Source organism: Dictyobacter halimunensis, assembly GCF_036245075.1.
On sequence record NZ_BSRI01000002.1, the window covers coordinates 2595218 to 2710560 of the forward strand.

General features: G+C 54.0%; 95 protein-coding genes, 6 tRNA genes and 1 pseudogene (2 of these 102 running past the window's edge). 40 read left to right on the forward strand and 62 right to left on the reverse strand.

Annotated features, from left to right (window positions below; genetic code table 11):
• The 3 genes from mgtE to AABA21_RS24815 all read right to left on the reverse strand — a co-directional run.
• Positions 1-941, reverse strand: the beginning of a protein-coding gene (mgtE, locus tag AABA21_RS24805; protein ID WP_338254402.1) for a magnesium transporter. Its footprint begins 1003 nt before the window's first position; 941 of the gene's 1944 nt are visible here — the first part of the coding sequence; the start codon lies at positions 939-941; its stop codon lies off the left edge, out of view.
• A gap of 785 nt (positions 942-1726) precedes the next feature.
• The gene (locus tag AABA21_RS24810; protein ID WP_338254403.1) at positions 1727-2422 is read right to left on the reverse strand and encodes a dTMP kinase; all 696 of its coding nucleotides are present in this window, start codon (positions 2420-2422) and stop codon (positions 1727-1729) included.
• A 35-nt stretch (positions 2423-2457) separates the two neighbouring features.
• Positions 2458-3201, reverse strand: coding sequence for a dTMP kinase (locus tag AABA21_RS24815; RefSeq protein ID WP_338254404.1), 744 nt, complete (start codon positions 3199-3201; stop codon positions 2458-2460).
• 258 nt (positions 3202-3459) lie between these two features.
• On the opposite strand from AABA21_RS24815, the gene AABA21_RS24820 reads away from it, so the two are divergent.
• The 4 genes from AABA21_RS24820 to AABA21_RS24835 all read left to right on the forward strand — a co-directional run bounded on the left by AABA21_RS24820 (position 3460) and on the right by AABA21_RS24835 (position 7673).
• Positions 3460-3828: a hypothetical protein gene (locus AABA21_RS24820; protein WP_338254405.1), complete on the forward strand. Its 369-nt coding sequence runs from the start codon at positions 3460-3462 to the stop codon at positions 3826-3828.
• A 246-nt stretch (positions 3829-4074) separates the two neighbouring features.
• On the forward strand, positions 4075-4743 hold the full coding sequence (locus AABA21_RS24825; protein ID WP_338254406.1) for an alpha/beta hydrolase: 669 nt from the start codon (positions 4075-4077) through the stop codon (positions 4741-4743).
• 55 nt (positions 4744-4798) lie between these two features.
• Complete coding sequence (locus tag AABA21_RS24830; protein WP_338254408.1) at positions 4799-6841, forward strand: prolyl oligopeptidase family serine peptidase; 2043 nt, start codon at positions 4799-4801, stop codon at positions 6839-6841.
• A 175-nt stretch (positions 6842-7016) separates the two neighbouring features.
• On the forward strand, positions 7017-7673 hold the full coding sequence (locus tag AABA21_RS24835) for a tryptophan-rich sensory protein (RefSeq protein ID WP_338254410.1): 657 nt from the start codon (positions 7017-7019) through the stop codon (positions 7671-7673).
• An 18-nt stretch (positions 7674-7691) separates the two neighbouring features.
• Here AABA21_RS24835 and AABA21_RS24840 read toward each other — a convergent pair whose 3' ends face one another.
• Positions 7692-9059 carry a cytochrome P450 gene (locus AABA21_RS24840; protein WP_338254411.1) on the reverse strand — a complete coding sequence of 456 codons (1368 nt, stop codon included), beginning with the start codon at positions 9057-9059 and terminating at the stop codon, positions 7692-7694.
• Positions 9060-9352: 293 nt separating this feature from the next.
• Here AABA21_RS24840 and AABA21_RS24845 point away from each other — a divergent pair, with 293 nt between their 5' ends.
• A complete protein-coding gene (locus AABA21_RS24845; protein ID WP_338254412.1) occupies positions 9353-9841 on the forward strand; it encodes a PRC-barrel domain-containing protein in 489 nt (162 codons plus the stop codon).
• 111 nt (positions 9842-9952) lie between these two features.
• Here AABA21_RS24845 and AABA21_RS24850 read toward each other — a convergent pair whose 3' ends face one another.
• The 3 genes from AABA21_RS24850 to AABA21_RS24860 form a co-directional block, all read right to left on the reverse strand.
• Positions 9953-12157, reverse strand: coding sequence for a tetratricopeptide repeat protein (locus AABA21_RS24850; RefSeq protein ID WP_338254413.1), 2205 nt, complete (start codon positions 12155-12157; stop codon positions 9953-9955).
• Positions 12158-12266: 109 nt separating this feature from the next.
• Complete coding sequence (gene rsmA, locus AABA21_RS24855; protein WP_338254414.1) at positions 12267-13154, reverse strand: 16S rRNA (adenine(1518)-N(6)/adenine(1519)-N(6))-dimethyltransferase RsmA; 888 nt, start codon at positions 13152-13154, stop codon at positions 12267-12269.
• 118 nt (positions 13155-13272) lie between these two features.
• Positions 13273-13857 carry a hypothetical protein gene (locus AABA21_RS24860; RefSeq protein ID WP_338254415.1) on the reverse strand — a complete coding sequence of 195 codons (585 nt, stop codon included), beginning with the start codon at positions 13855-13857 and terminating at the stop codon, positions 13273-13275.
• Between the two features lie 956 nt (positions 13858-14813).
• Between AABA21_RS24860 and AABA21_RS24865 the strand changes: the two genes are divergently transcribed.
• Together AABA21_RS24865 and AABA21_RS24870 are read left to right on the forward strand one after the other, a co-directional pair.
• The gene (locus AABA21_RS24865) at positions 14814-17381 is read left to right on the forward strand and encodes a transglycosylase domain-containing protein (RefSeq protein ID WP_338254416.1); all 2568 of its coding nucleotides are present in this window, start codon (positions 14814-14816) and stop codon (positions 17379-17381) included.
• 222 nt (positions 17382-17603) lie between these two features.
• On the forward strand, positions 17604-18107 hold the full coding sequence (locus AABA21_RS24870; RefSeq protein ID WP_338254418.1) for a hypothetical protein: 504 nt from the start codon (positions 17604-17606) through the stop codon (positions 18105-18107).
• 95 nt (positions 18108-18202) lie between these two features.
• On the opposite strand, the gene AABA21_RS24875 is transcribed toward AABA21_RS24870, so the two are convergent.
• The gene (locus tag AABA21_RS24875; protein ID WP_338254420.1) at positions 18203-18982 is read right to left on the reverse strand and encodes a L,D-transpeptidase; all 780 of its coding nucleotides are present in this window, start codon (positions 18980-18982) and stop codon (positions 18203-18205) included.
• Between the two features lie 290 nt (positions 18983-19272).
• On the opposite strand from AABA21_RS24875, the gene AABA21_RS24880 reads away from it, so the two are divergent.
• Entirely contained in the window at positions 19273-19884 is a 612-nt protein-coding gene (locus AABA21_RS24880; protein WP_338254422.1) for a GtrA family protein, read from the forward strand.
• Positions 19885-19964: 80 nt separating this feature from the next.
• On the opposite strand, the gene AABA21_RS24885 is transcribed toward AABA21_RS24880, so the two are convergent.
• The 13 genes and pseudogenes from AABA21_RS24885 to AABA21_RS24945 all read right to left on the reverse strand — a co-directional run bounded on the left by AABA21_RS24885 (position 19965) and on the right by AABA21_RS24945 (position 30081).
• Positions 19965-20609 (reverse strand): uracil-DNA glycosylase family protein, encoded by a 645-nt coding sequence (locus AABA21_RS24885; protein WP_338254424.1) that lies wholly within the window; start codon positions 20607-20609, stop codon positions 19965-19967.
• Positions 20610-20718: 109 nt separating this feature from the next.
• Positions 20719-23157, reverse strand: a complete 2439-nt coding sequence (locus tag AABA21_RS24890; RefSeq protein WP_338254425.1) for a polyribonucleotide nucleotidyltransferase — start codon at positions 23155-23157, stop codon at positions 20719-20721.
• A gap of 359 nt (positions 23158-23516) precedes the next feature.
• Positions 23517-23804: a 30S ribosomal protein S15 gene (rpsO, locus tag AABA21_RS24895; RefSeq protein WP_338254426.1), complete on the reverse strand. Its 288-nt coding sequence runs from the start codon at positions 23802-23804 to the stop codon at positions 23517-23519.
• A 260-nt stretch (positions 23805-24064) separates the two neighbouring features.
• Positions 24065-24445, reverse strand: coding sequence for a 50S ribosomal protein L7/L12 (gene rplL, locus AABA21_RS24900; RefSeq protein WP_338254428.1), 381 nt, complete (start codon positions 24443-24445; stop codon positions 24065-24067).
• 16 nt (positions 24446-24461) lie between these two features.
• The gene (gene rplJ, locus AABA21_RS24905; protein WP_338254430.1) at positions 24462-25001 is read right to left on the reverse strand and encodes a 50S ribosomal protein L10; all 540 of its coding nucleotides are present in this window, start codon (positions 24999-25001) and stop codon (positions 24462-24464) included.
• 632 nt (positions 25002-25633) lie between these two features.
• Entirely contained in the window at positions 25634-26350 is a 717-nt protein-coding gene (rplA, locus tag AABA21_RS24910) for a 50S ribosomal protein L1 (RefSeq protein WP_338254431.1), read from the reverse strand.
• 52 nt (positions 26351-26402) lie between these two features.
• Positions 26403-26826, reverse strand: a pseudogene (gene rplK, locus AABA21_RS24915) (50S ribosomal protein L11).
• A 52-nt stretch (positions 26827-26878) separates the two neighbouring features.
• Entirely contained in the window at positions 26879-27448 is a 570-nt protein-coding gene (nusG, locus tag AABA21_RS24920; protein WP_218030871.1) for a transcription termination/antitermination protein NusG, read from the reverse strand.
• A gap of 32 nt (positions 27449-27480) precedes the next feature.
• Positions 27481-27882, reverse strand: a complete 402-nt coding sequence (gene secE / locus AABA21_RS24925) for a preprotein translocase subunit SecE (RefSeq protein ID WP_338254432.1) — start codon at positions 27880-27882, stop codon at positions 27481-27483.
• A 70-nt stretch (positions 27883-27952) separates the two neighbouring features.
• The gene (gene rpmG / locus AABA21_RS24930; RefSeq protein WP_338254433.1) at positions 27953-28120 is read right to left on the reverse strand and encodes a 50S ribosomal protein L33; all 168 of its coding nucleotides are present in this window, start codon (positions 28118-28120) and stop codon (positions 27953-27955) included.
• Between the two features lie 309 nt (positions 28121-28429).
• Positions 28430-29635, reverse strand: coding sequence for an elongation factor Tu (gene tuf, locus AABA21_RS24935; RefSeq protein WP_338253891.1), 1206 nt, complete (start codon positions 29633-29635; stop codon positions 28430-28432).
• Between the two features lie 258 nt (positions 29636-29893).
• Positions 29894-29965 (reverse strand) — tRNA-Thr (locus AABA21_RS24940).
• A 35-nt stretch (positions 29966-30000) separates the two neighbouring features.
• A tRNA-Tyr gene (locus AABA21_RS24945) sits at positions 30001-30081 on the reverse strand.
• A 379-nt stretch (positions 30082-30460) separates the two neighbouring features.
• Between AABA21_RS24945 and AABA21_RS24950 the strand changes: the two genes are divergently transcribed.
• The 3 genes from AABA21_RS24950 (at position 30461) to selA (ending at position 32581) form a co-directional block, all read left to right on the forward strand.
• Positions 30461-30685, forward strand: coding sequence for a hypothetical protein (locus tag AABA21_RS24950; RefSeq protein ID WP_338254434.1), 225 nt, complete (start codon positions 30461-30463; stop codon positions 30683-30685).
• A 95-nt stretch (positions 30686-30780) separates the two neighbouring features.
• Positions 30781-31149 (forward strand): type II toxin-antitoxin system PemK/MazF family toxin, encoded by a 369-nt coding sequence (locus AABA21_RS24955; RefSeq protein WP_338258471.1) that lies wholly within the window; start codon positions 30781-30783, stop codon positions 31147-31149.
• 46 nt (positions 31150-31195) lie between these two features.
• The gene (gene selA / locus AABA21_RS24960) at positions 31196-32581 is read left to right on the forward strand and encodes an L-seryl-tRNA(Sec) selenium transferase (RefSeq protein WP_338254435.1); all 1386 of its coding nucleotides are present in this window, start codon (positions 31196-31198) and stop codon (positions 32579-32581) included.
• Between the two features lie 76 nt (positions 32582-32657).
• Here selA and rsgA read toward each other — a convergent pair whose 3' ends face one another.
• A complete protein-coding gene (rsgA, locus tag AABA21_RS24965) occupies positions 32658-33725 on the reverse strand; it encodes a ribosome small subunit-dependent GTPase A (protein WP_338254436.1) in 1068 nt (355 codons plus the stop codon).
• A gap of 501 nt (positions 33726-34226) precedes the next feature.
• Between rsgA and AABA21_RS24970 the strand changes: the two genes are divergently transcribed.
• The 3 genes from AABA21_RS24970 (at position 34227) to AABA21_RS24980 (ending at position 34518) form a co-directional block, all read left to right on the forward strand.
• Positions 34227-34302: transfer RNA gene (locus AABA21_RS24970), tRNA-Met, on the forward strand.
• 32 nt (positions 34303-34334) lie between these two features.
• Positions 34335-34410 (forward strand) — tRNA-Met (locus AABA21_RS24975).
• Between the two features lie 32 nt (positions 34411-34442).
• Positions 34443-34518: transfer RNA gene (locus AABA21_RS24980), tRNA-Met, on the forward strand.
• Between the two features lie 272 nt (positions 34519-34790).
• Here the strand turns inward: AABA21_RS24980 and AABA21_RS24985 are convergent.
• The 4 genes from AABA21_RS24985 to AABA21_RS25000 all read right to left on the reverse strand — a co-directional run bounded on the left by AABA21_RS24985 (position 34791) and on the right by AABA21_RS25000 (position 38134).
• Positions 34791-35657, reverse strand: coding sequence for a carbohydrate ABC transporter permease (locus AABA21_RS24985; protein WP_338254437.1), 867 nt, complete (start codon positions 35655-35657; stop codon positions 34791-34793).
• A 25-nt stretch (positions 35658-35682) separates the two neighbouring features.
• Positions 35683-36663, reverse strand: coding sequence for a carbohydrate ABC transporter permease (locus AABA21_RS24990; protein ID WP_338254438.1), 981 nt, complete (start codon positions 36661-36663; stop codon positions 35683-35685).
• Positions 36664-36755: 92 nt separating this feature from the next.
• A complete protein-coding gene (locus AABA21_RS24995; protein ID WP_338254439.1) occupies positions 36756-36935 on the reverse strand; it encodes a hypothetical protein in 180 nt (59 codons plus the stop codon).
• A gap of 62 nt (positions 36936-36997) precedes the next feature.
• Positions 36998-38134, reverse strand: a complete 1137-nt coding sequence (locus tag AABA21_RS25000; protein ID WP_338254440.1) for an ABC transporter substrate-binding protein — start codon at positions 38132-38134, stop codon at positions 36998-37000.
• Positions 38135-38466: 332 nt separating this feature from the next.
• Here AABA21_RS25000 and AABA21_RS25005 point away from each other — a divergent pair, with 332 nt between their 5' ends.
• Complete coding sequence (locus tag AABA21_RS25005; RefSeq protein ID WP_338254441.1) at positions 38467-39486, forward strand: LacI family DNA-binding transcriptional regulator; 1020 nt, start codon at positions 38467-38469, stop codon at positions 39484-39486.
• A 47-nt stretch (positions 39487-39533) separates the two neighbouring features.
• On the opposite strand, the gene AABA21_RS25010 is transcribed toward AABA21_RS25005, so the two are convergent.
• Positions 39534-40658: a helix-turn-helix domain-containing protein gene (locus tag AABA21_RS25010; RefSeq protein ID WP_338254442.1), complete on the reverse strand. Its 1125-nt coding sequence runs from the start codon at positions 40656-40658 to the stop codon at positions 39534-39536.
• Between the two features lie 161 nt (positions 40659-40819).
• On the opposite strand from AABA21_RS25010, the gene AABA21_RS25015 reads away from it, so the two are divergent.
• The 7 genes from AABA21_RS25015 to AABA21_RS25045 all read left to right on the forward strand — a co-directional run bounded on the left by AABA21_RS25015 (position 40820) and on the right by AABA21_RS25045 (position 47456).
• Positions 40820-41044, forward strand: a complete 225-nt coding sequence (locus AABA21_RS25015) for a hypothetical protein (RefSeq protein ID WP_126596112.1) — start codon at positions 40820-40822, stop codon at positions 41042-41044.
• Positions 41045-41251: 207 nt separating this feature from the next.
• A tRNA-Met gene (locus AABA21_RS25020) sits at positions 41252-41327 on the forward strand.
• 202 nt (positions 41328-41529) lie between these two features.
• Positions 41530-42120, forward strand: a complete 591-nt coding sequence (locus tag AABA21_RS25025) for a Uma2 family endonuclease (RefSeq protein WP_338254444.1) — start codon at positions 41530-41532, stop codon at positions 42118-42120.
• Positions 42121-42308: 188 nt separating this feature from the next.
• The gene (locus AABA21_RS25030; RefSeq protein ID WP_338254446.1) at positions 42309-42992 is read left to right on the forward strand and encodes a hypothetical protein; all 684 of its coding nucleotides are present in this window, start codon (positions 42309-42311) and stop codon (positions 42990-42992) included.
• A 231-nt stretch (positions 42993-43223) separates the two neighbouring features.
• Complete coding sequence (locus tag AABA21_RS25035; RefSeq protein ID WP_338254447.1) at positions 43224-45992, forward strand: MGH1-like glycoside hydrolase domain-containing protein; 2769 nt, start codon at positions 43224-43226, stop codon at positions 45990-45992.
• Positions 45993-46539: 547 nt separating this feature from the next.
• Positions 46540-46884, forward strand: coding sequence for a hypothetical protein (locus AABA21_RS25040; RefSeq protein ID WP_338254448.1), 345 nt, complete (start codon positions 46540-46542; stop codon positions 46882-46884).
• Between the two features lie 227 nt (positions 46885-47111).
• Complete coding sequence (locus AABA21_RS25045; RefSeq protein ID WP_338254449.1) at positions 47112-47456, forward strand: hypothetical protein; 345 nt, start codon at positions 47112-47114, stop codon at positions 47454-47456.
• Positions 47457-47530: 74 nt separating this feature from the next.
• Here the strand turns inward: AABA21_RS25045 and AABA21_RS25050 are convergent, their stop codons facing one another.
• A complete protein-coding gene (locus tag AABA21_RS25050; RefSeq protein WP_338254450.1) occupies positions 47531-48244 on the reverse strand; it encodes a TetR/AcrR family transcriptional regulator in 714 nt (237 codons plus the stop codon).
• Positions 48245-49277: 1033 nt separating this feature from the next.
• On the opposite strand from AABA21_RS25050, the gene AABA21_RS25055 reads away from it, so the two are divergent.
• Both AABA21_RS25055 and AABA21_RS25060 read left to right on the forward strand, forming a co-directional pair.
• Positions 49278-49724, forward strand: a complete 447-nt coding sequence (locus tag AABA21_RS25055; protein ID WP_338254452.1) for a hypothetical protein — start codon at positions 49278-49280, stop codon at positions 49722-49724.
• 373 nt (positions 49725-50097) lie between these two features.
• Positions 50098-51132: a hypothetical protein gene (locus AABA21_RS25060; RefSeq protein WP_338254454.1), complete on the forward strand. Its 1035-nt coding sequence runs from the start codon at positions 50098-50100 to the stop codon at positions 51130-51132.
• Between the two features lie 57 nt (positions 51133-51189).
• On the opposite strand, the gene AABA21_RS25065 is transcribed toward AABA21_RS25060, so the two are convergent.
• Positions 51190-51648, reverse strand: coding sequence for a hypothetical protein (locus AABA21_RS25065; RefSeq protein WP_338254455.1), 459 nt, complete (start codon positions 51646-51648; stop codon positions 51190-51192).
• A gap of 742 nt (positions 51649-52390) precedes the next feature.
• Here AABA21_RS25065 and AABA21_RS25070 point away from each other — a divergent pair.
• Positions 52391-52867 carry an Hsp20/alpha crystallin family protein gene (locus AABA21_RS25070; protein ID WP_338254456.1) on the forward strand — a complete coding sequence of 159 codons (477 nt, stop codon included), beginning with the start codon at positions 52391-52393 and terminating at the stop codon, positions 52865-52867.
• 32 nt (positions 52868-52899) lie between these two features.
• The gene (lon, locus tag AABA21_RS25075; RefSeq protein WP_338254457.1) at positions 52900-55737 is read left to right on the forward strand and encodes an endopeptidase La; all 2838 of its coding nucleotides are present in this window, start codon (positions 52900-52902) and stop codon (positions 55735-55737) included.
• Between the two features lie 123 nt (positions 55738-55860).
• On the opposite strand, the gene radC is transcribed toward lon, so the two are convergent.
• Positions 55861-56568: a RadC family protein gene (radC, locus tag AABA21_RS25080; protein WP_420917217.1), complete on the reverse strand. Its 708-nt coding sequence runs from the start codon at positions 56566-56568 to the stop codon at positions 55861-55863.
• Positions 56569-56873: 305 nt separating this feature from the next.
• Here radC and AABA21_RS25085 point away from each other — a divergent pair, with 305 nt between their 5' ends.
• The 4 genes from AABA21_RS25085 to AABA21_RS25100 all read left to right on the forward strand — a co-directional run bounded on the left by AABA21_RS25085 (position 56874) and on the right by AABA21_RS25100 (position 61167).
• Positions 56874-57833, forward strand: coding sequence for an acetamidase/formamidase family protein (locus AABA21_RS25085; protein ID WP_338254459.1), 960 nt, complete (start codon positions 56874-56876; stop codon positions 57831-57833).
• 123 nt (positions 57834-57956) lie between these two features.
• Positions 57957-59390 carry an APC family permease gene (locus tag AABA21_RS25090; protein WP_338254461.1) on the forward strand — a complete coding sequence of 478 codons (1434 nt, stop codon included), beginning with the start codon at positions 57957-57959 and terminating at the stop codon, positions 59388-59390.
• Positions 59391-59731: 341 nt separating this feature from the next.
• On the forward strand, positions 59732-60109 hold the full coding sequence (locus AABA21_RS25095; protein WP_338254462.1) for a hypothetical protein: 378 nt from the start codon (positions 59732-59734) through the stop codon (positions 60107-60109).
• Between the two features lie 413 nt (positions 60110-60522).
• Entirely contained in the window at positions 60523-61167 is a 645-nt protein-coding gene (locus tag AABA21_RS25100) for a hypothetical protein (protein ID WP_338254463.1), read from the forward strand.
• Between the two features lie 86 nt (positions 61168-61253).
• On the opposite strand, the gene AABA21_RS25105 is transcribed toward AABA21_RS25100, so the two are convergent.
• From AABA21_RS25105 to AABA21_RS25145, 9 genes are all read right to left on the reverse strand, one after another.
• Positions 61254-62420 (reverse strand): hypothetical protein, encoded by a 1167-nt coding sequence (locus tag AABA21_RS25105; RefSeq protein ID WP_338254464.1) that lies wholly within the window; start codon positions 62418-62420, stop codon positions 61254-61256.
• Positions 62421-62492: 72 nt separating this feature from the next.
• Complete coding sequence (locus AABA21_RS25110) at positions 62493-64886, reverse strand: MFS transporter (protein ID WP_338254466.1); 2394 nt, start codon at positions 64884-64886, stop codon at positions 62493-62495.
• A 688-nt stretch (positions 64887-65574) separates the two neighbouring features.
• On the reverse strand, positions 65575-66759 hold the full coding sequence (gene cysS / locus AABA21_RS25115; protein ID WP_338254467.1) for a cysteine--tRNA ligase: 1185 nt from the start codon (positions 66757-66759) through the stop codon (positions 65575-65577).
• Complete coding sequence (locus AABA21_RS25120; protein ID WP_338254468.1) at positions 66756-67535, reverse strand: TatD family hydrolase; 780 nt, start codon at positions 67533-67535, stop codon at positions 66756-66758. Before AABA21_RS25120 ends, cysS begins: the two co-directional genes overlap by 4 nt.
• Positions 67536-67738: 203 nt before the next feature.
• Positions 67739-68272 carry an MOSC domain-containing protein gene (locus AABA21_RS25125; RefSeq protein WP_338254471.1) on the reverse strand — a complete coding sequence of 178 codons (534 nt, stop codon included), beginning with the start codon at positions 68270-68272 and terminating at the stop codon, positions 67739-67741.
• 271 nt (positions 68273-68543) lie between these two features.
• Positions 68544-70004: a 1,4-dihydroxy-2-naphthoate octaprenyltransferase gene (gene menA, locus AABA21_RS25130; RefSeq protein WP_338254472.1), complete on the reverse strand. Its 1461-nt coding sequence runs from the start codon at positions 70002-70004 to the stop codon at positions 68544-68546.
• 263 nt (positions 70005-70267) lie between these two features.
• Positions 70268-70924, reverse strand: coding sequence for a hypothetical protein (locus AABA21_RS25135; RefSeq protein WP_338254475.1), 657 nt, complete (start codon positions 70922-70924; stop codon positions 70268-70270).
• Positions 70925-71254: 330 nt separating this feature from the next.
• Positions 71255-71728: a hypothetical protein gene (locus tag AABA21_RS25140; protein WP_338254476.1), complete on the reverse strand. Its 474-nt coding sequence runs from the start codon at positions 71726-71728 to the stop codon at positions 71255-71257.
• 314 nt (positions 71729-72042) lie between these two features.
• Positions 72043-72399 carry a translation initiation factor Sui1 gene (locus AABA21_RS25145; protein WP_338254477.1) on the reverse strand — a complete coding sequence of 119 codons (357 nt, stop codon included), beginning with the start codon at positions 72397-72399 and terminating at the stop codon, positions 72043-72045.
• Positions 72400-72932: 533 nt separating this feature from the next.
• Here AABA21_RS25145 and AABA21_RS25150 point away from each other — a divergent pair.
• The 4 genes from AABA21_RS25150 to hemH all read left to right on the forward strand — a co-directional run bounded on the left by AABA21_RS25150 (position 72933) and on the right by hemH (position 78569).
• The gene (locus AABA21_RS25150; RefSeq protein ID WP_338254478.1) at positions 72933-74228 is read left to right on the forward strand and encodes a serine/threonine-protein kinase; all 1296 of its coding nucleotides are present in this window, start codon (positions 72933-72935) and stop codon (positions 74226-74228) included.
• Between the two features lie 161 nt (positions 74229-74389).
• A complete protein-coding gene (locus AABA21_RS25155; protein ID WP_338254480.1) occupies positions 74390-76378 on the forward strand; it encodes a serine/threonine-protein kinase in 1989 nt (662 codons plus the stop codon).
• 157 nt (positions 76379-76535) lie between these two features.
• Positions 76536-77618, forward strand: a complete 1083-nt coding sequence (hemE, locus tag AABA21_RS25160) for a uroporphyrinogen decarboxylase (RefSeq protein ID WP_338254482.1) — start codon at positions 76536-76538, stop codon at positions 77616-77618.
• A gap of 12 nt (positions 77619-77630) precedes the next feature.
• Complete coding sequence (gene hemH / locus AABA21_RS25165) at positions 77631-78569, forward strand: ferrochelatase (protein WP_338254484.1); 939 nt, start codon at positions 77631-77633, stop codon at positions 78567-78569.
• A gap of 112 nt (positions 78570-78681) precedes the next feature.
• Here hemH and AABA21_RS25170 read toward each other — a convergent pair whose 3' ends face one another.
• Positions 78682-79872 carry a LolA family protein gene (locus AABA21_RS25170; RefSeq protein ID WP_338254486.1) on the reverse strand — a complete coding sequence of 397 codons (1191 nt, stop codon included), beginning with the start codon at positions 79870-79872 and terminating at the stop codon, positions 78682-78684.
• Between the two features lie 798 nt (positions 79873-80670).
• On the opposite strand from AABA21_RS25170, the gene AABA21_RS25175 reads away from it, so the two are divergent.
• Positions 80671-80865, forward strand: a complete 195-nt coding sequence (locus AABA21_RS25175; protein WP_338254487.1) for a hypothetical protein — start codon at positions 80671-80673, stop codon at positions 80863-80865.
• A 104-nt stretch (positions 80866-80969) separates the two neighbouring features.
• Here the strand turns inward: AABA21_RS25175 and AABA21_RS25180 are convergent, their stop codons facing one another.
• The 6 genes from AABA21_RS25180 to sdhC all read right to left on the reverse strand — a co-directional run bounded on the left by AABA21_RS25180 (position 80970) and on the right by sdhC (position 87519).
• Positions 80970-82565 (reverse strand): tetratricopeptide repeat protein, encoded by a 1596-nt coding sequence (locus tag AABA21_RS25180; RefSeq protein WP_338254489.1) that lies wholly within the window; start codon positions 82563-82565, stop codon positions 80970-80972.
• A gap of 351 nt (positions 82566-82916) precedes the next feature.
• Positions 82917-83801: an alpha/beta fold hydrolase gene (locus tag AABA21_RS25185; protein WP_338254490.1), complete on the reverse strand. Its 885-nt coding sequence runs from the start codon at positions 83799-83801 to the stop codon at positions 82917-82919.
• Between the two features lie 370 nt (positions 83802-84171).
• A complete protein-coding gene (locus AABA21_RS25190) occupies positions 84172-84879 on the reverse strand; it encodes a succinate dehydrogenase iron-sulfur subunit (RefSeq protein ID WP_338254491.1) in 708 nt (235 codons plus the stop codon).
• A 13-nt stretch (positions 84880-84892) separates the two neighbouring features.
• Positions 84893-86629 (reverse strand): succinate dehydrogenase flavoprotein subunit, encoded by a 1737-nt coding sequence (gene sdhA / locus AABA21_RS25195; RefSeq protein WP_338254492.1) that lies wholly within the window; start codon positions 86627-86629, stop codon positions 84893-84895.
• Positions 86630-86641: 12 nt separating this feature from the next.
• On the reverse strand, positions 86642-87058 hold the full coding sequence (locus AABA21_RS25200) for a succinate dehydrogenase/fumarate reductase transmembrane subunit (RefSeq protein ID WP_338254494.1): 417 nt from the start codon (positions 87056-87058) through the stop codon (positions 86642-86644).
• Between the two features lie 74 nt (positions 87059-87132).
• A complete protein-coding gene (gene sdhC, locus AABA21_RS25205; protein WP_338254495.1) occupies positions 87133-87519 on the reverse strand; it encodes a succinate dehydrogenase, cytochrome b556 subunit in 387 nt (128 codons plus the stop codon).
• 649 nt (positions 87520-88168) lie between these two features.
• Between sdhC and AABA21_RS25210 the strand changes: the two genes are divergently transcribed.
• Positions 88169-88615, forward strand: coding sequence for a FixH family protein (locus AABA21_RS25210; protein WP_338254496.1), 447 nt, complete (start codon positions 88169-88171; stop codon positions 88613-88615).
• A 285-nt stretch (positions 88616-88900) separates the two neighbouring features.
• On the forward strand, positions 88901-90592 hold the full coding sequence (locus AABA21_RS25215) for a molybdopterin-dependent oxidoreductase (protein WP_338254497.1): 1692 nt from the start codon (positions 88901-88903) through the stop codon (positions 90590-90592).
• 137 nt (positions 90593-90729) lie between these two features.
• Here AABA21_RS25215 and AABA21_RS25220 read toward each other — a convergent pair whose 3' ends face one another.
• From AABA21_RS25220 to AABA21_RS25245, 6 genes are all read right to left on the reverse strand, one after another.
• Positions 90730-92550, reverse strand: a complete 1821-nt coding sequence (locus AABA21_RS25220) for an ABC transporter ATP-binding protein (protein WP_338254498.1) — start codon at positions 92548-92550, stop codon at positions 90730-90732.
• A 20-nt stretch (positions 92551-92570) separates the two neighbouring features.
• Complete coding sequence (locus AABA21_RS25225) at positions 92571-94364, reverse strand: ABC transporter ATP-binding protein (protein WP_338254499.1); 1794 nt, start codon at positions 94362-94364, stop codon at positions 92571-92573.
• 400 nt (positions 94365-94764) lie between these two features.
• Positions 94765-96921 (reverse strand): protein kinase domain-containing protein, encoded by a 2157-nt coding sequence (locus tag AABA21_RS25230; RefSeq protein ID WP_338254501.1) that lies wholly within the window; start codon positions 96919-96921, stop codon positions 94765-94767.
• Positions 96922-97619: 698 nt separating this feature from the next.
• Positions 97620-98504, reverse strand: coding sequence for a carbohydrate ABC transporter permease (locus AABA21_RS25235; protein ID WP_338254502.1), 885 nt, complete (start codon positions 98502-98504; stop codon positions 97620-97622).
• A gap of 19 nt (positions 98505-98523) precedes the next feature.
• A complete protein-coding gene (locus AABA21_RS25240; RefSeq protein WP_338254504.1) occupies positions 98524-99414 on the reverse strand; it encodes a carbohydrate ABC transporter permease in 891 nt (296 codons plus the stop codon).
• Between the two features lie 119 nt (positions 99415-99533).
• Positions 99534-100826 (reverse strand): ABC transporter substrate-binding protein, encoded by a 1293-nt coding sequence (locus AABA21_RS25245; protein ID WP_420917170.1) that lies wholly within the window; start codon positions 100824-100826, stop codon positions 99534-99536.
• 585 nt (positions 100827-101411) lie between these two features.
• Here AABA21_RS25245 and AABA21_RS25250 point away from each other — a divergent pair.
• Both AABA21_RS25250 and AABA21_RS25255 read left to right on the forward strand, forming a co-directional pair.
• Positions 101412-101579 carry a hypothetical protein gene (locus AABA21_RS25250; protein ID WP_338254506.1) on the forward strand — a complete coding sequence of 56 codons (168 nt, stop codon included), beginning with the start codon at positions 101412-101414 and terminating at the stop codon, positions 101577-101579.
• A 332-nt stretch (positions 101580-101911) separates the two neighbouring features.
• Complete coding sequence (locus AABA21_RS25255; protein ID WP_338254507.1) at positions 101912-103330, forward strand: DUF512 domain-containing protein; 1419 nt, start codon at positions 101912-101914, stop codon at positions 103328-103330.
• 246 nt (positions 103331-103576) lie between these two features.
• Here the strand turns inward: AABA21_RS25255 and AABA21_RS25260 are convergent, their stop codons facing one another.
• The 10 genes from AABA21_RS25260 to AABA21_RS25305 form a co-directional block, all read right to left on the reverse strand.
• A complete protein-coding gene (locus tag AABA21_RS25260; protein WP_338254508.1) occupies positions 103577-104197 on the reverse strand; it encodes a biotin transporter BioY in 621 nt (206 codons plus the stop codon).
• 398 nt (positions 104198-104595) lie between these two features.
• Positions 104596-105264: an SOS response-associated peptidase gene (locus tag AABA21_RS25265; RefSeq protein ID WP_338254509.1), complete on the reverse strand. Its 669-nt coding sequence runs from the start codon at positions 105262-105264 to the stop codon at positions 104596-104598.
• A 189-nt stretch (positions 105265-105453) separates the two neighbouring features.
• Entirely contained in the window at positions 105454-106680 is a 1227-nt protein-coding gene (locus tag AABA21_RS25270) for an ABC transporter permease (RefSeq protein WP_338254510.1), read from the reverse strand.
• Positions 106681-106716: 36 nt separating this feature from the next.
• Positions 106717-107673, reverse strand: a complete 957-nt coding sequence (locus AABA21_RS25275) for an ABC transporter permease (RefSeq protein WP_338254511.1) — start codon at positions 107671-107673, stop codon at positions 106717-106719.
• A gap of 117 nt (positions 107674-107790) precedes the next feature.
• Positions 107791-109497 (reverse strand): peptide ABC transporter substrate-binding protein, encoded by a 1707-nt coding sequence (locus AABA21_RS25280; protein ID WP_338254513.1) that lies wholly within the window; start codon positions 109495-109497, stop codon positions 107791-107793.
• Between the two features lie 375 nt (positions 109498-109872).
• Entirely contained in the window at positions 109873-110232 is a 360-nt protein-coding gene (locus AABA21_RS25285) for a hypothetical protein (protein ID WP_338254514.1), read from the reverse strand.
• A gap of 14 nt (positions 110233-110246) precedes the next feature.
• The gene (locus AABA21_RS25290; protein ID WP_338254515.1) at positions 110247-110474 is read right to left on the reverse strand and encodes a hypothetical protein; all 228 of its coding nucleotides are present in this window, start codon (positions 110472-110474) and stop codon (positions 110247-110249) included.
• A 16-nt stretch (positions 110475-110490) separates the two neighbouring features.
• On the reverse strand, positions 110491-111096 hold the full coding sequence (locus AABA21_RS25295; RefSeq protein ID WP_338254517.1) for a DUF6114 domain-containing protein: 606 nt from the start codon (positions 111094-111096) through the stop codon (positions 110491-110493).
• A gap of 41 nt (positions 111097-111137) precedes the next feature.
• Positions 111138-112082: a hypothetical protein gene (locus tag AABA21_RS25300; RefSeq protein WP_338254518.1), complete on the reverse strand. Its 945-nt coding sequence runs from the start codon at positions 112080-112082 to the stop codon at positions 111138-111140.
• Between the two features lie 396 nt (positions 112083-112478).
• Positions 112479-114068 (reverse strand): MDR family MFS transporter, encoded by a 1590-nt coding sequence (locus AABA21_RS25305; RefSeq protein ID WP_338254519.1) that lies wholly within the window; start codon positions 114066-114068, stop codon positions 112479-112481.
• Between the two features lie 284 nt (positions 114069-114352).
• Between AABA21_RS25305 and AABA21_RS25310 the strand changes: the two genes are divergently transcribed.
• Positions 114353-115343, forward strand: partial view of a hypothetical protein gene (locus AABA21_RS25310; RefSeq protein WP_338254520.1) — the 5' portion only. The gene runs 440 nt beyond the window's last position; 991 of the gene's 1431 nt are visible here — the first part of the coding sequence; it begins with the start codon at positions 114353-114355; its stop codon lies beyond the right edge, outside the window.

Genomic DNA, 115343 nt, shown 5'->3' on the forward strand with positions numbered 1-115343 from the left:
GTCATGATACCACCGGCGGTCTCACCTCCATAGCGCAGGAGATCGCGAATAGGCTGGGATTCATTGATCGGCATCAGGTTGAGCAGGCGTTCGGCCTCGCCCGCTGGCATGTCGGCCAGAATATCGGCGGCATCGTCCGGTGCCAGGCGCTCCAAAAGATCGGAGGCGCGATCGGGTCCCAGCTCTGTCAACAGCTCGGATTGCAATGGATACTCAACCTCGTTCAGCGTGTCGGCCGCGGTCTCATCATCCAGGCGTTCCAGCATAGCACCCGCCTCTTCCAGGTCCAGTTGTTCGAGGATGTCGGCGATATCGGCCGGATGAAGCTCGGATAGTTTGTTGTGGCTCACATTCAGTTGCACCTTGGGTACGACGCCCACGGCGCCAACGCTGGCGGCCCCCGCTCCTACCGCCGCCAGCTGGCTGGTGCTCGAGCTGACGAACTGGATCGGCTCAACATAATTCCAGGTGACGGTGCGCTCGGCCATCTGGAGTGGCGTCACACGACCAAGCATATCGATGGCGGGCTGCCAACCCAGGCGGCGCAGCAGTCCGCTCAATCCAATATCGACGCCCACCAGGCGGGCCGTCTTTTTGATCTGTGCCAGCTTTAAATCATTCACCTTTACCACGCGAAAGCCCTGGGTATCGACGATCTGCTTGTCCAGGATATCGCGCTTCAACAGGATCTCGGCGGAATCGGGCTCATAGGACTGTATCTGCGGCTCGAGTACCGTCAACTGAACAGGGGTGGTCTCAATGCTCTGCACCTGAGACCAGGGGATAATCAGGCGCTCGCTGCCACTGGCTGGATGAACCACCAGCGCGGTCACCACCGGAAATGTCTCGTTCAGGGTTACACAGATGTCCCGCAGGGAGCCAATGCGGCGATGATCTGCGTCGTAAATGCTCTTATGGAGTAAAGCGCTTAAAAAAATCATAGGTATCACCACCTTTTTTGCAAGTAAACAGGGTTAAGTAGTGTACCTTGTGCGCGCAGGCACGCGCGGGGTACACAGGCATAGTCCATCAAGCCATACCATCAGCGATGATATGGCACACAGCGGTTTTCGAAATGCATGGTGATACAATCAACTGAGCTTGCGTGATGCATTTCGACGATGCGCTGTAATTGCTGGGGATGCTGCAAGCAGCGTAAGGACTTACTGGCAAAAATGGAGTGTTCTTCTTCTTACTCGACATCAGTCACATCTATGGGGGCGATGTCTGTCTCATCGAGTAAGAGGGGGTTTAAGTCAACCCCGGAGGATCAATGATGAAGGAATCCAATCGCTTTACTCGATGAGGAGAAGAACAGTCCTGAAAGCAGGTATGCACTGGTCTTTCTGTAATAGGCACACCTACTATGACTAGGGCCAGCGTCCATGTCCCTCACCTCCTTTGCCCGAACAACGCCCGCTTCACACTCCAGGGGATAGCCACAGACAGACGGGGCTATCGCTCAACTGTTATGTATGATAGATCAGGCAATTGTGGGTTATAACAAAAATTTTTCCTGTGTCAGTATAACATCTTATAGCACCTTTAAGCAAGGGTTGGTGCGATTTTTAGTAAAAATGCTTTAAAAAGCCTGGCAATGCGCTGAATGTTCCCGCCTGCGGCGGGAAGGGGGAGAGGGAGAAATCTTGGGGACACCCCAAACCCCGGCAGGAGGGGCGGACAGCCCCTCCCGCGCACAACACCTGTTTTATTTCATGAGCCCTACTTATCCATTAGGAAGGAGGGGAAGTATTTTTTGTTTGAGTTGGGCGGCGATCTTTTCGGGGGTGCCGGTGGCATCAATCACTTCGAAGTGGTATTCACTGGCCATCTTGTCGTATTCTGAGAGCATTAACTTCTGGTAGCACACAAAACTTTCGAACAGATCATTGCCCAGGCGCATATCCATGCCGGATTCCCAGTAGTCGAAGCCTCGCCCCTGGAGGATGCGGGGAATGAGATCTTCGAGTTCGACGCGCAGGTAGAAGATGGCATCGGGCTTGAGGGCTAGCCCATAGATGGAGCGCAACCAGCGGGTGTCGGCCCCTCGCACCAGGGCGCGGGCCATCAGAGAGTAGATGTAGCGATCAGTCAGGACGATAAAGCCGGCTCGCAGGGCGGGGATGATCTGGTTTTCGAAGCGATCGATGAAGTCTGTGGCGTAAAATAAGTTTAATGTAATCGGGCCAAGCGTGTTGCCCTCCTTGGCATCTTTAAGCCCGCTCCCCGCCAGTTCGGAGCGTGTAGTCTCGCTATCGACGACGGCGTAGCCGCTGCTCTCCAGCCATGGTCTCAGCACCTGAATCAAGGTGCTGCGCCCCACACCATCCGTTCCCTCAATCACAATCAGTCGCCCTGGTAGAATCTCTTTTTGTGCACGCAGGCCAATGGCATCTATGCCATAAAAATCTAATGCTGTCATGGTCTGTGTATCCTCTATCGTGATCATAACGTTTCTCAGTCATTGCGACCGCGCAAGATTTCGGCCCGGCGGGCGATATTCTCCAATTCTTGCTCGGGTAAGGGAGGGCGCAGCCGACGTACACCTTCCAGGTGCGGAAGGACCAGTCTGCGCATCCGACGCTGCTGTTCTGGAATGGGTAGGGTCGCGTCCATAACGGTAAGGCCGAACTCATCGATCATGGCTTCGTATTCGTGGACGATGCGTTGCTGAAAAAGAGTAAAGCTTTGCCGGATATCGCTGCTCAAGCCAAGATCCATGCCCGCTTCATAATATTTGAGCTCGCTACGACCGGTCAGGATGCGGCTGAGAGAGACCTCCAGGGGAACGCGGAAATAGAAGGCGCAGGTTGGTTTGACCGCGAACTGGTAGAGTTCGCGCACCCATGTGCGATCGACGTTGCGCGCCACATCGCGCGCGAACGCCGTGTATATATAGCGGTCCGCCAGCACGATTGCTCCAGCTTTAAGGGGAGGAATGATGTCGTGTTCTGTACGATCGGCGAAATCGGTGGCGTGAATTAGGCTGAAGGTGGTGGGGGTCAACAACTGCTTTTTCTTGCCCCGGCTGGTCGTTTTTTTGACCAGTGGTGAAGAGTTCCATTCGCTAAAGAAGACAGTGTAGCCCTCGCTGATCAGCCACTGCCGCAGCAGGGCGATCTGCGTGCTCTTTCCCGAGCCATCTACCCCTTCAACAATAAAAAGCCTGCCCGGATATTGATGTAATCCATATGTCTCCATATAATAACCTCTTAGCTGCGTCCTGCCACAGCAATATAAAACAAATATCTGGGCACCCGCGGTGCTCACAGGCCATTGAGGTGTGGCTGCATTATTACTTTACTATCGGATGAACATAGTATTTATTGACTCTGACGATAATCTATAGGGAGCGTGTTGGAGAAGCATGGGGATTCCTCCTGCATCTTTTGAAGACGTGTTATAGTATGGGAACAAGGTGCAATAGCACATCCATGATTGCGATTTTTGGAGGCTTTTATGATAGAGCTCGGGGTGGCGGCTCTGGCTGGCATTATTTTCGCGGCGATCTGTGTGGCGGTGCTGATCGTGGTGGGTATTATGAATATTCGCGCGGGCCGCAAAGCTCTGGCACGCGCACGCGCTGAAGGAAAATCTATCACCTGGCATCGGCAGATATTAATCTTATTTGGTTTGAATAACATTGTTTTTGCCGCTCTACTGGCCCTGGTTGTCTTGCTGGCTGTGCTGGTGGATCGCACAGCCAAACTGGTGATTATCGGCCTGCTGGCGGTACTATTCTTGATGAGCATCGTGCTGGTGGTGCGCTGTGTAATGTCGGTTATGCAGACATCGCGTGAATTGACGCGTCCACGGCAAGACATCTGATAAGCCTGGATAGAGCGTATATATGATAGTCAGGGCTATTGAAAAGTAGGGCACAGCGAGGTCAAGGGGCAGCTAGCCCCTTGCGGGGTGCGGGGTGTCCCCGCTCTCATCCTTACCTCCCGCCTCCGAAGGCGGCAAAAAAGCCTTTTAAATGGCTCTGTATAATAGCATGCACAGGCAACGGATATGCAGGTACGATAAAATAGGATAAGAATTATATATTAAGAGCAAAGAATAGGAATTATTATGGCTGGGAATCAAGTGTTGCATGTGAATATACCTACTCCTACCGGTTATCTGGAAGGTATTTTAAAGCCTGAGGAAGAGGGCGTTGCCCCCGATTTCGTCGGCGTCATCTGTCATCCTCACCCCCTTGGTGGCGGGACAATGCACAATAAGGTCGTGTTTAAGGTGGCGCAGGCGCTGCAATTGATAAATGTGCCCGCTTTGCGTTTTAACTTTCGCGGCGTAGGCCATAGTACCGGAACATATGACGAGGGGCGAGGTGAGATGGATGATGTGCGCTACGCGCTGGAATTTATGAGCCGTCGCTATCCGGGCGTGCCGGTGATTATCGCGGGCTTCTCGTTTGGCTCATATGTTGGTCTGCGCGTTGCCTGCGCCGATGATCGGGTAACGGGAATGATTGGCCTTGGGGTGCCGGCGCGGATGTTCGCCAGTGGTGAGACCCTGGCCCAATGTTATAAACCCAAGCTCTTTATTCATGGTACCGCCGACGAACTGGCACCATATAATTTGGCGGTAGAATGGTTTGAACACGTTTCAGCTCCCAAGCGCCTGGTGACATTGGAGGGCGCGGACCATTTCTTTAAGCAGCATCTACCAGAGGTGCAGACGCTGGTAGCGAATTTTGCTCATTCGCTGCTGCAGCCGCCATCGATTGAGCAAGCATAAACAACGTCGTTTATTGTCCTCTATAGTATTCAAAAGTATTCAAAGGAGCCTGCAGTTGAATTTTCCTACCACACGTCGCGATGAGACGATTGAAGACTACCACGGTACTCGTGTTGCTGATCCCTATCGCTGGCTAGAGGATGAGAAGTCGGCGCAGACACAGTCCTGGGTGGAGCAGCAGCACGCACTGGCGCGTGCTTATCTGGATAAGTTGCCCGACCTTGAGCAGATCAGGGCGCGTTACATTGAGCTGTATAATTATCCCAAATTTTCCGCACCCCTTAAAAGAGGGGGACGCTACTATTTCTCCAGAAACAGCGGCCTGCAGAATCAGAGCGTGTTGTATATGCAGTCGTCGCTCGAATCTGACGAGCGGGTCGTGCTTGATCCCAATAGCTTGAGTACGGACGGTACGGTCTCGTTGACCAACCAGGTTTTCAGTCATGATGGTACCTTGCTGGCCTATGGAACCTCCAATAGTGGGAGCGATTGGCAGGAGATCCATATTCGCCAGGTGGATAGCGGGGTGGACTTTAATGAGGTGATCCACTGGTGCAAGTTCAGTGGCATTGCCTGGAAACATGACAATTCTGGCTTCTTTTATAATCGTTTGCCTGAGCCAGGTACCGTGGCTGAAGAGGACCAGAGTAAGTTCAGCAAGGTCTACTGGCATGCGATCAATACACCGCAGTCGGAGGATCAGCTGATCTTTGAGCGGCCCGAGGCCAAGGAACTCAGCTTCACGCCTTCGATTACCGATGATGGCAAATATCTATTTCTGACGGTGTGGAATGGCACCGAGCCACGTAACCGCCTCTATTATCGCGAGGTTGAGAGCTCCACCCCCTTTGTTCGCTTATTGGATGAGGCGGATGCCAGCTACGATCTGATCGGTAATGATGGCCCCATTTTCTATATTCAGACCAACCTGAATGCGCCCAAAGGCCGGATCATCGCGATCGATAGCGCCAATCCGGTTCGCGAAAACTGGCGTGAGCTGATTGCCGAGCAAGATGATGTGATAGCGTTCGCGCAGATCGTTAACCAGCAATTTGTCATCGCCTACATGCATGATGCCCATCACGAGATCAAGCTCTATAGCAAGGATGGGAGCCTGCAGCAGCAACTGGCCCTGCCAACGCTGGGCTCAATCATTGATCTCTCGGGTGAGCCCGATGGCGACGAACTGTTTATCACCTTTACGTCCTTCCTCTTTCCCTCGACGGTTTTCCGCTACGACTTCGTTTGCAATACGCTCTATCCCCTGCGTCAATCGCAGGCCAGCTTTGATCCTGCTGGCTATGAAACGACGCAGGTCTTCTATACATCCAAAGACGGGACGCGCGTGCCCATGTTCCTGACGCATAAGAAGGGACTGGCGCTGGACGGCAATAATCCTGTCCTGATGTATGGCTATGGCGGTTTTGATATCAGCCTGACGCCAACCTTTGGCGTGACGCCGCTGGTCTGGATAGAACACGGGGGAATTTACGCTGTCGCCAATCTGCGCGGTGGTAGCGAATATGGGGAGCAGTGGCACGAGGCGGGCATGCTGGAGAAAAAGCAGAATGTCTTCGATGACTTTATCTCCGCCGCCGAATGGCTGGTGGAGAACAACTATACGCAGCCATCGCGCATCTCTATCATGGGTGGGAGCAATGGTGGCCTTCTGGTGGCTGCGTGCCTGGTGCAGCGTCCCGATCTGTATGGAGCTGTTATCTGCCGCGTGCCAGTCATCGATATGTTGCGCTACCACCGCTTTACCGTCGGGCGCTATTGGATCGGCGAATATGGCGATGCCGAGCATAATCCCGAACAATTTGCTTTTCTGTATGCCTATTCACCACTCCATAACGTTCGGCCGGGAACCGCTTATCCGCCAACCCTGATCATGACCGCTGATACCGATGACCGTGTCGTACCAGCCCATGCGCGTAAGTTCGCCGCCACGCTCCAGGCCGCCCACGCGGGCGAGTCCCCCATCCTCCTCCGCGTCGAAATGAAGGCGGGTCATGGCATGGGCAAGCCCACCGCCAAAATCATCGAAGAGGAAGCAGACATCCTCGCCTTCCTCTTCCACACCTTCCACATGTCTTAACTTGCCTCAAGAATGAAATAGGGTTGTATGCGCATCCTGCACACACAACCCTATTTCATTCTTGAGCTATATCCATTCCTTACAGGAATAGCGTCCCTTGTTGTAGATGTTTCATTCTGCCAAAACGTATACCAGAAAAGTATATATATATCGGTTTGCGCAAGGAGACTCCATTATGTCTGTAAGGATCAGACCTATTAAAGATATTGAAGATAAGCTGGCGGCGGCGACAAGGATTACCCCTCGTTGGCGCTGGTACCATGGACTGGCCTTCTATCTGATTATACAGGTGCTCACATTCGCGACTTCGGCCATGGTGAGCGTATTCAGTGGCAATAAGGGCAGCAATGCACGCGAAACGATCTTTGGCGATACCTCCTACTTCAAAAACCTGAAGCAGGTGAAGATTACACCACCTTCCTGGTTCTTTGCGCCCGCCTGGACCATCAATAATATCAGTGTTATTTATGGTACGTTGCGCGTACTCAACATGCCGCAGAAGACTCCTGGACGCAAGACTTTCCTGTCCTTGCAGGCGGTGACCTGGCTGGAGTACGTGGCCTTTAACGCCGCTTACTTTAGCCTGCGTTCCCCTATCAATGCCTTCGTGCTGACCGCTTTCTTTCTCCTGTTTACCATTGCCAGTGGCTTCGTGGCTATCTTCCGCCTGAAAGATACACGCGTTGCCCTGTCGCTGGGTACCCTGTTCATCTGGCTGATCGTAGCGACCACGGCCGCCACCACCCAGATGCTCTGGAACAAAGACGATCTGTACGAAGTGGGTCCCTTTGCTAAGCCAGATCCCAGGTGGCTCAAGCAGAACGTACTGTAATCGTTGTCAGGCCAGTCTTTACCTGGCCTGTAAATACACCCGAATGCCCTGGCGCGGACTCAGGGTCATCAGCGGATTGGGCGTGACGGGATGGTCTGGGACCAGCTTCATGCTGTAGCGTTGCACGATGGTGGCCAGCACCAGCCGGGCCTCGGTGAGCGCGAACGTGTTGCCGATACAGATGCGCGGTCCATGGCTGAAGGGAATATAGGCGTGTCGTGGCCGTGTGGCTACCTGTTCGGCCGTGAAGTGCTCTGGATAAAACTCTTCCGGCCGCTCCCAGAACTCTGGATGGCGGTGCATAGCGTACGTACTCCAGGCGATATAGGTCTGGGCCGGAATGGGATAGCCACCCAGCGTATCCTCCGCCAGGGACTTGCGCATGATAATCCAGACCGGGGGATAGAGCCGCATGGCTTCCTCAAAGACCATGCGCGTGTAGAATAGCTCGGGCAGATCTTCTATGGTCGGTGGACGGCCCGCCAGCACCTGTGCCAGTTCAGCCTGCAGCTTCTGCTCAACCTCCGGGTGCCGCGCGAGCAGATACCAGGCCCAGGCCAGCGCATTGGCGACGGTCTCATGACCAGCGATCAGCAGCGTCATCACCTCATCCCGCAGCTGCTGGTCGTTCATGCCCTCACCGGTCTCCTCATCGCGAGCCTCGATCAACATTGCTAGCAGATCCTCGTGCGCCTCCTGGCTGGCGCGTCGCTGCTGCACAATCTCATAGACCACCTTGTCCAGGGAGCGCACATCGCGATGGAAGCGGCGGTGACGTGGAGTGGGTACGCTCAAAGGAGGGAATGGCCGATTAAAATATTCCAATAGAAAGGCATTCGCATCGGAAAAAGCTTTGCCAAATGTATGGGTTTGACCCGTGATATCGATGCCGAAGAGGGAGCGACCGACAATATTCAGGGTCAGGTGCATCATAGCATCGGCCACGTCCACGGCCTCTCCCCTGGCGGCCGGACCCTCCCAATCCGCCAGCAGCTGCCCGGTCGCCTCCGTAATGATGGTTCCCAGCGCGGCTGTACGCTGGCGGTGGAAGGCCGGCTGCATCAAACGCCGCTGGCGTAGCCAGCTCTCGCCACCATAATTTGTTACCAGGCCATTGCCCAGGATCGGCCGAAATAAATTGAAGATGGGCACGTTTTTATCGTAGTTGCGATAGTTCTCCTGCAGAACACGCTTGATGTAATCCGGATGATTGATAATGATGACCGGCCAGAAAAATAACTTGATCTGTACGATATCCCCAAATTCCGCCGTCAACCCCGACAGGAACTCCAGTGGATTATGTTGGAGCTCCTTTAAGCGGCTCATCGAGCGTAGTACAGGAATAGTTTTTGTATCGCCGCTTATCTGCTTTGTCTCATCGGACAATGTTGCTTGCCTCCCTGTTTATTCACCCCAGTATAAAAGTAATCAAGAGATACGTGCAAGACGTAGCAGTGTGTGTGCGGCGGGTATACCGCCTTAAGAAATACCCGGTGGCAAGGGAAGAACAGGTGCGTGGGGTACACAGCGGCGAGCCGCTGTGTACCCCACGCACCTGTTCTTCCCTTGCCACCGGGTAATGTCTCTCTTTTGGGGACCTGGGAAAAGTGATAAGATTGGACTAGATTATTCTTAATAAGAGATTTCATTTTGATAGATCTGATTTTGAGGAGCTTGGTATGGAAAATAATCAGGCCATACGTAAATGGTCAGAGTTGTATAATCTGGATGTTGTTGTCCCCGGCGAAGGTAAGTCGCTGGGAAAGGTGGAAGATTTCTTTTTTAAGGAAGGCTCAAACGCTATCTACGCGCTGTGCGTGCGCACGCGTCTGCATGGCGACCTCTCTTTGCCTGTGACCGGAATCATAGCGATTGAGAAAAATCGGGTGACGATTCGTAACGCGCAGATGCTGGCACGGGCTCTCCCTCCCCTGGGGCGCGGACAGCAACTGCTCTCCCGTAAGATCATAGGTGTTAAGGATCGCGAACTGGGCACGGTAAAGGATGTGGTGCTGGCTGTCGATCCACCTGCTACCATGCGTGTCGCTGGCTTCGAGATGCTGCGCGGTTCCTCTTCCGTGAATTTTGGCTCTGATGTTGTATCGCACTACAATGATGATGATAACAGCATCCGGGTCTATGATCAGTCCGCGAAAAGCTTGCGCTAAGCAAATCAGCGTTTCTCTTCCCTCCCCGATTTGCTCTTGCCCTTGTTATGGCGGGCGCACTTGCACCCGCCATTTGCGCTGCTATCGTGGGTATCAAACTTGTCCCAATTTTTACGCATCACCACGCAGGCGCGCGACCTCTGCTTCAGCCGCGCGTGCCTCTCGCCGGCGATGCAATTTTTTGAGCGCCTCCGTTTTGCGCAGCCAGTTGTCGGGATCAGCTGGCATCAGGCGAATCGCTTCTTCCGCCGCCGCCAGGGCCTCTTCATAGCGCTGCAATTGCTTGAGTACCAGCGATTTATTATGCTGGGCCGTCGCCATGCGAGGATTGAGCCGTAGCGCCCGCTCATAGGCATCAAGGGCCATGGTATAGTTGCCCAGGTGATAGTAGGCGTTGCCTTTGCCGTTCCAGGCCTGTGGCACGTTGGCATTGATCAGTAGGGCCTTGCTATAGGCGTCCAGCGCCTGGTCGTAGCGTCCAAGCTGGCAGAGCGCGCTGGCCTTGCCATTCCAGGCGGGCGCGTAGCGCTGGTCCAGCTTCAAAGCCTCTTCATACGATTCCAGGGCTTTATTGAAATTGCCCATGTCGGCCAGTACAATGGCGCGCCGCTCCCAGGCTTTTACGAAATGCCGATCGTTCTTTAGTGCCTGATCATATTGATCTAATGCGCCGCGCAACTTGTGCTGTGCATAGAGGATATCGCCGATGCCACACTTGGTGGGAGCATAATTGGGATCGCGGCTCAGCACCTCATGGTAGGCCTGCATCGCCTCGGGATAACGCCCCATTTCGCTGAGTACCAGTCCTTTGCCGTTCCAGTACACGACCGAATTGCGATCCAGTGACAACGCCTTCTCAAAGGCCCGTAGCGCATCTGGATAGTTGCGCAGTTGGCGCAAGACCAGTCCCTTGTTGCCCCATGCCTGGGCCATCTGAGGATCGTAGTGCAGGGCGACATCAAAGGCCGTCAGCGCCTGCTCTGGCTGTCCTAGCGCGCTGAGGACCGCGCCCTTGCCGTTCCAGGCAATCACATTGTCTTTCTCCATCAGGATGGCGCGATCAAAAACGTCCAGCGCTTCCTGGTTGCGGTGCAGCATGTTCAGGGCGGTCCCTTTCCCATTGAGGGCGATGACCAGGTTGGGATCGAGCTTTAACGCCTGTTCGAAGGAGGCCAGGGCCTCGCGGTGCTGCCCGTTGAGGGCCTGCGTGAGACCTCGTCCCTGCCAGGCGATCGCATTGCGATCATCCAGTTTCAAGGCGCGATCATACTGCGCCAGCGCGTCATTGAGCCTGCGCTGCGTATAGAGCCGGTAGGCCTCTTTGAGATAGGGATTGCTGCTGGTCGGTGTGGACGCCACGGTGCTCGGGGCCGCCTGATTGAGGGTGCCGCTGATGCGCTGCTGCTCAATGTGCCGCAGCACATTCTTGACCTCCTGGGCGCTGGCCGGTCGTTGATCCGCCGTCATCTGCAGCATCTGCTGGAGCAACTCTTCCATCTCGACTGGTATGCTGGGATTCACCTGCCTGGCCGGCCGAAAGAAAAATGGCTGCTCGCTGGGATCTATGCCCGTCAGCAGGCAGTGCAGCAGGGCGCCCAGGCTATAGATATCCGAACGCGGCGTACTCTGTGCCTTCCCGTATTGTTCAGGCGCGGCATAGCCTGGCGAGCCCAGGGCGACCGTATCGTGTGATTGCCCCGGCTTAAATACGCGCGCGATGCCGAAGTCGATCAGATAGAGGTGTCCGTTCTCATCCAGCATCACATTCGATGGTTTGAGATCACGGAAAATGATCGGCGGCTGGTGGTTATGGAGATAGCTTAGTACATCGCATATCTGCTCACCCCAGTTTAAGACCTGTTCCAGGGGCTGGGGACCATTGCCATGTTGCTCCAGGTACTCCTCGAGGGTCTGACCCTCAATAAAATCCATCACCAGGTAGGAGCGTTCATCTTCGGTGAAGTGATCATAGATACGGGGCAGATTGGGATGAAGTAGATCTGCCAGTAAGTGTGATTCACGCTCGAAGGCGGCCTCTGCCTCCGCGATGCTGGCAGGGGAGAGCCCCGCCCGACTCATCTCCTTGACGGCGATGGAACGATTATTAAAACGGGTATCGGCCGCCCTGTAAACGGCTCCCATACCGCCCTGACCAATGCGTGTTTCAAGCTGATAACGACCGTTGAGCAGCGTGTGATCTGGCAGTGCTCCGGTCGTATGTTTAAAAGGAAGTGGGGCGGCACAGTATTGACAGAAGCGCGCCGACACATCATTGGCCGCCCCACATGTTTCACAGAACTGTTCCTGCGTTCCCATAAAGCTTACATTTTCCTATGCGAAATTGATGCCGAAAAGAAGTTGAGACAAAAATATCTATCTGTTGGTTGCTGCTTGTATCATAGCATATCACCCGCCCTTTTGCCGTCTATTGCGGTGTCTGGGGGTCGGTGCGTGTCGCCTGATCGATGGTGCGCCAGAGGCGGATCCATTCCTCAATGCTGAGGGTTTCAGCCCTGCGGCTGCTGTCAATGCTGGCCTCGCTCATCCAGCCGCGGATAAGCTCATTCTTGTAATGCAGTCCATGCGTCAGCGAGTTGTGTAGCTGCTTGCGTTTTTCTGAGAAGCCCGCCTGCACGACCTTGAAGAAGCGGTCCCGCTCGTCATGTGAGAGCGGAGCCTGCTCATGTACGTCGATGCGCAGGATCGCTGAATCTACTTTGGGCGCTGGATAAAACGACTGTGCCGGTACGCGCGCGATAATGTGCGGCCGACCATAGAATTGTACGCTGATCGCCAGCAGGCTCAGATCGCCGGGTTCGGCTATGATGCGTTGCGCAACCTCCCACTGTACCATTACGACCAGGATACGCGGTGGGTTGGGGTTTTCGAGAAAATGCCTGAAAGTCGGGGCGGTAATATAATATGGTAGATTGGCCACGAGTTTATATGGCGTCTGACCAAAGACTTCGCTGGGATTGAGAAAGAGCAGGTTGCGGGCGATGAGCTCGACATGGGGATAGCTGCGAGTGGTCTGGGCCAGCAGGGTAAGCATGTCGCGCTCTATCTCGACCGCCACGACACGCCGTGCCTGCTGGGCCAGTTCGCGCGTCAATACACCCGTGCCCGCGCCAACCTCTAATACCTCGTCCTCCGGCATGATTTCGGCGGCCTGCACGATCTTCTTCAAGATGTTGCGATCAATCAAAAAATTCTGGCCAAAGGCTTTATTGGGCCGCATGCCGTGAGCAGTGAGCAGGTTCTTTAGCGCACGTACATTGGTTAAATCTACCATATCGATTATGGCCGGTTGCATAGGCTGTGCGTTTTGTGTGTTATTATCCGTCAATGTCTGGCTCTCTTGTTCTTCTTTTTCTCAACTGCCTCTAACTCTAACAAACCACCCGCCGACTGTCAAACTCGTGAGAGCGATGCTACCACCAGCGCCAGCGACTATTGAGGGCGCGCCAGTACTTTTTGAGGTACAGGTGGTAGATGATCAGGCCACCCAGTATGAGTAGTAATGATATGAATCCCATCACGATCATGGCCGCGAACAATAACAGCAGAAGTTTGATCAGGATCGGCAGCGCGCAGAGAAAGCCCAGCCCCAACAGCAGTAACACGCCCCAGCGGGGCGCGGGTGCGGCCTGTGACGCCGGTTGTTCTCCCTCGGGAGCATAAAAACGCTGACGCCTCTGCTTATAGAAGCGATAGCCCTGCTGAAATGTAGCGCCGATCCGGCTCATACGCGGAAATGCCTGGCGTGAGCGTTGGCCTTCCCGGCGCGGTTGCTGGTAAGTTGTACGCCCCTTCGCTTCATTCGCTTGCCGTTCCGCGTGGTCCCGGGCCTGATAACTGTATGGTGGGATCGCCGCCTCAAAATCGGCCGGATGATCGCGCTTGGGCATATCGCTACTGGCACGATACTGGCTGTATGATGGCCTATAGACCTCTTCGTTATCCTGGTTAGTGGCGCGTTCTCGTTGCGACTCGGGCATAAATTCCTGTTGGCTCATAGTTATATCTCTAACCTCATGGGTATAAAAAACCCTTCATAAATGGTACGTTTAGCCGCAACCAGGGTTGCACAGCGGTTCAGCTCACTGGCTATAGCATAGCCCTAAAAAATAAGTAGGTATTATCATCCTGATAGTCATAGGCGCGCGACGAATCTGGTCTATAATGCGTTATAATCAACGGTATACCCTACCCGAATGCTGCCAATTGCCTGTTTACACTATATAAGTGCTTTGTACGTTGGTGCAGGGGAGACGCATTCATGCGTCTCTCCTGCACCAACGTACAGAATCGGGTTTCCGCGCTCATGCTCCCCAAAAGGATGAGAGCCATACTATCTCTACGCAAGTATCTGATGTGCAATGATCGTCTGCGGCGTGCTTGAGTTTTCTCATCTGCATGGCTCAGGAGCCCTATTTTGTTGATGCATCGGCTGCGCATCCGCGCAGCCGATGCATCAACAAAAAAACGAGTGCGGCCGCGTATGCGGGCGCTCGTGCGAGGGCTATCACGTTTCCCAATATGACGTGAGTCAGGTATATTCTACAAGAGAGGGGTAAGAAAGGTAACAGCGTTAGAGCCTTGTGGTATGATTGAAAAAAAAGTATTTTAAGTAGCCCCTACGTTTAAATAAAACCAACGGATGGGAGGGAACAGTGCAGAGTGTTACAGCCATAACTAGATTTCTTGGGAAGGATGTAATATGCCTATAAATGATTCGTATGATGACGGTAAAAAAGCATCTCATACGGAAGAAACAACTGACATAAACAGTAGTGACTCTATAGAAAATACTGATCAATCCGGACCAGCTGACCAGCCACAGCACTCAGCTAAGCGTTCGCGGCAAGTCATTCCCAGGCGTCCAACTGCCAAAAATTCCCTGTCATCACCTTTGCCAAAAACTGAAGCAACAGTATCACCCTCGTCTATTTCAGAGAAGCCATCCCTGTCTTTGCAGAGCGATGAAGATGAGCGAGAGGCACCTTCACCATCTGACACCCCCCATACTATCGCTCCTGAGATGGCCGCCATGGTGCTGGCAGACGAATTTGGTGCTGGTCCACTGCGGCGTGTATCCTCCGACGATCATAGGCTAAATGGCAATCATATCACTTCCGCGACCAGAAGCAGGCCGAGCCGCGAGGTGGCACGTCGTTCAGCGACCGCGCTGGCTACTCCTTATTCATCCCGGCGCTCACGCGAACTTATGTTTCAGCGGCGCAAGCGGGTGAATCGGGTGCTGATGCATAAGCGCCACCATAACCGCTTCTATGATACCCTGCTACTGCGCTTGATGAGCGTAGCCCTGGTCCTGTTCGCCATCATGCTCATTCTAAGTTCTGGCGCGGGCGGCGCCGCGTATGCTTACTATCAGGCGCAGCTGCCCCTGCTGGATGGGATCGCCCAGCACTCGCTGGCCCAGACGACCAATATTTACGATCGCAATGGCAAGCTGCTCTATCAACTCTATGACCATAGCAACTCGGGTGGTCGGCGTACCTATGTTAATTTTGAGGATATCCCCAATGAGCTGGTGAACGCGACCATCGCGGCCGAGGACCACTCTTTCTGGAATAACAGTGGCGTAGACTACAACGGTATTGTACGCGCCGTGATTACCAACTTTCAGCATGGTAGCGTGCAGGAAGGTGGCAGTACCGTTACGCAGCAGTTGATTAAAAATCAGTTTTTCCTGGACCAGGATCGTACCTTGCAGGTCAAAGGTGAAGAGGCTATCCTGGCCACCGGACTCACCCAGCGTTATAGCAAAGCCCAGATTATGGAGATGTACCTGAATACCGTTTTCTATGGTGATTCCAATTTCGGCGTTGAGGCGGCGGCGCAGGATTTCTTCGGTCTGAAGCCACAGTGCAAGCAGGGGGTATGTAAACCGGCGGTCGCCCAGTTGACGCTGGGGCAAGCCTCATTGCTGGCCGGTCTGCCTCAAAGTCCCACCGGCTACATGCCTTTTACTAATAAAAAAGCGGCCATGCAGCGCCAGACACATGTGTTGCAAAACATGCTATCGCTGAAGATGATCACGAGCGATCAGATGAAGGCTGCCCAGAAAGAGATCGCGAACTACAAGTTCAAGCGGCCGGCGTCTGTGAAGAATGCTCCCCACTTTGTGGATTATATCGTCGATAACGTCTTGATCCCTTTATTCGGGGCGTACAATCTGCGCAACGGTGGCTATTCGATCTACACCACCCTGGATCTGGACCTGGAGCGGCAGGTGGAAAAGATCGTCTATAACCGCATCGATGGCAACGAGTTTGACATCTATGGCTATGGTAACCTGCGCACGGCCCACAATCTGCACAATGCCTCGGTCGTCGTGAACGATCCCAAAACCGGTGAGATCCTGGCCATGGATGGTAGTGTCAACTATAATGACACCTCGAACGATCCCACTATGGAGGGCCAGTATAATGCCGCCGATACCCTGCGCCCTCCCGGTTCATCCTTTAAACCCATCGTTTATGCCACGGCCTTCGAGATGGGCTGGTATCCGGCTATGAACGTTCCGGACCATAACACCTATTACCCGGATGGCACCAAGCCGTACAATCCACCCAACTATGATCATAAATTCCATGGAGATAACATGACGATCCGGCGTGGCATTTCGAACTCATATAACATTCCGGCCGTTGACGCCATTGAGTATGCCGGCGTCAAAAACGTGATGACCATGGCGGGCCGCCTGGGCCTTTCACACGTCGCTCAGACGGCACCAGGACGCCAGGGAGCCGCGATGGCGCTGGGTGTCAGTGAGGAAACCTTGCTCAATATGACGACCGCCTATGCCACCTTTGCGAACGGCGGTGTGCGCATGCCACAGACCACCGTTCTGCAGATCAACGACAATCAGGGACGGCCGATCTATAAGTTTGATGCCCAGCATGCCAAAGGCGAGCGTGTGCTTGGCGCGGATGTCTCCTTCCTGATCAGCAGCATGCTCTCTGACACCGTGGCCCGTCACGAGGAGTTCCCCTCACCCAATCCTTTGGAATTGGATGGACGACCGGTGGCCGCCAAAACCGGTACTACCGATAACTTCGCCGACAACTGGACCATGGGCTATACGCCCCACTTAGCCGTCGGCGTCTGGGCTGGCAATAGCGATAACTCGCCGATGGAAAACGTGATCGGTATCACCGGTGCCGGCCCCATCTGGCAGGATGTCTTCCAGTACGCCAACGCCAAGTACCACTTCCCCAAGGACGGCTTCATGCCACCGTCCAATGTACACCAGGCTACCGTCTCAGCCTATACGGGTCTCCTTCCCCACCTGGGCGAGGCCACAGTAACAGACTGGTTCATTGACGGGACCGTCCCCACTATCCAGGGCGTCTACACGCCGCCACCAGTTGTGAAGAGTCCCAAAAGTGGCAAGCCGACGCAAAATCCTGGTAACAACGGTAATAACAATGGTAATGGCAACGGTAACAGCGATAATAACAACGGCACCAGTGACAATAACAACAACAACAGCGACAACAACAATAACAACTAGGTGGAATCTTGTCTATCACCCTTGTGGACTTACACTATCCACAAGGGTGATAGAATATTGAGAGTAAGGACCCGGTAGCGATCCCCTGAATTTGGTATCCTTGATACAAATAAGCATGACAAGGATGACAATTCAGGGGAATTCATATTATTCGCATGCATAAAAATCATGGTCTGCGGCCCAAACATAATATGCATCAAACATATTCGGAGGATAATTTTTATGGCGGATCTCTCAGAGAACGAGAAAGATAATTTACAGCAGACGCTGGCACAGTCGGGCTTTCGCCCGCTCAACCGGACCGAGCGCCGTAACATCTGGCTGCATGATTATGAACAGCAGGATATCGCCCTGCAGTCCTGGGCACGCCTGGTTGAACAGCAGGGTCTGGAGATTGAGATTATGCTGCAGATGCAGGGACTACTGGTATTTGGGACGATGGTGAGTACAAAGGCGTATGCCCAGTTTTATATTGACATGCACGAGAAGATGTATCGCCAGAGCTCGCCGGAGACCGCCGATTTCTTGCAGGAGTACTACGTTGCCCTGGTACCACCTGATGACCAGCCAGAGATCGGTCCTGAAGGCCTGCCCACCATTTTTCGCTATGCCCACCTGCGCGATGTCACCATTATGAGCGCGGGCCACAAGATCAAGGTCCCCTACTGGCGCGGCATGATTAACCAGGTGGACGCCTTTGTAATCGGCGCGTCCGCCAACGGCTAGGGGCTGATCAAAAATCATGGAGATGATAAGTGCGACAGGGGTACATTCGCACCCCTGTCGCACTTATCATCTCCATGATTTTTGATAGGAAATCGCTATGCCACGATCTTAACGGTTGTGCCTATGGGAGCCCAGTTGTACAACCATTGCGCGACGCTGTATGACATGTTTACACAGCCATGTGAACCGGTAATCCAGCCATATACAGGATCGTAGTGGTAGACGTTGGTGCCAGGACCATAGGTGCTGCGCCACCATGAATCATGGAGGAAGTAGCCACCCTCTTTAAACTCCAGAGCATAGTTGATATGGGTTGGAGCATACCAGTAAGGAGATCCAACCGGCCATGGAGAATAGAACGTGGTAGGGCTCAGTTTAATAAAGACATGATAGGTGCCCAGTGGTGTCTCCAGTCCAGGATGGCCTGTAGTCACGGGTGCATTGCGTACCTGGCGCCCATTCTCGTAGAAGTAGGCCCATTGCGTGGTTCGATTGATAACGACCACTTTGCCCGCGCCATTTCCGCCGCCAACGCTTCCTCCACCCGTGTTACTAATGGTCACCAGACCACTATACACGTAGAGAGGAGCCGCGTTATTAGCAGAGATACGATACCAGACAGGATTGCCACTCCAGACAACCTGTCCGTTGACACGAGCATAAATAGTCACATGGGTATAGGGTGCATAGGTCGCCACCGCACGATATCCGGTACTTGCACCAGACCGTACATTAGTATAACCGGTCGTCGTACCAGATTGGGTGGTTGTAGCTGCGTACGAAGTCTTACTATTCAAAGGGGTTAGAGCGAAAAAGACGGCGAGCAGCAGTGAAAGGAATCCAATGGCATACAATTTTTTCAGGTTTTTTTGCATAACGACTCCTTTTTAGAAGCTATAGAGCCTTAATATTATAAGTATATATAAGTACATCAATATACTCAAGTGAAATAGCTCACATTTCCGCTTCAAAAGCCCCTTTTAAATTGGGGTTGTGGTGTGAGGTTGCATGTCCGGCGCATTCGCGCCGGACATGCAACCTCACACCACAACTAACTACTACCTTTGGGGGAGGTAGTTACGATGTAAGAAGAGGGATCGTCTGCACACATGTAGGTCGATTTGACTGCAATATTTATTGAAGAAAATGGAGCATTTTATACCGTATGGATCGTTTTGTACAAAATAATGTAGAAGAAATTGTAGATCCTTCGCACGAGGTGATAGAAGAACTGGTCGAAATCGTGGATCAAGTGGCTCCGGTGCAGGCTGTTCCAAGTTATCGTCCTACACGCTGGGAGTTCGTGAATAGTTTGCTTGATCGCCTTGATAGTATCACAGGTGGTCGCGCCGGATCATTGGTGCAGTTCTTTACTTTTCTGTTTATCGGTGGCACCACTACTATTGTCAACCTGGCCATTCTCTATGTAGTTCTCCGCTATATTTCGTTATCCAATGCCGTTTTCCATAATTTACTGGGATCTACCCTGGGTAGTGAGCTCTCTCTGCTGGCCAATTTCGCGCTCAATGATCGCTTTACCTTCCGTCACGCGCCCGGGCAACAGCGTCCCTGGCTTGCGCGCCTCAGCCGCTTCCACGCGACCGCTATCGGTGGTATCCTGCTGACAATCCTGATTCAGGCCTTACTTGTTAATCTGCTGCACATCAATGCTTTGATCAGCCAGGCTATCGCCGTTGTGATCGTATTGTTCTACAACTTTTTCTTCCATCAATTCTTTACCTATCGCCGCCTGAAGGTTGTCGAAGAAGCCATCTAAAAAGATGTTTGTTTCAGAAGGACAACACAACGGGTGGGCGCGAATGCGCCCACCCGTTGTGTTGTCCTTCTGAAACAAATCTAAAACAGGGATAATTGCTGGGGAGGTGGCTCCTCTTCGCGCTTCTTCTGCACAACTGCTTTTGCCGGCCGTTCAGCTGCCATACGCTCGGCTTCGGCCATGATTAATGGAATCTTCTTGAAGTCCTCGCGGATAGCATCTTTCGTACTGGGATTGCGTAGTCCGGCGGCCGGGTGGAACATAGGGATGCAAATGCGCCCATCTTTTTTACGGGCCCGACCATGGATAGCGCTGATTCGCTCTGAGCCGAAAAATTTGGCCATTGAAAAGCGGCCCAGGGTAACTATGACCTGTGGATTGATCGCGGCTATCTGACGGTCCAGATAATCGCTGCAGGCGGCCATCTCATCTGGTTCTGGGTCGCGGTTATTGGGGGGACGGCATTTTACCACATTGGTAATAAAAACATCTGAACGTTTCAGGTTAATACTTGCGAGTAAGGAATCTAAAAATTGTCCTGCCTGTCCAACGAATGGGCGTGCTTGCATATCTTCGTGATAGCCGGGGCCTTCACCGATAAACATCACCTTTGCGGTAGGACTTCCCTCTCCTGGTACCGCCTTGTTACGGCCCTGGCAGAGTCTACATCGGGCACAGGTAGAAACCTCTACCGCAATCTCTTGCAGGATTTCCTCTGACGACATGGCAGTTTTACCCCTTTTGAAAGTACTGATAAAAATACCGAAGCCTGAACAAGATAAGGCGACCAGCAGGGGTCGCCTTATCTTTTATGTTTTTAAAATGTAGATTATCTTACCAGCGGCGATCTGGGCGCTGACCGTAGTTGTCGCGACGTGGGCCACTGGGATTGCGATTGCCACCTCCAGGTCCACCCATTGGACGGCGTTGGCCAAAGCCACCACCGGAGCCACGATCACCACCATAGCTGCCGCCGCGTGAGCCGCCGTTATCGCGGTCATAGCCACCACGATCACGGCCACCACCACCCATACCATAGCCGCCACGGTCACCACCGTAGTTGCCACGGCCACCGCTATCGCGATCACGCGAGCCGTAGCCGCCGGAGCCACCACGGCCTGGGCCGCCACGACCACCACCGCGAGGACCGCGATCCTGATCCATCTCGGCCTGGGTAGGCATCTCACCGCTCAATGCGGCGCGACGAGAAAGATTGACGCGACCCTGTCCATCGACTTCAATCACCATGACGGTGATCTCGTCGCCGACGGAGACCACGTCTTCAGGTCTCATTACCTGGTAATCGGCCAGCTGCGAGGTACGCACCAGACCCTCTTTCCCGGGCAGGATCTCTACAAAGCAGCCGAAATCGACGATGCGGCGTACGGTACCGGTATAGATGTGGCCAACCTCGACCTCTTCGGTCAGGGCACGCACCGCATCCATCGCGTGCTGCATCGACTCGCCGGAGACGGCCGAGATATTCACCGAGCCATCATCCTCAATATCGAGTTTGGCGCCACTATCTTCCTGAATCTTGCGGATGGTTTTTCCGCCTGGTCCGATGACGGCACCGATCTTATCGGGATTGATCTTGATGGTCTGGATGCGGGGAGCGAAGCCAGACAGCTCTTCACGGGGTGCATCGATAGCGTCGAGCATCTTCTCCATGATGAACATGCGGCCTTCGCGTGCCTGTTCCAACGCCTTGGACATAATCTCGTAGGTGATACCTTTCACCTTGATGTCCATCTGCAGGGCAGTGACACCATCGGCGGTACCGGCTACTTTGAAGTCCATATCACCCAGGGCATCTTCGATTCCCTGAATGTCGCTCATGACTGCCCATTTGCCTTCGCGCTCACCTTCGCCTGTGATCAGGCCCATCGCCACACCGGCGACCGGAGCGTGAATGGGAACACCGGCATCCATCAGCGCCAGCGTGGTGCCGCAGACCGAGCCCATTGAGGTCGAGCCATTGGACGATAGGACGTCTGAAACGGCGCGGATCGTATATGGGAACTCACTCTGCGCAGGAATGATCGCGGAGATGGCGCGCTCCGCCAGGGCACCATGACCAATCTCACGACGGCCAGGACCACGTAGGGGTTTGCTCTCACCAGTTGAATAAGGTGGGAAGTTGTAGTGGTGCATGAAGCGCTTATTCTCATTGGCGGCCAGTCCATCAAGCACCTGCTCGTCTCCTGGTGAACCAAGGGTGATTACGCTCAAGACCTGTGTCTGTCCACGGGTGAAAATAGCCGAACCATGTGTGCGTGGCAGCAGGCCAACCTCACAGCTAATCGGGCGAATGGTTTTTAGATCGCGACCATCGGGACGCTGCCCGTTGTCCAGAATATTGCTGCGCACATACGCTTTGAGCTCTTTTTCGTAGAAGGTGATAACTTCCTTCAAGCGCTCGGCATACTCCTCGCTAAACGCGGCGACCAGTTCTTCTTGAACCAGGCTCAACGCGGCAGAACGAGCTGTTTTATCTGGATTGTTAACGGCTGCCTCAAAGCGTGGGCGTACAAACGCCGCCACCTTCGCCTGCAACTCTGTATCGGCGGCGGGAGCTGTAAATGGACGTTTGACCCGATTTACGGCCTGCACCAGTTTATCCTGCATCTTGATGATGTCTTGCAGGCTCTCTTGTCCGAAGCGGACGGCCTCCAGCATCATCTCTTCCGGCAACTCTTTGGCGCCAGCCTCAACCATCATAACCGCGTCGGCGGTACCGGCGATGGCGAGATCCAATTTACTCTGCTCCATCTGGGACTCGAGCGGATTGATCACAAACTGATCATCGATGTATCCAACGCGTACAGCGCCAACAGGGCCTGCGAAGGGGATATCAGATACGCTCAGCGCGGCGGATGCGCCAACAATACCGAGAATATCATAATCGTTTTCCTGATCGGCAGAGAGAACGGTGATCACAACCTGGACGTCGTTGCGGTAACCTTTGGGGAAGAGAGGGCGGAGAGGGCGATCAGCGAGGCGACAGGAGAGAATGGCATGTTCAGTTGCACGGCCTTCACGTTTAATAAAACCACCAGGGATCTTACCAGCAGCGTACATACGCTCTTCTACATCAACAGTTAGTGGGAAAAAGTCAATACCTTCACGAGGCTCGTCACTGCCTACCACAGTTGCCAGAATTACGGTATCTCCGTAGCGCAACAACACTGCGCCACTACTCTGCTCTGCTACCCTGCCGGTCTCTATGCTCATTACCCGACCGCCGATAACAGCTTCTTGACGGTGAATCATATTTCCTCCGATAAATGGCACCCTATTCTATGCTCTGTCCTGGAATCTTTTGCTGAGAGCCTGTCACATCCCATACTACGTAAAACTGGGTGCAGTTCTTCTTTACTTATAAGGGTACAATTTTGCGTGCAATCGCACTTATACATGCATCTGTTCGTTGTGGTTTGATCCCTGATACTTTATCACTAACTCTCTGTGGGGGAATGAAAACCCTTGTCTTCTAACTCTCTCGTTCGTCTCGTTTCGTTTCTCTCTAACAACTCTCGGATTGGATACAGCGGAGAAAAATGGAGCAGCGGTCGGGCATAACGTACGGCGCTCGCCATGCTGCGCCGACCGCATCCACAGCAACCTCAAATTTACTTTTGTGCGCCCAGTTTGACGCGGATACCCAGTTTAGCAACCAATGCGCGATAGCGCTCCGGGCTTTTCTTACTGAGATAAGTAAGCAGACGTCGGCGCTGGCCGACTAGCATGCGCAGGCCCCGGTGTGAATGGAGGTCGTGCTTATGAATCTTTAAGTGCTCTGAAAGCTGATTAATGCGGTGTGTCAAAATTGAGATCTGAACTTCAGGAGAACCGGTGTCGGTCTCATGGACACGGGAATCAGCAATGATCTCTGTTTTTTCTTCAACAGTCAATGCCACGTTTCTAAATCACCTCCAATGTAATTTGGGTGGGAAAAAAGATGCTTCCTGTGCTCAGTCTGCTTTACGCATGGCAATGCTCACACATTCTGAGTGATTCGGAAGTAGTTGTATACGTTCGCATTATAGCATGGATGCCTCAAGGGCGCAATGAATGACTTCCCCCGGGCATTTTCATGCGTTACGCTGGGCGATGTAAGGAAAGGCACCTCCCCGACATGCTATTAGGCAGGTGGTGAGGTGCCATGGCGGGAAAAGTCTTACTTAACGGTAACTTTAGCGCCAGCTTCTGCCAGTTTGGCAGCAACTTTGTCGGCCTCTTCGCGAGAGACACCCTCTTTGACGGCCTTTGGAGCCTCGTCAACAACGGCTTTCGCCTCTTTCAGGCCCAGGCCTGTCAGCTCGCGAACAACTTTGATGACGTTGATCTTGTTGGGGCCGACCTCGGTCAGGATGGCGTCGAACTCGGTCTTCTCTTCAGCAACGGCGGCTGGAGCAGCCTCACCGGCGGCGGCTGGAGCAGCGGCGGCGGCGACAGGAGCGGCGCTCACACCCCATTTGTCCTGCAGGGTTTTGGTCAACTCAACGAGCTCGAGTACGTTTAACTTCTCAATCTCAGCAATGATATCTTGTACAGCCATGGTTGGTTCCTCCTAATTATTCAGCGGTTGTTCCGCTATTGATTTGTTCTGAACGTGCTTGTAGCACGTAACAAAGATCACGTAATGGTGCTGTGAACAGGCCGTACGCGCTGGCCAGTGGTCCCTGTACGGTCCCAACGACTTCCGCTTTCGACTGATCTTTGCCACCTTTGATTTTACTAATGCCTTCAACTTGTTGGGCCGTCAATGAACGACCACCAAGAATGGCAGACTTGAGAACTGCAACCCTCGAGGTACTGAGGTAGTCGGTGACAGCTTTTGTGGCAGCAACTTCGTCATCATATCCGAAGGCGACGGCGGTCTGACCGTTGAAGATTTTGTTATCGACGCCGGTCATCTGGTTGCGCTCAGCGGCGATGCGCAGAAGGGTGTTTTTCGCGATCAAGAACTCTACCTTCGCGGCACGCATTCTTTTACGCAGATCGTTCATATCCTTTACGCTCAGGCCTTGCGTCTGAACCAGGATAGCGATCGTTGAGCGGCCCAGCTTGTCTGTCAGCTCCTCAATTTTACCTGCTTTTGCCTCTGTTGGCATAAGGTGCTCTCCTCCTTTCCTGGAATGGTTGTTGCTTTGATCAACCTTCGGCCAGTTCAAACAGCTTGTGAGCCATTTGGGCCAGAGGGTCAATCTGTACTCTGTATAAAGGGCAATAAAAATGCCTTCGATAAACACCGAAGGCCGGGAGAGAACCTCTATTCTGTTGCGGACTCACTCGTACTCTGAGATAGAAATACGCTCGTTGCCGTATGACACGGTTTCGCATGAGCTGGCGAATAGTTATCTCCTCGGCAAGTCGATCTTTAAGAAAGATCGCTTAAGTGCTTTGCGGCACGCTTGCTGTCTTCGGTGATGAATACATTCATCTTGAAATTATGTGGTTTTACACAGCCCCACTATAATATCACAGCGTTTACACTTTGTAAACTCCCAATTTCGCCGCATGCGGCGAAATTGGGAGTTTAATTTTTATGACAACGTGGGAGGAAACACACGGCGCCGTGCGCCGTGTGTTTCCTCCCACGTTGTCATAAAAAGGGATGGATGCCCAGGCACATGTGATATGGCATGCGACAAAATACGCGTACGACGTCGTGTGTTTTCCCATGTTGTTATAAAAAAGGGCGAATATACAGCCCCTTTTAAATATAGGGGAGGCGGTAAAAGAGTTATGCCTGTGGCTTCAGAGCCGTCGCAGACGCCACTTCCAGGCGAATGCTCGGCGACATCGTCGACGTCAAAACCACACTCTTCACATAGGTACCTTTGGCACCCGATGGGCGTGAGCGCACAACCGCATCCATGATGGATGAGATGTTCTGCATCAGCGCCTCTTCGCTGAACGAAAGCTTGCCTGCAGGAATGTGCAGCAGGGCGGTGCGGTCGACTTTAAATTCGACGCGACCAGCTTTCACGTCGCGAATGGTCTTGGCCAGGTCAAAGGTAATGGTGCCAGCTTTTGGACTTGGCATCAGGCCTCGGGGTCCCAGCTTTCTACCGAGACGACCAACTTTACCCATCACGTCGGGGGTAGCGATGGCTACGTCAAAGCCCAGCCAGTCGCCCTCGATCTGTTTGATGAGGTCATCAAGGCCAACAATATCAGCTCCGGCGGCCTCGGCTTCGGCCACCTTCTCACCCTGCGTGAAGACCAGCACTTTTACTTCTTTACCGGTGCCAGCGGGCAGCATGGCTACTCCGCGCACCATCTGATCAGCGTGGCGTGGATCGACACCAAGCTTCATGTGGACTTCGACGGTCGGGTCGAACTTCGTATAGTTAAGTTTTTTGAGGAGTGAAACAGCTTCTTGTGGCTGGTACAGCTTCTCGGAATCGACCTGCTTGGCCGCTTCCAGGTATTTTTTTCCGTGTGTTTTTGTTGCCATTATTACGTTGCCCTCCTTGAGGCAATGAACCGCAGTGACTTTCGGGCCCGGTCTACTCGATGGTGACACCCATGCTACGTGCAGTGCCTTCGATTGTCTTTTTCAGCCGCCTCAATCGTGTTGACGTTGAGGTCTTTTATCTTCAGCTCAGCGATCTCGCGCAGTTTGGCACGGTCGATGGAGCCAACTTTGGTCTTATTTGGTGTGGGAGAACCGCCCGAGATGCCCGCGGCCGCCTTCAGCAGGTCGGGTACCGGTGGGGTCTTGGTAATGAATGTAAACGAGCGATCCTCGAAAATGGTGATCTCAGCAGGAATGACCATGCCAGTCTGTTCCGCCGTACGTGCGTTGTATTCCTTACAGAACATCATCAAGTTGATGCCATGAGGACCAAGCGCGGTACCGATTGGGGGCGCTGGGGTTGCTTTCCCGGCCGGGATCTGCAGCTTTACTACAGCTTTAATACGCTTTGCCATGTTTGTTTTAACTCCTCAAAAATGGGTCTGTCTCTGACTGGTGGTGCTCTGGTTAGATTTTTTCTACCTGGAGGAAATCCAGCACCACCGGGGTCTCACGACCAAAAAACGATACCAGCACAGTCACCTTATTACGATCCATATTAATATCGTTGACGGTGCCAATAAATTCTTCAAATGGGCCATCTATCACGCGCACGCTCTGGCCTTTGGTGAAGCTGACCTTCGCCTTGGGCTTTTCGGTCTCTTCTGTGACCTGTTTCAAGATCGATCGGACCTCGTGCTCTTGCAATGGAACGGGGCGTGTCCCAGAACCAACAAAGCTTGTGACTCCAGGCGTGTTACGGACGACATACCAGGCTTCGTCGCTCATAATCATCTCGACGAGTACGTAGCCGGGAAAAACCTTGCGCTGTACTGTGCGTCGCTGACCCTGTCTAATCTCAACCTCTTCTTCCATCGGAACGATGACACGGAAAATTTTGTTTCGCATGTCCATCGACGCGATGCGTGCCTCGAGGTGACTCTTTACTTTGTTCTCATAGCCCGAATATGTATGAATTGCATACCAGGCACGTTTTTCCTCGGGCTGCCTTTTATCACCGGTACGTTCAGTAACCACGGCATTTCCCCTTATGTTTCCAGGTGACGAAGCTACTTACCACCACTGATAATGAGTAGGAAGAGATGATAAAGCCCAAAATCGACTAAGGATAGGAGCGCTCCAAGAATAGCCGAGATAATCACAACCATGATGGTCATGTTTCTTGCTTCCTCGAAGGTAGGCCAGGTCACCTTGTAGCGCAGCTCGTAGTATGCGTCATACGCAAAGCGACCAATCTGATTATTGCGCGCACGCGCAAAAAGAGAAGATCCCTTGGAAGTACGCCGGGCCGCTGTTTTGTTTGCTGACTTCGTAGTGGCAGACTCACGTCGTTCTTCGCGGGCCGAAGTCCTTGTGGTTTTACCTGTCGCTTGCGCGCGTTCCTGCGGCTTCACTTCAGTTACCTGACTCCGGCTGACATTTTTTCTTCTGTCAGTCATGTTCTTTGCCACGTTCAACCTTTCTGATCAGTAGCGATCGCACCTAGTTCAACGCACGAGTTGAAGTATACAATCTGCTCTCTTACTTGGTCTCACGATGAAGCGCAGGCTCTTGACACGTGTTACAATACTTCCGGAGCTCCATGCGCTCAGGGTTGTTCTTCTTGTTTTTCGAGGTGGTATAGTTGCGGCTTTTGCAAACGGTGCAAGCCAATGTTACCACGATCCGATTCTCTTTGCTCTTAGCCATTTCTCTCTCCGTTTAACGTTTGGGTTTGGCTTGCCGCAGGGGTGTAGGGTTCTTGTGGGCGAGCATGCTCAAGTCCCTTTCCCCCTCCCAAGAGGGGTGCAGGGTTCTCCCTGCCGGGGTATGAGGTGCCTCCATAAACCCTTTCCCGCCCCCAAGAGGGGTGCAGGGTTCTCCCTGCCGGGGTATGGGGTGTCCCCATAAACCCTTTCCCCGCTCCCGAAGGGAGCGCAAAAGTAAATCTCCAGAATAGTTATCTAAGACAACTGTGGGCGCAATAACCTTGCGCCCACAGTGCGTCACTTTATAACCTTAGTTGATCACCTTTGTGCAGATACCAGCACCAACGGTGCGGCCACCTTCACGGATGGCGAATTTCACGCCCTCTTCCATGGCGACCGGCTGGATCAGTTCAACTGTCATTTCGATGTTGTCACCAGGCATCACCATCTCGACACCCTCGGGCAGCTTGATCGCTCCGGTTACGTCCGTGGTACGAACGTAGAACTGTGGGCGATAGCCGTTGAAGAATGGGGTATGGCGGCCACCCTCTTCTTTCGAGAGGACGTATACCTGTGCCAGGAAGTTCTTGTGCGGCTTGATCGAACCGGGCTTGGCCAGAACCTGGCCGCGCTCGATGTCGGTACGCTCAACACCACGCAGCAGACATCCAACGTTGTCGCCAGCCATACCGGAGTCCAGGGTCTTCTGGAACATCTCAACGCCGGTCACGACGACGGAGCGGGTGTTTTCCTGCATGCCGACAATCTCGATGCTGTCACCAGTCTTGACGATGCCGCGCTCGATACGCCCGGTGGCCACGGTACCGCGACCTTTAATACCGAAGACGTCTTCCACAGGCATCAAGAATGGCTGATCGGTTGGACGTGGTGGGGTGGGGATGTAGGTGTCGACCTGGTCCATCAAGTCCCAGATGCACTTGGCAGCGGGATCGTTGCGGGACAGATCGCCCTTGCTCTCGAGAGCACCCAGGGCTGAACCACGCACGACGGGAATGTCGTCGCCAGGGAACTGGTTCTTGGAGAGCAACTCGCGCACTTCCAGCTCAACCAGCTCGAGCAACTCTTCATCATCCATCATGTCGACCTTGTTCAGGAAGACCACCATGGATGGCACTTCTACCTGACGAGCAAGCAGTACGTGCTCACGAGTCTGTGGCATCGGGCCGTCGGGGGCACTCACCACCAGAATAGCACCGTCCATCTGGGCGGCACCGGTGATCATGTTTTTAATGTAGTCAGCGTGACCAGGGCAGTCGACGTGCGCATAGTGGCGCTTCTCGGTCTCGTACTCCAGGTGAGCGATCGAGATGGTGATACCACGCTCGCGCTCCTCGGGCGCTTTGTCGATCTGGTCAAAAGCCGTGTATTTGGCGAGCTGAGCAGCTGCAAGCACTTTGGTGATAGCTGCGGTCAGGGTCGTCTTACCATGGTCGATGTGTCCGATGGTGCCAATGTTCACATGCGGCTTTGTTCGCTCGAACTTTTTCTTCGCCATTTCCTACTGTGGCTCCTTCTGCAATCCTGCTTACGATTCAGATCAGATAGCAATGGGTATAGACATGCAGCAGCCGCCCCCTGCACCTGATCGTCAAACAAAGTTAAAACTTCCCTACGGTTAAACGAACGGGAGTTGACGATCAATCAGAAGACGGCAGCAAGATCTTAATTACTTATAACCTACACGCGGAATTCATGAGTGTGGGCTACGGACGTTGAAGAATGCCGAGCCCACTCATCATATCGAAACCACGGAAGCCCGTGATGGGACTTGAACCCATGACCTCATTCTTACCAAGAATGTGCGCTACCTCTGCGCCACACGGGCTTGATACTACCAATACCTGGAGTCATTGATAGCGGTGGGCAGTGGAGGATTCGAACCTCCGAAGCTTGCGCAACTGATTTACAGTCAGTCCCATTTGGCCACTTTGGTAACTGCCCCTATATTGTCAAACACTCCGGTTCCTCTGAGTGATCGCTCTGAGTGATCAACGCCCACATTATAGCCGACCTACCCAGTTGTGTCAACACCTTTTCTCGCCTTTTTTTTAAGTGGTCATTAAATTGATAAATTTGGCTGCGCCTGGTCGGCCACGGGAAAGTCATTGCCAAAAGCATTGCGTCTTGCATAAATTGCTGGTATAATCTCCAACGTTGGAGAAATTCATCACACCTCAAGCCTTTTAATCATCTGAGCCTAACTAGCCAGGATTGATTGGTGTTCACAGTTGCTCTATACTATAATTGAGCAGCATGCGGTTTTTCCGCTACCCAATGTATGAGTAATCTGTTTGGATTCTAGGAATAAGAGGTAGCTTCTATGGCGACGAATCGTGACTTCAGCCGTTCTTCCTTACTTAGTGAGCAGTATCAGCGTGAAATGGAACTCATCGCTGTTGCATTACAAGAGGAGACTCAGGATGAACGTGATGAGCGTCTGTGCCTCGTCGCTCAGTCTTGGGCTTTGACTTCAGCTTGCTTCCGCTCACAGCTTGAGACCAGTGACGTCCCATCCTATTCTCCGGTTGCTCTTGCTCGTCCGTAGTTTTCTAGTGAAGATATGTTAGTTTAATTGCCATGCCTCATCCTCCTGAAATTGCACCGGAAGCTCTGACCTATCTTACACCTGTGCAGTTTGGCATGGTGTACTGGGTGAGTTTCGGTTATTCATCTCTCCCTCCTGGGATTGAAGAGAAGCGTATCCTGGATTGGCACCCCGCTCTGGTTGTGTCTGGCGATCCTTTCTGCCGTCACGCGGGTGCTGTAAATGTTGTTGCTTTAACTTCATATCGTGGAAAATTGCGCCCATATCATCACCTTCTCCTGAAACGCGATTACCCTTTGCTTGATACTGATAGCCTGGTGAAGACAGAGTTGATGTATCCTATTCTGCGTACCCTGCTGGCTGATCAGTATGCTATTTGTCGTCTCAACGATGCTGATCTACGGGCTGTGATGGGAAAAGTAGCTAATAGCCTGGCGATTACGATGTTCTATTCATTACATTAGCGTACCGCTCCTATGCGTTGCGCCGGATGCCGATTGATACTTGCTTATGAGTCTTAATCAGAATCAATTCCGCTTACTCCCTTCTGTCGATGAATTGCTCCATACCTCGCAGGGGATGGCCCTGGCCCGGACCTTTTCCCATGACCTGGTTGTGAGCGCGCTGCGTTTGAGTGTGTCTCAGGCGCGCGATGCTATCCGTGCGGGGAGCCCTTGTCCCTCGGCCGAGTCATTGTTGCTCGCCGCCGAACTCCATCTTCAACAACAATTCCAACCTCGCTTGCGTCCATTGATCAACGCGACAGGCGTGATCATTAATACCAACCTGGGCCGTGCTCCCTTGAGCCAGGATGCGTTGCAGGCCGTTCAACGGATCGCCGGTGGCTACTCTAATCTTGAGTATGATATCGATCTGGGCGTGCGCGGTTCCCGTCATACGCATGTTGGCGCCCTGCTGCGTGAACTGACCGGTGCTGAGGCGGCATTGGTGACCAATAACAATGCGGCGGCTGTCTTGCTGGGATTGAGCGCGCTGGCGGCGGGACACGAGGTGGTGATTTCGCGGGGACAACTGGTTGAGATCGGCGGGGGCTTTCGCGTTCCCGATGTGATGCGCCAGAGTGGCTGCCAGCTGGTTGAGGTGGGGACCACCAATCGGACCCGCATCGCCGATTATGCGGCCGCCCTGACGGATCGTACGGCGGTGCTCCTGTCGGTTCACCCCAGCAATTTCTTGATCACTGGCTTTACTGAATCCACCTCCATCGCGTCTCTGGCTGAACTGGCCCACGAGCGAGGCCTGCTGGTTATGGATGATCTGGGGAGCGGCTGCCTGCTGAATTGTGAGCAATACGGCCTGTCCCACGAACCGACACCACAGGAGAGCCTGGCTGCGGGCGCCGATCTGGTCTGTTTCTCGGGCGATAAACTGCTGGGTGGACCCCAGGCGGGAATTATCCTGGGTAAGGCCGAGGTGGTGGCGCGTGTGGCTCGCCATCCCTTGATGCGTGCCGTGCGTATCGATAAGATGACGCTGGCGGCTCTGGAGACCACGCTGCGCCATTATCAGCTCGGCGAGGCCGAGACCCGGATTCCAATCTGGCGCATGATCTCTACCCCGGCCGAAAAAGTCGCGCGTCGTGCCGCCGACTGGGCGCATCAGTTGACCGCGCAGGGACTGGCCGTCCATACCCAACCTGGACAATCTACCATCGGTGGTGGTTCGTTGCCGGGCGAGACGCTGTCTACTACCTTGCTGGCTTTAGATGCCGCTTCCTGTTCATTGCCCCTGGAAACTATCTCGCAACGTCTGCGTACTCGCCATACTCCCATTATCAGCAGAATCTCGCGTGATACCCTTTACCTCGATCCCCGCACGGTCCTTGAAGAACAGGACGTCGAGGTGATCGCCGCCCTGCAAGCCGTCCTGGCTTGAAAGACTGCCTGATCGCGGGACAGAGAAAAAGCCGTGTCGACACGGCTTTTTCTCTGTCCTGCGATTTTCCGGCGCTTTAGCGCTCTTCTCCGGTGTAAATGCGAACGTAGCTGCGGTAGCGACGCTCCTGAATGTGTCCATCGTTGACCGCCTGGCGGATGGCACAGCCATCTTCGTCCAGGTGGGCGCAATCTCCATACAGGCATTCGTCCAGGTAGGGACGGAACTCGACAAAGCACTCGGCTAAATCCTCGGGCGCGATATTCCAGGCCGCCAGGGCGCGAATACCGGCCGAGTCGGCCAGCCAGCCACCATCCGAGAGAGGATAGAGCTGTGAGCCGGTCGTCGTATGTTTGCCTTTACCTGTGGTGTCGCTCACCAGGCCTGTGCGAATGGCCATACCTGGCTCGATCGCGTTGACCAGTGAAGATTTACCCACGCCAGAAGGGCCCGTAAACAGGGTGGTGTGATCTTTCAATAGCTCGCGCAACTGATCAATGCCTTGCTCGGTCTGGATACTGGTAAAGATTACTCGATAGCCGAGCTGATCGTACAGTTTTGCCTCTTCTTCAACATAGCCGCTATGGGAGAGGTCAGCCTTATTGATGCAGATAACTGAGGAGAGCTCAGCGGACTCACAGATGGTCAGATAGCGATCTAACAGACCAAAATGGGGCTCGGGCTGCGCCGTTGCGAAGACGATAACTACCTGATTGAGATTCGCCAGCAGGGTTTGCTGAACCACCCTTTTGGCGGTTGACCCGGCATCCAGGCGTGAGAGCTCACTTTTACGCGGCAGGATCTCTTCAATTAAACCGTTCGTCTCGTCGAGACGGCGTATCTTGACATAATCTCCAACTGAAAGCCGAATGGGGGGTGCGTTTTCGCTGCTGTCACGTTTCTCGATGCGTTCGATACGCTCGGCGTAATTCTGAGCGTTGTGACCTTGTGAATTATATTTGTTAGTGCGTTGTTGGTTCTGGCGGGTTTTTCCTACGGATTTGGCCGAGTTGGCCTGTGCGAATGCTTTTTTGAGTTTACCTCGGAGTGTACAGCGCACGATGCCATCATCGGTATGTACATCGTAAATGCCGTGTGCGCCGTTGAGGACCATGCCGGTCAGTTGTGCCGGGTTGTTAATCAATGCTATATCCCCTCCACAGAGAATAAAAAAACACGGTGTGAACAGTAACAATTTTTGCTGTCTACCGTGCGGGAGGGAGCGGAGCGAACCATGCCTCGTGTGTTGCGTTCGTTAGTCAGGCACTCCGCATCGCTGTGAGATACTGGGGGACCTGGCTATGTGGGTTTCGCCCTTTACCCTCGTGCAGGGTAGACAAGGTGCATATAGGCACTATCGGTGAGTAAGTGATCCTGGCCATAAAACTGCACCTCCTTCAACTGGACGAGCCAGAATTTGAAAAAACAGTGTTCTTTTAAGAGCATACTAGAATACTTATACGTTTGTCAATGAGCAAAGGTGACATGATTTTCACCGTATTTCCTGGGCCCCAGGCATAATCTGCCCGTCTGCTTTTGCATAACTATAATTACTTATCAGTCCTGGCAATATCGCCGTTCCTAAATCTTATTTGCTAGCACTACTTGACATTCTGCCAGGATTGTAGTATTCTATGGAAGTTATCGCGGGATAGAGCAGTGGTTAGCTCGTCGGGCTCATAACCCGGAGGTCACAGGTTCGAATCCTGTTCCCGCTACCAGTGTTTTTACACTTGATCTTAACCCTTATTATCGCGGGATAGAGCAGTGGTTAGCTCGTCGGGCTCATAACCCGGAGGTCACAGGTTCGAATCCTGTTCCCGCTACCAGTGCTTTTGCACTTGATCTTAACCCTTATTATCGCGGGATAGAGCAGTGGTTAGCTCGTCGGGCTCATAACCCGGAGGTCACAGGTTCGAGTCCTGTTCCCGCTACCAATCAACGCGGGACACAACTGGTAAGTTGTGTCCCGCGTTTTTGTATGCCACATCCCAGGGCGCGGTCTTTATGAAATATGAGTTGGTGCATCAGATGAATCAACTTAAAAATTAAGGTTCTCCGTTCTTCAGGGGAAAGCGGGGTGCAGCGGCGGTCGCCGCTGCACCCCGCTTTCCCCTGAAGAACGGAGAACCTTAATTAATAGGCGGCCGCGCAGCGGCCGCCTGTGCGGAGGCACCCACGCCCCCGTAAAAAGTGTGTCCGACACCCCTCAGCCTTTTAGGCCAGTGGTGACAATGCCATTTACAAAGGAGCGCTGAGCAAAGAAGAAGATGATCAGTACCGGCAGTATATAGAAAATAGACCCCGCCGCGATCACGTTTATCAGAGGATTCCCATGCGGATCGGTGTAGCCGACAGTCATGGCAACCGCTAACGTAGTATTTTGCTGGCTTAAAAACAGATCAGGTGTAATATAATCTCCCCATACGCCGGTAAACGAGATAATGAATGAAGTGACTATCACAGGGATCGATAGTGGGAGGAAGATCCGCCAGAAAATGCGACCATAGCCACAGCCATCTATGATCGCTGCCTCTTCCAACTCCACGGGAATGGCGCTAAAGAATTGTCGGAAGAGGAAGCTCAGGAAGGGTGAACTACCTAATCCCCACAGTACCCACGGCCAGTAGGTGTCAATTAAACCCAGGCGCGCGAATAGTACATAGGTTGGGATGGTGGTGATAATCTGTGGCAACATTAACGTTGAGAGCATAATGAGGAAGAGCGTGCGCTTCCCCTTGCCTTTGAGGCGTGCGAAGCCAAAGCCCACTAGTGCGCTGCTGAGCGTTACCAATGTGGAATACGTGACGGCCAGGATGCATGAGTTCGCGGCATAGGCAGCGAAATTGGTGATGGTGAGCGCCCCTATAAAGTTGCCCCAGTCAAGATGGGCGGGCCAGAATTGCGGTGGGAATGCCGCCAGATCCGGAATAGTTTTTAATGCCGTCGAAAAGAGCCAGTAGAAGGGGCCAATGAAGATGATAGCCAGGATCATGAGGATGATATATTTGCCGGCATCGTTGAGGTTGGAGAGACCTCTACGGCGCTTCGTGGTTGGGATGGACGATTGCATCATGGTGTGATCCTTCTTTCTCGCGAAACTACTCGTCTCGGTCCACTTCGTAGTAGACCCAGAATGCACTGCTGCGGAACATCAGCAATGTAATCGCCAGAATAACGATAAACAGGACCCACAGCATCGCCGAGCCATACCCAAAGCGCTGATTATCGAAAAACTGGTCGTAGACATTGACCATGTACAGATAGTTACTGATAGGTACCGAACCTGCGGTTGTGGTTCCATTGGTTTCCGCAAGGAGTAGTGGCTGGATAAAGGTCTGCAGGGCGGCAATCATGCCTGTGATGACCTCGAAAAAAAGCACCGGTGAGAGCAAGGGAAGCGTCACATTGCGGAAGGCTTGCCAGGCATTTGCACCATCAATGCTTGCCGCTTCGCGCAGTTCATTAGGAACCCCTTGCAGTCCCGCCAGTGAAATGATCATTCCACCACCAAGTCCCCATAGGGTGAGAATGACCAGCACATAAAAAACGTATGGATCCATCAGCCAGGTGAGCGCAGGTGAACCGAATGGCTCCAGAATAGCATTCAACGCTCCAGCATCGCGATCAAAAATCAATTTCCACATGATGGCTGAGGCGACGACCGGCACGACTGAGGGCAGATAAAAGATCGTGCGAAAAAAGCCAACGGCAATAAGGCGCTGGTTGAGAAGGACGGCCAGTCCCAGTCCACCGGCGACAGAGATTGGCACTGTAATCGCACAATAGAGCAACGTTCGTGAAAGGCTATACCAGGTTGTACTATTCTGGATGAGCTCCTGGTAGTTTGCCAATCCAATAAAGTGCCAGTGGGTGGAGATACCATCGAAATTGGTGAAACTGACGACCAGGGCGTAAAGCAGTGGTATGAGCGTCAGGGCCAGGGCTCCGATGATCCATGGTGAGATAAAAAGATAGAACGTTTTGCTGGAATAGCGCGACCAGCGTCTACGACGCGTTTTGGTTTTTTGACGTATTTCGTCTGGCGCTTCTGTAATTTGTGGGGGGGTCAGTGCATCCATAGATACCCTTTCTCAAGACGGCAGCCGTATAGTATATGCAGGGGATACCTTACGGGTATCCCCCCATCGCTATACCTATCTGTTACGGAAGCTTAACTCGCTTGCTGCTTACCCTGTTGCAGGAGCTTATTAATGCTCTGGTTGAGCTGCTTGATACACTGGTCAAGTGTCATTTGACCGCGCATCGTTGGCTCAATCACCTTCGCCAGGGCGGCATTGAATCCATCATCACTGATATAAGGGGAGAAGCTAAGGGTTTTCTGGTACTGCATCTCGTTCTGTAGTGATTGGTATGCTTCTTGTTGGAATGGCAGAGCCTGCGGCATGTCTGGTATCAGCGACTTGAGTGAGGGGATGCCCCAGCCGCTTTGGCTCGATCAACGCCTGGTTGACCAGCCATGAAGTATTCCATGACCTTCCAGGCGGCATCCTTATTTTTGCTGTTGGCGGGAATCCAGGCACCGGTTCCGCTCATACAGGCACTGACGCGGGTCGATCCCATTTGTGGTGCGGGCATTAAACCGACATGAGATGTAAATGTCTTTGGCTGCGTAGAGATATTGCCCCCATACCAGTAGCCGTACGCGAGCATAGCTACGCGATCCGCCGTGAACAGGCTGTAACCACCAGTAGCATCAGGATCGAGCGGGGATGGTCCAACGTGTGCCTGCGCCCAATCTACATACCATTTAAGCGCCTTACGTGCCTCGGGTGTGGAAAAATCGGCTTGCGTCAGATCGCTGTTGTAGAGCTGACCTCCTTGCTGCGCGATCATTTGTAAGAAGTGCGCTTGCATGAAGAATCCATATGAGGCATCCAGTCCGTAGACCTGAATCTTCCCATTCTTACGGACCGTGAGTTTTTTGCCCATCGCCAGGATTTCATCATAGGTGAGGGGTTGCGTCGGACTGGGTACAGGAACGCCCGCCTGATCAAAGAGTTTTTTGTTGTACCACATCTGGGCATCGAGCGACCAGTCCTTCGCCATTCCATAGCGAGGGCCCTGGCCCTGAACCTTCCCGTCCCAGCGATAGACATCGTTCACTGGTTCCAGGTTGTTGACTTTGAGCACGGAGCTTTTGTCGAAATATGAGGTAAGGTCTTGCGCGAGACCACGAACGGCCCATTGTGTGATGTCCGCCGCTCCCGACGTGCGGATAAAATCAGGGGCCTGGCCTGCCGCGAACATCGCATTCAAGCGTGTCTGATCAAAATTAAGGAGATTGATTTTGATATCTGGATGCAGTTTGTGGAATTCGGTGGCGTACTTTGGAAAAAATTCCCCGCTGTTATACATGACTGTTACCGTGGTTGTGGTACCGGTACCGCCCGATGCGGTTGTGCTGGAGGTATTACAGGCTTCCAGAAATGAGCCAGCACCAAGAGTAGCCCCGACCGCCATCGCGGAATTGACCAGGAAACGACGACGGTTGAGTGGAGTAGACATCGGTGTCTTGAGTGAATCCTTCACTGATAGCTTCCTTTCTTATGAGGAAAACCGCCATATACTATAGGTCCAGGAAAAGTTAACTACCTACAAGCCGAATTAAAAATACTTGATACCTCCTTAAATAATTTCAAAATTATATCCCTAAAGTTTCGTAAATATTTAACTAAAACGAGGTTAACATATATTCTTGCGCATTGTCAACCTTGGAATATTTTTCGCTGCCACTCTGGCGCAAATTGCTTCTAATAGCCAACATGAACGCTGATGAGCAATTTGACAACTCAAATAGGTGCATGTTATATTCTGGCAGGGGTCCGAAAATTTCGGATGCGTGAACAAAAATGGGATGGGCTATGAAACGCAAAGTAACTATTGCTGATATAGCAGCGGAGGCGGGAGTTTCTATTCCTACAGTTTCTAAAGTGTTGAATAAGCATATAGATGTCTCCTCCGCAACTCGCTTGCATGTAGAAAGCATTATCAGAGAGCGTGGTTATATCAGTAATCGTGCTTCCAGGCCCAGGCGGATGGTACAGGCTGGTCTGGTTGATCTGATGATCATTGATACCATGGATAGCTACTACTTTTTGGAGATTATCCGTGGCATGGAAGAAGCCTTACGTGAAGCAGATAAACACCTGGTACTGCAGACGATGCATGCGAATGTCCTTTATGAGCAGGCGTGGATTAATCGCATCGCGACCAGGCCTGTGGAAGGGGTTGTGTTTATTGTGCTGCCTGAGTATTACTCACGCTATCTGGAAACGTTACGCTCCCTGGATATTCCATTTACCGTTATTGATGATTGGGCGCAACCTCACCCTGATATTCCTTCCGTTGGCGCAACAAACTGGCACGGTGGTCTGACCGCTACTGAATACCTTATTTCACTGGGACATCGACGTATTGCCACTATTAGCGGTGTTCCTGACCACCTTACCGCTCGAGCTCGTGTTGCCGGTTTTCGTTCGGCCATGGAAATTGCTGGCTTGCCAGTTGATCCCGATCTGGTGCGCTCGGGAAGATACGACCACCAGAGCGGTTATATTGAAACTCGTTATCTACTCGATCTTCCAGAGCCTCCAACCGCGATTATTTCCTCCTGTGATCAGCAAGCTTCTGGCGTTTACCGCGCCCTTTACGAACGAGGTATCACGATTCCTGATGAGATGAGCGTTATTGGTTTTGATGATATTCCCCCCGCCCAATGGTTGAGCCCACCGCTTACTACTATTCGCCAACCACTCAGAGAGATGGGGACGATGGCAACGTCTATGCTCCTTCGGCAAATCGCGGGCGAGCAGCTTGATACGATGCGGGTTGAGCTTGTGACGTCGCTCGTCGTTCGCGAATCCTGTGGGACTCCTTTATAACTCCTTCCATACATATATGGAAGGAGTTCTTTCTTTAACGCTTGCCTTCAATACTCGATCGGGCCATCCAGGGCTTCGCGCAGGGTCGTTCCCGCCATGCCAATTTCCCTCGTTAGATTATCGATATGCTTCTGGATGCCGTAGATGCGTTCCATCAGGCGGATCGTGCCATGCTCCTGGCATTGCTCAATGCATTCGACGGCCAGCTCTACTCCGCTCTGAATCTCACCTCCCCGCACCAGGGCCATGGCGCGGGCCGTCTTGAGCAGGATCTCCCAGTGTTTGGTTGGCTCCAGGCTCTGTTCAGCTTTGTCCAGGTACTCTAAGGCCTTCTGCGTCTGCCCCAGCTGGCTATAGCTGCGGCCATATTCCTCATACACGGTCCCCAGGCTGTATTGTCCACAGGTACTACTTTGTTGTGGATCGATTTGATGGGATAATTCTTCGGCCTCCGCCATCATATGTTCAAACTCGTCCATGCGACCGGCGCGTAGATAGGCGCGCCCCAGCAATTGCACACCGTTACCCCGGGCTGCTATGTCCGCTCTGGGCGTTGTATCGCGCGCCGCCTCCAGATAGAGAATCCCTTTGCTAACATCTCCTCCCCGGCAATACATGTCCCCTTCATATGTCAAGGCGATATTTAAGAGCGTATCGTTATGAATGATGCGCGCCACCCGCTCCATCTCTCGATAGTGATTGAGCGAATAGGTCGCTTCATTCGCGCGCGTGACTACTGATTTGACATAGCCCGCCAGGTGCAGCGTCTGCGCCAGTTTATGGAGCAGTATGGGATTTTCTGTGGTGATCTGCGCATTGAGATCCTGCAGGAGCTTCTCGATCAGGCTATTGGCTTCATAGCTGCGGGCTAAATTGATCAATTCCCAGACATGATTCAAAACGGAGTCAATGTGCTCCACGGTCAATACCGTATATGTAGATCCGGCCAGTCCCAGGCGTTCTGGCTCAACCCCTAACCATGTCGCGATGCGCCGTAATTCACGCACATCATGGAGCAGGGTATCACCGCTCTCCCATCGTCGCAGGGTGCGTACATCAACAGATAGATCATTCGCTAACTGTTCTTGCGTCAATGTATACTTATCGCGATATTCGCGTACAACTTGAGCTAGTGGGGAATTACTGCGGCTTTTTTTTGTATGTGTGGACATCGCGTGTCCTCCTCCTACCTACTACCTATCCACATTTATAAGTGATGGATGTCCTGTAAAAATGGATTTTTTAGCTTAATACTGTATATTGGAAGCTTTTTCTAGTATAGCAAGTTTATTAGGTTTTTGACAACACCACTAGGAAGAAAGGAGCCGGGGCTATGGCGGAATGTAGAAGTGAGGTGGCAAGGCTGAGAGAACAGATAGAGACGGTGTGTGATGCCATGAATCAGATGTTAACTGGCTACGCGATCACTTCCCGGCATGACATCATTAACCATAAATATAGTACACTGGGTTCGTATCAAGAAGAACTCGAAGCTTTCGTGGGGGAGCAGCAAGCATTAGAAATCGTAATCGAGACCTATAACCGCGTCGTACGCTAGCTGTCCCAATCTAAACCAGGCATATGTCTATTTTTATCACTTCTCAATTTACAGTAAAACAGCATCGTACAGGAAGAACGAACGAATTTTGTCAATTTGGCAAAATTAAGCCACTACCCCCTTGCATCCTATCGATAGTCGTGATATTATAAGAGCCGTAAAGAAATGGTAGTCAAAATCCTGCTAAAGCAAGGAACTGCCTTTCCTGGCGGCGTAGCTCAGTCGGTAGAGCAAGGGACTCATAAGCCCTGTGTCACAGGTTCGATTCCTGTCGCCGCTACCATCGCCCCCAGCCTGCAAACAGGCCGGGGGCTTTTTGTTGCCATTGGCGCCCCGGCCTCCGACCTGGATGTTGTTGCGCTCCCATATGGGGCGTGATCGACGAGATAATAGGAAGCATAAAACAATTTTGGTACAATATATATGCATGCAGTCTGGGTAACGTTTAAAATGATCATCCTTCTATATTAGAGAGGTGGTATGCGATGGTTGCTGATCCTAATCGCCATCATATGACGGTTGAAGAGTATCTGGAGCTTGATCGGAACAGCCCGGATGCTAAATATGAGTATATAGATGGCATCGCGTACAACATACGCGATCCACAGGCTCTGGCAGGTGGCACTCTGGCGCATGCGCGGGTCGCGCTCAATTTGGCAATGCTTTGTGACCGGTTCCTGGCCGATCGCTCCTGTCAGGTCTTTATGTCAGATGTTCGTGTCCAACTCTCCGCAGCACGTTATGTCTACCCCGATCTCACTATCAGCTGCGAGACCATTGATTGGCAGGCGGATACCATCTATCATCCTCGTGTGATTGTTGAAGTATTGCCCCCATCGACCAAAGCCTATGATCGCGGCAAGAAGTTTGCATACTATCAGCAACTGGCTAGCCTGCAAGACTATGTCCTGGTAAGCACCCAGCGACAGGCTATAGAAGTATATTCTCGTGAGCATAGTGCCTGGCACTATCAACTTTACCAGTCTGGTGAGAGTGCATATCTCCAAAGCCTTGATCTCTCGCTTGCTCTGGCCGATGTATATGCTCGTGTGCCGATAGAAGATGGCTGGGAGTAGTTGCCTTTTCCTATCTTTAACCGCCTGTTTTGATCAGACCTGCAATCAAAAACCAGTACTTGTGGCCTTTCCCTTTATTCATGTTATTCCTCGCATTCCTGTGCGTTCTAATGGCAGAGTTTGTAAATTGAATTGTATCTATCTAACTGCTATGTATTCATTTATGCTGTTTTAGAGGGAATGATTCTATGCCATATTTATTAGCTCGCATGAGCATTTTGTTGCTTCGCAGCCATGTCGGCCGCCTGGCTGTGGGAGGTCTATTGATCCTCGGTGGCATCATCTACGGATTAAGCTCCCACCACGTCAATTATGTTTCGGTTCCCCAGGGAAAATATCATGTTACCGCCATGACCGATGGCACCTATGGGTTTGTGCTGGATGGTACAGATACGTACTACATCATTCATCCATCCGATTTTAATCCTGTTCCTGATGATAATGCATTTAAGAGTACCGATGGTATCGGCGAAGTCCTCTATAAAGATGAGGACCCACAGTCGTTTGTTATGCACAATGATGATGGTACCCAGGTCAACTCGCAAGGGCTTACTGTGGTGAGCTTCACCCTGACCAGTTCGAAAGAGCAGAAGGAGTATCGTTTTACGACCAGCGATTACCTGATACATCCCGATGGCTTTGATGACAATCGCTGGCCGATAGGCGCCCTGGTTGCAATTCTGGGGCTGGGTTTATTGAGTTTCTTCTTAATGTGGCCAGCCATGCAGGCACGGCGCCAGCAGAAGCACAATCGTGCGTTTATGCCTGTGGGTCCGCAACCCGTCACTGGCGCTCCCTTGTTCGCACCTTCCGCCGTGCCATATGCCCCGCCGCCTGCGGTTCCAGAGCCCGGGCAAGAATGGCGCAATTAAACAGCTTTTTCAGCGAGACTTCTGGAAACATGCTAGAAGTCTCGTTTTTATTGCGTATGTTCTAGCTTCCATTGACTGAGGAACTCCGTATGCGTGACGGTTACTACCACAGGGGTAAAATCGATCTTATAGAAAGAAATACGTTGCGCATTGATGATGACGCCCTCTCTCTGTTTAGATGGATTTATATTGAGTGGCGCCTATAGTATTTGAACTGATGGGGAGAGCATTATGACCGATATCCAGGGGACGCAAGAGGGGCAGCGGTTAGCCGTTAATCAACAGGGGACGGCTCATTGGAAGCATTGGGGTCCATATCTAAGCGATCGACAGTGGGGGACTGTGCGCGAGGATTATAGCGCGGACGGTCAGCCCTGGACCTATTTTTCGTATGAGGATGCGCGTTTTCGCGCCTATCGCTGGGGTGAGGATGGCATCGCCGGATTGTGCGATTCCGATCAGCGTCTCTGTTTCGCCCTGACGCTCTGGAATGGGCAAGATGACTTTTTGAAGGAGCGTCTGTTCGGCCTGACCAACGGCGAGGGCAACCACGGGGAGGACGTCAAGGAGTACTACTTCTATTTAGACAATGTTCCCACCCACTCTTATATGAAGTGCCTGTATAAATATCCGCAGGCCAGATTTCCCTATGCCGATCTGAGGATGGAGAACGCCCGGCGTAAGGCGAATCCCGCCAGCTTTGAATATGAATTGCTCGATACCGGCGCCTTCGCCGACAACCGCTATTTTGATGTCCTGGTCGAGTACGCCAAACAGACGCCAGAAGATATCTGCATCCAGTTCACCATTACCAATCGCGGTCCCGACGCCGCCCCGCTGCATGTCCTGCCTACGCTCTGGTTCCGCAACACGTGGTCCTGGGACCACACCGTCAGCAAGCCGCTGCTGCAACGTATTCCGGCGGATCATCCCGATCGGCACGTCATCGAAGCTCAGGGTGGCGCCCAGGATATCGGTACGATGTATCTGTATGCTGAGGGGGCCGATGAGCTCCTGTTCACCGAGAACGAGACCAACAACGCCCACTTCAACTGGGGCGCCAACGCCTCTCCCTATGTAAAGGATGCCTTTGAGCAATACATTATCCATGGACAGCAGTCGGCGGTTAACCCTGCGGCGATGGGTACGAAGGCTGCTGCCTCTTATACCCTGCAGATCGCGGCCGGTGAGACACGCGTGATCCGTCTGCGCCTGAGCAATAGTGTCGCCCTGGATGAGCCGTGTGACACCACTGCCTTTGCCTCTCTGTTGCAAACGCGCCGCCAGGAGGCCGATGAATTTTACCAGGCGGTCAACCCCTATCCTCTCTCCTCAGACCTGCGCAATATCCAGCGCCAGGCCTTCGTAGGCATGCTGTGGAACAAGCAGTTCTACTTCTATATGGTCAAAGAATGGCTCAAAGGGGACCCCGCTTGTCCGCCGCCACCGCCCGAGCGCAAAAGCGGGCGCAACTCGACCTGGAAGCATCTCTTTCTGAAAGATATTATCTCCATGCCCGACACCTGGGAATATCCCTGGTTCGCCGCCTGGGATCTCGCCTTCCATACTATTCCTCTGGCCATGATCGATCCCGTGCTGGCCAAGCAGCAGATCCTGCTGCTGATGCAGCCCTGGAGCATACATCCAAATGGACAGATTCCTGCCTACGAATGGTCATTCAACGATTTGAATCCCCCGGTCCAGGCCTGGGCCGCATGGCGCGTCTATAAAATCGAGGCCAAAATGTATGGTTCCGGCGATCATGTATTTCTGGAGCAGGCCTTCCAGAAGCTGACGCTCTACTTTACCTGGTGGCTGAACCGCAAGGATGTGGACGGCAATGATATCTTTCAGGGTGGCTTCCTGGGACTCGACAACATCGGTCCGTTTGATCGCAGCAATATCCCCGCTGGTATCAGCGGCTACCTGGACCAGTCGGATGCCACCGGTTGGATGGGCATGTTTAGCCTCAACATGTTGCGCATCGCCATCGAGCTGGCCAGCCACGACGTAACCTACGAGCAGATGGCGGTCCAGTACCTGCTGCAATTCCTCTTTATCGCGCGCGCCATCAACGAGATCGGCGACAACGGAGAGAATCTCTGGGATGACGTGGATGGCTTTTACTATGATATCCTGCACCTGGCTGACGACGTAGAGATCGATGGCCAGAAGTTCCTGAGCATGAAGCTGCGTTCGGTCGTCGGACTCGTCCCCTTGCTCGCCATCGAAGGGATCGACCTCAAATTCCTTGCATCCCCCAACCTGGCCGATTTCCGCCAGCGTTTTGATCACCTTCTCAGATCGGGGACCGACCTGACCAGCCACGAAAACGTCGATATCCGCAGCACCAGTGGTCCGATGCAGGGTATCATGCTGGCGCTGGTCAAACCCGAACGCCTCAAACGCATCCTGGCCCGGCTGCTGGACGAGGACGAATTTCTTAGCCCATATGGTATTCGCTCGCTTTCAAAATACTATGAGCAACACCCTTACACCTTACCCGGCATTACGGCCGCCAATGGCCAGCCCTACCAGGTGCGATACACCCCGGCCGAATCGCGCACCAACGACTTCGGCGGCAACTCAAACTGGCGTGGACCCATCTGGTTTCCCATCAACTACTTGCTCATCGAAGCCCTTCAGAAGTTCCACCAGTATCTCGGGTCCGACTTCACCGTCGAATGCCCGACCGGCTCGGGCAACAGCATGAACCTCTGGGAAGTTGCCACCGAGCTCTCCACCCGCCTCATGCGCATCTTCCAGAGTGATCCCGGCACTGGCCAGCGACCGGTTTACGGCGGCATCGCCCCCCTGCAAAGCGATCCCAAGTGGAAAGAATTCATCCTCTTCTACGAATACTTTCACGGCGACAACGGAGCCGGCCTCGGAGCCAGCCACCAGACCGGTTGGACCGGCGTCGTAGCCAAGCTCATCCAACAATGGGCCGAATACACCAGCCCCAACCATCCCACCCAACCTCCCACCCCCGACTTCTAACCCCATGCAATGCATGTCGGGGTCGTGGTGTCGTTAGAGGATGGTTGGTGTGGGGCGCGGGGCCGCTGCGCGGCAATCGAGCGCAAGGCGGGTGTGGGGGCGCGGGGCCGCTGCGCGGCAATCGAGCGCAAGGTTCGAACCTATGGGAGCCCTCCCCGTTCTTCGCGCCAAAAGCGGGGATGCAAGGGGTGACAACCCCTTGACTGGGGGGCTCCGGGGGCTGTGCCCCCGGCCCTCCTTCTCTCCCCTCGTTGCCCCCGCAGGGGGCACCACAAAACCCAAAAGAAACCTATGTACTTTTATACCCACCTATGGTATAGTCTAACCTAGAACAACTTAAAAACGAACACCCTTAAAACGACTATTTCAACCACACCAAAAACATACAACAAAGAAAACACACATAAGCCTTTCTTATCTTAAACAGACACAAACAGACGCATAATATTTTCAATTCATACCCTTATAATGAAAAGACAAACAATCTATTTCTGCGTCTATTACTAATAGCCAGTCGCAACGTAGTCTCTTTACTATAGAGAGTGAGATGACAATGAAAGATACCTCCTACTTCGTACCCAGAACAGCGCTAAACACGTTGTACGCAGGTGACATGAACCTCTCGTCTAAAGAATTTATGTTAGAGATCTGGCTTGACGATCCCACCACACCCTGGCGGAGCATGTTTACGCTGCGTGAATGCCTGGCCAGCATCGAACAACTCTCCACTGGATGCACGTTTCGTATTCGTTGCCACTTCAATCGATTGGACATCGGAGAAGGCATCTACTGCAAGCAAGGTACCGGCATGACGGTTATCAAAGAAGAAGGTGTGTTGATTAATTTGTTTACACCATTTTTGCAGGTGTCCCCATCCAATATTCGTCACTAAATCGCTGCCCTGGCGCTCGATTGCTTCAATAATAGCGCTTGCTTTACTGCACTTTCTGGTTTTGGAGCTAGATAATGTTCCATTCCGTATATAACAGCAGAGGACTTTTTTATTTTGCTATCTTTACTTTTTATACTTTGTCCTCACATACATACCCATACCGAATGGGTGTAGAATAAACCATTGTGAGTGCTCAAGTAGCATTGCAATGAGAAAGAGGTGTCGCAATGGCAGAACGTCCGTCTGACATCGTCACTGAAACCGAGATTCTGGATCGTGCTGTGTGGCGGAAATGGAATAAATACACCTGGAGTGGGCTGCTCATTGTTGGAATTGGTTGTCTCCTGATTGTGGTTGGGCTTATGTTGAAGACTGGTGCTTATTCAGCCGAGGGGCTGCTGATTGGTATTGGCGCGATTGTGGTGCTGATTGGCCTGATACGCGTAGCGATTGGATTGATCAATCCACTATCACCCAGCGATATACGCGTCCGAAGAAGGCGTCGCAAAGAAGTAGAAGCTGACCCTATATTGAGTACGCTCCAGAGCGATGAAACCGGACCCTTATCGTAATACTGTAGTAAATACATGAGTAGAGCGCCCGGGCTGCTATAAGCTTTGCAGTAGCCCGGGCGCTCTATTCTTGCTCAGGAAGTGGGTTGTAGCGGCTGATTGTTATCCACCAACTCTCCCTGATGTCTTCCTCCATCTCCTTGCTCCGCCAATCCATAGAGCAGTACCTGCACGAGCATCTCAGCCTGCTCAATCTTCAAACCATGACGACTTCCATGGGAGGGGCCGCGTTCAGGATTTGTCAGTGGAGGGCGAGAGAGAAAGCGGGGGAGCATACTCATAAAGAGGTAGGCCGCGTTGATGGCGTCCAATCCTCCCATGCCGGGATGACGTAAGAAGCCTGTTTGAATCCCTTCCTCGAAGATCGAGGCCAGGGGCGCGATCAAACCAGTGATAAACAACTGGTTGAGCAGTTCACGCATCTGAGGATCGAGCTCGTGCTGGATATCGTGCAGCATCAGGCTGATGTCATGCTGCGTTGTGCTATACAGGTAGCGCACAATCAGCCGTAGCCGCTCAGCAATCCCTTCGTTGCGACGCACAATGCGTTCCATGGCGCTTTGCGTCTTCCCCGTATTCTCTTTGATCACCTCAACATAGAGGGTCTGCTTATCAGCAAAATAGTGGTAGAGGGCTGGTTGGGTCAGGCCACAGGCATCAGCGATCTGCCGCGTGGATACCGCACGATAGCCGTACTCCATAAATAACTGCTCGGCCGTACGCAGAATAGTCTGACGTGTCTCTTCCGATTCTTCGCGCGCAGCTGCTCTCTTGGTCCCACGTGCCATGAACACCTCACTCTCGTGCTCCGATTGAGCTGCCTTCTTTGCATCCCGATATTTATCAATTGATAAGTATAGGATGCGCAAATACCCTTGTCAAGCTTGCTGGAGATGTTGACAGGGCTTTTTAATATTCGTCCAGAGATCGTTGGGAGATCACGAGCAAGCGATACGATGTACATTCTTTCAAGTGTGGAGTGTGAGGTGGGCGGCCGCAGCCGCCCACCTCACACTCCACACTCCTAACCCGGCGCCGTAGGCGCCAAAGAGGAAAATTAAAAAGTCTTGAGATGCTGATCATTTGTAATGAGAGATAAAGTGAAGCGAGAGGGGAGGGGATGTTCCTTTCTCCAGGGGGCGAGAAGTTCGAGGATCTTCTCGCCCGGTCAACGAGCGTCTCCTTGTGGGAAACGTCGTTACAAGAGGCATAGCACCTATCGCGTATCATAGATACACAGCAGGCCTATGTCGGTGGAAGGTGCCAGGGAGATGCTGTGAGGGTAAATAGTGATAGTCTGCGCTGTCTACCCGCTCACCAGCCGTTCAATCCCGGCAGTGATTACATCGATCATTTATGCTTTTTGCTGACATCAGTAGTGTAGCAGCTTAATATTAAGCGATCATTATTCGAGCGTTAAACTTACAGCCATAACAAAAACATGCAATATCAATGAATTGCTAAGGATATGGACACCTCTCGTATAGGATAGAAAACGGCATGAAACTACTATAAACGCAATCTATGGGTATTAGATAGACTTTCTATAAGCCGTATGGATTTACAGGACCGGCAGCCATCGTATTTGCAATCATGCCAGGGGCGCAAAAGTCCTATATCCGGCAGGATCTCTTACAACCATTTGGGTCATTTACAATGCTGAAGCACTGTGTTACACTTCGGGTAAGGTTTCAGGCTTAGAGGATTGACGCCATTTATATGAAAACCATTAAAACCACGCTTTTTTGGGTGTGCGAAACCTTGCAGCCTTGAGAATCCTGTTTCGATCACTGTGTGCGGTGTTTCACAAGGAGGTGCTCTATGGCTGGCTGGGAAGATGAATTGTCTGTGTTGCTGAGCGAGCTAGGTGTGCAGCAAGAAGAGCCTCAGGCTCATTTGCGACAATCTCGTAAAACCATGCGTAGCGACGTCAAGCGACGCGAACAATTCTCGGATGCACTGTTGTGGAACGATGGTGACGATGCGGCTGAAGACGATGGCGACCCCTGGATAGATGACCTGGATATGATGCGCCACGAGGTCGATTCTATTGTAAGCCAGGTAGTGTTGTTGATGCAGCGCGGGGATATGGATGCAGCCCTTAAAGAAGATGTAATGGTGGTGTTGCGCTCGTTGAGGCGCCGTATACCCATGGCTCAGCAGTCTGCGAATAGCGATGAAGCCTATCTGGAGTCAGCGTCCGCGCTGCTACACTTTTGTCGGCTGGTCCTGCAGTTAAGTGAGTTTTCGGCCGAAGATTTCTCATAACCCTCTTTGACAGTTATATTTCTATCTATGATTTTTGCCAGTCAGTTCACCTGACTGATGATGTCCGTACTAACAAGTACAGGTACGCCTGCGTTTTCCCTCCTTCTTTTTCCTTCCCTTTCCCTATCTTTTCCGGGAGTGTTTTGCACCTGATTGAACTACCACCCGTATCCTTGACACAGTTCGATATGAACTGCCATACTGATGCAGTGGTCCTACCGCCTTTATTTTGTAGAGCGTTGGCAGGCGCGAGGCAGATGGATGAGCGAGCTCCTTGCGGTATCCCCATGTTCATGTTTTGCCCTATACATCGATAATGGTTTGTGAAGCGTGTTCTCTAATAGGTAGCGTTGCTCTGAATGAGGAGGTTGATATGAAATCTAGTCAGAAGAAGAATATATTCCAGGACGCGGGCCGCTGGGTCCGGGTCGGCACTTTATCGGCCAGCACACTGGCCCCCCTTGTTGATGCCGCGATTGAACGCGTTCGCGCCCAGCAAGAGGCGGAACAAGCCGCCGCCGACATTCGTGATGCTGAGCGTAAGGAGAAGATCGCTGCCTTCGCCAATGGCGTGCAGCCTGATCTTCGTGATGCTGAGAGCAGAGAGGAGATCACCCCCTTCGCCAACGAAGCGCAACCCGATCTGCAAGAGCGTTTGCAGTCAATCGGGACCGCACTATCAGATGTTTTGGGAGACCTGCGTGAGCGCTCCACCAATCAGTCCCTGTTGAAGCGTGCCAATGAATTGACGGAAGATTTCATTGCGCGCAGCAATAAGTTTTCACAGTCCCTGGCCGAGCGTGGTAGCGATCTCTCACATGAGCTGGGAAAGCGTGGTAGCGATTTCTCCCATGAATTGGGAAAGCGCAGCAATGAGTTTTCCCAAGAACTGGGAAAACGCAGCCGCAAGGCGCAGCGCAATATCGCGCAGCAGGATCGTAAACTGTGGATCTTCCTTGGCTTTGGCTGCGGCTTAACGGTGGCGGGCATTGTAACGTTTATGCTGATGCGTCGGCGCCTGCGCGACACCAATGTTTCCGATGATTCCCCTATTCAAATGAGTTATGATGCCAATCTCTCGACGATCCATGTTTCACAGCCCCGGGGCGAAATTCATGCGATCAGCAATACGGCCAGCCAACCAGAATCCCATCCTTTTGGCGAAGTGAAGACAGTCACCGATTACGATGGCCCTGCTTCTGATAAGAGCGCGGAGGAATTGGCCACGACCGCGCAAGCGGCTCCGACCGATGCCACGTTTGTGGGTCTGGCCAGCACCAAAAAATATTATCCGGTTGAAACACCTCTGGATCAACTGGGCACAGCTGATGGTACGCCTGTGGATGTGATCTACTTCTCTTCTGAGCAGGAGGCGCAGACACAGGGTTTTACCGCCGCTAACGTCTAGCCTGTACATCTATACTTTTAGCAGGGGAGCATATATGAATGATTATATGTCTCCCCTTTATTTGTTGTTGTACTGCTCTGGGACCTGACCTTCTTTGAAGCCTTCATTGAGAATGCCACGTTGAACCAGGTAGCGGAGAAATAGCAGCTGGTTCTCTGCGCCTGCGCTATCCTGGACTGGCTGTTCGCTGGCTGCCACCGACGGCTGGTCGGCTAAAATAGGAGGCTGGCCAGAGAATGGATTCTCGTCGAGAGCGGGGGATGGAGATAGGATATCGGCGTCCACTGCCGTGGGATGCTCAATCGATGACGTATCCAGGTCGTGTTCAATGGCGATGGATGTGTTGTTGGGCTGAGGATTGACTGCCTCGGCTCCGTTGATGCTTGCGTGCCAGGCCGCTTCTGGAACGATGTTCCAGCCTCTACTGCCGCTTGCTTGAACTCGATTAACGGTGGTTGTGCTTCTCCACGGCCACCAGCTAAATAATCTGTTCAACCAACGCTTGAACGTTTGCATGATCATCGTATTTCTTGCCCTTGCTAGTGTAGGGATGCTAAATACAGTGACAAAAGCTCTGAGGACGCGCTACAGAAAATACCAGATGGTATTAAAGAGGATATAGAAACATAGTAGCATATCAATGGAGACTCGTCAAACATACTTGCAATTTTATATACGGCGTGCCATAATCAAGAAGGTTAGGCCTTAGGGAAAGGTCTTTTGATGTTTACTCTGGCAAAAGTTCCATATACGTGAATATGGAGCATTTGATGATCTGCGACTTTTCTGAAATTGCATAGAAAGACAGGTGTCGGACATGCAGGAAGACGTTCTTGGAACCCGACGAACTGCCGTCACAGAAACGTATGTTACCTGTGCGAGGTGCGGTAAGGCAACTCGTCTCCGGTACGCTCGCGTGGTTCAAAGCGATGTTTTTTCAGAGAGCAATTCCGAGTATGAATATCTTTGTTCGGAATGCCAGAAAGCTCTTGCCTCTGGAGAGAAGGATCTGCCTCTCGGGTAAAGCACAACATCTTGTATTGTAGCGTCGATTAGGCAAAAGGCAGCAGGCATTCAGTATGCGGTGCATGGAATAAATGCCTGCCCTTTTGCCTTTCTCTATAGAGATGCACGTCCCCTCCTTCCAATGGTTGTGCTTGTGGTGATATGGTATATAAGCAAGTTTCTTCGTTCATGTACATAGGTAAGTAGAGGCCGTGTGCCATCCCTTTTGATTTGTGTGATAGGGGGAAATGCTATGCGCATGCGCTATCGGTATGTGACCTATCGTTCACCCGAGGGGTCACAAAAGCAACTGGAGCAGCATTATCGTCAACTTCTCAATGACGCGCTTCGCCAGGGCCAGCAGTCGATCTTGCAGCAGTCTACGACATGGTGCCCTTCGGCCGATATCCTTGAGTCGGCTGATCTAATTCGGGTGAAAATCGAGCTTGCTGGCATGCAAGAAGAAAATATTGAAGTGACCCTGTACGAAGATGCGCTGGTTGTCAGTGGCGAGCGTCGCGATATTCACGAGGCTCGTGAAGGCTTGAGCTATCAAGAAGCACAGATTCGCTATGGTCCCTTCCGGCTAGAAGTATTTATTCCCCGACCCATCAATCAAGATGCGGTTACGGCCCGTTATGAGAATGGCATGCTCTCTGTAGATTTACCAAAGGTGTCCGCTAAAAAGGCGGAGCAGGTGCGCATTCAGGGTGCCGTGAAACAAGAGTAGCATTATTCGAAAAATATGTAGAGAAGAATTTTATGGAAAAGATTACAAATCAGCATGCGGCAGATCCGCAAGAGGATGTGATGCAACAGGCAAACTCACATAATGTGGATGAGCTTCTTGAGAATCAGCCCGTCGCCGAGGATGCATTGGAAGATGTGCCAGCCAGCGATGCCGACGCTGATCAAGAGCAAACTCCCTCTTCCTCAGAGGAGGAGCCTTCATCGCCTTCTGATGACGATCCTTCTGATGAGAAGGTGCCTGATGAGACGACGACTACTTCGACCGATACAAAGGGACCGACCCCCGAAGGTGAGCTTGGTGAACTACCAGTACACGGAGAAGATGAGGAGCGCCTGAATATTCCTGAGGTGTTGCCCATTTTGCCTTTAAAGGATACAGTGATCTATCCTTTCTCGGTCCAGCCTTTCTCGGTTGGGCAGGAGCGCTATATTCGTTTAATCGATGATGTGATGCGTGGTAATCGTATGGTGGTGCTGGTGGCCCAGAAGTCGCCGGATATCGATCATGCGGGCCCGGATGACATCTATCGCGTTGGTACGGTTTCGCGCGTCGGTCGTATGTTCCGTATGCCCGATGGGACGGTACAGATCGCCGTTCAGGGCCTGGAGCGCGTGACCATCGATGAGTTTACGCAGGAGAAGCCGTACCTGCAGGCTCGCGTGACGGCCAAGCCCGATATCCAGGAGGACGATACCGAGACCGAGGCGATTAAGCGCAATGTGATTAGTTACTTCCAGCGCCTGGTTGCTCTGGTACAGAATGTGCCGGAGGGGGTGGCCGCGGCAACCCTGAATCTGGAGGAGCCGCGCCAGGTTGTCTATGTGATCGCGACCTTTGTACAGATGGATATGGAGCTGCGCCAGAAGCTGCTTGAGATCGATTCTGTACATGAGAAGCTGAGTCAGTTGAGCACTTTTCTGGCCCATGAGCTGGAAATCCTGGAGCTGGGAAAGAAGATTCAGAATAGCGCCCAGGAAGAGATGGGCAAGGTACAGCGCGAATACCTGCTGCGTGAGCAGTTGAAGGCCATTCAGCGGGAGTTGGGTGAGGAGAGCGAGGAGCAGGCGACCGTTAATGAGCTGCGGCGTAAGATTGAAGAGGCGAAGATGCCCGAGGAGGCCTATAAAGAGGCCTACCGCGAGCTGTCGCGCCTTGAAAAGCTGCCCACGGTCTCGCCTGAATACAGCATTATCCGTACCTACGTTGAGCTGCTGGCGTCGCTGCCCTGGAGTAAAGGCACCGCTACCGAGATCGATGTTCCTCATGCCCGTGAGGTGCTGGATGAGGATCATTATGATCTGCAGAAGATTAAAGAGCGTATCCTGGAGTATCTGGCGGTACGCCGCTTGAAAGAGGATCGTCTGTCGGAGGAGATGGCGCACGAGCGTGAGCTTGATGGTGAGAGGGAAGGGGTTGAGGTTGAGAAGATTGTGCCCACCCAGCCGTTGAAGGATCAGGAGGCGGCCCGTCCTCTGCATCGCGAACCTATCCTGTGCTTCGTTGGCCCTCCTGGAGTTGGTAAAACTTCGCTGGGACAGTCGATCGCGCGGGCGCTGGGTCGCAAGTTCGCGCGCATGTCGCTGGGCGGTATCCGCGATGAGGCCGAGATTCGCGGCCATCGCCGTACCTATATCGGTGCCATGCCGGGCCGTATCATCCAGACCCTGCGCCGCGTCGAGGCCAATGATCCGGTGATTATGCTGGACGAGGTGGATAAAGTCGGCGCCGATTGGCGCGGTGATCCGTCGTCCGCGCTCCTTGAGGTACTGGACCCCGAGCAGAACTTTAATTTCCGCGATAACTACCTGGACCTGCCCTTTGACCTGTCACGGGTGATGTTTATCGCTACGGCCAACGCGCTGGAGCCGATTCCCGCCCCATTACGCGACCGTATGGAGATTCTGGAGCTGTCGGGCTATACCGAGGAGCAGAAGCTGCATATCGCCCGCAACTACCTGCTCTCCAAGCAGCGCGAGTCTAACGGCTTGAAGCCGGATGAATTGACGATTGACGATGATGCGATTCGCCGCCTGATTCGCGATTATACACGTGAGGCCGGTGTGCGTAATCTTGAGCGCCAGGTAGGCTCGCTGTGCCGCAAGGTGGCACGCCAGGTCTCCGAGGGCCTGCCAACTCCGGTACACGTTACCGCCGATAAGGTGACTGAGTACCTGGGTCGCCAGCGCTTCTTCGACGAGGCGGCCGAGCGCATCGACCGTCCCGGTATCGCCACGGGCATGGCCTGGACCTCGGTGGGCGGCGAGATCATGTTTATCGAGGCGGCGACCATGCCGGGCAAAGAGGAGCGCCTGATCCTGACGGGCCAGCTGGGTGACGTGATGAAAGAGTCCGCCATCGCTGCCCTGAGCTATGTGCGCTCCAACGCGGCCGCCCTGGGACTGCCCAAGAACGTGTTCGAGGGCCAGAACGTGCACATCCACGTCCCGGCCGGAGCTATCCCTAAGGATGGACCTTCGGCTGGTGTGACGATGGTAACGGTGCTGGTCTCGCTGGCCAGTGGCCGTAAGGTGCGTTCAGATGTAGCCATGACCGGCGAGATTACCCTGCGCGGTAAGGTTATGCCGATCGGCGGCGTCAAAGAAAAGGTGCTGGCGGCCTACCGTTCTGGCATCCGCTCAGTGATCCTGCCCGCCAAAAACGAGGCCGAGTTCATGGAGGACATCCCCGGCGAACTGCGTGAGCAGATGCACTTCACCTTTGCCAGCGACATCCGCCAGGTCCTCGATACCGCTCTGGTCTCTGAGGATGAGCACGAGGAGAAATCCTCCGCCAACGGCGATGGCCGCCACCGCAAACGGAAATCTGAAAAAGCGGTCGCCAAAGCATAAAAAAGAGGGTATCGACGCATCTGCGTCGATACCCTCTTTTTTATGCTTTAAAGGCCCACGTAGTATTATGTATTGTGTTGTTGGGAGGTCGCACGTGACCTCCCAACAACACAATACATAATACTACCAGTTGAGCTTTTCCTTCAGGCTGATGTAATGTGGGTTGCCGATGATGATGTGGTCGAGCAGTTCGATGTCTAATAATTTGCCAGCTTCGGCTAACTGATAAGTAACCTCTATATCCTCTTCTGAGGGGGAGGGATCGCCGCTGGGGTGGTTGTGGCTGACGATGATGCGGGGGCTGTTACGGGTGATGGCCGGACGCATAATTTCGGCGATGCGTAGCACCGAGCTGTTGACGGTCCCCTTATAGCGCTTGACACATTCGATGACCTGGTTTTTTGTGTCCAGCAGGAGGATGTGCATCTCTTCATGATCCAGATACATCATCTCCATGCGTACCAGGCGGGCTGCGTCATCGGCCGAGCGTATCTGATAGCGCTTCTCTGTTTGCAAGACGCTCAGGCGTTTGCCAATCTCCAGCGCGGCCTTCAATTGGCTGGCCTTCGCGGGTCCAAGACCATGCTGAGAACCGAGTTCATGCAGGTCGGCGCTGACCAGGCCGGCCAGCCCTCCATACCGGGTGATCAATTTGTTGGCGACCTCGATCACGTTCTCGCGCTGCGTGCCGGTGCGCAGGATGATCGCGAGCAGTTCGGCGGTGGTGAGCATCTCGGCCCCGTGCTTCTGCAGGCGCTCGCGCGGACGCTCGTCGAGCGGCATGTCGTGTACGGTGGCATGATAGGCTGGTTTGATGAGGGACAATGGCATAGGAATCTCAGGATCGCTGGTGGGCGCGGGTATATCTGTAAGCATAGCTTCCATATCATTATTTAAGACAGTGCTATCAATCATAGTATTTATATTGCTCCTTATGCTGGCAGGCCGCTATACATAATTGCCGTTGCTGACCTGACAATACAATGCCTATGCCCCCACTGTAAATAGGCAAAATAAGAAGCAAGCTGTATACTGCTTGCCTTTTGGCTGAGAATCGGGTACGCTTCAGGCAAGCAATGGGTGTATGACTTGAAAAGAACGGCGGGGATCGAGCAGAAAGGATCGCTCTAAAAGTTATGACACATACGCATAATTCCGGAAGAACCATCCATGTGCATCGCGATCAGTGGCACCTGGCCTGGGATAACAGTATTGAGCCTATCGGTAGAATTCAATCCGGTGAGATCGTGGAGTTTGATCTACTGGATTCGGCAGGCGGACAGATTGGTCCCGAGAGTACCGTTGAGGCGATCAAGACCCTGGATTTCTCGCGTGTCGACCAGGTGAATGGCCCGATCTATGTCGAGGGGGCTGAACCCGGTGATACGCTGGAAGTTGAGATCGTTGACCTGCAGCCAGCGGATTGGGGTTGGACCGCGATCATCCCCGGCTTTGGTCTGCTGGCCGATGAGTTTTCTGAGCCGGCATTGAAGATCTGGAAGATCGAGGGTGGCGCCGATGGCTGGGCTGAGTTTCTGCCCGGTATTCGCATTCCGATGGCTCCCTTCTGTGGAGAGATCGGCCTGGCCCCTGGCGCTCTCGGTGCCCTATCCACGATTCCACCATATCGCCACGGCGGCAACATGGATACCAAACACCTGACGAAAGGGGCGCGCCTGTATTTACCGATTGAGGCTCCCGGCGCCCTCTATTCGATGGGTGATGGGCATGCCGCGCAGGGTGATGGCGAGGTATGCGGTACGGCCATTGAGGCTCCCATGCATGCCACTGTACGCCTGACGGTGCGCAAAGATCTGCAGGTGCCGCAGCCCCAGTTTTTGACCGCTGGTCCCCTGGCTACGCGCACCAATACCGCTCCCTACTATGCCACCGATGGCATCGGGCCAGACCTGGTTGAGGCTACGCGCAGCGCCGTGCGTCATATGATCGAGCACCTGCAGCGCACCTATCAGCTCTCACGTGAAGATGCCTATATGCTTTGCAGCGTCGCGGTCGACCTGAAGCTCTGTGAAGTCGTAGACATGCCCAACTGGCTCGTCGGCGCCTTCCTTCCCTTGAGCATTTTCTCCAAATAATCCTGACACACCTCTATCGAATATGTTGATGTGGTCGTCGCTTCAGTGACGGCCACATCAACATATTCTGATATTATTCTTTTGTTTTCATCGCTATGTTTTTGTTATGTGAGAGGAGCCTGTATGTCTACCGAAACATCTTCCCCTCCTGAACAGGGTCAGCTGCGTGCCAACACGATTGGACTGCCCGGAGTGCTGTTCCAGTCTATCACAACCATGGCGCCAGCCTCCGCCGTTTCCTTTAGCCTTGGCGCGGCCATCCCCTTTACGGGGAGCGCCCTGCCCCTGGCCGTTATTATCGCCCTTATCGTCTGTTGTTTTATCGCGTTAAGTATCGGCTCGCTGGCCAGATATTTGCCGTCGGCAGGTGGCTATTTTACGTATGTAAGCGAATCCCTTGGCATCCGTCTCGGTTGGCTGACCGGCTGGATGTTTGACCTGGCATATCTGCTGATCGTCCCGTTCCAGCTGCTGGTTCTGGGCCCGGTGGCGGATTCCTTCGTTGGTAGCGTCTTTAATCTTCATCTGGGCTGGCCAGTCTGGGCCTTGATCTTCGCGGTGGTCGTCTTTGGTCTGACTTTCTTTGGTATTAAGATCTCGGCCGATACCGGCATCGTCCTCGGCGTAATCGAGATCGTTGTGTTTGTGCTGCTCTCAATCTGGTTGATTGCTACCTCTAACAATAACACGCTGGCGGTGTTCAATCCCGCCTCTAGCCTGCAATCAGGACTCGGAGGCTGGCAGGGCGTGTTCTTTGGCATGATCTTTGTGTTGCTGGCCTTTGCCGGCTTTGAATCATCGGCACCCCTGGCGGAAGAGGCCCGGAACCCGCGCCGCACGGTGCCACGTGCCATCGTGCTGGCCGCTATCTGTATCGGTATCTTTTATGTGTTTTGCTCATACGCGGGCGTTGTCGGCTGGGGACCCGCTAAGATCGGGACGTATAGCGGTGATCCAGATCCGTGGGGAACACTGGCAACGCGGGTGTGGGGACCATTCCACTTTATTGTCATCCTGGCGATCTTGAATAGCGCGCTGGCTAATGCCAACGCCGGTGTGAATGCCGCCTCTCGTATGCTCTATGCCATGGGCCGCACACGGTCTTTGCCACCAATCCTGGCTCATCTGAACAAGGCCAGCGTCCCCGATGTAGCCATCATCTTTACCACCATTGTCGCGGTCATCTTCTCGCTCCTGCCCGGCTTCGCCTATGGCACCACCACCGGCTTTGCCTTCCTGGGGGCTGTGCTGACCCTACCGATTATCCTGGTCTACCTGGCCACCTGCATCTCGGTCCCCTTCTTCTACCTGCGTAAGCACCGTGAAGAGTTTAACGTCCTGCGCCACATTATTGTTCCCGGCATTCCATTTATTATTCTCTTAGTCGTGCTCTACTTCCAGTTCTCGCCTCTTCCGGCGGCCCCTTTAAACCTGGCCGGCCCTATCGTTGGCATCTGGCTCCTGATCGGTATCATCATCATCTTCCTGCAGACCCGCCGTTCACCCGACGCGCTCCAGGCCAGCAGCAAAGCCTACATCGAAGATGCCGAAATTTAGCAGTTCCATCGTCTAGGATTGATCCGTCACTATATCAGATCAATCTTACAGTTTGTTACAAAGGCCATTATCTTCTATTAAAAGAGATAATGGCCTTTGTATCTTTCTACTGGAATACTTCTATGCCGTCGTTCTTTCATACCTCATTACAATAGTGTCTGATTGGAAATTACAGCATATCCTGTTGAAATATGGTTGGGACGAATCAAAATTGGGAAAAGGAAAAAGACTTAAAGAGAGAAGTAGGAAATGTGAATTGATTATATATGGTTCTTCCGTATTATTACATAGAATTGTTGTGATGTATCGCATGAGTAGTAGGGGGCTCTCTTTTTATTTGTATGGCATTGGTTTTGCTCATCTGGCATTATGGCAACGTGCAGTTTTATGTTACCGATAAAGGCTTATGGAAAAAAGGGGTATTCCAGCAGCAATTTATGTCCTGGGATGAGGTGCGCCTGTTTGCTATTGATAGTGTGAGCATAGAGAAGAGAGGTCTATCCCTTATCAAAAGTAGCCGCGCCGGGGCACCCGTTTTCTTTGAGCTTTCCAGCCAAAAAGAGATTATCAGTTGGCAATGGTTACATCCACAACGCTGGTATTGTTTGCAGGTAGCTCGGCCAGTTATGGGCTACGCAGCTTACAATCAGCAGATGCAATCCTTGCTTTCAATTATCACAGAGAAGACGGGCCAGCCGCTATATGATTTGCGTTCGTGAATATTCTGCTTTCCCACTATTCTCCGATGAAATATTCTTCTGAACATACTGATGATACGAAAAGGCTTTACCTTTTTCATAGATAGCAAATATGACCGCATATCGATCAACGTAGAAATAAATACTGTGAAGGCATGGAGGCTAATATGTTTCACAGGTCATCTCATCTCGTGACCGGGCAACCACCTGCGCGTAAAGTCGTCAAAAAAATTAGCGTGCGAGGTTTATACTGGGCTTTTGTCAGCTGGCTGTTTTTTTTCGGATTTAGCATCTTCAATGCATATACATATCTTATGCGCAACTGGGGAGATATTGAGTCTTTCAGTACTGTAACCATGAACAGTTTTCTGATCATTGTTATATACGTTTTCCTTTTACCGCTATGCTTGTGGAACCTGATAAGACTGAAGAGATTGGAGCGTAAGCGTCACAATATCACTCCCGATTCGCCGGTCAAACTGGCCGCTATTCAGCCACAGCCAAATTATGTGCCTCTGCAAGCACCCCTGGTTATCGAGCAACGTATAAACTGGGCCTACTTCTTTAAGGATGTTTGCTATGCCGTCATTGTGATTTTTGCCCTGTACGCGTTTGGCATTGGTGTTGAATATCTACTATGGAGAAATATCTACATGGACGTTGTTACCTGGTCCATTATAACGTTTGTCATCCTTTTCTCGCTCTTCATTATGGCCCTTACTGCCAGGTCCGCTGCCAAAGAGCAGTTGATCGCGATGGGGAATGGCCTGCTAAAAAAGGCCAATGGCAAGGAAGAATTTATGCCCTGGCACGAAGTACGCCTGTTTGCGATCGATCCCATGAACATTAGCGATAAAAATACCAGCATCCTGACATCTGGGAAGCATAACGAGCCGACCTTCTTTGAGCTTTCCAGCGAACAGGCTATCCTGCAATGGCAGTGGCTACATGCGCCGCGCTGGTATGAACTCACCATAGCCCAGCCTGTCGTCAGCTATGAGGCCTACAACCAGCAGATGCAGGCCCTCCTCTCGATCATCGCCGCCAAAACGAACCAGCCCCTGTACGATTTACGGTAACCCCTCGTAGGTGCCAGGCTTGCCCTGGCTTGTCGCGAAGCGACTCCGTACCCCGGCACGCACGTTCCGCCGCAGATATTCCTTCCTCAATTGAGGGTGGTGATGCCGGTTAAAAGCAGGCTGTCGGGGGCTACACAGCTGATCTGAGTTGTGGGACCCATGCTGGCCGAGGTCAGGGTGAGATTGTTGCCCAGTATGTTTCCGATCTTGCCGTTGAGCGCCTGCTCTATCTGCTGGTTGTAATTGTCGGCCGGGAAGGTGAAGATCAGCACGTTGAGTGTGGTCTTGTCGACTTGGAACTGCAGCTTGCCACCGGCGACTTGAGGCTCCATGATGGTGGTGGCGGTCCCCAGCTTGAACATGGGGGTGCCAAACACCAGGCTGATGATATCGGCGGTCACGACCAGCTTGCCATTCTGCGCGCTGAGCTGGATATTCTTTGCCTCCATGCTGTTGTTGATGGAGAGCGTTCCTAAGCCGCCGGCGACCGTTTTGAGGGAGCTAAATGGTACCTCAACATAGACCGGAACAGCCTGCTGGTCGGTGGGACCGGCGTCTGCACGTTTCATGGTCATGCTCAGGGGTGCTGTATCCATGGCTGACGCGTTAGCGGTGCGCGCCTGCTGGTGTGAGTCATTGAGGCTGCCCTGGGCCTGATTGCCTGTTTGTGGAATCTGCAGTCCCAGCTCTAAATTGGCGTCGCCACAGGTAGTGGTGGTCTGCACGCTGGTGAGCTTCCCTATTGGCACGTGCAGGGTGGTCAGGGGACCAGTGATGAGCGTCTGGCTGCCGGGCAGAGCCTGTCCGTTGACCTGAATGGTTGAGTCATTTAGGATGCTGAAGGTGACGAGCATGTGGCTATTGATCGGTTTGGGATCGCCGGGATAGAGGCTGAGGCTGATGCCTGTGTTGAAGCCGTTGGCCTGGGGAGTCAGCTCGGTCAGGGTCGCCGATGGCTGGATCAGCGCGTTGGCGATCTGCCCGATCCATCCCTGATCGCCCGCCGGTGCGCTATGCACGATGCCATTGATGGTGCTGGCGCTGAGGCGCGGTACCTGCTGGTTAATCGTATCCTGGAAGCGTTGGCGCAGCACATCTCCGGTCAAAAAGATACGCGCATCGAGCATCCCGGCCGCCTTTGTCTGCTGTGTCTCTCGTGTGGAGGCATCTACAGGCGCCGCCATCCCAATCAGGATCAGGCTGATGAGCAATATCCAGCTGATCTGTATGGCGCGTCTAAACCTTCTTGTCATCTCTCGATCCTCGATCCTTACTTGCTACTTTTTACCCTGCCATTATATATACTGCACATATCTGCGTGCCAGCTATCTGTGTAGTAGTGTTTTGAAATCAAGCGTGTCGTTAAAACAGATTGGCGATGGGAGCGATTGTGCCGGAATACCTTGAATGGTTGTGGCCTCTATCTGTAAGACGAACGTGATGGCCCCCTTACTACAAATCATACTCTTACTGGTATGGACGGAGACGATTTTGACGTCTTTGAGCTGCTGATGGATGGTGGGCATGACCGTCGCGATCAGTAGCTGGTTCAGGGCCTTCTGCATGGTCGTGGCCGTGGTCGTTCCGGCGTCGATCCCATCGCGCCTGACATGCTGTACCGCCAGCTGCATATTTTGTTGCTTGTCCAGGTACATCTTGCTCTGGATCTCAACGGGTAGCGTGCGATGGATGCCCTGCAGGTCTATCTGCAGGTTGAAGTTGATGTTCAGCCCATCGTTCTCCATCGGTGTGACCTTCAAGTCCTTAAGAAATTTCTGTTGCTGACCAAGCTGCGTGGCGAAGACAGAGGTGAGCGCCGTCTGATTCAACGCCAGGTCGATCTTGCGCGTCGCCGTGGCCGTTTGGGAACCTGTACCGCCCGGATTGCTAACCATAAGGTAGGTGGCCAGCAGCCCGCTGGCGATGAGCATGGCGACCAGCGCGACGGTGACCACGTTACGCGCGTGTGCTCCCGTTCGTCGTCCCACCGGCACCACCGTTAATAGCTGATCGATGTCTAGCTGATCGGATGTGACAGTAGCCGGTGCGGCCCGACCCCATAAAAACAAGGCAGGAATGATGGCGATCAGACATAAGATGGCCGAGATAAAGAAGACGGTACAGTAGACAGTGTGCGCGGCTTCGATCAGGTAGTGCGCATAGCCGGTGAGTGGATCGCCGCTGCTGGCCTGCGGTGAGGTGGGATAGGCCAGCGAGAGCTGACGGAAGTAGGCCAGCGCCCACGAAGTGAGGGCGGCCAGTCCCAGGATCATGCCGACCATCCTGAGCGCGGTCACGATTGAGGAGCTCATGCCGACCTGCGTGCTGCGCACCGCGTTGATGGCGGTAGTCCCGATCGGCGCGATGACCAGTCCGAAGCCAAAGCCCGCTGTAACGGTCGCCATCGTCATCTGCGTCCAATCGACATGGGTGGGCCAGTGGCTCATTAGATAGAAGCCTGCCGCCGTAAACAGCAGCCCCACAATGGCGGTAACACGGCTGGTAATGCGGTGGCTGAGCCAGCCGCCGAGCAGCGCACCAATAGGGATCATCACGGTCAGGCGCAGCAGGGCCAGTCCACTATCCAGTACCGTGCTCTGCAGAACTGTATCGACGAAGATGGGGATATTGGTCATGGCGATGATCAAGGCCGCCCCTACCAGCAGACTGACCAGGGACGAGGCGCTAAAGGGCCAGCGCTTGAAGAGCTGTAGATCAACCACGGGCCAGCGCACTTTGCGCTCAACCAGGATAAAGGCCAGTAAGAAGACCAGCGCCAGCACCAGCGCCAGCGGATTGTTCTGTGGTGCGCTACCACTGGCCGCCGTGGGTCCCAGCGAGGTTCCCTGCTGGGCCAGTCCCATGCTTAGACAGGTCAGGGCCAGCCCCAGGAAGATCGCGCCCAGCCAGTCGATGCTCTCGGGCAGCTTTGTGCCACGCGGGATGAAAAACCAGGCCGCCATAAACAGGGCGATCACCAGTGGCACATTCAGATAAAAAATATACTGCCAGCCCAGATGCTCGACGATCAGAGCTCCGTAGAGCGGGCCAATCGCGCCCCCGGCCTCGGTGACCGCTCCGATGACACCCAGGGCCAGGGTGCGCTTCTTATGGGCGTAGACATCGCTGGCGATCGCCATCGCCACCGGCACGATAGCTCCTCCTCCGATCGCCTGTATCACACGTGCTACAATCAACCAGATCAATCCAGGCGACGAAATATCGACGTGCAGCGGGGCCAGGAATTGCAGCGAAAGTTCTTTGCCCAGTATGGGTGCCACGCCACAGCCCACCGAGCCGATACCAAAGATAACCAGGCACATCAGGAAGATACGTCGGCGTCCATAAATATCCGAGACGCGCCCCATCAGTGGCATCGCCACCACAAAGCCCAGCAGATACGCGCTGATAATCCAGGCCGCGTGATCCAACTGGGTAAGGGGAATATTGAGATCAACGATCACCTGTGGCAGCGCGGTCACCACCACCGTTTGATCCAGCGCCGTCAGGAAGACCCCGATGCAGGCAACGATGATCGCCGCCAGTGCCGCCCTGCTCGACCGAGGATCAACCCTCATAGTCGCCTCATCGGGCCGAGTCGGCAGATCCTCCACCGTTGGATCCGCCGGTAAAATAACTGTGCGCCTGCCACCGGTTGGTGTATCCTCACCAACCCCGTCAGGTTTAGTCACCTCATCCTGATCCGTAGCATCAAACATAGACCGCTTATACCGTGAAGAAGTCTCATGATCATCCTCAAATGTATACATTTATCCCCCTGCGGAAAATATTCCCCTTCCATAAGTTCGGGCCTCGCGCCCGATTTCCTCTCCCCACCCGAAAACGTCCCCTCGTAGGTTCGACCCTTGCGCCAATACGTTCAACTTTAGCGCAAGCAACAAGAAAAAGACGAGAGTACGTGCGGGGCTTGCCCCCGCTTTGTTCGCTTCCCAAAAGGAAACGCTCCTTCAAAGCGATCAGGAACGGTTACATGTGATGCATCGCATGCTTCCGGCCGCTTTTTCGAGCGGCGAGGAAGCAAGCGGGGGCAAGCCCCGCACGTACTGTGGTCGTTTCTCTTCATGCATTTTCTTACTTTGAATGTATGGGCTTTGCGCCCGATTGCCTTCTAGTATAGTGCATTACGCTCAATTAGCAACCTTTTTGGGCTATTATCCGAGCCACCACGCCTCGTTTTTCTAAACAATGAACGCCCCCAAAAGCCTCTTTTGGGGAAAACAGGAGTTTTATCCTCGTGGCTTCTGCGCCGACGCGCCTACGGCGCGCACAAAATTATGGTGGAGTATGAAAAAGTCGCATATGCGACTTTTTCATACTCCACCATATAAATAAGAGATATGGGGGCGTCAGCGCCCCCACGCTGTCCTCCCGCCAGGGATAATACCGCTACGCGGTCAATCCTAGCACGCCAGCCAGGCGCAACACCTCAGAGCCAAGCTGGCGATCCCTGCCCTGCAGAGCATCCTGAGCGGCATGACGCAGCAGCAAGATCGCCTCAGGTGTATTCAAATCACTTTCCATCGCCGCGATAAAGCGATTACGCAGCATGCTATCTTCACCATCCAGCTTTTGCCCAACCATCTCACGCACCTGGGTAAAGAAATAGGCGGTCTCGGCCGCGATCTTGAGATCCTGCGGGAAACATTCCCAGGGATAGCGATAGTGATGGCTCTGCAACACGATGCGAATGGCGTCCGCGCTGTACTCTTTGAGCAGGTTTCTGACCAGGGTCAGGTTCCCCAGCGACTTGCTCATCTTCTCACCATCCTGGTAAACCATGCCGACGTGCATCCAGGTATTGACGAATGGAGCTTTACCGCTGTAATGTTCCGACTGGGCGATCTCGCAGGTATGGTGGGGGAAGGTCAGGTCCGCGCCACCGCCGTGGATATCGATCCGCTCTCCCAGGTAGTGCATGGACATGCTGCTGCATTCGATGTGCCAGCCGGGACGTCCAGGACCCCATGGACTCTCCCAGAAGGGCTCGCCGGGAGCCTTTGCCTGCCAGAGTACGAAGTCTAGCGGATCGCGCTTGCGCTTGTCGTCGGGGAAATTGCCGCGTTCGTTGGCGATGGCGAGCATCGATTGATAATCGTTGAGGCCAACGGCCTGCGCCATCTTGCCGAAATCTTTATCCTCGCGCACACTGTAGAAGACACAGCCCTCGCTCTCATAGGCCAGTCCACGCTCTATCAGGGCTTGCGTCAGTTTGATGATGCGCTCAATCTCGTCGGTTGCCCGCGCGTACACATCCGGTCGGCGCCAGTTAAGCGAATCCATCTCACCCAGGAAGCGCTCAATCTCGCGATTGCCCAGTTCGTCCCAGGCGATGCCAAGCTCGCCCGCTTTACGGATCACATCATCATCGACGTCGGTGACGTTCTGCACATATTTAACCGTATGACCCTTGTATTCTAAATAGCGGATCAGTGTATCAAAGGTGATATATGTGAAGGCGTGACCCAGGTGCGTGGTGTCATAAGGAGTTACACCGCACACATAAATAGTTACCGTGTCACCGATGGGTTTGAATTCTTGCAATGATTGGGTCAGCGTATTAAATAGTTTCATGCTTGCTTTTCTCCTAGACCGAACAAACGAACCGCGTTTGCTGTTGTGATCTGAGCAACCTCTTCCATGGCCATGCCGCGTATCTCCGCCAGTTTCGCCGCCGTATGCTTTACAAAGAGTGGCTCGTTGCGCCTGGCTTTCAATGGTTTGGGGACCAGATAGGGGCTATCCGTCTCGACCAGGATGCGGTCGAGCGGCGCTATACGGGCAACTTCTGGAAGAGCATTCCCTTGCTTTGTTAGTGGACCAGCAAATGAGAGCATGAAACCTTCGAATGCCAGACATTCCTCTGCCTGAGCGACATCACCCGAGAAGCAGTGGAATACTCCGCGCAATCCCTGACCATGGGCACGCAACAGCTCCATCACATCTTCGTGGGAGTCGCGTACATGAATAATGCAAGGAAGATTGCACTCGCGGGCAAGTTGTAAATGGGCGCAAAAGACACTACGTTGTGTATCGCGTGGTGAGAGCATGCGAAAGTAGTCGAGTCCGAATTCACCGATGGCCACTACCTCAGGTTCACGTGCCATTGCGCGTAGCTGGTTCTCTACCTCGGGTGTATAGGTTGTGGCCTCGTGCGGATGCACACCCACGCCCGCGAAAACGACACCAGGATGCGCTTTGGCTAAGGCGAGAGCCGCCTGGCTGGAAGGCAGGTCGCAGCCGGGGTCCACCATGCGGGTGACGCCGCCCGCTATCGCCGCCTGGATGACGGCTTCTCGATCGCCTTCAAAGCGGTTCGTATCTATATGCGTGTGGCTGTCGATGAGCACTCCACAAATCCTTTCCAACAGCAAGTGAACACAAGAAAAGGAGAGTCAAAGCGAGACTGGCTTTAGCTCTCTCCCAGGTTACTTTATTAATGTAAGTATAGCACTTTTCGGCATGCGCCTGCTATGTTGTGGTCTAATAGAAACGCCCGGCACCACTAATGGTGCCGGGCGTTTCTATTAGATCACGATACTATAAAAAAATTTTAGACGGCCGGCTCAAGCGCCTCTTTGGCCGCCTGCTCCGCTTTATATGCCAGGGCCAGCGACTGATCCTCTGCCAGCTGAATGGAGTCTCCGGGTCGGATGATGCCCTCGGTGAGAATCTGGGCACGCAATCCACCACGGTGAAGGAGGCCGCTGAGGGCGTCGGGTTTGGTGAGTTGGACCAGGTGAAAGCAGGGTTCACACAGTCGACGACCGAGTAAGGTGACCTCGCCAACCTTGAACGCTTTCCAGACCAGGTGATTGAGCGGTACGCCTACGGTGACAATATTGCGGCGGGCGGTCAATGCCGTGAGTTCACAGCCATAGTCCCTTTTGAGTGCTTCCAGCACTTCGCTTTCGATGAGGGTTATTTCGTAGCTGGCTTTCCCCATTTTTGAAAAATGGCCAGTGCCCAGGTAATAGCGATCACCCTCGATTCCACGACCGGGAACTGCATGTGCCTGGTCAATGGTTGTCAGGGGCTGCCCTTCACCTGGAGCAATCTGGAGCGAAATAACGGAGCCTTTCCACATCGTATACTATCTCCTCATTTTAGATAAAGAAAAATTTTTAGAAAAAACATAGCACATAAGAAAAACATATTTATATAGGCTTATCAGTATTGCGTGGCAATTGTACTGAATACAGTTTTCTGCAAGCGCTATACCCTGCGATACTATTTATAACGATTTAGGCTGGATTTACTAACCATAAATATTTTTGGAAAAAGATGAGGAAAGGGCCATAAAGTCAGCCCCCATGCCTGGGAGGCTGGCTTTATGACCCTTTTTGCCTGGAAGTGGATTATGGAAGCGAAATGAGATGTGCTGGCAGCTTCGGTACTACTGGTATAAAGGCCGCGATGACGAGGCCAACGATGAGTAGGATGGTAAACATAACGAGTATCTTCATGCTCTGGCGCATAACATCGTGGAAGCCAGCCGAAATCTCTGTGCGCAGTACACCACTGATGGCTACGGCAAGCGTGGGCAGCGTCCAGAGGGCTAGCAGCACAAAGTGGTTATGGCCGTGTGGAACACCCAGCAAGAGGACCACCACATAGGCCAGTACCATCAGGACGATATAGGCGATGCGGCTCCAGCGCAGCCCGATCATGGTGGTGAGGGTCTTGCGGCCGACATGGCTATCGCCTTCAATGTCGCGCATATCGTTGGCGTAAATGATGGCGGCGGCCAGGAAGCCGAGTGCCAGACTATAGTAGAAGGTGGTCGCGACAAGATGGCCGCCCGTCTGGATCATATAGGCTCCCATGACGGGTAATAAGCCAAACGCGATAAAGCCGACTAATTCTCCCAGGCCCAGGCTGGAGAGCGATCTTTTTGTGGCGCTAAAGAAGTAGGCGCACAGTACGATGATCAAGCCAAAGAGACAGGTCAGCGGGCCACCGGCCAGCGAGGCGATCAGCCCCAGTACGGCGCCAATTCCCAGGACGATTAAGCCAATGGTTAAAACGCGGATTGGTTTGATGAGCCCCTGTTGAATTAACCCACCGGGGCCGAGCGCGTTGCTGGCATCGACGCCGTGCTGGTGATCATAATAGTCGTTGATAAGGTTAGCGCCGATCTGCAGGATAACAGCGGCCACCAGGGCCATCGCGAAATGAACGATGTCGAGGTGCCCAAGTGGTTTATCTGGTGTCACGGTCTGCGTCCAGGCCAGCGCGGTGCCCAGGAGGATCGGCATCAAGGATAGGGGAAGATAGTTAAGCCGGATACCGTCACGCCAGATATCCAGCCACTCGCCGATGCCGCGCCTATACTCGGATGGTTGCACGACCAGAGGGGCCGGCATGCCAACCGCGCGCATCGAAGCAACAGAATGTACTGACACTTCTGGCTCAAGGGTGCTGATGGTCTGTAGAGAACCAATGGGGATCGTTGGAACCTCTTCGGCCTGAACTCTATCAGCGGGTACAATCTGGGCTGATTGTTTCTTTTTGGTAGGCTTAGCCTCGGGAACTACTTCTGGCTCGGAGTCCTCTTCAACTGTCTCGGGCTCGCCTTCGGCTACCTCGGGTTCACCCTCAGCTACCTCAGACTCGTCTTTAACTGTCTCGGTTTCATCTTCGGCTACCGCAGATTCGTCTTCTATTGTCCCGGCCTGCTCCTCTTGAGTTTCAGGCTGAGCAGTTTCTTCGCGCCTGGGATCGGCATCCACCACCTGGATGGCATGGTTTGCCTGGTCCTGTGGCTCGACTTCAGGCGCGAGATCCTGATGAGTGGCGTTTCTTTCTATGTTTTCCATGCGCTCCCCTCTTGGCGTAGAGATTAACTAATATGGCTATGAGTGCATTTTATGCGTTTACAGTATGAGTGCTTGTATACATCAATATGATGCGCAGTTTCGGTTCGTGTGTATCTATACTGGCTGGCGATCTGATTCATAAGATATGCCATATATGCCCTGTCCGTGATGAGATACGTTTATGATAAGCACCTGTCAGCTTACTGTGGTTGGGTATATAAAGTCAAGGAAGTGGACTTTTTTCTTTGTACGACTCCTATTCTTTATTGATCGGCTGGCAAGTGCTGTTGTAAACCCTCCTGAAGTTCACGCATAGACCGTTGTAGCTGCAATTGAATGGCGGCCGCGGTGAGGTCTCCGCGTGTCTTTTCCAGAATACCACGTGCCGAATCGGTGGTGCGCCGCAAACCACTGGTGATTGCATCTGGAAAATCGACCGTAATCAAGACGGCGTAGATATCATCCATGTAGTTAAGAAATATTTCGCAATCCTCAATATTGCTGCGGCGGAGCTGATCGAGTACGTAGCGTCGCAACTCCCCAATCGCCTCGGCGATCCCATTAAGATAGGCGGCGTAACCGATGGAAAGCTCTTTGGGCGTGGGCAAAGGCTGATGCTGGGTGAGGGCCGCGAACGTACGCGCCTCAGCGTATTCTTTTTGCGCATCCTGGACGAACCCTGCGAAATAAATATCACGATGCTCTTGCAGGTTCTGTTCCATTTCTGTCAGCAAGGTAGCAGCTTGCTTTAGCAATGCCTCGGCGGCGGCAATCTCATGACGATGAGTGGCACGGATACTATTCGCACATAAGCGAATCGCCGCGCGCGATTTGGGCAATGCGCTTTCGCGTGCGGCGTGCTTGAGAGAAAAATATTCAATCGCTTCTCGCCCTATTGCGTCTATGTTGTGTTCGGGCATCAATGCTAATCCTTTCTCTATTGCCTTTAGCGTATCATGCAGTTGAATTTTCTGACTTCCTGCTGATTCTATGTAGCATGTTTGCCCTGACCAGCTTCATCAACGCTGGTACAATTGTACTTTGATTCTGCACAAGGATTCAATAGGGGGCGGTCAAAAAATCACCTTCTCCTATTTCTAATAACGTTGCAAGGTAGCTGGACGTTTCTTTTCTGGCCTGAAATGGCGGTCGCGATGAATGCTTTATAGGGGATGGTACAACACGACGGGTGATGCGCATTACACACCACCCGTCGTGTTGTACCATCCCCTGGATCAAGCTATAAAGTCTTAGCGGGCCCACTTTTTCCCGTTGTGGCGTTGGGCCTCGACCAGAATTGGATAGACCTCTATTTCTGGCGGAAAAACCATGCTTTGCACATCCCCGGACCAGAAGAGCTGCTTCATCATTTCAGCCGCAGCGTAGAGGAGATGTTGTAAGGCGGCATCGCGTCCCTGCTCATACGCTCCACTGCCTTCGTACATAGACATCCTGACGAAACTTTCATTAAGTGGCGTGCGCTCGCTTAAACGGACTAGATAAATGTCCATCTTGGCATCTCCCTTATCGACCGGAAGCATAATGCGCAATTCCGGCCGCTGGTCGATGATATCCAGACGATAGAAGACGCCATAGTGATCACGCGAAGCCTGAAAAATGGAGATCTCTGGAATGGAGTCACCACTGTATTGTCGATCTTCTGGTTGTTCCATTTCTACTCCTAATCCTGCCAGAAAATGTTCAAATTGTTCATCTATATTCATTGTTTATCCTCTCCATTCTTGATCCCTGATGCTATAATGTACTTCCCCTCACTCTAAATATTCTACGCGCCCCCTACTAAAGCGGAAATTTTACCCATCATCTAATAAAGGGATGCCCGTGGGGCCGCAGTCGCGGCCCCACGGGCATCCCTTTATTAGATGATGGGTGGTGCTCAAAACCAATAAAGGTGTGAGTACGGATGGTGCGCGATCGCGCACCATCCGTACTCACACCTTTATTAAAGAATGGGGGCGCCTGCGCTCCCCAAACCCCTCTAAGTGCAACTGGTGGTCATAACGCTCACCAGTTGCACTTAGCCCCCCGCTCTCTTTACTTTGTAACCGAGGCTGGTCAGCTTTTCCTGGATTTTGTCGCAGTGGTCGCCCTGGATCTCAACGTTGCCATCTTTGATGGTGCCACCGGTACCGCAGAGCTTCTTCAGCTGTTGTGCCAGCGTCGTCAGCTCGTTACCCTGGTCGGGTAACCCGGTGATAACCGTGACGGTCTTCCCTCCACGTCCTTTGCGATCACGCATAACACGCACGATCCCATCGCTCTTCTTTTTAGAGGCCGCTGCTTGATCGCATCGGCAATTTTTATATGGCTGTCCACACCGGGGACAGGTCGAAACGCGACCACTATCAGTTGAATACACTATGCGATCTGGCATCTAATGTTCCTCTCCTCTCGTCATCTGCTCTGCATTGTACCATAGTACCATGTCACTGCACATATTTTTTTAATTTTAATGCTGTGTTTACATTCATTGTTTTTATGCTATTCGATCTGTGATGCACCTCATGCGAGTATCGAAATATACAATATAAGCAGAGGGATATTGAAAACGTGTATTGCATATTTCCGGTAGCTCAACTACAATGGATGTATGAGATATACCCATATCTATTTGAATACCCATCACGCTAGCAATTATTTTCGCACTTTTACAGAAAATTAGAAAAATAGGTATTTAATCTCAACCTGACACTAATTCAAAAAAACAGCCGTGTATGTATATGTAAGGTTACGCTACACCATCAGATGAGCAAAGTCGCTCTCATTGCGAGAGTGAGGTTCCCTTCTTCTCTACGCACATGCTTCAACGTGCCTGTCGTGCCCGGGTCTGCTGCACGAGTCGCGTTGCTGATGGCTTCTTGACCGCGTGTGATAGAACAGCTTGTATATTTTAGCATGGGGATGGTAATGCAACAGCTAGAACAAGTCACTCTTGGACACTATCAAATCCTGAAGCGCCTGGCACGTGGGGGAATGTCTGAGATTTATCTCGCACGTGACACTGCTAACGATCAGGTCGTTGCCGTGAAGTTAGTGAATACAGGGGCAGGTGACTACTACGAGCGTTTCCGCGCTGAAGTAAAGACCCAGGCTGCCTTTGACCACGAACACATCTTACCCGTCCTGGATTACGGCGAGTTTGATTCGTGGTGTTACATGATTACCCCCTATATTGAGGATGGAACCCTGAGCGAGCGTTTGCAGCAGGGCTGCCTTTCGCTGGCTGAGGCCGAGCAGGTGCTGGCGCAGTTATCACAGGCGCTACACTATGCTCACGAAAAAGGAATCGTCCATCGAGATATCAAGCCTTCTAATGTGTTGATGCGGGACGGCACCCATGTCTATCTGTCCGATTTTGGGTTGGTGAAACGGGTGGGTGAAGATAACGGCCTGACATTGACCGGCTACCTGATTGGCACCCCCGAATATATGGCGCCAGAACTGGCCGAGTGTGAAGCGTCACCTTGTAGCGATGTTTATGCGTTAGGCATCTTGATGTACGAGATGCTTTCTGGCCGCGTCCCTTTTAAAGCCAACACCCCGATAGCTGTTTATATGCGGCATATTCGTGATCTGCCCGATCCTCCATCCGTCTATAATCCTTCCATTCCCCCCGAGGTGGAGGCGGTCATTTTTCAGGCCCTGGAAAAAGATCCAGAGCGGCGTTTCCAGTCGGCCCAGGAGTTTTACCTGGCGTACGTACAGGCGGTGAAGCTGGCCGAAGAGCGTCGCTTGGACGCGGCGACTATGCCTACTCAGGTCAATCACTTTGGCCTGGAGAAGCCACGCGTAACCATTGTGCGCCAGAAGCATCGTATGTTGCGCGGGCGCTTCCTGTTTACCCTTCTGGTGGTGCCTTTGCTGTTAGTAACGGTTCCCGCTGTACTGCATGCCAGTCTGGGACCCCAGTGGTTCAAATTGTCGCTCGGGGGAGCTACATCGGCTCCCCCTCAGCACGTGATCTCTACAAATGCCGTGAATACAAATCAGAACCCTCTTCTTAAGCCGACGCCTACACCAACCCATACGGCCCGGCATATTCCAACACCTACCCATACGCAACTGACGCCTGCTCAAGGGCCGGTTCAGGTTATCTCGAATAATAACGCCAATCATGGCAATAGCAATGGTGATCATGGAGGCCCACCGGTAAAAGCGAAAGGCCATGGCAATGGAGGCGCTAAGGGGCATAATAAAGGATAAATTTGGGACAGGAGATATATTCTGTCCCTCAATTCTTCTTTTCTAAAAATGACGCCTTTCGCATAAAAGTGTGTCAATTTGTGCATCTATGCATCTGGTCGTTGCGTGTTATATGTATTGTTTCCCCATCATATTGCCTGCGACAGAAAGATGCTATTGCTATGCCTGGTCTAGAAGGAACGGTTGTTAAACAATATCATATTCAACACTTGCTTGGCAGCGGAGGTATGTCAGAGGTCTACCTGGCATACGACGATGTGACCGAGCAGTATGTAGCGATCAAAATCATGACCGGCTATGCAGCAGATTATCTTGAGCGTTTTCGTCGTGAGGCGGAGGCTATCGATAAACTGCATCATCCCCATATCCTTCCCGCGCTCGATTACGAGGAATGCGAGCCCTGGCATATGCTGGTTATGCTGTATGCTGAGGGTGGCACGTTGCGCGATCTGCTGGCTGGGGGCCCGCTTGATCCTGATGAGGTGGGTGTGCTGCTCAAACAGATCGCCAGCGCCGTTCAGTTCGCCCATGATAATGGTGTGTTGCATCGAGATATCAAGCCTTCCAACATTCTGCTGCGTGATCGCAGCCATGCTTATCTGGCCGATTTCGGACTGGCGAAAATGGTTGATGCGACGACGACGAGCCAGCTGACGCGTACAGGTGTGTTGATGGGGACCCCCGAGTATATGGCGCCCGACCTGGCCATGGCGCCAGCAACGGTCAGCACCGATATCTATTCGCTGGGTGTCTTGCTTTATCAAATGTTAACGGCCCGTTTGCCTTTTGAGGCTGAGACGCCGGTTGCTGTATTCTGGAAGCATTTGCACGATGAGCCATTGCCTCCTTCTTTACACAATCCGACGTTGACACGCGCGATTGATCGCGTGGTGTTGCGGGCACTGGCGAAAGATCCAACCCGGCGTTACGCATCCGCTATTGAATTGGCGCAGGCTTATCAGCTGGCATTGCTGACTCCTATTGAAGAGGAAATTCACTCCACCTCCCTCAATCTGGATGTCGAGTCGGAGTATGAACAGGTGATGCTGGCTGATAGCGTCAGTCTGCCCGATCCTATGCTGGTCCGTGCTGAGGCGCCCGCTGTTTCCGCACCACGCCAGCGACGACGACGCGATACTCCCTCTTCTCCCGGCAGGCGCCTGATGACCTCTCGACCTATACTGCCTGTTGTCGCGAGGCGCCGGGCGACGCGGCGCGCGCGTCGCCTGGCGTACGCGACCCCCGCCGGCCTGGATCCCGATGCGTCAATACAGCCACCGTCAGATGCGGACCAGGTTCATACGGAGACGCTCGCGCCACGCCGCCGTCACCGTATCCGTGGACGTTCCACGCCGATGACGGAACGACCACGCAAGAGTCCCAGGACCCATATTGTCCCGGGTATTATCGGGGCCGGTATCCTGCTCTTTATCATTTTGCCGTTGAGCATTATGTACTACCTGTATGCTACGCGGCCCATCGATACCGTTGTTGGGAATGCCCATTCGGTACCAGTTGCCAGCACTTCCCAGTCGGTGGAACATACGAATCCACAGAAAAAGCCGCCCGCAGCAAAATCTGGCAATCCTGTCGTGCCGGAACCGCTGATGCTGCAGGACGATCTGAGTAGTAATACAAATGGTCGCTGGTCCGAGGCGCCCGGCAGCTGTGCCTTCGCCTATGGATCGTACCGCGTCATGCATAGTCATGGAGCGGCTGAGCTCCCCTGCGCTTTGATCTCGCCGCTGATCGGCAATGCCAGCGTTCAGGTGAACGTCTCTTTGCTGTCCGGTGACACGGTGGATATGCTGCTGAGGTTGCGTGGCGAACAATATTATATGCTCCAGTTGAATAGCGCGGGCCAGTTCTCGTTCCTGCGCCACGATGCCGACGCCGCCCAGGATCAGTATGTGACCCTGCTCAAGCCTACGGCCAGTAGCGCCATCGTGCCCGGTTCCGGGGTCAACACGTTACTGGTGCAGGCACAGGGGAGCGACTTCAAGTTCTATGTCAACGGCATCTTCCTGGGCGAGGTCCAGGATGCAAACTACAAGAGCGGCCAGCTGGCTTTTCAGGTGGATAGCGCCTCAACCAGCGAGCAAGCTATCGCCAGCTTTACCCACTTCAAGCTCTCCGGAGCCACCCCGTAATCGCTGGAGATAAATCTCTAAATCTCTACAGCTTTTCAACTTTTGACAGATTTTTGTAGATTTGCGGTTGCTAAATTCCCGCTTAGCGCGCTATGATATGAGAGGCATCCTACGGGAAACCCCTGGTGGATGCGCAAAAATCTGACAAGGAACATTTATGCAACAAGATAGAATACCTGCCTCTACCGCCCGATCATCGCATGTTCCTTCAACTGGCGTTGCGCGTTTTCTGGCCGCCTGCCGGCATGAGCAGCCCGATGCAACCCCAATCTGGTTCATGCGCCAGGCCGGCCGTAGCTCGCAAGGGTATCATGAGCTACGCGAAAAATATGATGTCTTAACCCTCATTAAAACTCCCGAGTTGTGTACCCGCATGACCATGATGCCGGTCGAGAGCTTTGGGGTTGATGGCGCGGTCCTCTACGCGGATATCATGCTGCCCCTAGAAGGTATGGGCATTGATTTTGAGCTGCGCACCGAGGGACCCGTGATCCACAATCCGATCCGTTCCGCCCAGGATGTGGAGGCGCTACGCCTGATGAACATCCAGGAGTCTGTGCCCTATATCCTTGAGGCGCTGCGCCTGGTGCGGCGTGAATTGGAGGGGAAGCAGGCCGTAATCGGCGTCACGGGTGGACCCTTTACGCTGGCCTGCTATATGATCGAGGGCAAGCCTTCGCGCGATTACGCGACCGCCAAGGCTCTCATGTATAGCCAGCCTGACCTCTGGCATGCCTTGATGGAGAAGGTGACCGATGTCGTCACAGAGTATGCCCTGGCGCAGATCTCCGCCGGGGCCGACGTGATCCAGATCTTTGAGAGCTGGATCGGGACACTGGGACCCAGCGCCTATCGCCGCTTTGTGCTGCCCTATACACAGCGTATCTTCGCGGCCATTAAGCAGACGGGCGCGCCGGCGATCCATTTTGGGACCGGCGCGGCGTCCCTGCTGGAGAGCATGGCTGAGGCTGGCGGCGACGTCATTAGCGTTGACTGGCGCGTCGAGCTGGATACGGCCTGGGAGCGTATCGGCCTGGAGCGTGGCATCCAGGGCAACCTGGATCCAACCCTGCTGTTGACCTCGTGGCCCGTGGTAGAGGCTGGTATGCAGGATGTTTTGCGTCGAGCGGCCAATCGGCCCGGCCATATCTTCAACCTGGGACATGGTATCCCGATGGCGGCCGACCCCGACTTGCTGCGCCGCCTGGTTGAAGCTGTCCACGAAACGACAAAGAGATAAGGGAAGAAACAGATGACAAACAAACATGTTGGCGTCATGTTGATGACGTATGGTTCACCGGCTACCCTGGATGATATTCCTGCCTATATTAAGAACGTGTATGGTGGCCGCGAGCCTTCGGAAGAGGTATTGACCGAGTTTCGGCGCCGCTATGACCTGATCGGTGGCTCGCCCTTGATCCGCATTACGCGCGAGCAGGCCGAGGCGCTGGAGCAGGAGTTGAACACGAACAGCACCGATGGCACCACCTACCATGTGACCGCCGGTATGCGTTTCTCGCCGCCGTTTGTGGCCGATATGGTACCCGAGACGGCCGCCGGCGCGCAGTCTCTGGTGGGCATCATTATGTCGCCCCAGTATTCACCAATTATCATGAGCGGTTACATCAAGACCCTGCAGCAGGCCTATGAAAACCTGCACCGCGACGACCTGCAGCTGAAGATCTCGACCGACTGGCACCTGCAACCCTTCTTCATCCAGGCTGTAGCTGAGCGTGTACAGCAGGCGCTGGCACGCTTCCCCGAAGATGTGCGCAACCAGGTTCCCGTGTTGCTGACAGCGCACAGCATGCCCAAACGCGTCATCGAGAACGAGCCAGACTATATCAACCACCTCAAAGAGACCGCCGCCCAGATCGCTAAACGCGCCGGCCTGTCAGACGACCGCTGGATGTTCTGCTATCAGAGCGCCGGTCACACCCCCGAAGAATGGCTCAAGCCAGACTTCGCCGATGTCATGCCAGAACTAAAAGAGGCCGGCAAACAGCACGTCCTCATCGCTCCCGTCCAGTTCCTGGCCGACCACCTGGAGATCCTCTACGACATCGAAGTCGGCGCCCGCGAACAGGCCGAAGAGCACGGCATCCAATTCGCCCGCATCGAATCCCTCAACACCAGCCCCCTCTTCATCAAAGCCCTCGCCGCCGTCGTCCATGACACCCTGGCGCAGTAGATGTAGTTATATGTGAGTGAGCATCGGTGGACAGGTTGCGCTGAGCGCAACCTGTCCACCGATGCTCACTCACATAACAAAAATGTGGGGCCGCGTCAGCGGCCCCACATTTTTAAGAAAGCAGCGTTGCAATCTGCTTCGCATCAGTGGCGCTAATCGCGCCACTGATGCGATACCCCACCCCTTTTTCGGTCCATGAGAGAGTGGTATTGCCGTTGGAGCTATAGAGATTGCCGCTGCCGCCACGTATCGCGGTCGCCGTACCGCGTCCAGGCAGATTGGCCAGCGGCTTCCCCTCAGCCAGCGTAAAGGCCTGGTTGCCCTTCATATAGCTTAGTGTATAGGTTTGCAGACCAGGAGTTCCCAGCGCCGTGACGCCGGTCAGCGTATATTCACCCTGATCGGCCAGGATACTCAGGAGATGATAGCCCGCCTGCTTCTGGGCCTGGGCCAGCGTCAGCTTGCCCGTGTCCTGATTTCCATTGAGATCTGATAAAGGACGCGTCTTTGTGCCCGCAGGAGCCGTAAAGGTAAACAATTTGTCGTCTATCTGCTTATTCAGCTCCAGTTGTGGAATATTGACCGTGATCTTTCCCAGGTTATTGATGTTCAGATCAACTTTCAATGGGAGCCGGGTCGCGTTGTCGACATAGACCTCGCCACTATAGTTAAAGCTGGTGGTATCGCTGCCGCTATCGCTTGTACGCGGCACGACATGGATATCAGAGGCCGTGTGTCCATTAACCTGGGTCGAAGAAGAGCGCAGGGTACCATCACTATGATCAAAGATACTCTGAATGACATTGAGCAGACTCTGGCTCTCGCCGCCGCTAGAGCCGGCGATGCCTCTACTCTGTGTATCGGGTGTATTGGCGTCGTGGCTCACTTTTCCTGTATACACCACTTTCTTTGCCGGATCATACTGCCATACCTGCTGCCCATCGCTGACTGATAGGGCACCCGTACTCACCTGCGCTAGAGTCGAATTCAGAACAGCTGTACGGCTCTTATCTGGATTCGCCTTCCACAGCTCGGTTTCAACGGTGCCATTGAACGCCTGGCTTGCGCTGTTCAGATTGAAGATACCATGCAATGTTTTCGCGTTATCCAGCGTATGTGCCATTGTATCCAGCATATTCTGTCCGGGTCCGCTAGCGACAGTAGGAGTGGGTTTCGCGGATGTTTCCGTCGGAGTCGGCGATGTCTTTGTCGTGCTACCGCTGCCACAGCCCGCCAGCATCAGCAAAATGAGCAGCAAAGCTGGCAATGACAGCGCGCCAGACCTCCGATGCGAGAGGTTCATAGGGAGAGCTCCTTTTATAGAGAGAAGGAACATCGTACATGTTCCAAATTGTATTTGTTTGCTACTAGACAGTATATCATGCAGCAAAAGATAACAATACGTAACCTTTTGTAGCTGATAGGAGCATTCGCGCCCTCGTACAGGCGTCCGCCCTCGTTTTTTAGTGTTGTGGCAGGGGGCGCGTCAAGCGCCCCCTGCCACAACACACAACCGACTGCTGAGCACCACAGATGCGAAAACTCATTTGGAGCAGTGTGCTCAGCACCCCGCGCCGTACACACTGCTCCAAATGAGTTTTATGTGTTTTTATTCATTTGGCAAAAACAGGTCGAAATTTACTCATTATTTGGCTAAAGATTGATTATAATAGATAGGGAACAAGAATATGTGTAGCTATTGGACCGTTGTATTGGTTGCTGTCCACAGTATAATCATCTTGTATCCGCGTCCCGAGGAAGTTGGCCTGGTGGAGGGTGGCAGTGAATTATATCCAGGGTTCTCATCTATCGCAAAATCATGAGCGATTACCGTTCATTGTGTATGTGTAAGAATTCATACATAAAAATGTGTTTTTCCTGGGATCAATGTATCAAAAATCTATGGCCATAGATTTTTAAAATGCCAAGAAACGACTCCTTATCTGTTTATGAGGAGACGCCTGCTGAGAAAGGATGTGGATGTATGGTGCGTCAATGCGCTTGGTGCCTGCGCTTAATCAACAGCGCGGGGGAGCGTCTGTCTCCCTTACCGCTACCCAAGCTCTATGAGGCAAGCCATGGGATATGTGGAATCTGCGGCATGCAATGGATGGAGCAGGTCATTGAAGCAGATGGCCCACTGGGATCACTCCAGCGGCAAGAAGTCGACGTTACTGGTGGATATCCGGATGTGGCAAGGCATGAGCCTATTGTACAGTTGGTGTTGCAACTACAGGAACCAGCGCCTGAACTTGATGGAGGGCCGCGTCCGGGGCGGAGATCTGTCGAAGCCTGAAGAAGAACGAGCTTACGAACGAGAAACACAGCGAGAAGCGGAGGGGGATCAGACTGATCGCCCCCCCGCTTCTCGCTGTATATTGTCGCGCCACAGCCAGCGGGCTAATTGGTGGCCATGAATGAGTCCTGAATGTCCCCAAAATCAAAGGGGCAGAGCTGACCTACCTGCGCCACATAAACGGGTTGATTGGTCGTCTGTGAATGATAGAACATGTAAAGCTGTGAGCCATCACTGCGCATAAAGCCCCAGACAAGATCGTAGTTGCCGGGCGCCATCGGTTGAAACTTGAAGTGCCCATCATCGCTGATGGTGGCCGCTGGCGCATTAGCTAACTGCTGATAGAAGGCGTCACTGCCAACGTTGGGATCCAGATTCTGCAGCAGGGCGGCATTGATCTTTATATAACCATCACTGAGTTTGGGTACATCCTTGACGAAGTGTCCCAGCACAGGCTGAGGAACACTCAGGGCTGTTTTCGCCTCCTGACCCTCGGGCGTATCGGCAAATTTGTTGGCCAGTTCCTGATAAACAGGCACGGCCGTCTCACACAGGGTGCTTTTGTCCTGCTTGCCCTTGCCCAGCAAAGCCTTGCTCATGTCTTTATGCTGCTTGCCTACCTCCGGGGACTGTGGGAAGCGATCCGTTACCACCTCAAAGCTGGTGACGGCCTCCTGGTAGTTTTTCTTGCTCAGCATCGTTTCCGCCTGATTATAATAGGCGGTAGCATCTAACGGACTGACCTGAGACTTACAATTGGAGTCGCAGTAGGACAGGCTGAGGACGTAGTCGAAGTGATTGGTGGCGTCACTATAGCGTCCCTGCCCGGCATCCTGCTTGCCCCAATTGATATAGGACTGCAGCTCGTTTTTCTGCGCACGACTCACCATGTCTGTTAGCTGGCCGAAATTGTTTTGCACCAGCTCAAACTTGTCGTTGGCGGCCTGGTACTGCTTATTCTGGCTCAGGCTTTCACCCCATTCAACATATGTCCGTGCCAGGTTGATGCTGCCGGGCGACTTTTCACCGGCCATCTGATATTCGCTGATGGCCTGTCCCCATTGTTGCTGGCCCTCCAGGAAATGGGCCTGGACGGCGTGCAGTGAGCCGTGCGCGAGCAGTCCAGCGCCTCCACTGGTAAATAAGATGATGATGACCAGCACAGAGGAGACATATTGCCTCAGGCGATGTGGATTGTGGCTAGATGCCATGCCGGCCACGGAACGAATGCCAAGCACGATCAAGAGGAGGACCGCCATTCCCGCCGCTGCCAATGACAGGTGCAGATCCCCATCGGTCCAATCGCTGCCTGTGAAAAAGATCGCGACCAGTGATCCAACAATCACGAGCAGGCCCAGGACAAATGCCCAGACGGGTAGGGGCCGGGCAATGCCTCTGGGTCGAGGCGCCGGGGTTGGCATGGGAGTGCCCGGAAAGCTGCTATTGCCTGTCGATGGCGGATACCCGTATCCTGGATTCGATGGCGGATAGCCGGGGTACGTTGGCGCGGACGATGCATACGCGGGATATGATGGCGCGGACCCCGGCCACGAATTCCCTGGAGCCGAGACTGCAGGTACCTTCGCGGTAGGAAGCTCACTGGCATCGTACTGGGACGGGGATGACAATGGCTGTCCGGTGACGGGAACGTTTTCGGATGGCATCCCTGCCTGATTAGGAGCAGGCTCGCTACGCGACATGGAGTCCTCAGGTTGCGATGATGTTGTATTCATTTTTTGTACAGAGATAGCGGGCCTCTCTGCCAGCCTTGAACTAAAATAAATGTAGATACAAAGGTTATACACCGTTTTCCAGATAGAGTGTGTTTTATCCACTATTCGCGTATCTCACAGGGATAATATTAGCGCAAGTAAATCCCTATCAAATATAGGTAATAGCAGGAGTCACGTGTTGCCGCAGGTGTATATATGCATATGTATCTATTTTACACAAAAAAACACTGCTTTTACAATCTTAGAGAAAAAAATCCTGTATTTAGTGATGTTGTGTTGTGGTGCCATGCATGGCACCACAACACAACATCACTAAGTTCATACACTTCTGGGCTGGGACTGTAGAAATTCGCGTAGGAAGCGGTTGACGAGCTCTGGCTGTTCCTGCTGCACCCAGTGTCCGCTATCGCGGATGCGTTTGACCTGCAGGTTGGTGACCCACTGGTCCAGCGCCTCGGTGAGAGTGATGTCCAGCGCCACATCCTGTTCGCCCCAGATGAGGAGGGTGGGCATGTTGATGACGCCAGCGATGCGGCGATCCACCAGGTTCTGCGGTCTTCTGGCGAGCGAGCGATAATAGTTGATGCTGGAGGTCAGCGCCCTCGGCTTGCTCATGGCCTCTCGATAATGGGCGATAACCTCTGGTGGGAAGGCCTCCTTTTTCACGGCCGTCTGCTGGAACATGCGCCCGATGAGCTCGGCATGGTTGCGCCCCATTATGTATTCGGGCAGCCAGGGAAGCTGGAAGGCGAAGATATACCAACTTTTGCGCAACTGCTTGAGGGTGCGCAACTCGCGTTGCATGGCGCCTGGATGGGGCGCGTTTAATACCACCAGCTTCTCGGTCATCTCTGGATAGGCAATGGCGAAGCTCCAGGCCAGAACGCCTCCCCAGTCGTGTCCGATGATAATCGCCTTCTCGTATCCCAGGCCCTTGATCAGGCCGACGATATCGAGGAGCAGGGTGGGAATATCGTAGCCGCTGGTTGGCTTATCGCTGTCGTTGTAGCCGCGCAGGTCTGGCGCGACCACGCTATAGCCGAGGTCCGCCAGAAAGGGAACCTGCAGCCGCCATGAGTACCAGAATTCGGGAAAGCCGTGCAGCAGAACGATCAGCGGACCCTCACCCTGGGTGACGTAGTGCATACGGATGGTATTGGTCATAATATCGTGATGCTGCCAGCTCTCGGTTGTTACTCCCATAAAAATGCTCCATATAAGAATTTGTCTTACACTCATGATCATCGCCTGCGGCACACCTGAGCTTTCACACCTCCGATACTCACAAGTCTATGGTGTGTTGGTGCGGCAGGGGCGCGCGAAAGCGCCTCTGCCGCACCAACACAATAAGATATCCAGCCACCGGAGGTGCCCATGTGTCAGTTTTGAGTTGGTGCATCGGGTGCGCAAATGCGCACCCGATGCACCAACTCAAAAAACCAGTGCGGCCGTGTAGCGGACGCGCGTGCGGGGGCGCTCACGTGCCCCCATATGAAGAGAGTCAGATACGCGCTAAAGAAATGAGGTCGGATCATGATCCAACCTCATTTCTTTAGCGCGTAGGCTAAACCTATCAGGCGTTTTCAGGGCCGCCATAGACGACGGCGCGCTTGACCTCTTCAATCAGGTCGGTGACAGGGATACCACGTGGACAGGCATCGGAGCAGTTGAAGATGGTGCGGCAGCGCCAGACGCCATCTTTGCGGCTCAATAGCTGCAGTCGCTCGGCGGCGCCCTGGTCGCGGCTATCGAATATGAAGCGGTGTGCGTTCACGATCGAGGCCGGGCCCGCCCAGTCTGGATTGCCCCAGATGGAGGGACAGGAGCCGGTGCAGGCGCCACATAGGATACACTTGGTACCCTCGTCGTAGCGTGCACGTTCCGCCGGAGATTGCAAGCGCTCGGTGCCCGGCTCGTTATCATGCGTAATCAGGAAAGGCTTGATCGAGCGATATTTATCGAAGAAGCGATCCATATCGACCACCAGGTCCTTAATGACAGCATAACCCAGCATCGGTTCGATGGTGACCTTGTTACCGACGTCACGCATCAGCACCTTACAGGCCAGGCGATTGCGGCCATTGATGCGCATCGCATCCGAGCCACAAACTCCGTGGGCGCAGGAACGACGGTAGGTGAGGGTGCCGTCCATGGTCCATTTGACCGTGTTGAGCGCGTCCAGCAGGCGATCGATGGGATCGGCCTCAACCCGGAATTCGTCCCAGTAGGGCTTCGCGTCTCGCTCTGGGTCGTAGCGCTTAATACGTATCAGTACGTTCATTGCCAACTCTCCTCTAGTATTTGCGTTCCTTGGGCTTGAAGATCGGATCGTCAATGAGGATCACATCTTTATAGTCCAGGCGTACATCATGTGCTTTGCTGCCGCGATAGGCCAGGGTGTGCTTGAGCCAGTTCGCGTCATCGCGTTTCTGATAATCAAGACGGAAGTGGGCGCCCCGGCTCTCGGTGCGGGCGAGGGCTCCATGGATGGTGGCTTCGGCGCAGTCTAAAAGGAAGCCCAGCTCGACCGCCTCCACCAGTTCGGTGTTGAAGCGCTTGCCTTTGTCCTGCAGCTGGACGTTTTTGTAGGCTTCCTGCAGGCCCGCGATCTCGTCGAGGGCGTGGCGCATGCCTTTGTCTTCACGTTCAACGAAGACGTTATCGATCATTTCGTTCTGCATGTCGCTGCGGATACGGGCCGCCGACTCGCCGCCGGTCGAGCTGTAGAGATGATCGATATATGCACGCGAGTACTCCTCGTGGTTCTCTGGCAGGGGGGCGAAGTCGTTCTCCTCAATAAACTTCGCCATGTGCTTGCCAGCGCGTCGTCCGAAGACGATCAGGTCCACCAGTGAGTTGGTGCCCAGGCGGTTGGCACCATGGACCGAGACGCAGGCGACCTCTCCAGCGGCGTAGAAGCCCGGCATGGGGGTCCACTGCGAGTCGATGACGACGCGGGCATCGGTGTCGGTTGGGATACCACCCATGGCGTAGTGGGCGGTCGGCTGGATCGGCACCGGCTCCGTGATCGGTTCGACGCCCAGGTAGTTGCGGGCGAAGTCGGTGATGTCGGGCAGCTTCTCGGCGATCTTCTGGGCTCCCAGGTGGCGTACATCCAGGTAGACATAGTCCTTGCCATCGACGCCGTTGCCATCATTGATCTCCTGCACGATACAGCGCGAGACGATATCGCGGGGCGCCAGGTCCTTCAGGACCGGCATGTAGCGTTCCATGAAGTATTCGCCCTTGCCGTTGAGCAGCTTGGCGCCCTCACCACGGGCCGCCTCACTGAGCAGGACGCCAACTTTGTAGATGCCGGTGGGATGGAACTGGTACATCTCCATGTCCTGCAGCGGAATGCCCCGGCGATAGGCGATCGACATACCATCGCCCATACAGGCGAAGGCGTTACTGGTCACGCGCCATGCACGGCCATAGCCACCGGTGGCGAACAGGACCGCCTTGGCGTGGAAGGTATGGATCTCGCCCGATTTGATTTCCATGGCGACGACGCCACAGGCCTGTCCATCGTTGATCAGCAGATCCAGCACCAGGAACTCGTTGAAGAAGCGCACCTCGTTTTTGATGGCGTTCTGGTACATGGTCTGCAGGATCATGTGGCCCGTGCGGTCGGCGGCATAGCAGGAGCGGCGCACCGGACCCTCGCCGAAGTTGCGGGTGTGGCCGCCGAAGCGACGCTGGTCGATACGCCCATCGTCTGTGCGGTTAAAGGGGAGTCCCCGATGCTCCAGTTCATAGACTGCGTCGATCGCCTCGCGCGCCAGAATCTCGGCGGCCGGCTGATCAACCAGGTAGTCACCGCCCTTGACGGTGTCGTACATATGCCATTTCCAATGATCTTCTTCCTGGTTACCGAGGGCCGCAGCAACGCCACCTTGCGCTGCTCCGGTATGTGAACGGGTGGGGTAAACCTTGGTCAGGACCGCAACACTGGCATTGGGAAGTTGCATCGCTGCCATCAGACCGGCGCCGCCAGAGCCAACAATAACCACATCAAACTTCTGATACATAATTCATCCTCACTATTTGGGAATACAGAGTGGTCCCGTCGCACCAGGAACCGTTGGGAAGGTAATCAGGGTGAGTGTCCCCAGCATAAAGAAGACCACCAGCAGGAGGGCTGATATGGATAAGAGCCACATGCGCGTCCCCGGTGTGTGCACGTAGTCATCGATGACCACGCGCAATCCATTTATGCCATGGGTCAGTCCCACCGTGAGCAACAGCCAGTCAAAGACACGCCAGAAGACGTTGCTATAGCGCATGGCGACGAATGCATAGGTGGTGCAGGATACGTCGTTGGCGATGTGCATAATAAGTAAATGCACGATCACCAGTACGAGTAGTAGTGCTCCTGAAATACGGAAATAATACCAGGAAAATGTTTCGAACCCGCCGGCAACAGGTCGAGGTCCACGTCCGCTAGAAATACGCAGCATAAAGATGCTTCTCCTTACATTGAGTATGCTTCATCATTGTACTCGAGATGGTCTTTCCATCGTAGAAGGGCCGTCTAGCGACCTGCTGTTGTGTGTGGCGCTTGTGTTAACCAGTGGAAGGCGGGCACCATAATCACGTAGGCCATGGGAATGAAGACAATGATGGTTACAGCCAGGACAATCCAAAACATCACACGCTGATAGCGAGATCCTTTGCGCCAGAAGTCGATGGCCATAATCCTGACGCCATTGAAGGCGTGGTAGAGTACGGCTCCTATCAGGGCCAGCGATAACAGGCGCACAATCCAGTAATCAAATAAGGTGACGCTCTGGTTATACACTCCGGCTCCAAAACTGAGCATTGAGACATCGACGATGTGGATAAACAGAAAGAGCAAAATACCGAGCCCTGTGATGCGGTGAAGCAGCCAGGACCACATTCCAGATTGACCTTTGTACATTTTTTCCTCGATTCTGGAGGCGGGAGGTAGGGCTTGAGGCGATAAATGAGAGTGGTGCTCAGGCACACACTCTCGATTGAAGTAGCGCGTTCATGCGCCGCTTCGGCGTTGTTTTCTGGCCTCCTGGCTCTTGCTCTCGCCCATTTGGACATCTACCAGAGGTGCCATTGCCCAGAGCTGCTACATATGCTGATCAGCTCTGTTTCAGCTTGCCTGTCGCCAAATGGCTTGTCGCAAGAAAAACAAACAGTACATTTCTATCGAACTGGTATGCCTTGAACCCTGACTTGCACTGTCTTTGTCTCTAGCACCTCGTTGTACCTTCTGGGAGTTGACGGTGTTATTGATATTATACGTCAGTTAGCCGGGCTGCGCCAACAGTAAACTGACTCTTTTTCTATTCTCTGCCATTCCCGTTTTGCGATCTGGTCGTTTGTGACTGGTAATAGCCTGCTTAATCAGATATAATACAGGAGAGATAGAAAATAATACTCGACTTTATATTTGTAAGAAGACTGTTTCTGGTGGGTTATGCTTCGCCCCTGCTCGTCATGATAGAACCTTCTCTCTAATGGGCAGGGGTGTGCAGGCATAACCCACCTTTTTCATGCTCTATCTGCTGGATTGAAGATCCTCTATAATAGATTATATGAAGAGACGACAACTTTTAATTGTGGTTCTGGGTCTGGGCTTCCTGATCGTGATTACCACTATCGGTACCTCGCTGGAATCATTGATCCCTCACCATCCCACCGCGCCCGTGCAGGTCGCGCAGGCCGGACCCTACGAGGTCACATTAAAGGTCGATCCCAATCCGCCACCGACCGGCCAGCCAGCTCATCTTTCTTTCCAGATCGTCAAAAAAGCGGCCGGCCAGCTGGTGAGCAATGCTCGCGTTACCCTGTCCAGCTCAATGACCACCATGGACATGGGAACCGAGGAGATCACCGCCCAACCGCAATCTCCCGGCATCTACCAGGCCCAAGCCCACTTCAGCATGAGCGGCACCTGGGAGGTCCGCATCCACATCTCCTCCCCCGGCGCCCCGGACGCCTCCACCACCTTCGACATCACCGCCGCATCGCCGTCGTCGTAGGTGCCGGGCTTGCCCCGGCTTGGAGCCGAAGGCGACCCCGTACCCGAGCGCTCATGTCTCATCAAACATGTGATGTTCTGGCTCGCAGGGAAAGACGTTCTCGTTGAGGAAACATATGCGCCCGGGTACGGGGCCGCTTCGCGGCAAGCCAGGGCAAGCCCGGCACCTACGGTCGTGTTGTTTTCTTGTTACGGTAAAAATGCTGTTGTTTGTGCGTGGAAATGAATATAATGGGTGTTAGATAGATGGATTTATTCTGAAATTATATTCGCGATTACGAGGACCATGATGGATGCATTACCTGCTGCTACTAAGAGCGAGCGCTTGCGGCTCGGAGCGCTGGCGGGCCTGCTGGCCGGCATTCTTGCCACTGTGTTGATGTTGTTGCTGAGCCTGACGATGGGGAGCGTTTCTCTGCCCGAGGCGTTGGGATCGGCGATCGCGCAGTCGTTACCACTACCTGTGTTTGATTATCTGCATGCTACGCTGGGCGGGGATGCCAAGCATTATCTGTTGTATATTATTCTGATTGGACAGTGCCTGGTCTTTGCCCTCTTTGGCGGACTCTGCAACCTGCTGGTTGATCGGCTGAACTTCGGGCAGTGGCGTGATGAGCAGGGGGATCTGAACTATGGCGTCGGTCTGCTGTTGGCCTTCGTGCTCTGGCTCTTCAGTGGCCTGATCTTTCTGCCGCTGACCGGCTCTGGCATTTTCGGCGCGCAGCTGGCGACCGGCGCGTTCAATACCATGGTCAGCCTGGCCGTGACCGGTGTGGTCTATGGGCTGTTGTTTATCTTCCTGCATAACTGGCTGACGTGGCGTCTGCTGCGCCGGACAGCGTCATCCGATCAGGAGACCGCCGATGCGTTGGAGAGCAAGCGCATCGAGCGTCGTTCGTTGATCCGCAACGGACTGGTGGTGCTGGGCCTGGGGACGCTGGGAGTGGCCGCGTGGCGCTTCATTAGCGGCGTAGGTGGTGGCGGCGCGGGTGGTACGGCCGACGCGCAGACTCAATCGAATCTGTTGAATAAGTATCAACAAAAGATTTCACCCCCACCGCAGCCAGAGTATGGCGAATGGCAGCAGGTCTCCGGGCTCTCTCCTGAGATCACCAGCAACGCCCAATTCTATGGCGTCTCCAAGAACCTGGTATCAGATCCCAGCGTTAAAGGTGCTGACTGGTCGCTGATGGTGGATGGCCAGGTCTCGCAGCCCTATAACATGAGCTATAAGGAACTGCTGGCGCTGCCCACACACAAGCAGTATGAATCCATGATGTGCATCAGCAACGAGGTGGGCGGTAGCTATATGAGTAATGCCCTGTGGGAGGGTGTCTCGCTGAAAGATCTACTGGCGCGGGCGGGAACTATCAAGCAGGGCGCCACCAAGGTCGTGCTCTATGCCGCCGATAGCTACAGCGATAGCATCCATCTCGCCAAGGCCCTGGAGCCAACGACGATGCTCGCTATCAAGATGAACGGCGAGACGCTGCCCACGTCCCATGGCTATCCTGCCCGCTTGCTCGTACCCGGTATCTACGGCATGAAGCACGTCAAGTGGATCACCCGCATCCAGGTCGTCAACACCGACTATCAGGGCTACTGGCAGCAGAACGGCTGGAGCGATCCCGCCCCCATCAAGATGACCTCACGCATCGATACCCCCACGTATGGCGGCAAGATCAGCGCCGGCAAGCAGACCTATATCGCCGGCGTAGCCTTCTCCGGCAACAAAGGTATCAGCCAGGTCGAGATCAGCCTTGATGGCGGCAAGAGCTGGCAAAAGGCCAACCTGCGCCGCCCACTCTCCGCGCTCACCTGGGTCCTGTGGGAGATGCCATGGCAACCCGCCGCTGGCAGCTACAGCATCGTCGTCCGCGCCACCGACCTGCAGGGGAACGTACAGGACCCCCACATCGCCTCCCCCCTGCCCAACGGCTCCTCCGGCTACCACACCGTCCCCATCACCGTTTCATAACATATGAAGCGGGAGGTGCAGGAGGGCCGGCGAGGCCCTCCTGCCGGGGTGTGGGGCGTCCCCACAAATTTTATTTCTCTCTTCTGCCGCCGCAGGCGGCGAGTGAACAGGGGCCGCGCCCCGACGCGCATCTATTATTAGATGCGCGTCGGCACAAACCCTTCGCCTGGTTTGTAGTCGGGGGATTGGTGGCGGAAGTAGGTGTTGTAGAGCTCAGAGTAGTGGCCGCCTCGCTCCATCAGCTCTTCGTGCGTCCCCTCTTCGGCGATGCGACCACCGTCAAGGACGATGATGCGATCGGCATGCTTGATGGTCGAAAGGCGGTGCGCGATCACGATCGCGGTCCGCTGCTCCAGGATCACATCCAGCCCTTCCTGGATCTGGGCCTCGGTCAACGGATCAACACTGGCCGTAGCTTCATCCATGATGATGATGCCCGGTTCTTGCAGCAGGACGCGAGCCAGGGCTACCAGTTGCCTCTGCCCCATCGATAGGGCGCGTCCAGTCTCACCGACCAGGGTCTCCAGACCCTCGGGCAGGGCCTCGATCCAGTCACCGTTGCCGATGCGCTGCGCTACCTGTCGGACCTCCTCATCGGTGGCGTCGAGTCTGGCGTAGCGGATATTGTCGGCCACCGTGCCTGAGAACAGGAATGGGGACTGCGGTACGATCCCCAGCCGCTGGTGATAGTCGTGCAGATCGAAGCTGCGGATATCGCGGTCATCGATCAGGATCTGCCCTCCCTGGAACTCGTAGAAGCGGGAGATCAGCTTGCCAATACTCGATTTGCCGGCTCCGGTATGGCCGACGAAGGCCACCGTCTCACCGGCCTTGATGGTCAGGCTGAAATCCTTCAGCACCGTCTGCCGGTCGTCGTAGCTGAAGAAGACGTTCTGGAAGGTGATCTTGCCCTTGATTCGCTGGACTGGCTGCTCATCTGTCTGGTGGACGCGTGGCTCGGCGTCCAGCAGCGCGAAGACGCGTTCGCTGGCGGCCAGGCCCAGCTGAAACTGGCTCCAGAATGAGGCTATGCTCGTCAGCGGCTGCCAGAGCAGTCCCAGGCTCTGAATGAACAGGAACCAGTCGCCGGCCGAGATGGTGCCGCTGACCACGCTGCGTCCACCGAAGTAGACGATCAGCGTGGTGCCGATGTTGGCGATAAAGACCAGCACCGGGAAGATGCCGTTGTACAGAAAGCCGGAGCGCAGATTGACATAGTACGACTGGGCATTGATCTGCTTGAACTCGTCGTACATATTCTGTTCCTGGCGAAAGTTCTTGGCGATGGTGATGCCGCTGACGATCTCCTGCACGTTGGCGTTGACGCGTGCCAGGGAGCGCTGGGCGTTGCGCGTGAACTTGCGCGCCAGCGTGCGGAATCCCAGGGCTACCCCGATGATCAGGGGCATAATGCTCAGGGTCAGCAGGGCCAGCTGGGGATTGCGGAAGAAGAGCACGACGACGATCAAGATATAGAGCAGCACCTGGCTGAGCAGGTTCAGGGTCAGGGTGACCACGGTGGCGAAGTTCTCGGTATCCGAGGTGACGCGACTGACGATCTTGCCTGATGAGAACTCGTCGAAGAACGACATGTCGCGCGACATGACCGCGCTAAAGGCGTCGGTCCTCAGCTGCAGCACGACATCTCCCACCGAGCGTGCCGTAAAGCGCTGGCGGAACATATTGCAGGTCCATGAGAGCGCGCCCGAGAACAGGATGAAGACGACCAGCCCTAGGGCCGCCTCCATGGCGCGTGTGCTGACCAGCGTGTCGATGCTGTTGGAGATCAGCAGCGGGAACGCCGTATCCAAACACGAGTTCAGCACCACCAGCACGATGATGGCGATCATCAAGGGTAGCTTTGGTTTAAAGTAGCGGATGATGCGCTTGATCAGCTGTCCATCGGTATAACTGCGATCGTATGCCTCGGCATCCAGACCCGCCATGATAAAGCCCATGTGAAAATTCCTTTCTCCTCTTAATCCCCACTACTTGCTGAGGCTGGGATGGCCGAGTCATAGTGCGAGAAGATGCGTCGATAGGTCTCGCAGCGTGCCAGCAGTTCTTCATGTGTTCCTTGGTCAATCAGTTCGCCCTTGCGCAGGACCAGGATGCTGTCGGCCCAGCGGATCTGTGAGAGGCGGTGGGTGATCAGCAGCGTGGTGCGCCCCTCCAGCAGGCGACGAATGGCCTTCTGGATCTCGTCTTCGGTGGCGCTGTCGATGGCGCTGGTCGAGTCATCCAGGATCAGGATGCGTGGATCGGTAAGCAGGGCGCGCGCGATGGCCAGGCGCTGGCGCTGTCCGCCCGAGAGGGTGACGCCGCGCTCGCCGATCTCGGTCTCGTAGCCATGTGGAAAGCTCTCGATGAACTCGTGCGCCTGGGCGTCGTGGGCGGCCGCCTCGATGGCGGCTCGATCTGCCTTCGATCCCAGACCATAGCCGATGTTCTCGGTGATCGTGCGCGAGAACAGGAAGACGTCCTGCTCGATGGTTGAGATCTGTGAGCGCAGGCCGTCCATATCCCAGTCGCGCACATCGATCCCGTCGATCATGACGCTGCCCTCGTTGACATCATAGATGCGATTGACCAGTTTGGTCAGCGTGCTCTTGCCCGCTCCGGTCTGTCCGACGATGGCGACGGTCTGCCCCGGTCTGGCTCGGAAGGAGATGTCCTTCAGGATGGGTGTCTCCCCATAGCTGAAGGTGACGTGGTCGAAGACGATCTCGCCGCGCATCTGCTCGTGATGGCCACCGGCGTTCTCGTCCATCTCGGTCTCTTCCTTCATCAGAGACAGGATGCGCCGGGCGCCGGAGATGCCGAGCTGTACCAGGCCAAAGCTCCAGATGGACATGAAGGTGACGAAGCGCAGGTTGGTGCACAGACCCATAAAGGTGATCAGCGCGCCCAGCGAGATCTGGTGCTGTGAGAGCAGGTACAGGGCATGCAGGAAGGCCAGCGCCAGCGCTACACCCAGGATCAGAGTGGGCAGGTAGCGGCCCTGGATCTTGCCGTTCTCGACATAGAAGTCGCGGTAGCGGCTGGCGCGCGTGATAAACTTGCGTACCTCTTGCTTCTCCTGCGCGGTGGCCTTGACGACCTCGATCCCCGCCACCGCCTCGTTCAACACAGCATTGGTCTTCCCAAACTCTTCGCGCATCTGATCCGATACCGGGCTGAGCTGGCGCGAATAGCGACGCAGCGCGAAGAAGAAGGCGATAATATAGAGACCTGGGACCAGCAGCAGCTGTGGATTGACCAGGCTGATAAAGAGAACGTTGATGGCCAGGCTGGTGAACGAGTCAAAGATGACGTCGAACGCCGGCGAGACCATATCGCTCAGCTGTGTCATATCGTTGGAGGCGCGCGCCATTACATCTCCCACCTGCTGGCGGTTGTGAAAGGTCTGGCTCTTCCCCAGCAGACTGGTGTAGAGCTCCTCGCGCGCGTTGCGGGCGAAGCGTTTGCTGAGAATCTCGGCGAACAGGCGTGCCCCCAGATCGCAGATCCCCTGGCAGACGATGATTCCCAACAGTGAAAGCGCGATCACACCGAGCTGGCTGATGGCCGTCCCTTTGTTTAAGATCGTGTTGAATGCCGAGCCAGTCAGAAATGAAATTGAAGCGTAGAGTGCATTGGTGGCAATGCATAAGAGCATAAATCCGAATACATAGAATTTATAGCGTAAAAGATGGGACGCAATCCAGCGCACCGGGCTGGACCAGTTGTAGCGATACTCATCGGCAACTGTAAACTCGCGTTTGGCTAGCAAGGGGTACCTCCACATGGAGTCTCGAAATGCACTACAAAGAAACATAGGGTAAACGTTTACCCATAAATCATGGCATAACTATACAGCTATAGATAGTCACTGTAACGAGGTTTGAAGTGTCTTGAATGGGTGTTCTAACAGAACCTATTTAGTATAGCGTACAATAGCTGACATCTGTTGTCGTATTTATCATTCCTACCTGCAGTCTGGTGTGAGGGGCAAGCAAAAAGGTCACATGATGATCGTCATCGAATCATGAGGTGCCTGACCTGAAACTTTTATTCTAATATGATGATGAGTACAGCATACCATAAAGTCAGCATTTTAGGAAAGGTAAAAAACGAGCAGGGCAAAAGGATGACAAGACTGGAGCAGTTGCCCGGTCCTCTCATCCTTTTTTTTATTTGTCAGTGGCCTGCCAGACGTGTACCTGGCTATGGGCGCTGGAGGCGATATAGCGGCCGTCGGGCGACCAGGCGATGGCGTAGACGGTGGGATTGTGGCTGGGGTGGGTGAAGTGTGGAGTGCCATCAGAGGCATCCCATATCTGGATGGTGCCGTCGGCGCTAGCGGATACGATGCTCTGGCCGTCGGGCGACCAGCCCAGCGTATAGACGGCGGCCGTGTGGCCGTGATAGCTCAGCCTGCGCTGGCCGCTGGTGGCGTCCCACACCTGGACGGTCTTGTCGGTGCTGGCCGAGGCGACCTGCGTGCCATCAGGGGACATGGCAACTTTCCTGACCTCTCCCTGGTGTCCCCGGTAGATGGCCTCTCGCTTCCAGCTCCGCTGCTGCGTCAGGCTCATGACCTCCACTATGCGTTCTTCATATCCCAGCACCAGGTTGTTTGTAGCGGGCGACCAGGCGATAGAATTGATGATCCCATAACCGCTTTCCCAGCTGGCGATGGTCTCACCGTTGCGCGCCTTCCAGATGTATAGATTGTTATCGCTGGCGGAGGCCAGCCACTCCCCATCGGGCGACCAGGCCAGGGCATGCATATGCTGTCTGGGCTGCCGATAGGTGAACATGGTTTGCAGGGAGTCGCTGGTCCAGACCTGTACGATGCCGTCGTCGCTGGCGCAGGCCAGCAACTTGCCGGAGGGCGACCAGGCGACGGCCTCAATGCTCCTGCTTCGTGAATTTTCTAGATTGCCCGAGTAGAGCGCCTGCATCTCCCCCCGCTTGATATCCCAGATCTGTACAGTCTTATCACGCCCGGCTGAGGCGATCTGCTGGCTCGATGGCGACCAGCAGAGCGAGGTGACGATACCCATATGACCGGGATAGAAGCCAACGCTCTTTCCGACGTATGAAGCTGGCGTGGTCGGATCTGGCAGTGTGCTCTTCGTGTTCTGCGCGGGATCGGGGTTGTACGTGCCGGGCACATAGACGAACGATTGATAGCCTGGCTTGCCCCCGCTGAAGGCGGGCGCGGCGTTGCCAGCGGATTGATTTGCCGCCGCGCCGTTGGCATCGGTTGTCCCGGCGTTGGCCGACTGGTCGATTCTGGATGCCACGTACGACAGCTTCGGCGCGGCTGGATGATTGGTGGTGGTGGGCGGTGTATATACGGGCGTGGCTGGTCTGTTCTGACTGGCTGGCGTGGTCGCGATGCGGTTGGCGGTGGAGAGGAGTGTCGAGTTTTTGCTGTTGATGCGCTGCAGCGCCTCTCGCACCATCTCTACGTAGGCGATGCGCTTGCCGGGATTGAGGTCCAGCATCTGATCGAGCAGGGCCTGCAGCGAGATCGGTATGTTGGGTACCTTGCTGAAGGCGAAGGGGGTGGTGGAGGGATCGATGCCGGTCAGCATCTGGTGCAGCATGGCGCCCAGACTATAGATGTCGGCGCTCGGCCGCGTCTGAGACTTGCCGTATTGCTCGGGCGCGGCATAGCCGGGCGAACCAAAGGCGATGGTGTCATGGGCCTGTCCCGGTTTGAACAGGCGTGCGATGCCGAAGTCAATCAGGTAGACCTGGTGGTTGGGCGTCAACATCACATTTAGAGGCTTCAGATCGCGGAAAATGATCGGCGTGGGGCGCGTATGCAGGTACTGCAGCACGGAGCAGAGCTGTATGCCGATCTCATAGATTTCGGACCACGGCAGCTTGCCACCCCGCTTAACCAGGTACTCTTCCAGCGTCTCACCCTCGATAAAGTCCATCACCAGGTACCAGCGACCAGACTCCGTGAAATTCTCATAGATACGTGGCAGGTTAGGATGCATCAGTCCGGCCAGCAGCAGTGCCTCATGCTTAAAAGACACCTCCGCCCCCTGCGACTCCTGCTGATTGAGTCCACGCTGGCTAAGCTCCTTGATCGCCACCGGTCGGTTGCCCAGCTCGGTATCCTCGGCCTTATAGACCGAGCCCATGCCGCCCTGTCCCAGGCGTTCCAATACCCGGTAGCGCTGCCGCAGCAATGGCTTTGCCGGCGCTGTGCTAACCGCGGCTGGCGCGCCCGCATGCTGCAAAGGTTCATGGCAGGCGAAACAATAATCATCTTCTGGCTTATTGGCCGCGCCGCAGTTGGCGCAAAAAATTTCAGCTGAAAGCACTCCCTGCTCCTATTTTCGTCATTGTCGATTAAATGCTACTTTAAGTACAGTAATGCATAAAATAGAGCGTGTCAAGCTTATGCTTGTTCTTTTAACAGGCAGTGAATAAATTCATGACTTGCTTTTTGTATGTAGGATACTGCTGTGAGGATAAACGTGGAGAGGGCGATGCCATCAAACCCGCATGGGACCGGATTTCTCAAAGAGAGACGTAACAAGAAAAATGGAAATGCCCACCGTAGGTTGCTCCGGCTTGTCGGGTTTTGGGCATAAAAAAACCGGGACAGCGACAAATCAGTTTTTCTGTCGCTGTCCCGATATTACTGCACAGGCAGGTAGAGTGTACTACCGGCCAATACGTCGGTTTACAATCCGCACCTGGCTCCAAGCCAGATGTGATAAGACGCGTTAGCGTCTCACCCCTCTCGTCTGGAAGGTGTGGAAATCTCCGCTGCCTGTGCAGCGTTGTTGTTCATACATGCACACCACCTCCTTTCGTATGGTCTAATAATACTCCCGATTGCCTGTATAGTCAAGGGCAAATATGGTTTTTAAGGATTTTCTAAGGTTTTTTCTTTTTTCTCCTCCCTGCCGTTACGCGAAAAAAGAAAAAAAGAAGTTTTGTGGGGAGTGGGGACACCCCGCACCCCGGCAGGGAGAACCCTGCACCCCTTACGTTCGCCCCTGTGGTCTACCTGCTAACCCTTGACGCCGGAGGCTATGGCTCCTTCGATGAAGTAGCGTTGGAAGATGAAGAAGAGTATCAGTATGGGGATGGTGTTGAACATTGAGCCGGCCAGTAGAAGGTTGTACTCGGTGTAATAGGTGCTCTTGAAAAAGAAGAGTCCCAGCGGCAGGGTGTACATGTTCTGGGTGCCCAGGGCCACCAGGGGCCATTGGAAGTCGTTCCAGGAGTTTTGGAAGGTGAGGATGATGACGGCGGTCAGGGCCGGTTTCACCTGTGGCAGGATGATCTGATAGAAGGTGCGCCAGCGCGAGGCGCCATCGATGCTGGCCGATTCCTCTAGCTCTTTGGGGAGCGCCCGCATAAATTGTATCATGATGAAGACCGAGAAGGGTTGCGCCATCGCGGGCAGGATCAAGGCCCAGTAGGTGTTAACCAGGTGTAAGCTATTGACGACCATGAACTTGGGGATCAGGGTGATCGCCGTTGGAATCATCATTACGGCCAGCGTGAAGGTGAAGATGAGGCTCTTGCCGGGAAAATTCATGCGGCCGAGCGCGTAGCCCGCCATGGCTGAGAAGAGCATATTCAGCATCGTCGCCCCGGCTGCATATACCAGGGAATTGAGCAGCCAGCGCAGGAAGAGCGGATTGCCCAGGATGAGTTGATAGTTGCTCCATACAAAAGGATGTGGGATCAGTGTCGGCGGGAAGGCCAGCACATTCTCCATGGTCTTAAATGATGAGACGAAGGTAAAGAGCAAAGGGCCGATAGAGGTGATGGTGAAAATGGCCAGGAAGGCATAAACGACGGCCTTGATCCAGAATGCCGGTTGCCTCTCGGGCTTCGATTGTTCTCCTGTTATTGGCCGCGCCGGACGCGAGGTTAGCTGTGCCATCTATCCCTCCTCCGCATAGCTAGCGCCGCGTCCCCGGATCGATCAGGCGGCGCTGCAGAATCGTTACCACAAAAATAAGGCTGAAGAGGATCATCGACATGGCCGCTGCCTGGCCGAAGCCGCCGTTGAGGAAGGCTTCGTTATAGATCTCCAGCATCGGTGTTAGGGTCGAGTTGAGCGGCTGGCCATTGGTCATAAATTTGGCCTGATCAAACATCTGGAACGCGCCGATGGTGCCCAGTGCCACCACCAGGAACACGGTCGGACGCAGCAGCGGCAGGGTAATATACCAGAACGATTGCAGCCTGCCCGCGCCATCGACCTCGGCGGCCTCTAGCACATCTTTAGGCAGATCCTGCAGCGCGGCCAGGAAGTAGATCATAAACATCGCGGCCGTGCTCCAGATATTGAGGAGCATCAGCGCGGGCAGCGCCCAGAACACATTGTTTAGCCAGTCCGGTCCATGAATCCCGATCAGCGAGAGCAGGAAGTTGATCACCCCTTCCGAGTTGTAGAGCCAGAGGAAGATCAACGATGTGGCGACCGACGAGGTTACGGCCGGGACATAGAACATGGTGCGGAACGCGCCGCGCCCCCGCCTGATGGTATGCAGCAGTAGCGCCAGGATCAGCGCCAGCACCGTCTGCACGCTGACGACTACGATCGTGAACCTGAGGATGTTTCCCATCGAGGTCCAGAAATCACTCAGTCCTGGGTTGGCGAGCTGACTGAAGATCTGCGCATAGTTCCTGAAGCCAACAAAGGTGGCGCCGCTAAAGCCCAGGTCGATGCGGAAGAAGCTGAGCCCGATGCCGTAGATTGAGACGATGAGGGAGAACACGACCAGGACGAACAGGTAGGGGGCCAGGAAGAGGTAGGCTGCGATCGTCTCCGCATGCTTTTTCATCATAGTGCTGCGTCCCGGCTGTCTCCGGATGCTCCATCGCCTCATCGGCGCCCTCGAAGTTTGTGCTGACCTGGTGGCCATTGCCCTGCTCTTTCTGCTAAATGTATCGGGTCAGATTAGCATTATCCATTTTGCAACTGGTCGTCTATCCTGCTGGCGGCATCATTGAGGGCCGCCTGTGCATCCTGTCTGTTCAGCACGACCGCGTCGATCGCGTTGGAGAGATCGGTACGGATCGTGGTGTCCTGCGGGCCGTAGTAGTCGGCGGTGCTATAGGGGGCGGCGTCGAAGAGCACCTTGAAGTCCGGATGCGAGGCGAAGTAGGGTGCGTTGCCCAGGCTCTTCAGGGTGGGCAGCGCGAAACCGGCGTTCAACTGGCTCTCCTGAACGCTGGCGCCGGTCATATATCTGATCAGTTCCCAGGCGGCCGCCGGATACTTTGTACTGGCAGAAGCCGACCAGGCGTTGGTAAAGGCCAGGTTCCCGCGCCTGTTGATGGGCGAGACCGGCAGGGGTGCGATGGCGTACGGCATATTCGCGTACGTCGAACGCAGATAGGGGATCAGCCAGCCGCCCTCGATGACCATGGCGGCCCGGCGCTTGCCGAAGGCATCGCCGCTATAGGAGGCGCCAACGGTGGTCGGCAGCACGCCCGTGTTCTGCTTAAAGAAGCTATCATAATACTCAAGAGCCTTGACCCCCGCGTCGTTGTTGAAAGCGGCGCGGGTGCCATCCTTATTCAGCACACTCCCCCCATTTGCCAGCAAGAAAGCATTCCAGCGCGCGGCGTCGGCGGTCAGCGTAATGCCGTAGGTGCTATCGGACTGACCGGCGTTCCTGGTCAGCTTCTGCGCGTAGCGCTGCAGATCGCTCCAGGTCCAGCTGGCGGTTGGCGCGGGCAGCCCCGCGTCCTTCAACATCCCCTTATTATAGAAGATGCCCAGGCTATTCCAGTCCTTCGGCAGGCCATACACCTGCCCGCTGGCGCAGGTAAAGGGATTGATGAGCGCGGGATAGTAGTCGCCAGCCTTGACGCCGCTCCTGGCCATATACGGCGAGAGATCCAGCAGTTTGCCGCTGCCGATGTATGGGCCAGACATTAACGGCTGCACATAAAAGACATCCGGCATGATGTTGCTTGCGACATTGGCCCGCATCTTGGTCAGGTAATCGCCGGTAATGGGAGACCATCTGACCTTGATATTGGGATGTGCCGCCTCAAAGCTCTGTAGATTTTTCTGCACCAGTGCATCCTCGGCCGGAGTCGAGCTCCAGCCCGCGGCGGTCAGCGTGACCGTCCCGCTGACAGGAGCCTGTGCCGTAGTGCTACCGCCGGGACAACTGATATAGGGATTGCCACCGGCGCGCCCCTTCCGGCTAACATCATGATGGACACCTCCCGTATCCACACCCATACCCCCACACCCAACCATCACCATCACCAGCACCCAAAAGCATACGATCCGCATCCCCGCATGTCGCCCCCCATAGTTTCGGACCTCGCGTCCGATTTTCAGCCTCCCCACATTTCACCTCCCATACGTCCGGACTTCGCGTCCGATTTTCAGCCACCCCGCATGTCGCCCTCCCATAGGTTCGGACCTCGCGCCCGATTTTCTCCTCGCTAGTCGCAAATGTCTCATAGCAATTACACGCTTCCCCTACCCCCGATGGCGCACCACATATGTTCGGACCTTGCGTCCGATTTCGTTCTCCCCTCACGATAACGCCCTCATGAGTCCGGACCTCACGCCCGATTTTGGTGGAACCTGCATCGTAAAACCCGCATATTTTAATGTTATACGTGACTTCACGTCTTTTGAATGTGGAGATTGTTGCCGTCAATCAGAACACCACCAGCAGTAGCAGTGTGGAGCGAAAGGAAGCACTAGTATGCGCCCGCAGTGGATCGAGCCTGATCAGTATGCGCGGTTGAACCGCGCGCGACCCGGTAAGAATTGTCGTATCGTTATCCATCACGATTGCCACAGGAGGTCCCTATGAGTGTGCTTACCCTGTTTGAACTTTTTGTTATTAGCTCGGCGTTAGGCTTCTGGTGGAGCATTCTGCATCGTATGACGCATCCATATGAATGCACGTGCGGTGCGACCTATGTGGTCTACGATAATTATAAGAAGCATGTACAACAGAAACATGGGGTTGCCTGAAGCGGCCGGCAGCGACTCTTCACCATGTGAAGGGGCTTTTTACTATTCGTCCAGAGATCGTTGGGAGACCACGAGCAAGCGATCTAATGTACATTCTTTCAAGTGTGGAGTGGGTGGTGGGCGGCTCTGGCCGCCCACCACCCACTCCACACTCCTAACCCGGCGCCGTAGGCGCCAAAGAGGAAAATGAAAAAGCCCTGACTAGACCCATAGCTGCATTTGACGAGTAGAGGTGAAAGGGATATAATCACCTGATAGCTATCAGTTTGTTATAGGGATGCAGATTACCAGCCATCCCTATCTTTCCCCTCTTTTTTTAAGGATATGAACCAATGCCAAAGATGTATGGATGGGTGCGTGAGGTAGTGCCCGAGAGTCCGGCTGATCACGCGGGACTACAACCAGGGGATCTCGTTCGCTCTATCAATGGGAACGTGATTCGCGACCTGGTCGATTATCGCTTCCATGTTGCCGATGAGGAGCTGGTAATCGGCTATGATCGTCAGCAAGAGCAGCATGAGGTGCTTGTCAAAAAAGGCATTGATGAGAATCTGGGCGTGTTGTTTGGTGAAGAGCCCACTCCTTTTATTCGCCAGTGTGCCAATAAATGTGTTTTCTGCTTTATTAAGGGACTCCCCGAGCGGTTTGCTCCTCAACCTGGTATGTCCCATGGAATGCGTTCTTCCCTCTATATTAAGGACGACGATTATCGCTATTCGTTTCTGTTCGGCAACTTTGTTACTCTGACCAATCTGAAAGAACTGGACTGGCAGCGGCTGGACGAACAGAAGCTGTCTCCCCTCTATGTGTCGGTTCACGTGACCGATCCCGATGCGCGGCGCAGGATGGTCGATGGCCCACGCGCCGGCGAGATTCTGGAGCACATCCAGCGCCTGGGCGAGATCGGCATTACCTGCCATACACAGATGGTGCTGTGCCCCGGTTTTAACGATGGAGAGCTGTTGGATCGCAGCATTCGTGATCTGATCGCCTTGCGACCAATTGTGGAATCAATCTCAGCGGTCCCGGTTGGCCTGACCAAATACAATAATATGCTGAAGATGGATAATATGCCCACGCTGCGCCGCTATACGCGCGAGGAGGCCGAGACCATCATCGCGCAGGTTGAGAAGTACCAGCGTGAATTCGAGGCCAGCGAGCCCGATGGCAATCCCTTCGTCTATCTATCGGATGAGTGGTACTACATCACGGAGCGTGAGTTTCCATCGGCACGCCACTATGGTCTCTATTCGCAGATCGAGAATGGAGTAGGCATGACGCGCTTCCTGATCGACCAGTGGGCCCGCAGCAAGCGCCGCCTGCCCGCACGCATGCCTGAGCCACGCCGCGCCACCATCGTCACCAGCACCATGGCCAGTCCGGTGATTGAGGGCCTGGCCAGCGACATCAAAAAGATTGAGAATCTGGATACCCAGGTGTTGCCGGTGGTCAATAAGTTCTTCGGCGACGGCATCACGGTGGCCGGCTTGCTCTGCGGCCAGGACGTACTGGAGGCCCTGCTCGAAAACGGCACTCCGGCGGATCTGATCCTGCTGCCACGCGTCATGCTGGACAATGACGGCGTGCGCTTCCTCGATGACATGACCGTTGAGGAATTTAAAGAGAAGTTGCAGCCTGCCCGTGTTGAGTTCGTGCGCAACGCGCCCGAGACCATTGATGCCCTGCGCTCATTGGCCGGCATCGTCAAAGGTGGAGAGCGGCAGTTGGTGCGCGTCCAGTCCCGCCTCTAACTTTCGCGCCTTCGGCCATGACGATACGCGCCTACGGCGCTCAAAAGAAAAATATATGAGGTATGTGGGAAGGGCGCCGCGGCGCCCTTCCCACATACCTCATATATAATTGGACCTTTGCACCCTATTTCTCCTCGACCGGTGCTCAAAAAGAAAATAAATCAAGGGATGCAGGTGGGGCACCAAAGTGCCCCACCTGCATCCCTTGATTTATTTTGAAAAGGTGTATCCGCATGCGGATATATCTTAACGGTCGAATTCGGATTCGGGTTTGACGCGACGGATGACCATCCAGGCGACGGGCATGAGGATGGCGGCGATGACGATCTTGGTGAGGTCAAATGGAATGTAGGGCAGCATGCCGGCTACAATCGCCTGCGGCAGCGTCAGGTGGGCGATCATGGCCAGCCAGGAGACGCCGAGGGCGTAGATAATGATTGTGCCGGGTAGCATGGCCAGGACCGAGGTGCTCAGTTTGCGGTCCAGGCCGCGCTCACATAAATATCCAACTACGAAGGCCGCGATCGGATATGACCAGAGATAGCCGGCGCTGGGTGATAAAAATAAATACATGAATCCGCCGCCACTGGCGAAGACGGGCAGTCCGGTTACTCCCTCGGCCAGGTACAGGATCATCGCCAGCGCGCCACGACGGCTGCCCAGCGTGGCGGCCACCAGCATGACGACCAGCGTCTGCAGCGTGAATGGAATCGGTGAAAACGGTACGTGGATACTGGCCTTGGCGGACAGCGCCATCAACAGGCTGGCGCCAATGACCAGGGCCCCATCCTTCAATAGCGTCTTGCTACGTGATGGAGCCGCCGGACTGATATAATCGATCAGTGTTGTTCCTGGGGCAATTGCCATAAAATACTCCTTTTAACTACTTTTCACTTTCCTCTGTAACAGCAAAGCTGACATACATTTCTATCGATCAACAATGCCTACGGACTATTGTATCATAGTTCAGTTACCATTCTTTTTCCCCACCGTCTGTTTGTTGCTTATTTTATGTTGTTTAAGGTATCCTTGAAAGTGTCAGGTTTTTGTTGATGATGTTGGGGAGGGATATCTACGATGTTTGATCCACAGCCGTAGGTTCGGCCCTCGCGGCCGATTTCTCTCCCCGCACGGTAATGTCCCCGTAGGTTCGGCCCTTGTGGCCGATTTCTCCTCTCACATGAATATGCATCTTATATGCGTTTTCGTACGGGGAGAGAAAATCGGCCGCGAGGGCCGAACTTACGACGTGGGTGTGCGTGATATCAGGCGATCAGGTCGGCGTTATCGTAGCGGGTGTCGTTGACGCGGCGCGAGACCGGGCGCGCTTCCATCTCCTGAGCGGGATAGGCCTTCAGCTGCTGCAGGAGGGCCTGGTCGTCTTTTAAGCTCTCATCGAGCCATAAGTCGCGTCCCTCTTCGGTCAGGATGGCGGGCATGCGATTGTGGATGGGCGAGACCACCTCGTTGGGGGTCGTCGTGATGATGGTGCAGGTACGGATCTGCTCTCCGTCCGGATTTTTCCAGCTGTCCCAGAGACCGGCGAAGGCGAACAGCTGTTGCCCTTTGAGGGTGATGAACATGGGCGTTTTGAGCTTCGAGCCGGGCTCCTGCATCCACTCGTAGAAGCCGTCGGCCACGATCAGGCAGCGTCTGTTATGCAGCAGGCGCTTGAAGCTGGGCTTCTCCGCCAGCGTCTCGGCGCGCGCGTTGATCATGCGATTGCCGATGCTCTCCTCTTTGGCCCAGGAAGGGATCAATCCCCATCGCAATAATTCCAGCTGTGGTGAGGCATCCTTGTTTACGATGGTGACGATATCCTGGGTGGGAGCCACGTTGTAGTGTGGCTTTAACTGCATCGAGGCCGGCACCTCCACCCCAAATGCTCGTCCTATATCCTGCATGTTATGAAACAGTGTAAACCGACCACACATAATTTTTTCCCTGTTAAACCTTTCTGTTGGATTCTCGTCTTAATGCTAAGCTTATTGTTCTGGCTTTTACCTATTCTTCTTTAATACGCGGAAAACGGTTACGTGGACGTCCCCAAAAAGAGAGGGCGGCCAGCGTACAGGCTGGCCGCCCTCTCTTTTGGCAGCTAAAGTGAAAGTTAATGATGGCTATCAGCTGTGCGCGCGTGGATCGAAGGCGTCGCGCAGCCCATCGCCGATAAATGAGATAGCCAGCACGATCCCGGTCAGGACGATCGTGGGGAAGAGCGTGTCCCAGGGAAAGACTTCGAGCACCGAAATGCCATCCGCGATCATCAGGCCGAGGCTGGAGCCGGGGTGGGTGACGCCCAGGCCGAGCAGACTCAAGCCGGCCTCGCCGATAATGGTGCCTGAAATGTTCATGGTAGAGGTGACGATCACCACATTGATGAGATTGGGGATGATGTGCCTGAGCATGATGCGTATATCGGGTGTGCCCGAGGTCTGGGCGGCCTCAACAAATTGCTGCTGGCGGATCTGCAGGGTCAGCCCACGCACGTAGCGCGCCATCAGGGGCCACGAGACCAGCGAGAGGGCAAACGAAACAATGACCAGCGAGGCATTACCATTGCTGAGAAAGCCTCCGACCAGTGGTAGCTTTGCGAAGTAGTCATTGGCGGTGGGACCAAAGACGCCGGTCAGCAAGATAGCGAAGAGCAGGCCAGGGAAGGCAAATACCAGGTCGGTTAGACGGGCGAGCAGGGTGTCGATCCAGCCCCCATAGTAGCCCGCCAGTACGCCGACGGTGACGCCCAGGCCGACATCGACCACCTCAACCAGGAAGGCCACGGTGAGCGAGATAAGCAGGCCCTGCATCAGGCGGGCCAGCATATCCTGTCCCAGGGCGTCTGTCCCCAACCAGTATTGCGCCGACGGTCCCTGATTGACCTTACTCAGTTCCTGGTGATCGTAGCTATGATAGACCGCGGGCCCGATCTTGCCCTGCAGATCGCTATTGTAGATGCCACCGATATGGTGATAAATAAGGGGTCCAAAGAGTGCCAGCAGGATTAAAAATATAATGAAGCCCAGGCTGACCATGGCGCGTATATCGCGGCGAAGATGCTGCAGCGCCGCGCGGGTGGGTCCTGGATGCTTCTTGCGCTCCTGCTTTTGTTGTTCTGGCTCCAACTCCTCGATAGTGGTTGGTGTCTCAACTGTTGTATCCTCAGACAGGGCCGGCCCATCGAGCGCCTCCTGTCCGAGCACCTCTGGCGCGGGAGCCAGGTCATGGTCGGTGCTGAGTGTCTCTTCTGCCTGCAGCTCGGTAACAATCTCAACCATCTCTGGCGTGCCGGACGCTGACATAAGCGTTTCAGCATGGGGCTCGTGCGCTCCTAATTCATGATTCTCCTTCATCCGTCCTCCTCTATCCTTTTCTAGTTGCTGCTATGCTTATTCGGTTTTGATGCGTGGATCGACAACTCCATACAGAATGTCTGAAACGAGGTTGCCGAGAACGACGCCGATAGCGACCATGATGGTCGTTGCCTGAATAACGGGATAATTACGCTGAGAGACGGCTGCAACGGTAATATTGGCGATACCTGGAATATTAAAGATATTCTCGATAAAGAACGAGCCGGTAACAAGTAGTCCCAGTAAGAGGCCGACGGCGGTAATCAAGGGGATGATCGCGTTACGCAATGTGTGGCGATAGATAACTACTTTCTCGCGCAGACCCTTGGCGCGGGCAGTGCGCACGTAATCCTGGCGCAGTACTTCTAGCATGGTGGTACGGGTCAGGCGGGCGTAGTAGGCGTAGCCAGCCGCTCCGTAGGTCAGGATGGGCACCAGCTTGTACTGGATATCGCTCCAGGTATATTGCCAGGGATCGCCCCAGCCGCTGATGGGCCAGCCAATGCCAGATTTGTCGATCCACAGCAGCAAGATCTGCACAAATACGGCCAGGATGAACGAGGGGAGGGCGTACAGAATGAGGGCGATACTCATGTTGGTGGTATCGATCCAGGTGTTGGCTTTGATGGCGGAAACAATACCAATGGGAATGCCCATCAGAAGCGTGACAATGGTTCCCCACAATGAGAGCTCGACCGAGATTGGCACACCATCTTTGAGGATATCCCAGACGGCCCGCTGTTGAGGATGGAAGGAGGTGCCCAGATCGAAGTGGGTCAGTCTGATCAGGAAGTTGAGGTACTGTTGATACCAGGGGAGGTCGAATCCGTAGGCGTGGCGGAGCTGCAGCCAGATTGTCGGATTGAAGTGGTCCCCCATCGATTCTTTAATTGGATCTCCTGGTGCCAGGTAGCCCAGGATAAAGGTAATGAATGTGACGCCGATCAAGATAAAGAATAATCCGATCAGGCGTTTGACCAGGAATCGAGTCATGCCATGATCCTCTGCTATGTATGGGATGCTCACACGAGAGCGGGGTAGCGAGACGAGCAAGCCCGCTACCCTTTCCCGCGTGAGCATCACAGGATGTCGCTTTAACGCCGAACGTCCTTACTTGGTGAAGTAGACGTTGGCCCAGTCATCGGTGGCCATGCTCCCCAATGGGAAGAGCTTCCAGCCCTTCAGCTTGGGATTGAGCAGGTAGCTGTAAGAAGACTGGTAGGTGGTGATGTAGGGGACATCATTGACCAGCTTCTGCTCGGCATCCTGATACATCTTCATGCGCGCCGCCTGATCGGTGGTGACGTCGGCCTTCTCCAATTCGGTCTGTACCGCCTGCTGATCGGCGGCGTTGGTGGACTTGTTCTGCCCATAGTTGAAGGTGTTATTGGCGGAACCCTTATCGAAGAAGAGGGTGGTCCAGTCCTGGGGGTCCAGGTAGTCGGTGCTCCAGGAGCCGTACCACATCTGTAACGGACCCGTCTTACCGACGGTGGCGAACTCTTGAGCGATCAGGTCGTTGCCCTGTACGCCCTGCAGTTTGACGTTTAGACCCAGAACCTGTTTCCATTCGTTGGTGACCGCCGCCATCGTGTCGGCACCGGCTTTGTAGCTCAGGGCATAGGAGAGGGTGAGGGGTGGCACGGCGCTGACACTGCTATATCCCTCTTCCTGCAGACCCTGCTGGAACAACTGCTTGGCTTTGGCCTGGTCACCGGCTGGTGTGGTGATGCCATCTGGGCCGATCAAATCTTTGTTGTAGCCAGGGATGCCATTGGGGATGATGTGATAGCTGGGGGTGACAGATGGACCAATGATGTTGTTGACGATCAGGTTGCGGTTGAGGGCCAGTTCCAGAGCCTGGCGAACCTTGATGTTGTCCAGCGGCTTGACCAGGTAGTTCATGCCGATGAAACGGCTAGCCAGGGCCGGCGATGTCTGATAACCGGGTAGCGGTTTGTTAGCCGCATCCAGGGCCGGTGGCACTGGCGCGAGATCGAACTGGCCGGCCTTCATCGATTTGAAGGTGCTGTCGCGGTCGCCGGTGATGACCTCGTCGAGCTCCTGCAGTTTTGGCTTCTCTTTATAGTAGTTTGCATTGGGGACCAGCACCAGGCCGGTGTTGTGGCTGTAGCTTTTGACCTTGAATGGGCCATCGCCGGCACCCTCTCCCAGGTGGTCAACCCATTTGGCACCATATTTGGTGGTCAGGTTTTTGTTGACGACGAAGGAGGTGGAGTAGTTCAGGGCCTGCAAGAAGTAGCTGGCCGGTTTGCTGATCACCAGATCAATGGTGTTGGGATCTTTGACGATGATGCTGTCACCGATCAGGGTTTTGATCTTGCCGCTAGAAAACTGGCTATAGTCTTTTAGCAGGCTTAAATAACTGCTCACCTCTGATTTGGTGGCTGGATCGATGGCGCGATTGATGCTATATGCTACATCGTTGGCGTCCAGCTTCGTCCCATCACTAAATTTCAGGCTGGAGCGAAGTTTAAAGGTGTAGGTCAGTCCGTCGCTAGAGACCTGGTGCGACGCGGCCAGCTGATCGTGGATGTTGCCCTGATCATCGGCGGAGACCAGACCGGTAAAAATAAGATTGATCGGGTCTCCCAGACCACCGGCGGTCAGCGCGGGATCGAGCGAATCAAAGTCGCCGCCAATCACCGGCTCACGTAACACCTGTTTGGATGCCAGATTCGACGGCGCATTGGTGCTGCCTGTAGAGCCCCCTCCACATGCGGACAGCAGGACGACCAGAATTGAAAATAGGCTGGCCATTCCGAGCGTCACAGATTTCTTGCGGAAGTGATGCATAAAGCCTCCCTAGTCTGAAAATAAAGTAAAACTAAATACTTGTATAATGATATACGTACCATTCAACCAGTAACTCTCAAAAAACATATGAAAAACCTGCAAATCTATTCCAAGAGATTTTTATCGCATCTTCTTCAATTTCTGTATTAAATCGAGCTACTTTTTGATATTGTTGATCAATAAAATCAACAACAGTTTTAAAATATTATGCAGTAAGCATCCTATGTTGTCAAGCTTCTGAAACAGAATGAGTCACACCTACATTATACCATGCATATTGAAATGCTATGATCTTTTTACAGCACTATAAATAATATTAAGATATTGTATGGAAAAAACAAGTAAAGCTCGTTTCTTCCATACAATATCTTAATATTATCTGAAGACCGAGAGGTGCAGATTTGGAAAGGTCGCGCTATCGACGCTCAGGTAAGGTGTCTTAATAGTCAGGTTGAAGAACTGCTCATCAGCGCTGGTAATCCTTACGCCGAAGCGGGCATTGGTCGAGGTGATCTGGTTCTGGACATGGAGCACCGAGGCGGACAGGGCCTGGACGTCGGTTCTGGTCCCGTACAGGCGGGCCGGAGCGTTGCGGTCACCCGCTGTTAGCAGGAAGGTGACGGTTCCCACAACGGGCAGGCAAACCTGTTTGGAGATGCGCAGATTCGTGGCCGTTGCGTTATCGGTGATGATGGCGACTGGCACGTTATTGCCGAAGTTAGAGAGTCCCAGCACCAGTGTGCTATTTCTCAGATCAAATGCGTCGGCCTGAACGGTAAAAGGCACCGGAAAATTGGCGGCGATGGCGATATTGCCGTTGGCCGCCTGCCAGAGCAGCCCCCCAGCAGCAAGAAGGCGACCAGCAAGACCGGCCAGAAGATCTTGCGTTTGACGCTGCCAACCGTGATGACGTCTGCTGGCGCGTTCTCGACCGGCAGGTCCGATTTATGGGCGAAGCCGGGATGTACGTGTTGCATGTGATGACTCCTTGGTTTATGTATGTGATGCCGCCGGGCGGAAAGGCCATCTCCACCACTTTTTAGGATGGGGGCGGCGCGCGTGTTCTTCTCGCTGGCGGTTGTACTCCTCCATCGTCAGCGTGGTGTTGCGCCAGGCGACTCCATGGGCGCCGCCAATGATGCCCAGCAGCATACCGAGACCGAAGCCGCCCGCCGCCGCCATCAGCGAGACGAGCGCGCAGATGATGGCCAGCGACCCGGTCACCAGCGCATAGGCGGGAAAGAAGAATTGTAGCGATCCCAGCACACACAGCATGCCGCCAACCAGCAATCCGGCCCAGATGGTATTGCCCGGTAGGAAGGCGAACTGCATCAGCGCCAATGGTCCCCAGAGCACCAGTATGCCGGCGCCGACAACCATCAGCGATCCCACCACGGGACGCCGCATCAGCCATAACCGGAGGAGCGACCGGGTAGTGCTCTCTATGACCACCGGTTCGCTTTGTTTCGGCTCCACGATCTCGGGTCGATCTTCAACCTCAACCACCGTCGTGCTGGTCGGCTTAATCCGATCCACCACAGGTTCTACCGCTGCTTTTTTCTTCACCTGCTGCTTATTGGGGTGCCGCTTTGTTGCCATGAATCGATATCTCCTTTTGGTCTGCTAATCTCACCAGGGGGTTAGTGTACAGAGATAACAACGCCCGGCAGTGTCGCCGCCTGCACAACGAGGAACGTCGCCTGGATCCGCACGTCGGTCAACGTCAGACTGAGAGTGCTAAGATTGCCAGACAGCCCGGCCGCTCCAACTGGACCTGTGCCGGTCGGCGCATTGCCTGCAGAGGCTGGCTGCGGTTGGCTCACTACCGGTGTTGCTTCTACCTGTGCCGCCCCGCCCTCAGTCGGCGTCGGCGTCAGTGCCGGGGTCGATTGAGCACCCACTGTGCCTGCAGGGGTGGCGATTGCCGTAGTAGCTATCGCCGCCCCAGGACTGGTGATGACGGTTGGTGCGCTATGGTCGATATTACTGATCGGCCCGTTTGGCTCCTGCGGCCTGCTCGCCGACTGTCTCGTAGCGTCTCCTATCTCCTGGGAATCTGATCCGTCATCGCTGGATGTCGTCGGTGTTGCGGAACCATTGCTAGCCGGAGACACACCTGTTGGTTCGGTTACAATATTGCTCTGTCCGGCGGAGGCGCCGGGTATCTGCTGCTTGCCGGATAGAATATCGGCTAGACTGGAGAAATTGCCCTGGGCCGAAGTCAGGGATACGATGTGCGCGCGCAGGCCGTAGAGCCGTGCGGGCTCGCTCCCGGTCGCGGCCGTGCTGAATGTAGTAGGCCCGGTGCCAGGGAGAAATACCTGCTTGCTGATCACCAGGTTAGTAGCGACCACATCCATAACAAGAGCGTCCGCCAGCGATCCTCCTTGCTGGATGACACTTTGATCTATGCGCACGTTGGTGATCGTGAACGTGCTGGCTGTAATGGTAAAGGGACCACTATTGTCAACCGTACCGGCGAACGCCATGTGTGAAAATATCAGGCGCGGGGAGCCCCATAACAGACAAGCAACACATATCGCCACCACATAGCGCGCAGGCTTGACGCGCCTCACCGCTATCATTGTATACACCCCTCCCTTTCCAATTCTGCTACCAAAATAAAAGTGTATAATCCATAATCGCGATATTTGAGCTTTTATTGAATAAATAGCTACAAATACGCCATGCCATGTATTTAAGCTTTGCACTCCGATATGTCGGCGACAAAAAAGGTGATCGACATCTTCAAATGATGTCGATCACCTTATATGATCTTTTACGTTTTGACCGGGTATAACATACCCTTTTGTTTCCCCACCGTAGGCGGGGAAGGAGAGAAGAGGAGCTTTTGGGGACTTGAGCATGCTTCCTGCATGCTCGCCCAAACCCCGGCAGGAGGGGCGCGCCGCCCCTCCTGCACCTCCCCGCTTTATACCTTCTTATTTCGTTAAAGATCATTGATGGTGATAAGGGCAGGATTATGCCCGGGTTAAGGCTTCATCCGCATCGATTGAAGTCGCGTCCTCGTTTTCTGTTCTGTCTTCGGGATTGGCCTGGGGCTCTTTGATGGCCATATCTTTGAGAAAGAAGGTTGTGAGCAAGGCGAGCAGGGAGAAGATCAGCACCGCGCTAAAGCCGTGCTGCAGGGCGCTGGCCAGCGCTGCCTTAGAGGCAGCGTCGGTTGGGAGATGGCCCATTAGATTGCCTGAGACCGTGCTGGCGATGACGGTGCCCACGATCGCGATGCCCAGTGTGGCGCCAACCTGGCCCAGGTAGCGCAGGGCCGCCGTACTGATGCCTAACTGGCTGGGTGGCAACTCGTTCTGGACCGCCACCATCGGGAGCGAGAAGAAGGGACCGATCCCGATACCGGTCAGAACCAGAATGCCGATGATCAGGCCTATGCCATAGGCCGGGGTCATCAAGGTGATCAGTAGCGCTCCGACGCTCATGATCAGCGCACCCGTCACGGCCACCACGCGATAGCGCCTCAACTTATTCAGTGCCATGCTGCCGAGAATGGCGCCAACAACCATGCTGACCGAAAAGGGAGTCATGATCAAACCTGCGTCAGTTGGCGCCACCCCCATCACGCCCTGAAAGAAGAGCGGCAGGTAGAGGGCCAATCCCAGCAGGACCATGCTCTGCAGGAGTGCCAGCCCGGCCCCGATCCTGAATACCGGACGGCTGAAGAGGTCAAGTGGCAGGATCGGCTCGCTGACGCGGCGTTCGGTGAACACAAACAGGATTAGCAGCAGGGCGCCCACGGCGATGGCCCCGATTACCTGCACCGAGGTCCGGGCCGAGATGTTGGCGCTGCCCCAGGTGAGCCCCAGCATCAGACAGATGGTGGCGGCGGCACAGAAGAGCGCACCCGCGAAATCGATGTTGCGCAGCGACCTCCAACCATTCCACTTCTGCGTATGATCCGACAGATTAGAGGGCAGGAAGATGAGCAGCGCGACCAGCGCGATCAGTCCGATTGGTGCATTGATATAAAAGACCCAGCGCCAGCGCGTGCTCTCGGTGACCAGGTTGCCCAGCAGTGGACCATGTTCGGCCAGCCAGCCGCCACAGGTGGGACCAAGCAGATTAGAGACGCCATAGACGATGCCGAAGAGGCTGCTCCACTTGGCGCGCTCGGCCGGCGGAAAGAGATCCGCCATCACGGTCGCTACCAGCGCCATGCCAATACCGGCCCCCAATCCCTGCAGCCCCCTGAAAATGATCAACTGAGTCATGCTCTGAGAGGCACCGGCCAGCACCGATCCTATCAAGAAGAGCACCGTACCAGATAGTAAAAACCACTTGCGACCAAACTGATCCGACAGCTTGCCTACAATAGGAATCATGGTCATCGAAGCCAGAATATAGGCTGTTGCCACCCAGCTATAGCGATCCAGACCGTGAAGCTGCGCGATGATGCGTGGCATCGCGGTTCCCACGATCGTCTGGTCAAGCGCCTCCAATAATAGCGTCAGCATCAAGGCTATAATCACAGATACCAGCGCCATACCGCGCAGGCGACCCTTCTCCTGAAATTCAGCCGTCACTGATGCAGTCGTCATCGTGTATCCCTCCAATGTATCTACCCACATGGGCAGATGAATAAATCCAATCCTTTAACGTTTCTCATACTGAAAGTATATGCTAAAACCAGGACAAGAACCGCCCTTGTTTTATTTGCAGCCGCACGGAACAATAGAACAGCGCTCGTGTCCAACAGTGAGATCTTCGGGAACTCGGCTCTATCCAGGGAAGAGGAAAGAATGCGACTTTTGTCACTGCATGTATGGCCTGCGGAACGGTACACTCTCAAAAAGAACAGGTGTGGAAAATGAGGAGGCTATCTTTGGAAAAGCACATCTCTGAGGGATCTCTTACGACACGAGGGAAGCATTCAACACGCGGGAGCGGTTATCAACAGGTATCATTCGCGCAGATTGCGCTGGTTTTTCGAGCCGCGCTCCTGCTGGGAGCCGGGGGCGGCTTTATGCTGGCCTGTGTGCTCACCGTGACCAGTATGGTCGGAGTGCAACTGGGACCCTGGTGGCCTGCCCTGGCACAGGCACATGGCAACCTACAGGTATTCGGGTGGGCCGGGCTGTTTGTCGTCGGAGTTTCGCTGTACTTTTTACCACGCCTGCGTGGTGCCCCTCTGGTTGCTATCTGGCCAGTGCGCTGGATCGTTGGAGCACTGGCTGTGGCGCTCTGTGTGCGTGCCCTTGCTCAGCCGTGGCTGACAGTAGCCGATCAGCCCATCGTAAGACTCAGCCTGGTGGGCAGTGCCATTCTGGAATGCCTGGCTCTCTGTGGCGTCGTCCTCCTGCTCGGGCTGATGTTCCGCCGGGGACCAGCGCTGGAAAAACGTCCAGCGTTTGGTCACACGTTGCCCTTGATTGCTTGTTCGTTTGTCTGCCTGGGCCTCTGTGGAGTGATTAATCTGGTGAATCTGTGGCAGATGACGGGAGGGATGGTCCCCGCGACGGGTGATCGCTTGTTTGTGACGTTGGGTTTGTTCGGCTTTTTACTGCCGATGACTCTGGGGATGTCAGCACGCTCGTTACCGATGTACGCAGGGCTTGACGCCTTTCCTCCACGGCGGCTTGTGTCTCTATCGTTTGCCTATATCAGTGGCCTGCTCGTGTTCTGTGCGGGTATCCTGATGAACTGGCAAGAAGCGGAGGGCGCAGGCATGGTAATCATTGGGGGCATCCTGATCTTATTTGTCTTTTTATTCCTGCGTACTATGCGTGCGCGGGGCAAGCTGCCACACAAGGTGGCACGACTGGCTCCTGAACCCGCAAAGCTCGCGCAGGCGTATCGGACACGCGTGTCACAAG

Excerpts from the sequence above, each read along its gene's own strand:
- radC (WP_420917217.1), bottom strand. The coding sequence starts at position 56,568 with ATGCCATTGTCCCTCATCAAACCAGCCTATCATGCCACCGTACACGAC.
- AABA21_RS25040 (WP_338254448.1), top strand. The coding sequence starts at position 46,540 with ATGACAATGAAAGATACCTCCTACTTCGTACCCAGAACAGCGCTAAAC.
- AABA21_RS25235 (WP_338254502.1), bottom strand. The coding sequence starts at position 98,504 with ATGGCACAGCTAACCTCGCGTCCGGCGCGGCCAATAACAGGAGAACAA.
- tuf (WP_338253891.1), bottom strand. The coding sequence starts at position 29,635 with ATGGCGAAGAAAAAGTTCGAGCGAACAAAGCCGCATGTGAACATTGGC.
- AABA21_RS25010 (WP_338254442.1), bottom strand. The coding sequence starts at position 40,658 with ATGTCCACACATACAAAAAAAAGCCGCAGTAATTCCCCACTAGCTCAA.
- AABA21_RS25175 (WP_338254487.1), top strand. The coding sequence starts at position 80,671 with ATGCAATGGATGGAGCAGGTCATTGAAGCAGATGGCCCACTGGGATCA.
- selA (WP_338254435.1), top strand. The coding sequence starts at position 31,196 with ATGAGTCTTAATCAGAATCAATTCCGCTTACTCCCTTCTGTCGATGAA.
- AABA21_RS25170 (WP_338254486.1), bottom strand. The coding sequence starts at position 79,872 with ATGAACCTCTCGCATCGGAGGTCTGGCGCGCTGTCATTGCCAGCTTTG.
- AABA21_RS24860 (WP_338254415.1), bottom strand. The coding sequence starts at position 13,857 with ATGAGCCAACAGGAATTTATGCCCGAGTCGCAACGAGAACGCGCCACT.
- rplJ (WP_338254430.1), bottom strand. The coding sequence starts at position 25,001 with ATGCCAACAGAGGCAAAAGCAGGTAAAATTGAGGAGCTGACAGACAAG.
- AABA21_RS25025 (WP_338254444.1), top strand. The coding sequence starts at position 41,530 with ATGGTTGCTGATCCTAATCGCCATCATATGACGGTTGAAGAGTATCTG.
- AABA21_RS24985 (WP_338254437.1), bottom strand. The coding sequence starts at position 35,657 with ATGATGCAATCGTCCATCCCAACCACGAAGCGCCGTAGAGGTCTCTCC.
- AABA21_RS24995 (WP_338254439.1), bottom strand. The coding sequence starts at position 36,935 with ATGCAGTACCAGAAAACCCTTAGCTTCTCCCCTTATATCAGTGATGAT.
- AABA21_RS25005 (WP_338254441.1), top strand. The coding sequence starts at position 38,467 with ATGAAACGCAAAGTAACTATTGCTGATATAGCAGCGGAGGCGGGAGTT.
- AABA21_RS24885 (WP_338254424.1), bottom strand. The coding sequence starts at position 20,609 with ATGTCGTCAGAGGAAATCCTGCAAGAGATTGCGGTAGAGGTTTCTACC.
- AABA21_RS25095 (WP_338254462.1), top strand. The coding sequence starts at position 59,732 with ATGGCATTGGTTTTGCTCATCTGGCATTATGGCAACGTGCAGTTTTAT.
- AABA21_RS24955 (WP_338258471.1), top strand. The coding sequence starts at position 30,781 with ATGGTGTACTGGGTGAGTTTCGGTTATTCATCTCTCCCTCCTGGGATT.
- AABA21_RS24820 (WP_338254405.1), top strand. The coding sequence starts at position 3,460 with ATGATAGAGCTCGGGGTGGCGGCTCTGGCTGGCATTATTTTCGCGGCG.
- AABA21_RS24950 (WP_338254434.1), top strand. The coding sequence starts at position 30,461 with ATGGCGACGAATCGTGACTTCAGCCGTTCTTCCTTACTTAGTGAGCAG.
- AABA21_RS25150 (WP_338254478.1), top strand. The coding sequence starts at position 72,933 with ATGCAACAGCTAGAACAAGTCACTCTTGGACACTATCAAATCCTGAAG.
- AABA21_RS25240 (WP_338254504.1), bottom strand. The coding sequence starts at position 99,414 with ATGATGAAAAAGCATGCGGAGACGATCGCAGCCTACCTCTTCCTGGCC.
- AABA21_RS25255 (WP_338254507.1), top strand. The coding sequence starts at position 101,912 with ATGCCAAAGATGTATGGATGGGTGCGTGAGGTAGTGCCCGAGAGTCCG.
- AABA21_RS24990 (WP_338254438.1), bottom strand. The coding sequence starts at position 36,663 with ATGGATGCACTGACCCCCCCACAAATTACAGAAGCGCCAGACGAAATA.
- AABA21_RS24845 (WP_338254412.1), top strand. The coding sequence starts at position 9,353 with ATGGAAAATAATCAGGCCATACGTAAATGGTCAGAGTTGTATAATCTG.
- cysS (WP_338254467.1), bottom strand. The coding sequence starts at position 66,759 with ATGAAACTATTTAATACGCTGACCCAATCATTGCAAGAATTCAAACCC.
- AABA21_RS24825 (WP_338254406.1), top strand. The coding sequence starts at position 4,075 with ATGGCTGGGAATCAAGTGTTGCATGTGAATATACCTACTCCTACCGGT.
- AABA21_RS24890 (WP_338254425.1), bottom strand. The coding sequence starts at position 23,157 with ATGATTCACCGTCAAGAAGCTGTTATCGGCGGTCGGGTAATGAGCATA.
- hemH (WP_338254484.1), top strand. The coding sequence starts at position 77,631 with ATGACAAACAAACATGTTGGCGTCATGTTGATGACGTATGGTTCACCG.
- AABA21_RS25030 (WP_338254446.1), top strand. The coding sequence starts at position 42,309 with ATGCCATATTTATTAGCTCGCATGAGCATTTTGTTGCTTCGCAGCCAT.
- AABA21_RS25290 (WP_338254515.1), bottom strand. The coding sequence starts at position 110,474 with ATGCAACACGTACATCCCGGCTTCGCCCATAAATCGGACCTGCCGGTC.
- AABA21_RS25140 (WP_338254476.1), bottom strand. The coding sequence starts at position 71,728 with ATGAATATAGATGAACAATTTGAACATTTTCTGGCAGGATTAGGAGTA.
- AABA21_RS25300 (WP_338254518.1), bottom strand. The coding sequence starts at position 112,082 with ATGATAGCGGTGAGGCGCGTCAAGCCTGCGCGCTATGTGGTGGCGATA.
- hemE (WP_338254482.1), top strand. The coding sequence starts at position 76,536 with ATGCAACAAGATAGAATACCTGCCTCTACCGCCCGATCATCGCATGTT.
- AABA21_RS25155 (WP_338254480.1), top strand. The coding sequence starts at position 74,390 with ATGCCTGGTCTAGAAGGAACGGTTGTTAAACAATATCATATTCAACAC.
- AABA21_RS25055 (WP_338254452.1), top strand. The coding sequence starts at position 49,278 with ATGGCTGGCTGGGAAGATGAATTGTCTGTGTTGCTGAGCGAGCTAGGT.
- AABA21_RS25015 (WP_126596112.1), top strand. The coding sequence starts at position 40,820 with ATGGCGGAATGTAGAAGTGAGGTGGCAAGGCTGAGAGAACAGATAGAG.
- AABA21_RS25265 (WP_338254509.1), bottom strand. The coding sequence starts at position 105,264 with ATGTGTGGTCGGTTTACACTGTTTCATAACATGCAGGATATAGGACGA.
- rplA (WP_338254431.1), bottom strand. The coding sequence starts at position 26,350 with ATGGCAACAAAAACACACGGAAAAAAATACCTGGAAGCGGCCAAGCAG.
- AABA21_RS25200 (WP_338254494.1), bottom strand. The coding sequence starts at position 87,058 with ATGCTGCGTATTTCTAGCGGACGTGGACCTCGACCTGTTGCCGGCGGG.
- AABA21_RS25050 (WP_338254450.1), bottom strand. The coding sequence starts at position 48,244 with ATGGCACGTGGGACCAAGAGAGCAGCTGCGCGCGAAGAATCGGAAGAG.
- AABA21_RS25070 (WP_338254456.1), top strand. The coding sequence starts at position 52,391 with ATGCGCATGCGCTATCGGTATGTGACCTATCGTTCACCCGAGGGGTCA.
- AABA21_RS25135 (WP_338254475.1), bottom strand. The coding sequence starts at position 70,924 with ATGCCCGAACACAACATAGACGCAATAGGGCGAGAAGCGATTGAATAT.
- AABA21_RS25250 (WP_338254506.1), top strand. The coding sequence starts at position 101,412 with ATGAGTGTGCTTACCCTGTTTGAACTTTTTGTTATTAGCTCGGCGTTA.
- AABA21_RS25065 (WP_338254455.1), bottom strand. The coding sequence starts at position 51,648 with ATGCAAACGTTCAAGCGTTGGTTGAACAGATTATTTAGCTGGTGGCCG.
- AABA21_RS25035 (WP_338254447.1), top strand. The coding sequence starts at position 43,224 with ATGACCGATATCCAGGGGACGCAAGAGGGGCAGCGGTTAGCCGTTAAT.
- AABA21_RS25060 (WP_338254454.1), top strand. The coding sequence starts at position 50,098 with ATGAAATCTAGTCAGAAGAAGAATATATTCCAGGACGCGGGCCGCTGG.
- AABA21_RS25105 (WP_338254464.1), bottom strand. The coding sequence starts at position 62,420 with ATGACAAGAAGGTTTAGACGCGCCATACAGATCAGCTGGATATTGCTC.
- AABA21_RS25220 (WP_338254498.1), bottom strand. The coding sequence starts at position 92,550 with ATGGGCTTTATCATGGCGGGTCTGGATGCCGAGGCATACGATCGCAGT.
- AABA21_RS25085 (WP_338254459.1), top strand. The coding sequence starts at position 56,874 with ATGACACATACGCATAATTCCGGAAGAACCATCCATGTGCATCGCGAT.
- sdhC (WP_338254495.1), bottom strand. The coding sequence starts at position 87,519 with ATGTACAAAGGTCAATCTGGAATGTGGTCCTGGCTGCTTCACCGCATC.
- rsmA (WP_338254414.1), bottom strand. The coding sequence starts at position 13,154 with ATGCAACCGGCCATAATCGATATGGTAGATTTAACCAATGTACGTGCG.
- AABA21_RS25180 (WP_338254489.1), bottom strand. The coding sequence starts at position 82,565 with ATGTCGCGTAGCGAGCCTGCTCCTAATCAGGCAGGGATGCCATCCGAA.
- AABA21_RS24870 (WP_338254418.1), top strand. The coding sequence starts at position 17,604 with ATGGCGGATCTCTCAGAGAACGAGAAAGATAATTTACAGCAGACGCTG.
- AABA21_RS25215 (WP_338254497.1), top strand. The coding sequence starts at position 88,901 with ATGATGGATGCATTACCTGCTGCTACTAAGAGCGAGCGCTTGCGGCTC.
- AABA21_RS24850 (WP_338254413.1), bottom strand. The coding sequence starts at position 12,157 with ATGGGAACGCAGGAACAGTTCTGTGAAACATGTGGGGCGGCCAATGAT.
- AABA21_RS24875 (WP_338254420.1), bottom strand. The coding sequence starts at position 18,982 with ATGCAAAAAAACCTGAAAAAATTGTATGCCATTGGATTCCTTTCACTG.
- AABA21_RS25260 (WP_338254508.1), bottom strand. The coding sequence starts at position 104,197 with ATGGCAATTGCCCCAGGAACAACACTGATCGATTATATCAGTCCGGCG.
- AABA21_RS25045 (WP_338254449.1), top strand. The coding sequence starts at position 47,112 with ATGGCAGAACGTCCGTCTGACATCGTCACTGAAACCGAGATTCTGGAT.
- AABA21_RS25190 (WP_338254491.1), bottom strand. The coding sequence starts at position 84,879 with ATGAACGTACTGATACGTATTAAGCGCTACGACCCAGAGCGAGACGCG.
- sdhA (WP_338254492.1), bottom strand. The coding sequence starts at position 86,629 with ATGTATCAGAAGTTTGATGTGGTTATTGTTGGCTCTGGCGGCGCCGGT.
- AABA21_RS25110 (WP_338254466.1), bottom strand. The coding sequence starts at position 64,886 with ATGTTTGATGCTACGGATCAGGATGAGGTGACTAAACCTGACGGGGTT.
- rplL (WP_338254428.1), bottom strand. The coding sequence starts at position 24,445 with ATGGCTGTACAAGATATCATTGCTGAGATTGAGAAGTTAAACGTACTC.
- AABA21_RS25305 (WP_338254519.1), bottom strand. The coding sequence starts at position 114,068 with ATGACGACTGCATCAGTGACGGCTGAATTTCAGGAGAAGGGTCGCCTG.
- AABA21_RS24880 (WP_338254422.1), top strand. The coding sequence starts at position 19,273 with ATGGATCGTTTTGTACAAAATAATGTAGAAGAAATTGTAGATCCTTCG.
- AABA21_RS24810 (WP_338254403.1), bottom strand. The coding sequence starts at position 2,422 with ATGACAGCATTAGATTTTTATGGCATAGATGCCATTGGCCTGCGTGCA.
- AABA21_RS25185 (WP_338254490.1), bottom strand. The coding sequence starts at position 83,801 with ATGGGAGTAACAACCGAGAGCTGGCAGCATCACGATATTATGACCAAT.
- AABA21_RS25145 (WP_338254477.1), bottom strand. The coding sequence starts at position 72,399 with ATGCCAGATCGCATAGTGTATTCAACTGATAGTGGTCGCGTTTCGACC.
- menA (WP_338254472.1), bottom strand. The coding sequence starts at position 70,004 with ATGGAAAACATAGAAAGAAACGCCACTCATCAGGATCTCGCGCCTGAA.
- AABA21_RS25275 (WP_338254511.1), bottom strand. The coding sequence starts at position 107,673 with ATGACTCGATTCCTGGTCAAACGCCTGATCGGATTATTCTTTATCTTG.
- AABA21_RS25125 (WP_338254471.1), bottom strand. The coding sequence starts at position 68,272 with ATGTGGAAAGGCTCCGTTATTTCGCTCCAGATTGCTCCAGGTGAAGGG.
- AABA21_RS25270 (WP_338254510.1), bottom strand. The coding sequence starts at position 106,680 with ATGAAGGAGAATCATGAATTAGGAGCGCACGAGCCCCATGCTGAAACG.
- AABA21_RS25295 (WP_338254517.1), bottom strand. The coding sequence starts at position 111,096 with ATGGCAACAAAGCGGCACCCCAATAAGCAGCAGGTGAAGAAAAAAGCA.
- AABA21_RS24835 (WP_338254410.1), top strand. The coding sequence starts at position 7,017 with ATGTCTGTAAGGATCAGACCTATTAAAGATATTGAAGATAAGCTGGCG.
- AABA21_RS25090 (WP_338254461.1), top strand. The coding sequence starts at position 57,957 with ATGTCTACCGAAACATCTTCCCCTCCTGAACAGGGTCAGCTGCGTGCC.
- AABA21_RS25280 (WP_338254513.1), bottom strand. The coding sequence starts at position 109,497 with ATGCATCACTTCCGCAAGAAATCTGTGACGCTCGGAATGGCCAGCCTA.
- lon (WP_338254457.1), top strand. The coding sequence starts at position 52,900 with ATGGAAAAGATTACAAATCAGCATGCGGCAGATCCGCAAGAGGATGTG.
- AABA21_RS24815 (WP_338254404.1), bottom strand. The coding sequence starts at position 3,201 with ATGGAGACATATGGATTACATCAATATCCGGGCAGGCTTTTTATTGTT.
- AABA21_RS25210 (WP_338254496.1), top strand. The coding sequence starts at position 88,169 with ATGAAGAGACGACAACTTTTAATTGTGGTTCTGGGTCTGGGCTTCCTG.
- AABA21_RS25245 (WP_420917170.1), bottom strand. The coding sequence starts at position 100,826 with ATGGGTGTGGATACGGGAGGTGTCCATCATGATGTTAGCCGGAAGGGG.
- rpmG (WP_338254433.1), bottom strand. The coding sequence starts at position 28,120 with ATGGCTAAGAGCAAAGAGAATCGGATCGTGGTAACATTGGCTTGCACC.